Raw genomic sequence first — 115,343 nt, forward strand, 5'->3', positions numbered from 1 at the left:
CAAGGTGTGTAAGTGCAGTAATGTATTGAGCTAACTTGTACTAATTACCCGTGAGGCTTAACCATACAACACCTAAGTGGTGTTGGTGTTTACCAAGACACATAGAGTGGAATCTCTTTAAACTAGCGCTTGTGAAGTGTATTTACATAGATTTTACTTGATAACGAACAGTTTAATTAGAACATATCAAACAGCTTTTCTAATTTATTTTTTATAGAGATTTAGATTGTTGCCTTACGGCGATTAACAAAAAACCGTTAATAGCCTACCGGCCAAAACAATTTAAAGCTCGAAGAAGCCTAAGCTTTAAAAAGTTTTTGCTTGGCGATAATAGCGCTGTGGTACCACCTGATCCCATGCCGAACTCAGAAGTGAAACGCAGCTGCGCCGATGATAGTGTGAGGTCTCCTCATGTGAAAGTAGGTCATTGCCAAGCGCCTAATACGAACAATCCCTGTTGACTGACGTCAGCAGGGATTTTTTCGTTTAAAGCGTTTAATAATGACAGATGGGCTACGTTGATAGCAGGCTGGCAAGGTTGATGAGCGGTGGAGCTTGCTATACTTTACATGCACAAACAACCTCTGTTGACTAAACTCAGTTGGGTTGTTCGTTTTAACGCTTTATTTGTGATTATAATTCCTTCTCTTATAATGTATTTATCTTAGGATTAAAGTTATACATTATATTTGAGATGTTTAAATATGGGGTGTCTGTGAAAAATTTACGTCAAGCAACTAGAGAAGATATTGTACGTATTGCTGAAATTGAAAGCTTAGGATTCCCTGAAGCAGAGGCTGCTACTTTAGCTATATTTTACGAACGATTTCAGGCTTTTTCTGAATGTTTCTTTGTTTTAGAAATAAATGAAGAAATTGTTGGCCATATAAATGGATGTATCAATGATAGCCCTGAGCTACCGGACGAGCTTTATTCAAACTCTTCTTTACATTGTCCTAATGGAAAATATCAAACAGTATTTGGCTTAGTAGTTGCACCAAACTATCAAGGAAATGGATATGCAGGTTTATTAACTGAACACTTAATTGATGTTAGCAAATCAAGAGGGCTAGTTGGGATCGTTTTAACTTGTAAAGACCATTTAGTTAGCTTCTATCAAAAACATGGATTTAATCATCAAGGGAAGTCTGCTTCTACCCATGGTGGTGTAGGTTGGAATGATATGTTGTTAATTTTTTAAATGAGGGTTTAGTCGTTATTTTACAATTAAGCTACCTCAGTTTTAAATTAAACAGTTAAAGCTAAGTTTTGTATGGTCTCCCCACAGGGACTCGAACCCCGATCATCCGCTTAGGAGGCGGGTGCTCTATCCTGTTGAGCTATAGAGAGATGACAACTCATCTGTAATATGAAATGAGTTGTCGTATTATTAATACAAGATATATTATACATAATTAGTGTATTGATTTAATAGTCGCAATATCATTGATTTGAATATTACTTAAAGAGAATCATATAAAGTCGTTAACTCTAGACTATTTTCATGTATTTCTATTATTTGCATTGCTTATTTAGCAATAGTTGAAAACTTCCTTTGCATACTAAATCGATCTTTAAAGTTACTTGAATAATAGAGTTCAACTAGCATATCTTTTGTAAATTTTTTTCACCAAGATTGATTCTTATATTATTACTTTATGCCATTACGATACGGCTCGTGAAACAATACACTGTATATGTTGAGAAATATTTATATTGGCTAGGCTAAAGCTTTTAATATAGATTTTCCACCGCTGTATTCTCAAAAGTGTTTGCTATTTAAATCTACCTATTCTTCTTTTCCATATTCCCAAGTTGTTTTTTAATGGTGTTTTTTACTACTTTATGATTAATATCCTAAAGCTTTGGTTATTATTGCCGATAATATTTATAGAATAAAATTTATTACCAAGGCAGGCTTTAATGAAAAAATTATTTATTATTTCTACATTGATTATGGTGTTACAAGGTTGTGCATCATATCACTCTCCATGGCATCAAGAGTCTGCTGCTATTTCAGCCATCGAGAGAGCAACCTCAAACGATAATTACCTTTATTATTATGTCGCTCATTCATTTAGTGGAGGGGATCTCAATAATGAAGATCGCAGCCAAGCAGATGTTAAGACAGACTCGAGTCGTTATGGTCACCTTTATACTTTTAGTGGTAAAAAATCACTTATATTGTCAGAGGTCGTCAGTAAAATGGCAGAGCAGTTACTTTATAATTATGAATCCCCTTTTGATCGAGAATCTATTGCACTTACGTCGCTTGTTGATTTAAATGATCACAATAATACTAGTTGGTTAGGGCAAACTATTTCAGAACAGTTTTTTCATGAGTTACATATTAGAAAGTTACAAGTGATCGATTATAAGTTAATGGGAAATATTCAAGTGACCGAAAACGGTGAATTCGGTATGACAAGAAATTGGAAAAAACTTCAAAAAGATGTCGATGTGAGCAAAATATTAACGGGCACTTTATCTAGAAATGAGGAAGGTGTTATCGTCAATGTACGTATTGTGAATGCTACTAGCCATGTTGTCGAATCGACAAGTAGTGCTTTTCTTCCACATAGAATATTTGTTGGCGGACGCTATGACTATACGCCTAAACGCTATATAACACGTAATAGCGAACGTGATAGCCAGCGAGCACTTGTTCGACTAGTTGAGTAACGGAATAATAGGTAATAAAAATCGTATTTATAAAGCAGACTTCGGTCTGTTTTTTTATTTTTTAACGTTTATTACTTTATTACTTTATGGCTTTTATAAACTATTAAATGAAACTTTAATCGTTATATTAACTCGATTAAATTATATTGTTTATTAATTTAAGTTTGGGTGCGTTTATTGCATTATTTAAAAAGCATTCATCATTTGGCAATTTTGGCCATTTAATCATTATTAAGGAGCAAACTATGCTTAAATCAAATCAATATGGCCATAGAGCATTTACTTTGAGCATATTGTCCGGTTTGTTGTTGATCTTATCAGGGTGTGTCGTTCATAAAGAGCCCGTTAAAGATATTGATGAATATGAGTTCGTTTCGGTAGGTTATGCGACTATGTCTGCTCAAATGGGAGCGACTGATGATATTAAAATGTTAAATGCAATTAAGGCTTCTAAATTGGAAGCTTATAAAGAGTTAGCAGAACAAGTCTATGGAGTGATGCTAAGTTCTGAAAATAGTGTTCAGGATTATCAATTACAAAGTGGTAGGCTTAAAACAAAAGTGAAAGGGCTTGTTAGGGGAGCTAAGGTGATACGAACTTATCATGAGAGTGATTTGTATATTACTGAATTAGGTTTAAATATGACTATCTTGCCGTTTGTAAAAAAGGCTGAGTTTGCAAACCCTGATGATGTCATTAAAGTGCAAAGCCAAGTCTATTATTAAAGTATTTTAATACTCAATATGTAAAAGTAATACATAAAAAATGCGAGCTAAGCTGCTCGCATTTTTTATGCATTTAATATCTTAACTGATATTTAATATACTGTAATAAAAACCGTTAAGCTTCAATATTGTTGCCTAATAAACTTCCGCTATTTAGCAGTCCTTTTTGGTCATAGGTAATGCTATTCTTACCTTTAGCCTGAGTAAGTAGCTGCATTAAATGCTTATTACTTTTCATACTCAGTTCAATTAAGCGGCCGTTAATTTCGTTGTTTTTTTGACATGCTATTAATTGATTCACAACATCTTGTTTTAAAATGGATAAGGCAGGATCTTGCTCTATAACGGCTAAGTTATTTTTTGTGCTGATAGCTTGATTACTACTATTAATTTTTTGCAGTAATTTTTGTTTATTAAAAAGAAGTGTATTTAGATTTTCGAAGGACTTTTCTTTTAAGCACAATTTTTCTTCTTCAAGTAGATTTTGTAATACTTGAATGGATTCTAATAGTTGTGAAAGTTGTTCTGTCAGCATTTTATATTCTTTTAAGTTATGGCATTAACTTGAATATGCATTATTAAAGTCTGTTTCAAATTTACCAATATTATTAGCTAATTTTTCTGAATTAATTTTATAATCACCATTTAATATTGCCGCCTTGAGCGTTTCAACACGTTTCATATCTACTTGTGACTCACTAGACGTTTGTTTTTGCATATTATTTAAACTCACAGCTTGTGATGTTAATTGCACAGAGTCTTTATTCGAATTTACTTTACTCGTATTGTCTGTCGCACTTGCATTACCTTGTTTTTGTGCTTTATTTTGGTCTATATTAAGGTTGCTTTGAGGTGCTTGACGGTTGATATTTATACTCATAATCGTATTCCAATTAGTCTACATAATTAATGTATCGGCAGAAATGTTGATAACTTTAGTTAAAAATTGCTTTTAAAAAGTGACTTGCACTTCTTTTAGAGCGTAAACGGTACCAACAACAATACGTTGCGTTCGTGAGTTTTCAACTCTTACTGTACTGCCTATATTACCATCGCTTAATGCAATACCCGAGGCTTTTATTATTAACCCTGATTTGTTAGCTGTAATCGTTACTTTGTCTCCTTCGCAAACATAACAAATATCTCTATGTCGAATACTTTTCTTAGAAGATATGTTTCTTTTTAAACGAACGCCTCTCAATGTTTGAGCATTAGTAAAGGTACTGCCTCTAACTCGAGTTTTATCTTTATAAATAAGTTCTATGTTTTTATTGCTCAGTACTTCACCTTTACTAATCGGGCGGCTACTAATAATTAAGGGGATTAATGTTTGCGCTTTTACTCGGATGTATAAATCCCACGGTGTAGCGTCGTCGCAAGAAACTTTAACTGCCGTTTTACTTTTTATTTTATCGCCTACGATATGGCCTTGTAATGGTACTAAACATTGAGAGAAAGTGACGCGATCCGTGATAGGTATTGCCTTTATATATAACTTTTGCTCACCAGTTATTTCGAAAGTTTCCTGATATTTGTCAAAAACGAGTGCTTCAGCAAAATTTTCTATCTCTTTAGAGTAGTTATTATCTGCTAGACTGTAAGAAGAGACTAGACTTAGTATCATTAAAGTAAATCGAAACAATGTAGTTACCTTATTTAAGTTAACTTGTTTTATGTGTATTTTACGTCGTAAAAGATTATAAAACTATTTTTGAAAAAATAACCATAACAAAAAGGGATAGAATATGGCAGGAGTTTTAGACTCAGTAAATCAACGTACTCAGTTGGTAGGGCAAAACAGGCTTGAGCTATTGCTTTTCAAGTTAGGTGGGATTCAACGCTATGGTATTAACGTATTTAAAGTAAGAGAAGTCTTACAGTGTCCTCCTCTTACTGTATTACCTAAATTGAATGGATCGATTCGTGGTGTTGCCTATGTTCGTGGACAAGCTATTTCAATTATTGACTTGAATTTAGCAACAGGAGGACGAGCAATAGATGATATTGAAAACCGTTTTATTATTGTCACTGAATATAATCGATCTGTTCAAGGCTTTTTAGTCGGTTCGGTTGAACGTATTATTAATATTAACTGGGAAGATATTTTACCCCCACCAACAGGTAGTAGTCGATACAGTTACTTAACGGCCGTGACTGAAGTTGATAATCGTTTAGTTGAAGTGTTAGATGTTGAAAAAGTACTTGATGAAATTGCACCTGTTAATACAGAAGTAACAACAGAAGTCACTATCAATAATATGAAAAATAAACGTATTTTGGTTGCGGATGATTCTTCTGTTGCTCGTAAACAAATTCAACGTACACTCACCGCTCTTGGACTTGAGTGTGATTTGGCTAAAAATGGTAAAGAGGCGCTTGAAATGTTAAAAGAAGTGTCTAAGACTCAACCTGTATTTGAAAAGTATGCATTAATGATTTCAGATGTAGAAATGCCTGAAATGGATGGGTATACGTTAACATCAGAAATAAAATCACACCCTGATATGAAAGATTTGTATATTATTTTACATACCTCTTTGAGTGGTATTTTTAATCAAGCGATGGTTGAAAAAGTAGGGGCAAATGACTTTATTGCAAAATTTAATCCTGATGAACTAGCAATTTCAGTTCAGAAAGTGATTAATTTCGATGTTGAATAAAGGTTAATATATAATCAAATGTAGTTGGTGACATTGTTACCAGTTTTCCATTTTATCTTGTCTTATTGATAAAATGAAGTCTGTCTATTTAAAGGTAACAATGCAATATGGGTAATATTTAGTGAGAATTTTTTCTGATGATCTTTACAAGAAATTTGCTTCTTTTTTAGAGAAGCAATGTGGCATCGTATTAGGTGAAAATAAACAATATCTTGTAAAAAGTCGTTTAACTCCATTAGTTTCTCAATTTGATTTTCCGAGTTTACCGGATTTAATTGAAAAGGTGATTACTGGCCACAATAATCAGTTACGTAATTCAGTTGTTGATGCGATGACCACCAATGAAACGTTATGGTTTCGTGATGTTTATCCTTTTGAATTGTTGACCACTAAGTTATTCCCAGAGTTTCTTAAAACAAAAAGAAACCTAAAGGTATGGTCTGCGGCTAGCTCTTCAGGTCAAGAAGCTTATTCAATTGCAATGTGTGCAATTGAATATGACAAAATAAAACCGATGAATAATTTAAATATAAAAATCACTGGAACAGATATTTCTGATTCAATGCTTAATCAATGTAATCTTGGGCAATATGATTCATTGGCTTTATCTCGAGGTCTATCGGAAGGTCGAAAGCGTCAGTTTTTTATCCCGGTTGATGGCCTTATGAATAAAATGCAGGTTAAGCCAGAGGTCAAAAAATTGACTTCTTTTAAGCGTTTGAATCTATTAGATAGTTATGCCGGCCTTGGGAAATTTGATTTGATTTTTTGTCGTAATGTACTTATTTACTTCTCAAATGATGTTAAATCTCAAATATTGAATCAGTTTGCTAATGCTTTAAACCCTGACGGCTATCTTATACTTGGTGCTTCAGAGTCATTAAATGGATTAACTGATAAATTTGAGATGGTGCGTTGTAATCCTGGTATTATTTATAAGTTAAAAGCTAAATAAAACACTTAACCTCAATGCTGGTTAATGAAAGCGGCATTATATTTAACATCATAAGATTATATTTTTGACTGTACAGCGTCGTTATTTTTACGTAGTTCAAGGCAAATTATTGAGAGATAATTTAACGCTGAAATTCCTAGAAATAGGGGGCTGTAGTGCTCTGCTTATCTAGAGCTGAGGTTACTGATACTTACATGAATATTCTTAATTTATGTTGAATAAAGGGGCAATTATTGCCCCTTTATTTTTTCTGCCTCACATTAAAGAAATTAAGCCCTACTTCTATTCTCCTTTTAACTGATACCTCTATTCTCTTAGCCTCTATCATTGTTATTTTTATCTACATTAAATGCTAATAATGAAAAAAATCATTTTTAAAAGCTTACATCGTTATTTTTTTATCTTTTTAACGTGCTTCGTTCTTCTTTTTATTTTTTTGGCACATGCTTTGCATTTGTATAATCAAAGGAGAAACTTATGGCAATTAACTTCGATAAAGCATTAGGCATTCATCAGTATACGTTAGGCGTTCGATCACGCCGTACTGAAATTTTAGCCTCTAATATCTCAAATGCAGATACACCCAATTACAAAGCAAAAGATATTAACTTTAAAGATGCCTTAAATGCGGCAAAATCTGGCACTGGGATTTCATTAAACCGTACAGATAATTACCATAATGCAGGTTTCTCAAGTTCAATGGCACAAAATGGCTTGTTATTCAGAGCCTCTAATCAACCTGATACTGGTGATGGTAACTCCGTTGATTTAGAAGTTGAGCGTAACTTATTTATGAAGAATAGCTTGGAATATCAAGCTAGTTTAGATTTTTTAAACAGTAAAATATCAGGGCTTCGCACTGCGATAAAAGGCCAATAATAGCGTGTTAGGAGAACTATTATGAGTTTATTAAAAGTATTAGATGTAGCTGGAAGTGGTATGAGTGCACAATCTGTGCGTTTAAATACGACTGCCAGTAACTTAGCTAACGCAAACAGTGTTAGTAGCAATATTGATGAAACCTATAAAGCTCGACACCCTGTATTTGCCGCAGAATTAAACCGTGCAATGGGTGGTTTAGATAGCAGTGTTGGAGTCAAGGTGCAAGGTATTGTAGAAAGCACTGCTGAGTTAAACCAGGAGTATGCTCCAAATCATCCTAAAGCCGATGAAAATGGTTTTATATATCACTCCAATGTAAATGTAATGGAGGAGATGGCTAATATGATTAGTGCTTCTCGCTCATATCAAACAAATGTGCAAATTGCTGATGCAGCAAAACAAATGCTAAGCCGCACCTTACAACTTGGTAAAGGATAATTAGATGACGACGATAACTTCATCAGGACTCAGCTTAACGAAGCCATTAACTGACGATCAAGTTAAAGCTAATTCGGAAATCGATTCTGAACAACAACTGGATCAAGAAGACTTTTTCTCTTTGCTATCTCAACAGCTTGCTTATCAAGACCCATTTTCACCGGTAGAGAATGCAGAAATGATATCTCAAATGTCGTCATTTACGACGGCGGAAGGTATTGCCACCTTAGGCACTGAATTTGCGGGCATTAAAGAAGTATTAAATTCTAGTCAAGCTTTAGAAGCATCATCGTTAGTGGGTAAGAAAGTATTAATTCCCAGTAATGAAACGTATTTACCCGAAGGTGGAACAGCCTCTGGTTCATTAACCACAACAACCGGTGCTTACAGTACTTTAGTCTCAGTTAAAGATAGCACTGGTAATGTCATTCGAACGATTGATGTCGGTGATACCGGAGCAGGTAATCAGCGCTTTGATTGGGATGGTTTAGATTCACAAGGCCAACCTGCTCCAGAAGGTAATTATACTTTTAATGCTTATGGAACAGTAAACGGTAACGGCGAAGAACTGACAACAGCAAGCTATGCTCATGTTGAAAGTGTCAGTCTCGGTGGTGGTTCAGCTAGTGTCTATTTAAACCTTAAAGGTCTAGGCGGAATTGAACTTTCTGATGCAATTGAAGTTGCAGAAAATATATAATTAGAGGGAATAACTATGTCATTTAATATTGCATTAAGCGGAATTTCAGCGGCACAGACAGATCTAGATACAACGTCAAATAACATTGCAAACGTAGCGACAGTAGGTTTTAAAGAATCTCGTGCTGAGTTTGATAGTGTGTACGCCAACTCTTTGTTTTCTAATAGTAAAACAAAAGTAGGTGATGGTGCATCGGTTTCAGCTGTTGCTCAACAATTTCACCAAGGTAGCTTAAAGTTTACCGATAACCCATTAGATTTAGCGATTACTGGTAGTGGTTTTTTTGCCACATCACCAGGCATTGATGATAGTAACTTAAGTTACACTCGTTCTGGCACTTTCAAGCTAAATGCAGATAATTATATCGTTGATAATAGCGGTAACTTTTTACAAGCATTCCCTGTGAATATAGATGGCAGTTCATCATCATTAAGTTTAGCGACGACAGAACCGATTAAACTACCAGAGACAGCGGGAACACCGGTTAAAACTGGAGCTATTGATATTAGCCTTAATTTGCCTGCTGGCGATGAAGCGAAAGTCCTTGCTGATTTTGATCCTGATAATCCTGATACTTATAATAATGCAACATCAGTAACAATTTATGATTCATTAGGTGAAGCTCATATTTTAAATACGTATTATGTCAAACCTGAAAGTGCTTCAGCTGAAGGTACAAACCAATGGGTTTCTTTTGTCACCGTGGACGGCAAACCAGTTGAAAGTACGACGCCTGTAAATTATTTAGTTGATACCAATGTAGATGGCGCTTTTGATGATACAACAGGTATTTCTGCAAGTTATAACGCAGATGGAGAAGAGCATTATGGTGTTGTGCTTAACTTTGATGAAAATGGTGTTTATGAAGGTAGTAACCCAACTGAATTGGCCTTTGAAACATTAGGTGTTGACGGTGCGGATATTCTTTCTGCAGGGGCTGATGGCACACAAGCCATTACGATTAATTATCAAAATCCTACTCAATTTTCGGCTGCATTTGAAGTCACGGCATTAGAACAAGATGGGTTAACCGTCGGGCGTTTAACGGGGATTGAAATTGGTAGTGACGGATTGATCGAAGCGACTTATAGTAACGGTACCTCTGATCCTCTTGCTCGAGTGGCAATGGTACGTTTTAGAAATGAACAAGGTTTGGCACAAAATGGGTCAAATTGGAATGAATCTCAAAATTCAGGTGAGCCACTTGCTGGTGAAGCTGCATCGGGGTCATTCGGTAGTATTAGCTCTGGTGCTTTAGAGCAATCTAATGTTGATTTAACCACAGAGTTAGTTGACTTAATTACTGCACAACGTAACTTTCAAGCGAACTCGCGTTCATTAGAAATTAGTTCTTCATTACAAGAAACGATTTTACAAATTCGTTAACTTTTATATTTTATTTTTAAATGCACCTTCTTCGGTGCATTTTTTTTAATCTTATTTTATAACCTCCTGTATTTTCTTCATTATTTAACCTTACCTTTATTATAAATTCCTTGTCCCTGTTTGTTGGCACAAGCATTGCATTTATCTGTTTATAAAATAAATGCTCAAACAATATTTGCCACTGTTATTCATCAACAGTTAATAGTTAAGGAAGTAAAATGGATAATTTTCTTTATGTATCAATGTCTGGCGCTAAAGAGACCATGAATGCGTTAGCTATTCACAGTAATAACTTGGCAAATGCGAGCAAAACAGGCTTTAAAGCTAGTTTTGAACAAGCGCGAAGCATGCAAGTACATGGTGAAGGGTTACCAACTCGTGTTTTTGCATTAGCTGAGTCGCCTGGACAAAATTTTGACAGTGGTATCGTACATGGCACTGGGCGTGAACTTGATGTCGCTATCGAAGGTGAAGGGTGGTTTGTTGTTAAATCTGATACTGGCGATGAAGGGTTAACCCGTAGCGGTGACTTTAATATAACAGCGGATGGTTTCTTAATTGATTCTAGCGGCAAAGAAGTCTTAGATAACACTGGCAGTAATATATACATACCGATGCCAATTGAAAAATTTAATATTCGTAAAGATGGTGTGATCGAAGTTCGTCCTGAAGGTGCTCCACCAGAAGGAATGGAAAATATTGCACAATTAAAATTAGTAAACCCTGATATCAAAGATTTGATGCGGAGTTCCGATGGCTTATTTCGTCGTATCGATGGACAACAAACAGAGTTCTCAGCTGGCGTTGTCGTTACTAACGGCGCATTGGAAGCATCAAATGTGAATTTAAGTAGTGAATTAACCAGTCTAATAAACTTACAACGAGGCTTTGAAATGCAAATAAAAATGATGAAAAAAGCAGAAGAAATAGATGAAAGTTCAGAGTCTCTATTAAAAGTAGTTTAATTCGATTTAGTTAATATTTAAGGAGAACATTATGCATTCCGCTTTATGGATAAGTAAAACAGGATTAGATGCGCAACAAACTAACGTTGCAACCATTTCAAATAACTTAGCGAATGCTAGTACTGTCGGTTTTAAAAAGAGCAGAGCAATTTTTGAAGATTTATTATATCAAAATGTAAATCAGCCCGGTGCAAATGCAACACAAAATACGAAGCTACCGTCTGGTTTAATGGTTGGTTCAGGCGCTAAAGTCGTTGCTGTCCAGAAGAACTTTGACCAAGGTAACGCATTAACCACTAATAACTCATTAGATTTAATGATCGATGGGCGCGGTTTCTTTGAAATTGAGATGCCAGATGGTAGCTCTGCATTTACGCGAAACGGTGAGTTTATGCTGAATGAAGAAGGGACGTTAGTTACACCTGGTTCAGGCTACCCGTTAGTACCACAAATACAAATTCCAGATAACGCACAATCCATTAGTATCGGATCTGAAGGTGAAGTATCCGTTAAGGTTGCTGGTCAAGCTGAGAATCAAGTAGTCGGGCAATTGAATGTTAGTGCCTTCATTAACTCGTCAGGTTTACAGCCATTAGGTGAAAATTTATATTCTGAAACAGGGGCATCAGGCGCTCCAATTGAAGGTGTTCCAGGTGGAGATGGTTTAGGTTTTATACGACAAGGTATGCTTGAAACCTCTAATGTGAATGTGACTGAAGAGTTAGTTAATTTGATTGAAAGCCAGCGAGTTTATGAAATGAACTCAAAAGTAATTTCGGCTGTGGATGAAATGTTATCTTACATTAGTCAGCAATTATAAGCGCATGATTAATATGGAAGGTTTCTTTTTTTATCAATATTGAATGTAGTTGGTTTTACTTAGTGACTTAGTTAGCAAGTGAAACACGTCCTGAATATACGCCGATAGAGCTTGTAGAAGCTGATTTAAATGTCGTTCTTAAAGGATCTTTATTTCAATCTAGTGGTACAGGTGATGTCGAAAATACCCAATGACAAGGGTGGTTAACGTCATTCTTTATTGGTCCTTATTGGCCATTCTAAATATTTTATCGTATCAGTTACTCGCGTATAAGCAGGAGAGCAATATGCAATTATCAATAAGTAAAATAGTACAATCCTTTTCAGTTACATGTCTTACTGTCGCATTTGTTCTATTTGTTAACGTTGCTGAGGCCGCTCGAATTAAAGACCTTGCAAGTGTTCAAGGTGTTCGTAGTAACCAATTAGTGGGTTATGGTTTAGTGGTTGGTTTACCTGGTACAGGTGAAAAAAGCAGTAAATTTACTGAACAAGCATTTTCTACCATGTTAAGAAATTTTGGTATTAATATTCCACAAGGGCAAAGCTTAAAAATTAAAAATGTCGCGCCTGTGGCTATCACTGCAGAATTAAAAGCATTTACAAAACAAGGCCAGAAAATTGACATTACAGTGTCAGCAATTGGTGAAGCTAAAAGTTTACGAGGTGGTGAGTTATTGCAAACCTTCTTAAAAGGGGTCGATGGTAAAGTTTACGCATTAGCCCAAGGTAGTCTCGTTGTTGGTGGTTTAGGTGCTGAAGGAGCCGATGGTTCTAAGGTAGTTATTAATACGCCTACGGTAGGACGTATATCTAACGGTGCAATTGTTGAACGTGAGATCCTTTCGCCATTCTCACAAGGCGATACAATTACCTTTAACTTACATGAAGCAGACTTTACGACTGCAAAAATAATGGCCGATACCATTAATAACTTGGTTGGACCAAATACCGCGAGTTTATTAGATGCTACGTCTGTTAGAGTATTAGCACCACGCAATATATCGCAACGCGTATCATATTTATCAACGTTAGAAAATTTAGAGTTTAAACCTGCAAGGTCAAGTGCCAAAATTATCGTTAACTCTCGCACAGGAACGATAGTGATAGGTCAAGATGTTCGATTATTACCAACGGCGATTACACATGGTGGCATCAGTGTCACTATTGGTGAAAAGAAAACCGTAGCTCAACCTAATGCATTTGCAGATGGTAATACAGAAGTGGTTGATAACAGCACCATTAATATTACTCAAGAAGATAGCCGTATGTTTCAGTTTGATCCTGGTATTAACTTAAATGATTTAGTTAGAGCCGTTAATGAAGTTGGTTTAGCGCCTGGGGATTTGATGGCCATCTTAGAAGCATTAAAACAAGCTGGTGCATTACAAGGTGAGTTAATTATTATTTAATATAAATTATTGCTTAATTTATATTAACTTCAAAGCCGCTGACATAACTTTTTAAGCATAACTGTTTAAACATAATGAAAATTATCTAATCAATAAATGTAAAAAGGGAAAGCCAATGGCTTTCCCTTTTTTCTTTCTAATATGCTACTTTGAAATATATCTACATATTCAGTGCGTTATATTGAACCTATTTTTATCTTTTGAGTTAATTAAACATAAACATAAATATAGCTTATAACGACATCGCTGCTATCCAGCCAAATGCAATTAGTGGCAAATTGTAATGTAAGAAAGTAGGGATCACCGTATCTCTAATATGGTCGTGCTGGCCATCAGCATTAAGTCCAGATGTAGGGCCTAGTGTTGAATCTGATGCTGGAGAACCGGCATCACCTAATGCAGCCGCTGTTCCGACTAAGGCAATAATTGCCATAGGCGAGAAACCAAAAGCGATAGCAAGCGGTACATAAATAGTCGCAATGATTGGGATAGTTGAGAAAGATGAGCCAATGCCCATTGTTACCAATAAACCAATGATTAGCATTAATAGAGCAGCTAACGATTTATTATCCCCGATACCTGAAGACAAGGCTTGTACTAATGTATCAACACTGCCCGTTGCTTTCATTACCGCTGCAAACCCTGCTGCTGCAATCATAATAAAACCAATCATAGCCATCATGTGAACACCTTTAGTGAATACATCATGTGTCTCTTTCCAGGCAATAACGCCACCGAGTGTAAAAACAGTAAAACCGGCTAGTGCACCAACAATCATTGAGCCGGTCATTAATTGAACCGTTAACGTTGCCACAATAGAAACCAACGCGACGATGATATGACGCATGTTTAAGGCTTTAAACTCAGCCGCGTTTGTATTCTCAACTTTCTCTTGATAAATACGCGGTTTACGGTAGCTAATAAGTACCGCTATTAACAAACCAACAACCATACCCATTGCCGGTAAAATCATTGCACTTGCCACTTGGTTTCCTGTTACGTCTAAACCGTTGTCGTGTAAATTCTTTAATAAAATATTGTTTAAGAAAATACCACCGAACCCAACGGGTAAAACCATATAAGGAGTGACTAAACCAAAGGTTAAAATACAAGCCGTTAAACGTCTATCGACACGTAGTTTATTGAATACACCTAATAGAGGCGGAATTAAGATAGGAATAAATGCAATATGAACCGGGATAATGTTTTGTGATGAAATAGTCATTAATAAAATAACAGTGAAAACAGTATATTTTATGGCGGTAGAGGTTTGTTGCGTTTGTTGACCATTCAAACGTTTAATAATGGCTTGTGATAATAAATCTGTGATACCTGATTTAGAAATTGCGACGGCAAAAGCCCCTAACATTGCATAACTTAAAGCAATGGTTGCGCCGCCGCCTAAACCACTTTCAAAAGCTGATATCGTTTCGGCTAATGATAAATTTGCTGTCAAACCACCTACTAGAGCACTTAATGTCAGTGCAATTACTACATTTATTCGCATCATTGACAGTATTAGCATCAGACATACCGCCAGTAAAACAGGGTTAAGCATATTAATTCCTTATAATTTTATAAATAGGTGAAAGGTACCGAGGAAAAATCGCAGGCATTCTACTTGATACGCCACTCTTTTACTGCAAAAAACGCCACTACTTTATTATTAATCAGAAAATGCTTACTTATTGCTTCCTAACTGAATTTTGGCACTTATTTTGCTTTATCTATGTAATGGTAATAATAGGGGTTGTTAATGAGCAATCAAACAGTAACGCAGGCAAGTAACTACTTTGATCTACAAGGGTTGGAGCAGTTGCGTCAAAAAACCAAGACAAATGACAAAGAAACGATTCGAGAAGTAGCGAATCAGTTTGAGTCAATGTTTGCGAGCATGTTGATTAAATCGATGCGACAAGCGAATGAAGCCTTTGAAACTGAAAGCCCTTTTAATAACCAACAAACAAAGTTTTATACTGATATGCAAGATAAGCAACTAGCTGTCGATATTAGTCGCCACGGTACATTAGGGCTGGCGGATGCATTAGTTAGGCAATTAGATCCTACTTCAATGGTTCGCCCACAGTCGGTAGCTCAAGACCAGTTAACGATGCCGAATCAAGCAGAGCAGAAGCAAATGATGAGCTTACAGCCAGAGGTTGTTAATAGTAACTTTAAAGCACCTGACCAAATGCAACAGTCACAACAAATTCAATTAAATAAAAGCGCTGTCAAAGGTTTAGTTGAAAATTCTGATGTAACGGCTGCAAGTGGCCCGCATAAAATCGACTTCACTTCACCTTCTTCGTTTATCGAAACTTTATTACCTTATGCTAAAAAAGCCGCTAAAGCATTAGGAGTATCGCCAGAGGTGCTCGTCGCTCAGTCCGCTTTAGAAACTGGCTGGGGGAAAAAAATTCTACAAACACCCGGACAAGAAAGCAGTTTCAATCTTTTTAATATCAAATCACATGGTGGTTGGAAAGGTGAAAGTGTTAATAAAAACAGTCTAGAAGTTGAAGATGGGGTTGGTGTTCAACGCCGTTCAAACTTTCGAGTTTACCAAGGGCTGCAAGAAAGCTTTAAAGATTACACCGATTTCATTAGTAATAATAAACGTTATGAGCAGGCTTTACAGCAAGGCGACAACGCGGAACGTTATATTGAGGAATTGCAGCAGGCAGGTTATGCAACGGATCCTAAATATGCGGAAAAAATTAAACAAATTATGAATAGTAACAGCTTCCAATCAGTTGTTGCGGGAGATAATAATGGCTGATCTATTACAAATTGGACTTTCGGGTATTTATAGCTCACAAGCTAGTCTCGCAACAACCAGTCACAACATTAGTAATGTCAGTACTGAAGGTTATTCTCGTCAAACAGTTGATACCTCTGCTGCAGGTGCGCAACGATCAAGTACAAACTTTATTGGTAGTGGTTCTGTAATAAGTAGTATTGACCGTGCTTACGATCAGTTTGCTTTTACTGAAAATGTAATTAATACATCAAGCCATGCTTATTATGAGCAAACCTATACACAAGCCAATCAAATGGATTTATTACTATCAAGTGATAGTACATCAGCAACCACTTCAATTTTAAATATGTTCTCTTCTTTAAGTAGTGTTGCTGATAATCCGAGTTTATTAGAATCACGAAATGTGTTCTTGAATGATGCTTCTAGCATGGTTAATCAATACAACACTCTTTATAGTCATTTAAAAACTCAATACGAAAGCATTAATGCTGATATTGAAAATTCATCTGATGTGATCACAGAATTAGCACAAAGTATTGCTAGTTTAAACTCTCAAATATCTATTGTTACAGGATCGGCAAGTGGTGGCGATGCCAATGATTTATTAGATAAGCGTAACCTTGCTATCACTGAATTAAGTGAGTACGTCAATACCTCCGTTGTCGAAGCGGATAATAATATGGTCAACATATTTATTGGTAGTGGACAAGGGTTAGTCATGGGGAATGTTTCTCAATCTGTTATTGCCGTTAATGGTGACCCTGATCCTACGCGTAAAGAATTAGCATTAAACTTTAATGGTCAAGCGACGGCTATTAATGGTAATAAATTAGGATCTGGTGTTGCCGCTTTATTTAATAGCCGAGATAATGACCTTGAAGTGGCAATGAATCAATTAGGCCAAAGTGTCATTGGTTTGACTCATGCAATTAATGAACAACAAAAAGAGGGCCAAACATTAAATGGAGAAATTGGCGCGGATATTTTTAATGACATCAATAGCACTCAATCAATGCAAAAACGCGTATTAAGTCACGATGATGGATTAGGTAAAGCGATATTAAGTGTTCGTATTGATGATTTAAGTGAATTATCTGCCGATGAGTTTACATTAAAAGTAAGTGAATATACGGCAGGTAGCACGCTTTCATTTACCGTTACCAATAAGACGACGGGCGCATCTCAAGATGTTTCTATTGCTGATTTATCAACGGAAGCGCGTGTATCGATTCCTGGCGCAGGCATAAGTATTGGTATTGATTCAATCATAACGCCTCTCGAAGAAGGAAAGGAGTTTACCCTACGTCCTACACGTAATGGTGCAATGGAAGCCTCTGTACAAGAGAATGAACCTGAAAAAGTAGCTGCCGCAGATGCTGAAATTAAAGCCTTTACAAATACAGGTAATACGGGCTCTGCTGAGTTTCGTGTCAGTGCCATTAATAATAAGTCAGATCGCTATTATATGGATGAAGATCATCCTCTCACCATCAAAATATCATCTAATACCAGCAGCAGTGAAATAGCATATAACTTATTTGATAAAGATGGATCGCAAGTGAATAACACTGAACTAACAACTTCTGTTGATCCATTGACGGGTAAAGCGGTCTTTGTTGCTGGTGGTGTTGAAGTTGAAATGAAAGCCGGGTTTCCAGTTGCTAATGATGAAGTTACTTTAACGTTCAACGAAACGGGAGAGGGGGATAACCGAAATATGTTAGCCATTACTGATTTACAGAACGCTAAAGTAATGAACGGTAATCAAGCAAGTTTCCAAGATGTTTATAATAATATGTTATCTGAAGTGGGTGCTAAAACCGCTAATGCTGATATTGCGATGCAATCCGCATCCATTCTAAAAGATCAATCTTTCGAACGAATTCAAAATATAAGCGGTGTTAATATGGATGAAGAAGCCGCTAACCTCATGTTGTATCAGCAATACTATAGTGCCTCTGCTCGTGTCATAACGGTAGCAAACGAAGTTTTTGAGAGCTTATTGCAAGCTTCACGTTAAATAATACTTCTTTTTTGGTGCGATTCTTGCTTTTTAAAGTGTAGGTGAGCGTAAGCTCAAAAGGAATAAGAGAGACAATATGCGAATTTCATCACAAACGTTTTTTACGCGCAATACTACTTCAATGATGGAGCAACAAGCTTCGTTAAGTGAAAAAAACTTGCACTTATCAAGCACTAAACGCGTGATGAATGGCAGTGATGACCCTGTTGCTATTGCGACTATTCAACGTTTAAAGCAAGACTTGTCAATTGGCGAGCAATATATAAGTAATGGTGAAACCGCTCAATCTTCGAATGAGTTATCTGATACTGCGTTAAGCCAAAGTACCTACATTTTACAACGTGTTAGAGAGTTAATGGTCAGTGGTAGTAATGGCTCTTTAAATGAATCTGACCGTAATGCGGTGGCGATTGAGTTAGAAAGTTTACGTGATGAATTGATGGGCGTTGCAAATACCAAAGACGGTAATAATCAATTTATTTATGCGGGTTATGAAGTCGATACTCAGCCATTCCAAAAAAATGAATTTGGTGAGGTAGAGTATCACGGTGATAGCGGCGAGAAAGCGTATAGAATCGGCTCTGGTGTTTTAGTCCAGGCTAATGATGCTGGCTCTAAAATATTCATGGAAGTCGCTGAAGGTAATGGTACCTTTATTTCAGAGCTTGGTGCTAATAACACCGGAGGAGGGGTTATTAGTGCGGGTAATATCATCGATGAAAATGCTGCCCGTGATTTTCTTGATCAGGATTATACCATTGCAATTAATGATACTGATGATGGACCAGAATATTCAGTTTATGGTTTAAAAGAAACGGCCGTCTCAGGTAATGCGAATATTAATATTAGTGGTGTTGATTTAAATGGTGCAGGTATAGATAGTGTTAACCCCGCAATCAATGGCCCTGTAGCTATTAATTTTATAGAAACTGGAACAGATACCAATCAATTTTATATCCAAGTAAATGGTCAGACATCGTCTAGCGTTTATGATGGAGACAATTCAGATACTCAAACATTGACTATTAATGGTATTGCCATTGATGTTAATGGCCAGCCAAAAGACGGTGATAGTTTTGAATTCGCACAGTTTGTAGCACCGACACCTTATGAAGAAGATCAAGCGATTTCATTTAATGGTATTAAAACGCAACTGAAAGGTGAAGTTGAAGATGGAGATGCTTTCACGCTACGTCAGAGTGAAGAGAAAGATATCTTTGCAACCATTCAAAGTGCCATCGATGCATTACGTATTCCTGGGAATGATGATAAGACGCTTGCACAGATGAATACGGCATTCAACATGTCTTTATTACAAATTGATGGTGCCTTAGATAATGTGACAAGTACACAGAGTGCGGTTGGTGCACGTTTAAGAACAATTGATAATCAGTACGAATCAACCTTGGATTTTAATTTAATTGTTCAAAGGACATTATCTAATTTAGAAGATTTAGATATGGCTGCTGCAATCAGTGAATATCAACAGCAATATAGTATGTTGGAAGTGTCGCAACAAACTTTTGTACAGTTACAGAATTTAAGTTTATTTAAGCTTATTTAATTTACCGCTATCCCTTACCAATCCACTAGAACGATTATTAAAAAGAGGCAATTTATTGCCTCTTTTTTTATGCTTAATTAAATTAACTTTAAAAAATATAATGAAAGACATTTATATGACTGCTTTATTTTAAATTAAGTGTTTGATTTATAATGTTTAAATTGTTTCTAAAAGTTGGCACATTAATCGCATTGTTAATGTTGAGAGTAAAAATTGACGGCAATAAATACTGTTTAATTGATTGCCGTATTTTTCAATAGGATTACCAAGAAATAAAAGGAAAACATCATGGCTCAAGTTATTAATACAAATATAATGTCGTTGAATGCGCAGCGTCAGCTTAATAAAACGCAAGCAACACAAAATGAAGCAATGGAACGTTTATCATCGGGTCTTCGTATTAACAGTGCGAAAGATGATGCCGCAGGCCTTGCTATTTCAACGGCAATGCAATCACAAATTACCGGTTTAACTCAAGCAGTACGTAATTCGAATGATGGTATTTCAATGGCGCAAACCGCTGAAGGTGCGATGGGTGAAATGACCAATATTCTACAACGTATGCGTGAATTATCTGTGCAATCAGCGAATGATACAAACTCTGCTGAAAATAGAACTGCAATTCAGGAAGAGGTTGATCAATTACATAACGAACTTGATCGTATCGCTGAAACAACAGAATTTAATGGTAAAAAATTATTAGATGGCTCAACTGGCTCAACGACATTGCAGATTGGCGCCAACTCAGGCCAAACACTCACGTTCGATATTGCTTCTGTAACGGCAAATGACCTTGGTTTAAACGGCGGTTTAAATAAAACTGATTTAAATGGCGGACGTATTGATACGGCTACTTCGCTTACAGGTGATTCTCTTGTAGGAGCGGCAATAAATGGTGTTGCAATTCCGAACCCTGCGAGTGATACCGCTCCTGAAATAGCTAAAGCAATTAATTTAACGTCAGCCGAAACTGGTGTAACAGCCAGTGCCTATAATGTCATACAAGGTGATCATGAAAGCACTGCCGTGACGGGTATAACAACAGGTGCCATGACAATTAAAGTAGGTAATAATGGACCAGTAACCTTATCTGCTACGTCATCTATGGATAATCTTGTTGATACTGTTAATCGTGATGTTGCAGGTGTAACAGCCTCTAAAGGTGATGATGGTGAATTAATCATGACCAATGATACTGGTCAGACAATTACTATTGGTGGAGTGACTGGTGAGTCAGGTGTAACAGCAGGTATTTATGGCGGATATCTTGCTTTAGATAGTGAAGATGATAGTCCTATTGCGGTTACAGGAAGCGAAATTGCAAGTATGGGGTTTGTAGCCGCTAATGGTTCAGATTCTATTGTTGGAACATCAACTCCTGCTGTTTTTGCTGAAGCTGCTGCTATATCGATCAATGGTGTTGAGATCCCAACTCCTCCTGCTGGTGCTGTTTTTGAGGATTATATTAATTCTTATACCGATCAAACCGGCGTAACCCTAACAAGTAACACTTACTCTGCAGAAGCTGGTAGAGGTGTTGAAATCTCTTCTAATGCAGGAACTCAAATTGAACGTAATGCTGCTATGTTGGCAATGGGGTTTGCTGGTGGATTAGAGATGGGTGGTAAAGTGATTGATTCTTTAGGTACCAATGTATCGACCATGGAAAGTGCATCAAACACTATTACTAAAGTCGATGCGGCCTTAGGTACTATCTCTGCATCACGTGCTAATTTAGGTGCGATTCAAAACCGTTTAGACTCAACAATTTCTAATTTAGAGAATGTATCTCAAAACTTATCTGCTTCAAACTCTCGTATTCAAGATGCTGATTTTGCAGCTGAAACATCAAATATGAGTAAAGCACAGATATTACAACAGGCTGGCACATCAATGTTGTCTCAAGCAAATGCAAGTACTCAAAACGTGCTGTCGCTGTTACAACAATAATTTAGTATTAACGATTTATTAGGTTTTTATTGAATGAGTTAGATGGCTGAGTATTCTTGGTTTTTACTCTCATGATCTCCTTGTTCGGCCATTTAAAGGTAGCTTCGGCTACCTTTTTGTTTTTAGTCGTTATTGATGACTTGAGTTCAGGTTATTAGTTAGAAATTAACTAAGTGTTTGCTAAGTATTTTACTTTACTAAAATGCCAAATCTGAGCAAATAAAAAATAAGCGACCCCAGCAATAGCACCGTATAAATGCGCATTAATTAATACTGTTGCACCAATTAATAATTCAGTACTCGCAGCTGGGCCATTTAATTGTTCAAAAGCTATTTTGACGATAAAACCAATGCCTAGAATAATGCCCCATTTATCTTTCTTTCTTAGTTCATCACACACGCCGAATGCAAACAAACCATGTAATACACCCGATAGGCCAACGTAGCCTTGTATTGTTGGTTCAAGATAAAATAAGCATAAGCTAATAAATATTGCGCTGAATAATAAGAGAGGTAGTAAAAGTTGCTTTTTAAAGGTGTCAAAAAATAACGATACAACTACGATTAATCCTATACCGTTAAGTAGCAGGTGGTAGCCATTAGTATGGCAAAAGTGAGCAGTGACCAATCGCCACAATTGGCCCTTTTCAATTGCGCTGTGATAATATGCAAACCATTGATGGCTGTCTGCTTGGAAAATAAACAGTAGTGTACTGAGCGTCAAAATAATAACAGTATGGGTTAATACAGCACGCATTTAGAAAACCTTAAAAGAAGTAGAAACAAGTCATGAGTAAAAGAGCATTTTGTAATCAGTGTAACAAAGCGTTATCTGCGTGTATTTGTGGATCGATTTGCCCACTTGATAATCAACACTTTTTGCATATTTTGCAAGACCCGAGTGAACAAAACAAAGCGATTGGTACTGCCCGTATTCTTGATTTGTCCTTATCTAAGGTGACGTTGACTGTTGGGCATTTTTTTGACGCTGCTGGGTTTGATTTAAATAATACATTCTTAGTCTTTCCTGATGAGCAAGCGAGCTCAATTAGCGAGTTAAAACAAACTCAACAAATTAATAAAGATTCACAGTTCATTTTACTCGATGGTAGCTGGAAAAAAGCCTACAAATTATTAATGACCAACCCTTTTTTACAACGTTTGCCTAAAGTCATGATTAATATTGAAAATAAAAGTAATTATCGACTACGTAAATCACCAAGAGAAGATGGTTTGTCGACCGTTGAAGCAGGGTATTATTTATTATCTGAGCTCTCAAATGACACAGATAAATATATTCCATTATTAGCCGTGTTCAATAAAATGATTGATTTTCAAATTTCAAATATGCCAGCAGAGATCTATCAAAAACATTATCTAGATCCAATCAAGGAGAACAAGTCTTAATGCCATTACAAATATCTGCAGGGGTCATTATTGCCGATTGGCAGTTACAATTAACCGCTATTCGCGCTCAAGGTGCTGGTGGACAGAACGTTAATAAAGTTAACTCGGCGATACATTTACGTTTTGACGTTAAAAGCTCTACGTTACCTGAGTTTTATAAACAACGTTTGTTAGCTTTATCCGATCATCGCATTACTGAAGATGGTGTTATTGTTCTGAAAGCGCAGGTACACCGTACTCAAGAAAAAAATCGTGATGAAGCATTAAGTCGATTAAAAGAGCTCATTTTAAGCGCGGTTAAAATACAAAAATCACGAAAAGCGACACAACCTTCTCGTAATGCTAAGAAGCGCCGTGTTGATGATAAAAAGCGTAATGGTAATAACAAAGCGTTAAGAGGTAAGGTGGTTGATTAAACAATCACGTTAATCAATGTTATATATTTTTTGACACAATGAATGACCTGACATATTTTAGTAAGATATAAGTGGAATGTTAATATTTACTGTTACTTTTAATGTAAGTAGAGCGGTGAGTAATGTAAGTAGCGCGATGAGAAATTGTTGGGTGATGTCATTAAAATTGTTATTAAAGTTGTCATCAAACATTGAACGATTATTTTGAATAGGTTTAATAAGGAAAAGTAAGTTATGGCTTTAATGGGTTTTTATGCAATTCGTAATGAAGATACTGAAGAAGAATTTACATTAGATGCAGACGATTTTATTTGGGAAGATGCAAATCAATCGGGTGAACAGTATCGTTTCATTCATGTTGAAACTGATGAATTACCTGAAGTGGTAGCAACATTCGATGTTGATGCTGATGAATTTATTATGCAGATGCCTGCTGGTTTTGAAGAGCTAGAAGATGGTTTATATATTAATGCTGATAAAGACGAGTATGACTCAGATAGTGAATATGGTTACGATGACGGTTATGACGATTAATTTATTTAAACCTGTTCAAATATATTAAGAGACTGTAATAAAAGCGGGGTTCATTTGATGGATCTTTAATGTGTAAAGAGCAGTACTTCTTCTCTTTACACATTTCATATTTATGTATCAGTTAGATTAGTTTAACTAATTTGGAAGAAACGACCTGTTTTTTCTTCTAATGCACATAGCTCAGAACTAGAAAGATCATAGCGCCAGCCGTGAAGTTTTAATTCCCCTGCATCAACTCGCTCTTTTATCCAAGGGAAGGTCATTAGATTTTCTAATGATTGCTCAATACCTTTTTTCTCACAACAGTCATAACGGTGTGTTTTTTCAGTTATTTCTGTATCTGCTAAAATTTCGTCACGCACATCTTCAAGCTGCATCATCCATTTTGAGATAAAGCTTTTATCCACTTTTTTACCTGCACCATCCATCAATGCTTTTATGCCACCACATTGTGTATGACCTAATACAATAATACTCTCTACTTTAAGTCCTGTTACAGCAAATTCAAGTGCGGCACTGGTACCGTGATAATTATCGTCATCTTCACAAGGAGGCACTAAATTTGCAACGTTACGTATAACAAATAGGTCACCAGGCTCACAATCCAATATCAACGTCGGTTCTACACGAGAATCCGAACAGCTAACAATCGCTATTTTAGGGAATTGGCCTTCTTCGGATAGCTTGGATAACTGCTCTTGATGGTCCTTGTAATATCCTTCACGAAAACGTTGGTACCCTGCAATTAATTTATCAGTAGCTAACATTGAATTTTCCTTATTATTGACATGTTGCAGATAATAAAGGATAAACTGCATTAATAAAAATTAATATATTTTATTTTTACCATAAATAAAGGTTAATGATCAGTTTATGCGAGCTACCCTTCATCAGTTAAAAGTTTTCCGTCAAGTTGCTATTTCCATGAATTATACCAAAGCAGCAGATAAATTAGGCCTGTCTCAGCCAGCTGTCAGCATTCAATTAAAACAATTGGAAAATAATTTAGATATTTTCTTATTTGAAAAAATTGGGAAAACGTTATATCTCACGCCTGCAGGCAAAGAGTTAAAATTATTTTGTGACGAGTTGTTTATCAGCTTTGATAACATTGATATGACATTAAGTGGTTTAAAAGGCGATCTCGTCGGAGACTTTCGTTTGTCAGCGGTGACCAGTGCTAAATATTTTACACCACATTTATTAGGGGCTTTTCATAAACGTCACCCTAAGGTTAATTTTCACTTAGATATTGTTAACCGAGAGCAAATTATTCAACGTTTGCAAGAGAACAAAGACGATTTAGTGATTATGGGGCTCGTACCTGAAACCATGGCATTAGCTAAACATTCATTTGTTGATAATCCGATTATCGCCATTGCTAATCCTCACCACCCCCTTGCAGCAAAAAAGAATATCCCATTAACTGAATTGGCGAACCATGCTTTTATCCATCGAGAGCAAGGCTCTGGCACACGCAAAGCTTTTGAACAATTATTAAAAGCCAATAATATACAGTTAAAAGTAAATATGACTTTGGGTAATAGTGAAACGATTAAACAGGCGGTAATGGCGGACCTTGGTATTTCTGTTGTTTCACAGCACAGCGTAACGCTTGAGTTGGCAGCCGGGGTGTTAGTAGAGCTAAATATTGAAAACTTTCCGCTGCAAGGTAGTTGGTCTTTGGTGCATCATGAAAGTAAGCATTTATCGCCTATTGCAAAGGCCTTCGTCGATTTTGTATTATCACCTGAAGAAAATGTGCCGGCATTATGTAATCGATTTTTAGAGCATCATTTCTTTAAAAAAGATTAACCCTATTTTTTAAATTTTCCGTTTTTAGCCACTTTTTGATGGCGTATCTAAGGTGGCTTTTTTCCTCTCATTGAGTCACTATATTGTCTTCATTTTTATATTTTTATTATCTTTAAATACAGGGCAATAATATGCGCTTACTAATTGATGATTAAGAAGATAATTATTATAGTTTGTTTTAAATAGGTTGGATTTTTATTGAGTATTATTTTAGGAATTGATCCCGGATCTCGGATCACTGGGTATGGTGTTATTGAACAGAAAGGCAGTAAATGTACTTATATTGCCAGTGGCTGTATTCGAACTAAGGGCGACACTCTCGCGCCTAAGCTTAATATGATTTTTAATGGCATAGCAGAAATTATCCAGCAATATAATCCATCTGAGTTTGCTATTGAACAAGTGTTTATGGCTAAAAACCCAGATTCAGCATTAAAGCTTGGACAAGCGAGGGGAGCGGCGATTGTTGCTGCGACACAATCTGATCTATACGTATGCGAATATTCAGCGCGACAAATTAAACAGGCCGTTGTTGGAACTGGCGCAGCGACCAAAGAGCAAGTGCAATCAATGGTTATGCAAATATTAAATTTATCTGGCCGCCCACAGGCCGATGCAGCTGATGGTTTAGCGATCGCAATATGTCATGCTCATACCGCACAATCATTGGTTGCAATGTCAGGGCAAGTTAAGAAAACAGTCCGAGGGCGCTTTCGTTGATACTTAATCAGAAGAAATAAAGATTAACTTCAAGCCCTTACCTCATAATCGATGAGCTTTCACCTTTTATTAACGAGAAAAAATGAACAAATTATCTGATTCACAATTAGGCATTTTTTACGCATTAGGTGCTTATCTAATGTGGGGTATTGCACCGCTTTATTTTAAGCATTTAGGCTTTATACCTGTTTATGAAATTCTGGCTCATCGCGTTATTTGGTCAGTTGTTGTGACGGCTTTGCTGGTCTCTTATTTAAAAGACTGGCCAAATGTCATCTCTGTGTGTCGTTCTTATAAAAGCTTGCTCATGTTAATCGTGACCTCATTATTAATAAGTTGTAATTGGCTTGTTTTTATTTGGGCAATTAATAATGGAAAAATGCTAGAGGCAAGTTTAGGTTATTTTATTAACCCTATTGTGAATGTGATGTTAGGGCTGATTTTTCTTAGCGAACGTTTATCTCGTTTAAAATGGTTTGCAGTGTTTTTGGCCTTTATTGGTGTGGCAGCACAAGCCTGGCAGTTAGGTGAATTACCTTGGGTGTCTTTAGTCTTGCCATTTAGTTTTGCATTTTATGGGCTATTACGAAAAAAAGTAAAAGTGAAAGCAATAACAGGGCTGTTTTTAGAAACAATGGTCGTGTTACCTATTGCCGCTTTCTATTTAATGGTGATGACAGATAGTGCCACGTCAAACTTATTTAATAATGATTGGTCACTTAATATGTGGTTAATGATGGCAGGTATTGTCACTGCGATGCCTTTGATTTTCTTTGGGCAAGCTGCATTGCGTTTACCTTTATCTACATTAGGATTTTTCCAGTATTTAGCACCTTCGTTATTATTTTTATTTGCTGTGCTACTTTATGATGAACCGATTTCATTCATTAAAATGTTCACCTTCGCCTGCATTTGGTCTGGCATATTGCTTTTTGTTTTTGAGAATAAGCTAATTAAGTGGTTTAAATAAAAAGGATATAACCTCAATTCTTATCCGGAACTGAGGTTATATAAGCTAAATTAGCTAATTCATCACAAAACACTGGATATTTAGTCAGTTGTTTTTTATGCTTATCGACATTCGTCTTTAGCTTATATAGATTTTGCTCATTAATGACAAAGCAGGGAATAGTATGATTGGATTATTACGTGGTATTTTATTAGAAAAGCAGCCTCCAGAGATTTTACTCGATGTGTCTGGCGTTGGTTATGAGATTCAATTACCAATGAGTTCTTTTTACCCATTACCTGCAGTGGGTGAAGAAGCGACAGTTTATACTCATTTTGTTGTCCGTGAAGACGCACAACTGCTTTATGGCTTTGCTGATAAACATGAACGTGCGATGTTTCGAGAGTTAATTAAAGTAAATGGTGTTGGACCTAAACTCGCGTTAGCTATTTTATCTGGCATGTCAGCGAATCAATTTGTGCAGTGTATTAATAACGATGCAGTTACAACCTTAGTTAAGTTACCTGGTGTCGGTAAAAAAACTGCCGAGCGTTTAGTGGTTGAAATGAAAGATCGCCTGAAAAACTGGGGTGGAAGTGACTTATTAACACCAGAATCAGATAAATTGTCATTAACGAATGATTTTGAAAATACCTTTGTAAGCGGTAATGCAAAAGACGAAGCCATTAGTGCTTTGATTGCCTTAGGATATAAGCCTGCTGTAGCAGAAAAAACCATACAGCAAATTTATAAAGAAGGGATGGATTGTGAAGCCCTTATCCGTAGTTCATTAAAGAATATGATGTAGACTGTCTTACAATATAACATCACTATCAATTTCTATTTTAAATGTGATTTTATGGTCGCCACTTTTTGTTTTAGTAACGGCTTATTTTAAACTAATAGAGTAATACATGATTGAAGAAGACCGCCTTATTTCAGGTACTCAAAAGATCGATGATAATTTAATAGACAGGGCTATTCGTCCTAAGCTATTAGCTGATTACGAGGGGCAGCCACAAGTAAATGCACAAATGGAAATATTCATTGAAGCGGCACGCCAGCGAAATGAAGCATTAGATCATTTGCTTATTTTTGGACCACCTGGTTTAGGTAAAACGACGTTATCGCATATTGTAGCGAATGAATTAGAAGTTAATATTAAAACGACATCTGGCCCGATTTTAGAAAAAGCAGGGGACTTAGCAGCACTGTTAACTAATCTTGAAGAAAATGATGTACTTTTTATTGATGAAATACATCGGTTAAGTCCAATTGTGGAAGAAATCTTATATCCGGCTATGGAAGATTATCAGTTAGATATCATGATTGGTGAAGGCCCAGCAGCTCGTTCTATTAAATTAGATTTACCTCCTTTTACATTAATCGGGGCAACGACAAGGGCGGGCTCATTAACATCACCATTACGTGACCGTTTTGGTATTGTGCAACGGTTAGAATATTACGATTTAAAATCATTAACTAAAATTGTAATGCGCAGCGCTTCGCATTTAGAACTGATAATGGATCAGACTGGCGCGGTTGAAGTTGCTCGTCGTTCTCGCGGCACACCACGTATTGCGAATCGTCTATTACGACGAGTGCGTGATTATGCACAAGTTAAGAAAGCCGCTGTCATTAACGCTGATATCGCTCAACAAGCATTAGATATGTTAGAAGTTGATAAAGAAGGCTTTGATTACATGGATCGTAAATTATTAATGTCTATTTTAGATACTTTCCAAGGTGGACCCGTTGGCTTAGATAATTTAGCCGCTGCTATTGGCGAAGAAAAAGAAACGATAGAAGATGTATTAGAGCCTTATTTGATTCAACAAGGCTTTTTACAACGTACTCCGCGTGGTCGAATTGCAACTAATCGTACTTATTTACATTTTGGATTCGATAAGCCTGCCGTATCGTAGTCATCTCGTTGTTATTTTATCCTTACGATAAGTCAGGATAATAAGTAACTACGCTAAGTAACTGCATAAATAATCGTTATTTACTTGCTTAATGATGCGCTAAAAAAACAGTTTTATTCTCGGTATACCTACAGTATTTATACGACTATTTTGTAATCATCTTTTATAAAGCATTCGCTTAAAATAATTACCTATTTTAAGCTTTAATATCTCTCTTGTTCACTTTTAACATTAGGTTATCAAATAGTGTCTTCTGATGTCTTTTCTTAGTGTTTTTATCTTGGTTTTAAATCTTTATTTCATTTTTTAAGTTTGTATTTTAGGTTGATCAAGATCAACATTAGCAGTATAAATAACTAACATTTGGTCATTTATTGGAAATGTTAAAGCTGAGTTACACGCCTGTGTTAAAGGCGTTAATGGGTGAAAGGATTTACCTTCTATTGCAACATAAAGTTAACAAAACAACCTTAAAAAACTGTTTTGTTAATGGTAGATATTATAGGTAGTAAAAAATGTTAAAAAAACTTTTGCCTCAAAACATCATTTTTTCTCTTTCTTTGGTTCGAGAATTAACCTCTGTGTTAATCACCAAAGTGATAGCAATTTTTACTCTTATACATGTCTATTTTTCTACCCCCATCCTCTTTGAATCTCGCTACCTTTTTGATGACATTCAAAGTAACACCCTGATAGCCTATTAAATCAAATCGAAAAACACCTTAGATTCTAATAACAATAAGCAATGTGCAATTACTGATCAAAATGAGTAATAAAGTAGCGTTTTATTAGCCGTTTTACCTATTATCAATTTATAAGTTTAGGAGAATACAATGGACGATCTAGTTGATCTATCCCGGTTTCAATTTGCAATGACCGCGATGTATCACTTTTTATTTGTGCCTTTAACCCTTGGTTTATCATGGATCTTATTGATCATGGAATCGCTTTATGTGATGACCAAGAAAGAAATTTATAAGGACATGACAAAATTCTGGGGTAAGTTATTTGCGATTAACTTTGCGTTGGGAGTAGCAACAGGCTTAACCATGGAGTTCCAATTTGGTACTAACTGGGCATACTATTCTCATTACGTGGGAGATGTATTTGGAGCACCACTCGCAATTGAAGGTTTAATGGCGTTCTTTTTAGAATCAACCTTTGTTGGTTTGTTCTTCTTCGGTTGGGATAGACTGTCTAAATTACAACATCTTACAGCTACCTTCTTTGTTGCTTTTGGGTCGAGTATGTCTGCACTGTGGATCTTAGTGGCTAACGCCTGGATGCAAAATCCGGTTGGTGCTGAGTTCAACTATGAAACGATGCGAATGGAAATGACTAGCTTTGCTGAGGTGGTATTCAATCCTGTTGCACAAGTTAAATTTGTACATACGGTTGCTTCTGGTTATGTTGCCGGGGCGATGTTTGTGTTAGCAATCAGTTCATATTATTTATTAAAAGGTCGTGATTTGCCTTTTGCTAAACGTTCTTTTGCGATTGCTGCTGCATTTGGTACTGCTGGTATTTTATGTACGATTATCTTAGGTGATGAAAGTGGTTATGAAGTCGGTGATGTACAGAAAGTTAAATTAGCTGCGATCGAATCTGAGTGGGGCACTCACCCTGCACCTGCTGCATTTACACTGATTGGTCTACCAAACCAAGAAGAGCAACGTACTGATTATGCGGTTAAAATTCCTTATGCTTTAGGCATTATTGCAACACGTTCTCTTGATGGAGAAGTGAAAGGCTTAATAGAATTAATGGCTGAGCATGATGTGCGAATTCGTAATGGGATGGTCGCTTATGGGTTACTTGAAAAATTACGCGCAGGTGATAACACACCAGAAAATATTAAGGCTTTTGAACAAACCAAGGTCGATTTAGGTTACGGTTTATTGGTTAAGCGTTATGCCCCAAATGTAGTTGATGCGACTGAAGCACAAATAAAAATGGCAGTTGATGACAGTATTCCAGGTGTTACTCCTATGTTCTTTGCATTCCGAATCATGGTGGGTGCTGGTATTGCGATGTTAGGTATCTTCTTGTTTGCATTGTATCAGTCGGCTAGAAATCGTATTGGTCAGAATAAGCTGTTTAATCGAATTTGCTTATACGGCCTTCCATTACCTTGGATTGCGATTGAAGCGGGTTGGTTTGTGGCTGAGTTTGGTCGACAACCATGGGCAATAGCAGAAGTATTACCAACACATATGGCGACTTCGTCTTTATCATTAGAGCAGGTTTGGTTTAGTATTATTTCCATTATAGGTTTCTATACCGTGTTACTGATTGTTGAAGTCTTTTTAATGGTGCGCTTTGCCCGTCTTGGTCCAAGCAGTTTAAAAACAGGAAAATATCATTTTGAACAGCTTGAAAATCAACAGGAGTTAAAATAATGTTTGATTACGAAACGTTAAGATTAATTTGGTGGGTGTTGATTAGCGTATTGCTAATTGGTTTTGTGGTTACTGATGGTTTTGATATGGGGGTTGGTACGCTTTTGCTTGTTATTGGTAAAAGTGATGATGAGCGTCGAATGATGATCAATAGTATTGCACCGCACTGGGAAGGTAATCAGGTTTGGTTAGTATTAGCAGCGGGTGCTATTTTCGCCGCTTGGCCTGCGGTTTATGCGACTGCCTTTTCTGGTTTTTATGTCGCGATGATGCTGACTTTATTTGCATTGTTTTTCAGACCAGTTGGTTTTGATTATCGAGGTAAAATCGCCGATCCTCGTTGGAAAGAGAGTTGGGATTGGGGGATATTCGTTGGTAGTACTGTTCCTCCTATCATTTTTGGTGTGGCTTTTGGTAATCTGTTGCAAGGTGTTCCGTTCGCCTTAGATGAATTTTTGCGTGCTAATTATCAAGGTGGTTTCTTCGCACTATTGAATCCATTTGCATTGTTAGTTGGCGTGTTCACCTTGTGTCTATTTGTTCTCCAAGGATCGACTTGGTTACAAATGAAAACAGAAGGTGCGTTGTATGAACGTGCTCGTAAAGTAACATTAATTGTTGCGCCAATAGCGACGGTATTATTTGCTATTGCTGGTGTTTGGGTAGCGAAAGGTCTTGATGGCTTTGTTATTACTTCAGCGATTAATTTTGATGGTGTTTCTAACCCGTTAGTCAAAGTGGTAGAAATGCAGCCTGGTGGATGGTTACAAAATTACAGTGATTACCCACTCACAATGATTGCGCCTATTGTTGGTTTGTCATTTCCGTTAATTGCTTTTGTGATGAGTCTGTTTAAACGAAGTGGTTTAGCATTCTTTGCGACGAGTATTACGCAATTTGGTGTGTTGTTAACATGTGCCGTAAGCATGTTCCCATTTATTATGCCTTCGAGCTTAAATCCAAGTCATAGCCTTACCGTCTGGGATGCAACATCAAGCGAAATCACGTTAAATATAATGACTATTGCAGCCGCTATATTTTTACCTATTATTTTACTTTATACGAGCTTTGGGTATATCAAAATGTTTGGCCGTGTAGGTAAAGAATTTTTAGCTAAATATAAACATTCAGCGTATTAATTAAGGAGCATTATATGTGGTATTTTGCATGGATTTTAGGTGTGTTATTAGCTTGCTCATTGGGTATTATTAATGGGCTATGGTTTGAACAAACTGAAGCTAATGAAAAAGAAGAACAAGAAAAAGAGTAATATGAACTTTGGCTCGACTTATGTCGAGTGAATGTGATTTAAGAAAGTGCGGTTGTTTTTAATGAGGCAATCGCACTTTTTATTTAAGCATTCGTCATGAAAATACAATCTTAAATATCAAAAAAAGTCGTTAGACTACTTCCCTTGCTAATAAACCTTTCGCTATTTTATAGACTTCTTCAAAGAAATAACCCTTCTAACTTAGTGCTTTATTTTACTTGTTAAAATGCTTTATTTAATGATGGTCACTTTCGTAAAGGAGCCATTGTTAAAGAATGAACCTCTTTGCGCTAATTCCTTAACATACGATGAATTAAGTTAATGTATGAAACTCGTTAACAGAGGGCCGAAGCCCGTTAAAGTAAGTCATTTATTCTGCTTAATGATAAGCTAGCTCATACATATTATGACCAACTTAATGGACTAACTGGTTATGTAAGCTTGCATAATAGTCATCTGTTTGTATGAGTTCTTTATGCGAGCCATTATTACGTATCGTGCCACCTTCCATTAAGTAAATTTTATCCATTTTATTCATTGCTGTTAAACGATGACTGATCATGATAAGTGTTTTATCTTGAGCGAATTCAAATAGTAGTTTTAATATGTCGCGTTCAGTGCGTTTATCTAACCCTTCAGTGGGTTCATCGAGTAATAATATAGGGGCATCGTGTAACAGTGCTCTTGCAACACCAATACGTCTTTGCTCTCCGCCAGATAACTGTCGACCACCTTCACCTAACCAAGCGTCAAAAGGTTGATCTCCTTCTGTTAAATTACTGAGGCCAACGGTGTTAAGTATCGAATGTAGTTTTTTATCATTAATGTCTCGTGCTATTTTTTGCTCGGCAGCATTTTTAAACGTTTGCGGTTGTGTTTCTGGTTGAGCAAGTATTAAGTTTTCTCGCAAGGTGCCTGAAAATATATAAACACGTTGGCTTACGACAGAAATACCAGAGGTTAATGCTATTTGAGAATATTGTTCGATACCTCGATGATCAATTTCTATTGTGCCACTGTTAGGTAACCATTCTCTTGTAATGAGTGATAATAAAGTGGATTTACCGCAACCTGTTCGTCCTAATAAAGCGACTTTTTCTCCTGCTTTAATAGATAGGTTTATATTGTTTAATACTTTTGATGTTGTGCTGTTATTAGCTTCATCATCATAATTAAAGTTAATATTGCTAAGGTTAATATTACCTTGCTTAATGTGATGTGTACTGTGTTCATTAAATACAATATCAGGCGTTTGTTCTAATAAATCATTTACGCGTGTTGCCGCATTAATGCAAGAAGACAAGTGTTGAAAAGCCCCTGCAATAGGCAATAATATTTCAATACTTGCTAATGCCATAAAGCCGATCATAGCCAGCATTGCTCCTGGTGGCTGATATTCACCAAAACCAGAGGATGCTATGTATAAAATAATAAGTACGATAAAACCATGACATAAAACTAATAGTGCTTGGCTAAATGCCATGACGTTAGCAACCATTTGTTGGTTTGCTAATAATGCTTGCTCGGACTGTGCTAATTGTTCACGAAAGCGATCTGTTGCTGCAAATAAAGATATTTCTGAAAAGCCCTGTATAAATGCTAACAAATGTACTCGGTATTGACGCTTACTTTCTAATTGAAGTATGCCCGGTTGGCGACCTAAAAAGTAGAAAAGCACCGGCAATACTAGCCAGAGTCCTAATAAACTAAGACATAATATCAATGCTATTTGAATGTCGAACCAAGCAACAAACAGAAACATGGCTATCAATACAAAAAAAGCACTAAATAACGGGGTGAGTAAACGTAAATACAAATGATCTAATGCATCTATGTCAGAGACTAGGCGATTTAGTATTTCACCTTGTCTTTTACCTTGCATATTTGATGCACTAAGCGGTAATAACTTACTCCATGCCCATACTCGTAGTTGAGTCAGGAGTTTAAAGGTTGCTTGGTGTGTTGATAAACGTTCACCGTAACGACTCACTGTTCGTAGTATCGACAGAAAGCGTACACCGCCTGCAGGGGTGAAGTAATTGAAACTTTGCGTAGCAAGTAATGTGAATCCAGCAATGGCTGAAGCAGATAAAAACCACCCAGATAAAGATAATAAACCAATACCCGCGAGTAGGGCTATGATGCTTAATAATAAGCCAATGGACATCATGAACCATTGTTTTTTGAAAAGTAGAATAAAGGGAAGTAATACTTTCATTATATTTCCTCCTGAGAGGCTATTGGTGTAGAGGGAGCAATGGAAGCGTCAATATTATGCATATCTTGTTGCATATTTTTAAATAAACCGTCCACTTCATTAAGCGTGTCGAAGTTTCCTTGTTGCACTATCTTGCCTTTATCCAGTACCATTATTTTATGTGTGTTTTGTAGCTGATCTAAACGATGGCTTATCATGATACTGCTCATCTTTTGGGTCGCTTTAGCAATGGTCTTAAAGATCACTTGTTCACTATGTTGATCTAAACTGGCTGTCGGTTCATCTAATAAAAATAGCTGAGCATTTTTATTTAAAGCGCGTGCTAATGCGATACGCTGAGCTTGGCCAACAGAAAGGCCGGCCATTTGTTCCCCGATGAGATGATCTAGGCCTAATTCTTTTTCATTAATAAACTCCCAAATCCCTACTTTTTCTAACGACTTCTGTATTTTTTCATCTGATAAAGTGTTGTCACCCATTGAGATGTTTTCTCGAATACTGCCATAAAAAAGTTGTGGGTCTTGACCTAACCAAGCTAAATTTTTTCGCCATTGTGCTTTATCAATGGTATTCAGCTCAACCCCATTAATGAGTAAAGACCCCTGATAAGGAAGAAAGCCTAATAGGGCGTTCATTAAACTCGTTTTACCAGAACCACTGGGGCCAACAAATGCAACATTTTCACCTTGTTGTAAGGAAAAACTTATAGGACCAACAAGTTGAGTGCCGTCATAACTATAAACACAGAGCTGATTTGCTTGTAATGTAAGCGGATCATTAACATTAATTTGGTTTTGTACTTTACTGGTATTTTGTTGCGCTACTGGTATCTCGTATTCAATTAATTCTTTGAGGGCTTCAGCGGCACCAATTGCTTGCGCTTTTGCATGGTAATGAGACCCCATGTCACGTAAAGGTTGATAAAACTCCGGTGCTAGCATCAATATAAAAATACCTGTGAAAAGTGTGATGCTTTCTCCGTAATGTCCGAAATTGAGTTCACCTAAAAAACTGAACCCAAAATAGACGGCCAGTACTGCAATAGATATGGCGGCAAAAAATTCTAATACTGCTGAGCTTAAAAAGGCTAAACGTAAGACTGACATTGTGCCTGCTCTAAATGACTCTGATGCAGATTCAATATTCTTTAATTCGACTGTGCCTTGATTAAATAATTTAAGCGTTTTTAAACCTTTTAAACGATCCATAAAATGTCCGCTTAATTGTGTTAGTACTTTGAAATTTTTACGATTTGCATCAGCGGCTCCTTTACCAACTAAGATCATAAAAATAGGAATAAGTGGTGCGGTTGCTAATAAAATTAACCCAGCAGCCCAATTGAGAGGAAAAACAGCAATTAATATCGTTAAGGGGATGAAACCAACTAACAGCATTTGTGGTAAATAACGGGCGTAAAAGTCTTGTAGGTCTTCTATTTGCTCTAATACAATGGTTGCCCAACTCCCTGCTGGTTTCCCTTTAATGTATGCAGGCCCCAATTCACATAGTTTGTCTAATACCAGTTTACGCACTTGTAAACGAAGGCGTTTTCCCGCTTCGAAACTCGTGCGTTCACGTGCGAACACTAAAATAGCTCTGATGGGAATTAAACATAATAACAGTATAAATTCATGGCTTAATGCTGTCTTAGGCTGTTCTAATATAACAATGCCGTGAATAATAGTGGCAATGAGATAAGCTTGTAATATAAGAGAAAAGCCAGTTAATACGCCTAAAAAAACAGTTAAATTGAGAAAAAAACCGCAAGATTTTTTTTGTTCTTTTAACCATTTTGTAAGTTGTTTTTCTAAGGTGATATCCATTTATATAGCTCGTTATAGTGTTATAATTATTTTGACATATAATGTTATGTTTTAGACCCGTTATTTATCCAGATACAATACTCAGTGCACCTATTAAATTCAACTTGAATTAGTTTACAGTGAAGCCGCTCTTTTAGGTGAAATTTCGACTTTTATAAGCATTATAATTAATCACTTTTAAGTTATTCTATCGACCTCATTACAGAGTGGCTAGATAAGCGAGCATGCGGATAAAAAGTACTGGTTATATCAGAGTTTGATATGATTTTTAATTTAAGAAAAAATAATCTATTATTTGCTTCAATTCATACTAACAAATGGAAAAAATGTGTTAACTTCAAAATTACCAGTTCGAATTTATTATGAAGATACAGATGCCGGTGGTGTTGTTTACTATGCAAATTACTTAAAGTTTTTTGAGCGGGGCCGAACCGAGTTCTTGCGTGAATTCGATATTCAACAAGATACACTTTTAGAACAAAATATTGCATTTATGGTTAAGAAAGTTGATATGGACTGTATTAAGTCTGCACGCTTTAACCAGCTTTTAAGCGTTGAAACAGAGGTACTCTCTCATCGCAAGGCGAGTTTAATGTTTCAGCAAAAAGTTTTTGATGAAAACAGGGAACTTCTTTGTCAAGCAGATACTCTAATCGCTTGCGTAAATTTGCAAAAAATGAAACCAACCGCTATTCCAACAGAAATAATTGAGGTAATTACCCGTGCACGCTGATATGTCATTTTTAGGTTTATTCTTACAAGCAAGTTTGCTTGTAAAGTCGGTAATGTTATTGCTATTAGGCATGTCTATTTATTCGTGGACGTTGATTTTTTCTCGTTCAAGAATGCTTAAAGCTGCCCAAAATACCCTCAAACATTTCGAAGAACGTTTTTGGTCTGGCCATGATTTAAGCCGTTTATATAAAGAAACAGCTGCTCGAAGCGAACGAGTTAATGGTGGTGAAAAAATATTTTACATGGGGTTCAAAGAGTTCTCTCGCTTACATCGTATGCCTGGTCGTAATGTTGATGGCGTTATTGAAGGCGCTCATCGTTCAATGCGCGTGACATTATCTCGTGAAATGGATGAATTAGAAGCGGGTTTACCTGCCCTTGCAACCATCGGCTCAATTAGTCCTTATATCGGTTTATTTGGTACCGTATGGGGTATTATGAATTCATTTATTGCATTAGGTGAAGTTCAACAGGCGACTCTATCAATGGTCGCGCCAGGTATTGCTGAAGCATTGATTGCAACCGCAATGGGTTTGTTTGCCGCTATTCCAGCTGTTATGGCGTACAACAAATTTTCAACACAAGTCGGACAGTTGGAAGCTTCTTACGTTAATTTGATGGAAGAATTTACGTCTATTTTACAACGTCAAGCAATGACTGAAGGTGAGTAAGCATTATGCGACATTCTTATCGCTCACCTAGGCGTAAACGGGTTATAGCAGAAATAAACGTAGTGCCATATATCGATGTTATGTTGGTATTACTGATTATCTTTATGGTTACAGCACCTTTAGTGACTCAAGGTGTCAAAGTGGATCTTCCACAAGCTGTTTCTGAAGCGTTACCAGAAGAAACGACTCCACCGATAATTGCTTCTATAGACAAACAAGGTCGATATTATTTGAGCACAGGTGAAAATACAGACTCACCGTTAGATGATATTGACATGACTCGATTAGTTGAAGAGCAGTTATTACTTGATCCGAGAACTCAATTTATTGTTAAAGGTGACGGTGATGTTGATTATAAAACCGTTGTTAACTTGATGGTATTGTTGCAGCAAGCTGGTGTGCCATCATTGGGTTTAATGACAGAGCCTGACGAATAGATGAAAAATAGTACAAATATTATCGCATTCATTACCGCATTTTCTTTGCACCTTATTATTGGTGGCATATTGCTAATGAGTGTTGAATTTTCTTTGCCAAAAGATAAACCTAAAGATGCTGTTTCGATTATTGATGCGACTATCATTAATCAACAGATGCTTGATGATCTAGCAAAAAATGCAGATCAACAAAAACGTGCGAAACAGCAAAAAACTGATGATCAACGTAAGTTGAAAGAGAAAGAATTAGCCGAAGAAAAACGTCAAGAAGCATTAATTCAACAAAAGAAAGATGACCAAATAAAAGCAGAAAAAGAAGCGGTACAGCGTAAACAACAAGAAGTATTACGCAAGGAGCAAGAAACTAAACGCATTGAAACAGAAAAAGCGGCGGCAGCTGAGGCATTGCAAGAGAAAAAGCAAGCCGAAGAAGCGGCAAAAGTCTTAGCAGAAAAAAGGAAAGTGGAAGACGCAGCAAAGCAAAAACAAGAAGTCGAGAAAAAAGCATTAGCGACTAAAAAGGAAGCTGAGCGAGTTGAAGCTGAAAAATTAAAAGCAGAGAAACTTGCACAGGAAAAAGCTGTCAAAGAAAAAGCAGCGAAGGAAAAGGCTGCAAAAGAAAAGGCAGAAAAAGAGAAATTAGCTAAAGAGAAAGCGGCCAAGGAAAAAGCTGCTAAAGAAAAAGCAGCAAAAGAGGCGAAAATTAAAGCAGCGAAAGAAGCTAAGCGTAAAGCTGCAGCGGCTGCTGCTAAAAAAGAGCGCCTAAGACAAGAAGAATTAGATAGACAAATGGAAGCGGAGTTTTCAGATGACTTTTCAAGTGCAAGAAGCGCTCAGCAAACATCTGAAATAGCCAAGTATCGTGCATTAATTAAGTCTAAAATAAGCCGAAACTGGAAAGTCGATTCTAGTATGAGAGGACAGACTTGTACCTTAAGAATTAAACTTGCTCCAGATGGTTTAGTGTTAAGTGCAACAATGAGTAGTGGTGATAAAGTGCTATGTGATTCCGCTCGTCGAGCAACATTACAAGCAAATACATTACCTATTCCTAAGGATGCTGAAATTGTTGGTCAGTTTAGGGACTTCGATATTAAATTAGAACCAGATCTATAAGGAATAAACATGTTTGCTCGTTTAATTAGTATATTGGTATTAGTCACTGTTTCTAGCAGTGCTTATGCGCGGTTAGAAATTTTAATTACAGAAGGTGTTAACAGCGCTCGTCCGATCGCTGTTGTCCCTTTTAAATGGTTAGGGAAAGGCAAAAAACCTCAAAACTTCTCAGAAATTGTTGCTGCAGATTTACAACGTAGTGGTAAATTTAACCCTTTATCCATTGAGAAAATGCCTAAAACCCCATCAAGTAGCAAAGATGTTGATTATGCCGCTTGGACACAACTTGGTATAGAAGCGATTGTGATGGGTGAAGTTAAACCTGATGAAACGACTCCTGGTAAATATGTTGTTACCTTTGAGCTATTAGATGTATTGACTGGCAACGTCAATATGCCTAATTTTGATCCTATTATGGATAAACGTCGTAATACAGTAACAACAGCGCAACTTCGTCAATATGCACATCGTATTAGTGATATCGTTTACGAAAAACTAACGGGTGAAAGAGGGGCCTTTCTAACACGTATCGCTTATGTTGCGATTGATAGAAGTAGCTCTCATCCTTATCAGTTACGTATCTCTGATTACGATGGAGAAGGTGAAAAATTAGTTTTACGTTCAAAACAACCTATTATGTCACCATCTTGGTCACCAGATGGTCGTAAGTTAGCTTATGTTAGTTTTGAAAAGCGCCGTTCTCAAATTTTTGTACAAGATCTATATACACAAAAACGTGAGTTAATGACTTCTTTCCCTAAAATTAATGGTTCACCATCTTGGTCTCCTGATGGAACTAAATTAGCTTTAGTGTTGTCGAAAGATGGGCAGCCAGAAATTTATACATTTGATATAAAAACAAAAGCATTGAAACGATTAACAAATAATCGTGTCATAGATACGGAGCCTAATTGGACACCAGATGGGAATTCTATTATATTTTCTTCTGAACGTGGTGGAAGAGCACAGATTTATCAAGTGTCGCTCACAACAGGTGAAACAAAACGTATTACTTGGCAGGGAGATATTAATTTAGGTGGCACAATTACCCCTGATGGTGATAATCTTGTAATGGTTAGTCGTCATAATGGAAATTATATGATTGCCGTGCAAGACCTTGAATCTGGTGAGTTAAGAACTTTAACTAAAACGCAGTTAGATGAGTCTCCAAGTATTGCCCCAAATGGCAGTATGATTATTTATAGCACTGTTTATCAAGGTAAACAGGGCTTAGCATTAGTTTCGATGGATGGTCGATTTAAAGCGAACATCCCAGCGAATAATGGTGAGGTTAAATCACCAGCATGGTCGCCATTTTTACAATAATTTAATATAAACGTACTAAGGAAATAAAATGAATCGTTCTATGATCACAAAAGGCTTATTGATTGCTTTACCAATGTTAGCTATCAGTGCTTGTTCTTCAACTTCAGATGCTGATGCAGAAGCTCAACGAATTGCTGATCAAGCAGCAGCAGATGCAGCAGCAGCACAACAAGCAGCTCAAGATGCAGTACAAACTGATACTATTCAAGCAATTCAATTAACTGCTGAAGAAAAATTAGTTGAGATGTACTCAAGTGCAATCTTAGAAACTACAATCAACTTTGAGTTCGATCAATCTGTGATCTCTCCTAAGTACGCGTTAATCTTAGATGCACATGCAAAATACTTAGTAAACAACACTGACAAATCAATTACGGTTGAAGGTCATGCTGATGAATTAGGTACACCTGAATACAACATCGCACTAGGCGAACGTCGTGGTTTAGCTGTTTCAACTTACCTAGAAAACATGGGCGTTGCAGCAAGTCAAATTACAGTTGTAAGCTACGGTGAAGAGAAACCAGTTAATCTTGGACATAATGAGATGGCTCGTTCTGAAAACCGTCGTGCAGAATTAGTTTACTAATTTTATATGAAAAAACGTAATACTACTGCGGCCATCCTTTTGGCCGCTTTTTTCTCTACGTCCATCTATGCCGCGGCACCGATTTCTGATGCAACTGTTAGCACAGCAAGCAATGCTGAGTTACTTAAACGCATGGATGAATTGACCCGTGTGATGACAATTCGCAATAAAATGCAAATTCGTTTTCAAACTCAACTTGATCAGCTTGGACAAGAAGTTAATCAAATCAAAGGTTCAATTGAAGTATTTAATAATCAATTAGAGCAAATAGAAGACCGCCAACGTAACCTCTATCAAATGTTAGATGAACGTCAGCAAAGTTCTTCAACCAATCAATCTACTTCTGCACCTGAAGCTAACCAATCATCTGGTGATGGAACTGATAAAAGCGCATACCAATCAGCTGTAAATTTAGTACTTAATGACAAACAATACCAACAAGCTATTACTGCTTTTGAAGCCTTTGTTATTGACCATCCTAAATCAAGCTATGTACCTAACGCACAATATTGGTTAGGGCAGCTTTTATATAAAGAGAAAAAACGCAAAGAAGCTAAAACCGCTTTTTTAGTCGTGACAGAGCAATACCCTGAATCGAATAAACGCGCTGATGCTTTGCTTAAAATTGGTATTATTGATGAATACTCAGGGGAAATTGACTCTGCAAAATCATTTTATCAAAAAACAATTGCTGAATACCCAAGTTCTTCTGCTGCAAGCTTAGCGGATAAGCGTCTCAAAGCGCTTTAATTTTATTCATATAATTCCAATTAATAGTGTGAGAATTATATATTGTTTAATTTCTCGGCAGATGAATTAAAAGTCGAAATTTTTTGTTGCGCTATTAAAAAATTTCTATATCATACGCCGCAGTTGAGAGGGACATGTGACTTAGCTCATGTTGTAACTTTTAATAAAAAGCTCAGTTGGTAGAGCTACTTATCTATTTAATTCTAAAATAGATCTTAAATAAAAACCAAGCCATATAGTTTATATATGGGCCGTTAGCTCAGTTGGTAGAGCAGTGGACTTTTAATCCATTTGTCGAAGGTTCAAATCCTTCACGGCCCACCACTTTTTTAAAGTGTTATATAAATTAGCTCAGTTGGTAGAGTTTAAAACCAAACCATATGATTTATATATGGGCCGTTAGCTCAGTTGGTAGAGCAGTGGACTTTTAATCCATTTGTCGAAGGTTCAAATCCTTCACGGCCCACCACTTTTTTAAAGTGTTATATAAATTAGCTCAGTTGGTAGAGCTATTGATGCACTTTTAATTTAAAAGTGAATTAGAAATTAAAACCAAGCCATATAGTTTATATATGGGCCGTTAGCTCAGTTGGTAGAGCAGTGGACTTTTAATCCATTTGTCGAAGGTTCAAATCCTTCACGGCCCACCACTTTTTTAAAGTGTTATATAAATGAGCTCAGTTGATAGAGCTATTGATGCACTTTTAATTTAAAAGCGTTTTCATAAAACAAAATCATCATCATATCTTAATGATATGGGCCGTTAGCTCAGTTGGTAGAGCTATTGATACACTTTTAATTTAAAAGTGAATTAGAAATTAAAACCAAGCCATATAATTTATATATGGGCCGTTAGCTCAGTTGGTAGAGCAGTGGACTTTTAATCCATTTGTCGAAGGTTCAAATCCTTCACGGCCCACCACTTCTTGTATATCTCCTTTGTTGTAAATCCTTTAAAATATTTCATTACAATTTGTTATTCAAATTGCTATAATTTGTACCCATTTTTCTATATCTAAGAGTTAAGAATGAGCCAGTTATCTCCGCTTGTTGGATCCGCTTACCCTTTCCCAGGTAAACCCGTCCAATTATCCGTTCAGGAACAAATCGATTATAAAGCTAAAATAAAAAATCTGCTTATCGAAAAAGATGCGGTACTTGTTGCTCATTATTATACGGATCCTGAAATTCAAGCTTTAGCCGAAGAGACAGGCGGTTATGTTGCTGACTCATTAGAGATGGCTCGCTTTGGTCGAGACCATGAAGCTAAAACACTGATTATTGCAGGTGTTCGTTTTATGGGTGAAACTGCAAAAATTTTAACGCCACATAAAACCGTCTTAATGCCTGAACTTGAAGCGACTTGTTCACTTGATGTTGGTTGCCCTGTTGATGAATTCTCAGCCTTTTGTGACCAACATCCTGATAGAGTCGTGGTTGTCTATGCAAATACCTCTGCAGCGGTTAAAGCGCGTGCTGATTGGGTGGTAACTTCAAGTATTGCATTAGAAATAGTAGAGCATCTTGATAGTGAAGGTAAGAAAATAATTTGGGGACCTGATCGTCATTTAGGCAGTTATATTGAACGTAAAACTAAAGCTGACATGATCATGTGGCAGGGCGACTGTATTGTTCACGATGAATTTAAAGCCAGTGCGTTACGTGATATGAAAGCAGTGCATCCTGATGCAGCTGTTTTAGTTCATCCTGAATCGCCAGAAAGTGTTGTACAGTTAGCTGATGCTGTTGGCTCCACGAGTCAATTAATCAAAGCTGCGCAAACACTGCCCAATAAAAAGCTCATTGTCGCTACAGACACGGGTATTTTTTATAAAATGCAACAAGCGTGTCCAGACAAAGAGATGATGGCTGCTCCAACAGCAGGAAACGGCGCGACTTGTCGAAGCTGTGCTCATTGTCCTTGGATGGCCATGAATGGCTTAAAATCAATTTACAACGCATTGGTCGATGCTTCAGGGCATGAGATTGATGTGGATCCTAATGTTGCTAAAGGCGCATTAGTTTCTTTAGATAGAATGTTAGACTTTGCTGCAGAGCAACAGTTAAAAGTACAAGGTAACGCGTAAGCGTTTTACATTAAGCGCAGTATTGTTCAGCGCTTATTTCACTCAAACAATTGAGAATATATGATTACTAATGATGTTTTACGCCGTGTACGTTATGCACTGCAATTAAACGATACGAAAATGCTCGCTATTTTTGCTTCTGTTGATAATGAAATGAATGAAGAGTTTTTACATAGCATTATGGCAAAAGAAGATACTGAAGGATTTATCTTCTGTCGTGATAGTGTGCTTTCACTGTTTCTTGACGGTTTAATTTATGAAAAGCGTGGCCGTAAAGAAGGTGCAATGCCAGTTGTATTAGCAGGTAAAACGATTATATCTAACAATGATATTCTTCGTAAATTGCGTATAGCGTTAAACTTTAAAGATGAAGATATGCTTAATGCATTAAAACTAGCTAATTTCCCTGTGTCTAAAGGTGAATTATCTGCTTTATTTAGAAAAGCGGATCACCGTAACTTCAAACCTTGTGGTGACCAGTTATTACGTCGCTTTATTGACGGTATTACTGTGCAGTTCCGTGGTACAACACCAAGTACTGATGCGGTTGAAGCTGAATAAAACTTACTGTTTTTGAGGTGAATCTAAAAACCGAGCAAGCTTGCTCGGTTTTTTTATGTCTATTATTTATTGGTTGTAAATTTCGTATAGGGAAAAGTCATTAAATCATTAATACTTTTGGTTAATTCTCCGAAAGGCGGTTAACAAAGTTAACCGTGGGAATGCCTCAAGTGAGTTCTTAAATTAAGCCATTTTTTCAACGCAAAATTTAGAATACTTATTTAATATAGCGGCTATAAAAATTTAAATAATCACTTTTAAAAAATACCGCTAAATGAGCTAGCCAAATTGTTTAACCATTAAAGTACTATCAAGTTTTTAATAATGTCCTAACAGCGAATAATAAAATTAACTCTAGCCTTGAATAGAATTGATTTATGTCTCTTTTGGTTCTCCTATTTGCCCTGAAACAATATGTAGATCTCGCTGTGGGAAAGGTATCGATATATTGTGTTGTGCAAGGATTCGATTAAAACCAGTGTTAATAGCATGGGTAATTGGTAGGCGATGCTCGGTTCTTTCAACAAATACACGCGCTTCAAAATTAAGTGAACTTTCACCGTGTTCTAAAAAGAAAACTTGCGGTGCGGGTATCGCTAATATGTCTTCTTCATCCGTAAGCACTTGCATTAACAGGTCTTGCACTTGATCAACATCAGAACCATAAGCAACGCCAATTTTAATCACTACGCGCGTAATAGCATCATTTAAGGTCCAGTTAGTCACGTTCTCAGTGATGATAGATTTATTGGGAAGAAGTACTTCACGGTTGTCAAAATCAGTAAGCGTTGTAGCTCTAATCGCAATATTGGTAACAGTGCCAGATTGATCGCCAATGGTCACTAAATCACCGACTCGAATCGGTCTCTCAAATAAGATGATGATACCCGATACAAAGTTCGCTACAATTTCTTGCAAGCCAAAACCTAAGCCGACCCCCAAAGCTGCAACAATCCACTGTAATTTTGACCAATTTATCCCTAAAAAAGAGAGCCCAAAAACAACACCTGTTCCTATCAATACATAACCTAAGATAGTCACTATTGCATAACGCGAACCGTTATCCATCTCAAATCGATCAAAAAATCCTATTTCAATGACACCACGAATATTTCTGGCCGCGAGCACTCCACTAACCATAAATGCGATGCCAAGAATAACCTGCCACAATGTCACACCGCTAGATAACTCTACACCATCGACAACGGTAAGTTGTTGCCAAAGCACAATATCTTCAACAATGCCTAATGCGGGTAAAATAGGTTTCCAGACAAACCATAAGCAAACTATAAACAACAATCTGGTGACCCAGAGGATAACTGCTCTGCTTTGACGAACGACCTCGTCATTATCAATGTCGTTGTTTGTCGTATGTTGAGGAATTAAATCATCAGTTGTAGATTCTTCTTGTTGAAGTTGTGCTTCTAATGCTTCTAAGCGTTTCTTTTTGACTATATAACGACGAAAAGTGACTAAAAATATACGAAGCATAATGCCATACACAATGGACGCCAGCACCAGTAAAGTGCCTGATAAAAATAATCTTGATTGCAACTCGACTGCCGTATCAAAAAAACCAAATAACGGAAGTAGCCCAATCGCAAATGGAGAAATAACAACAATAGGGAAAGATAGAAGCATTAAAGTACTAGCCGTGGTACTCGCTTCAACACTCGTTGCTACACCGCGTTTAGGTTGAAAGTATTGATAACTAAATATGGCAATAAAAACAGACCCAATGATGAATGCCAGAATAGCAATACCATATCGCAAGTCTGGCTCATCACTAGCCATGGCACTTGCGAAGATAAACGTCACTACAGATTGTACCCACACAAACCAGGTTAACATTTTTTTCAGTTTCCTTCGTGCAAGAACACTCCAATCAAAATGTTTATCAAATACACCATCTTCACGACACATAGATCGAAAAAACAGTAAAATTAAACTGACAAATGAAACTGACACTAAACCTGTTGCAATAGCGATTGAAAAATTGCCAGATTCAGCATTATTGAAGATAATGCCTGCGATAGTGAATAAAAAAATGGGCAACGGTAAGGCTAAAATAAACGTTAATAGTAAAGAAAAGGGAGTAGTAAGATAAGTATCTTTTCCGACTTTACCAACTTGCTGAACCAATGATTGCAACATACTTTTAATTCGAGGCTTTAACGCTAAAATGGTAATAGGGAGGGTAAGTAACAGCAAAACTAAAGTCGGTGCCGTTAATACCCCTTCATACAAAATATTTATTAATTTCCACCAAGCACTTGGCGATACATACCAGTCAATATTGTTGACGAAATTAATGAGCAGTTCACTCGGTTTTTCTGTGTTTGAAGGTAACCAGATAAGCCTTCGATCTAATAGCTCTCTTAGCTCGGTGCTTGATGACAACAGTTCATTAAGTAGTGATTTCTCTTCTGTGAAGCTATCAATTTGTTCATTTGATACGTCAATTAATAGTGTTAATAATTGACGACGCGCTTGTACTAGCTTTTTCGCGGCTTCAATCTCAGAGGTTGTGAACTCGATATCGATGCCACTCTGCTCTTTCACTAAATCATCTTGATTTTCTTTTTGTGCCTTTGCCAGAAACCGTTTGGCAGCATCTTCAATTTCTTCTGTATTACGTAAAGTCTCTTGCCACAATATGACATCAAGCTGATTACGGACTGCACCTTCCTCAATGTTATATTTACGCTTCTCAATAAGTCCTTCGTTGGGCAGAGACATTCGTAATCTACGTAATAACTCACCTAATTCATCGGTTACTCTTCCGGTTGCCAATACGCGATCGATTGTTTCAGATGATTGTTTAACATCCAGTTTTTGGCTACGTAAAGCACTTATTTTTTCATTATTGCTAGATGACTCCGCTTGCTTGTTGACGAGTAACTCCGCAAGCGACACGTTTTCTTTTGCAATAACAGAAAGTGCCGGTGTTAATTCAAATTGACTCAGCATCTCTTGGCTTTGTTTTAAAGTGTCTTCAACTTCTACATTACGGATTTTCGATAAATAATTTTGTAACGCTACAATCTTCTTTTCATAAAATTCACTTTCTATCTGCATTTGGGTAAGTTCTGCCTCTACCAATGCTTCTCTTACTGGTATGGTGGCGACTTCTCGTTCAAGTGTTTTTATGGTTTCCGCCAGCTTCTCAATAGTTGCTGTTTTTTTATAAAAATCAGCTCGCTCATCCAAACTGGCATCTGGGGCTAATTGCTTGGTACCCGTATCGCTAATCGATTTTTTATCTGCTATAGCAGTACTCAGTTCATCTGCAATATCACTCGCGCGAACATTAAAACTACTTTGTTCTTCTTGCTTTTCATTAAGTGCCGTTAAGCGCTTTTCTTGTTCCGCGAGGTCTATTAAGAGCTGGTTTTCTAATTTATCAATCGATTGATCAGGGGCAATTGTTATTGTTTTATTTTTTAAACTGTTACTTTCATTTTCAATGGTTAATATTTTTTGAGGTGCAGTAGTGGCTTTTTCACTGAAGGTCTTAGCCAAGGTGGTTTGTTCGTCTGCTTCGGCCAGTATGTCTTGTGCATCTTGAAGTGTCGTGAGGATTTGTTTTTTTTGTTCATCAAGTAATTCGGTGTTTTTGTCTAAAAGCTCTATTTCGTCTGCTATTTTTTTATCGAGACTATTTTGTTGTGCAAATGCAAACGGAGCAAATAAGGTAAGGCTAACCAATAGGAGTATGAAAAACTTCATGTTGTTTAATCCCTTGTGTAAATTTTTTATGTTGTACAAAAACACTCCGAAAACGTTAGTTATAATTTATGGGACTTATTGCTGAATTAAAGAAATAGAAGAAATTGATTTGTAATGCTCATCATTAATTTACCTTAACTCTTCATCGTTAATCTACCCTAAACGCCAAAATTTATGTCATACAATCATCACAAGTAAGCTTTTCGATTAACTAATATTAAATAACTTGGATTTAGAGCATAAGTGCATAACTTGGGTTAAATAAAATGAATTAGCACTGCCGTGACTCTGAGTGTAAGCATAAGGTATCGTTGAGCATTAATTATAGCAGGGAATTAGTAGACCATAGATAACGAGTCTTCCCATATCCATTCGTTTACAGTAGTTTTTTATGTCTGTTGTTTAGGAACCATTTACTGATTGTCATTATGATTTTAGCTAAGCCGTTATGGGGCACTTTGCGACTTAGGAAACATATAAATGTGTATCCAATATTACTATGTCACAACAGGTTAGGTAATAACTACAGCTTTAAATTTTAATATTTTTTATCATAGTTGGCTATTAGCTATGTGGTATAAAGAGATGCTTATCTACGAAGGCCAACAATTGTGGCCTGATATTTTTGATAGTTGTGAATATTTAATTCTATCTAAGAAATTAATTATGTTCTTTAAATTTTTTAAGTGGCGCTTTATATCGTCGTACGTTAAAGGAGGGGGCGTTTGATGAGAAATTGCTTCTCTTATATCAAGAAACGATTTTAATTGACTGGTTATATCTACTTTTGATCTTCGATGTAACTCTTGAAAAATATCTGAGATGCCAATTCTATTATATACAATCTTTAAATTCTTAATTGATGGATATTTATTGGTACCTAAAATTGTTCCCGCTCGAATGTTTTGAGTGATAACTGTATTATCTTGCATAACATTGTATGTAGACTTCGAATCATTGAGCTTTTTTAGTGTTTTGCTCTCATCACCATTAAATATATAATACTTAAATAAATCTTTCTGCTCGCTCAGTAAGGACATTGAACGTAGATTAAATGGTATTCGATTAAGCGAAACTTTAATACTCTGACATTCATAAATATAATCTTCAAAAAATGTCTTGGAATATTCTTCTATTCCTGCGCATATTGAGAAAATAGTTGCTTGATAAATTAAATTCTGGTGTTCGTAACTAAACCCAGATTTTTTAAATGAAGCTTCTCTACTTAAGCGCAGCAGTGTACCTAAAAGATCTTCAAAATTACAACGCGAGCGACTCTTACTATATGGCATCTATTTTTTAAACTTAATTATGAAATCGCGGAACATTCTTATTCGACTAATTACAGCAGTTTTGTCGGTAGTAGCCTGTCCAATGTATTTTGAAAATTCATCATTACGGAATAAGACTGATAATTCTAATATTATTTTTGTATTATTTTTTTCTAAGGTTTTAAGTTCTTTTTCAGTAAAATTTAATTCTCTAATACTTACCATTTGTGCGTCAAATAATGCAGCATTAAATTTAGGTTTTATCCCACCCTCTAAAAAGGTTTTAAATGCTAAAGAACCAAAAATTCGATGACAATCATTAACTGTTTTTTCAAATTCATCGGACAAATCTTGTAACATTTTTGTAGTTAAAGACTTATTTCTCTCAGAGTATTCATTGATAAACCCTGTCATTGGTTTTTGATAGTTTCTCCAGTTATCTGCTAAAGATAAAAATCTTAAAATTAGCTCATCACTTTTCATTCTTTTATCTGCTTTGAGTCCCGCCATAGTTTTCCATGTCTTATTTTTTGACAATTGTTCCACATAAGACATTAGTGGACCGTGATAGATACCATGCCTTAATTCCTGAGCGTTAAGCTTAACCGAGCCAGTATTCAGTCTTTCAAATACATCAAATTTTATTTGGGGGTGTGTATCTTTAAGTATGACTATACATCTAATAGTTCTGTTTAAAATATGTCGCTGAAAACGAGGATCTAGCTCTGAAAATTTGTAACCTTCAAGTTCTGGATAAGCGGTTAATCCCTGTAGTGAAAAGTCTTCTTTTAAAAAAAGATTGATACTATTTAAGCGTTGGTTCCCATCAATTACAGATAATGTTTCATCTGAATTTTGAGCCAAAAATATCACAGGGATAGGACATTGAATTATCAATGACTCTATTAATCTAGATGCTTGAGAACGATTCCATACATATCCTCTTTGGAATTGAGGGATTAGCATGTGTTCATTATCGATATAATCATTAATAGTCGAAACTGCAAAATCATATGTTTCTGTGATGAGTTTTCTTTTTTCAGGCGGTATGTTAAGTATTTCATTTTCAGAAAGGGGTAACTCTGGAAATAATTTGTCTGCTAAATTTGATGATTTATTAGCCATAAAGCCCTCAGATGAAAAGTAATATTAATATTAATACGTTGTAAATAGTTTATCAGAGATGAAAGTAATCTAAGAGTCATTATTTAAAATCTGTCGAGTAAGTTGCTCTGTAATACAGTCTATCAATATTGTCCCCACTCTTTGAAACTTATCAACACTGAATTAAATTCCAAATGATCAATTGTATCTTTCTGAATCTTCACATTTAAGCCATTACCATATCTCGCATTTCTGGTACTTGTTTCTGCTTAAATTGATCAACTACAGTATGCCTAAGCAAATGAAATATTGTTGTGGCTAAGTTAAATTGGCTACAAATCTTTTAGTTTCTAAGTCGCAAAGGGGGCGAAAGTGAGTTAGCTAACCACTGTATTTTCTTTTAAATCTTATTATCTCTATCAAAAAATTATTTATAACGTTGTTCTTTGAAAAAGTATTTATAACGCTTATACAGATAACCATTGGTAAGAAAGCCTTGAGCAGTAGTCGCACAGCTCAACAAAATGTTGAATTATCAACGTTCAAAATATTAACTACTCTACTATTTCTACTGTGATTTCTACCGTACTTTGACTTCAACCACTTTCAAACTTAATAATTTATCGAACTTATTTTGTTTAGTTCTTTTTCATTTTTTTAGTGATGACAATGAATACAGCAACGAACGATAGCAATAAATAATACTTCGCTCGTTACGCTCATTTTGGGTAAACGAGTATGAGTAGTGGGAGGGAACCATTAATAATTGAGGCGGCTAATAATTAGTTTTGTCTTTAAATTCACAAAGGTCTTCTATTAAGCACGAGCCACAACGAGGTTTTCTGGCAATACAGGTGTAACGGCCATGCAAGATCAACCAATGATGTACATCTACCTTAAACTCTGCGGGGACGACTTTTAATAGTTTCTTTTCCACATCATCAACATTCTTACCCATGGCTAACTTAGTACGGTTAGATACGCGGAAAATATGTGTATCAACGGCAATCGTTGGCCAACCAAAAGCGGTGTTTAGTACAACATTGGCTGTTTTTCTACCTACACCTGGTAACGCCACTAAGGCATCTCTGTCTTGTGGTACTTCACTGTTATGAAGGTCGATCAACATTTTGCAGGCTTTGTTGACGTTCTCAGCTTTACTGTTGTATAAACCGATGGTGCGAATATATGCTTTTAACCCATCGACTCCCAATGCATAAATAGCTTCAGGTGTATTGGCAACGGGGAATAATTTATCGGTCGCTTTATTGACACTGACATCTGTTGCTTGCGCTGAGAGTGTGACTGCCACTAATAATTCAAAAGGAGAACTGAAATTTAGCTCTGTCTCTGGGTGAGGATTGTTATCTCTCAGGCGGGTTAAAATTTCTCTACGTTTTAGTGTATTCATTTGTTTGTTATCTTATTATCGATAGTGTTTTTTAAGGCAATTATGAGCCCCATGATGATAAAAGCACCGGGTGGTAATGCCGCCAATAAAAAACTAGTCTCAGTGTTATAAAGTGTCACGGTCATAAAACCAGCCCAATCACCTAATAAGGTTTCTATCCCATCAAATAAAGTGCCTTGTGCTAGTATTTCACGGCTTGCCCCTAATAATACCAATACAGCGGTAAAACCTAATCCCATCATTAACCCATCAAAAGCAGAATGTTTTACGTTGTTTTTAGAGGCAAACGCCTCTGCTCGGCCAATAATCATACAGTTGGTGACAATCAACGGAATAAAAATACCGAGCGATAAATAAAGCTGATACGTATAAGCATTCATTAACAATTGAATACAACTAACTAATGACGCAATAATCATCACGAAAACAGGAATACGAATGGCTTTAGGCACATGATGTCGAATTAAAGAGATAAGAATATTCGAAGAAATAACAACGAATAGTGTTGCTAAACCTAGTCCTAATGCATTAGTCAGAGTATTGGTTACGGCTAATAAAGGGCATAAGCCCAACAGTTGAACGATACCTGGGTTATTTTTCCATAAACCTTGTAGGCTTAATTCTTTATATACAGCGGCATCATTAACGGACTCTGTTACAACTTCTTCAGCTGCAATTTCATCGTTCATGTCCATGTCTTTTGCTGTGTTATGTCCGGTTTCTTGGGGCATTATTTATCTCCACAATTGGCTGGTGTGTTAAATAATTGTGTTTTGTGTTGTTCGAAATAGATAAGGGTATCTCTCACTGCATGAACCACTGAACGAGGGGTGATCGTTGCGCCTGTAAACGCATCGAAGCTGCCGCCATCTTTTTTAACTTCCCACTTATCTTCAGTCGATTCTTGGTATCTTTTTCCATCAAAAGACAATATCCAATCAGACTTATTGGTTTGTATTTTATCGCCTAAGCCAGGTGTTTCTGTATGGCTATTAACACGAACGCCAGCAACCGTGCCATCGGTATAAATACCAACAAGCAGTTTTATCTCACCTGAGTAACCTTTAAAAGTGCTCGATTGAATTAATGCCGCGACAGGTTTGTTATATTTGGTCGCAATAAAGACTTGTTTTGGTATTTCATCACCTAATAACTCACTATCCACTACTGTAAAGCAGGTATTGATTATATTGTTATCGTAACTTTCTGGTTTAATGAGTTCATTGATGTTTTTTTGTAATGCAATTTGTTCTTGTTCTAAAATAATAGGTTTTGTTAATACGCTAATTAATGCAATTGCACCTGTACAAACAATAGCAAAGATAGCTAATAACAACGCATTTCGACTGATCGCAGGTAACATCATCATTTACGTCCTCTCCCATAAACCTTAGGTTTACTGTAATAATCAATCAATGGAACGCACATGTTAGCCAGTAAGACAGCAAAAGCGACGGCGTCAGGATAACCACCAACGTTACGTATTATCACGACTAATAACGCACACAATAAACCATAAACAATACGACCTTTTACGGTGGTACTGGCGGTGACAGGGTCAGTTAATATGAAAAATGCACCGAGCATCGTTGCGCCTGAGAATAGGTGATATAGCGGAGATGAATAAAGATCAGGATCGCTAGCAAAGGGAATAAACGAAAACACAATGATACCCACTAAAAAGCTAATTGGGATATACCACAGGATGATTTGTTTCTTTAACAAGACAAGACCGCCAGCTAAAAACGCTAAATTAACCCATTGGCTACCTTGTAAAGAATCTGAACTAAAGAGGGTTGTTTTAAGTGTTTCTGAAATCGTCTCACCCGAATGAAGAGCATTACGAATAGTTTCTAAAGGCGTCGCTAAGGTAAAGCCATCAATTGATGTTTTTACTTGCGTGACGCTATAACCGTCAATGCTAAAGCCAGTAAAAATTAAGCTTAAAATATCATTAAACGTAACTGGAAATGCCTGCATAGATTGTATTGGCAACCAAGCTGTCATTTGTACAGGAAAAGAAATTAATAATAAAACATATCCTGCCATTGCTGGGTTGAAAATGTTTTGGCCTAATCCGCCGTATAAATGTTTAACGATAATAATAGAAAATAAAGTACCAATGACGATCACCCACCATGGGGCAAGAGAGGGGATTGAAATCGCCAACAAAACAGCAGTAACAACTGCGGTATAGTCTTTAATACTTTTTAATATAGAGCGTTTACGTAGCGCTAAAAAAGCAGCTTCCGCTAATAAAGCCGTCACTACAGCGAGCGCTATTTGTACATAAATCGCTAAACCAAATAAATAGCTATGAACAAGGATGCCAGGCAATAAGGCAAACACAACCATCTTCATTATGTCTGGCGTGCGGCGTTTTATTTGTTGGTGTGGCGATGTTGAACTAAAAAATGCCATGGTTTATTGATCCTTCTGCGCCAGTTTTTTGGCCTTTGCTTTGGCAATGACTGCCGCTATTTTTGCTTTTTTGTCTTCAACAGGGGCTTCTTCATGCTGTTGTTTACCTGTTTGTTCTTCGGTTTCTGTGGTCGTATTTTCAGCCGCTGCTTTTGCTATTTTTTTAGCTTTAGCGCGCGCTACTGCGGCAGCAATCGCTGCTTTTTTAGGATCGACTTCAGGCATTGTTGTAGAGTCATTACTTTCAACGGATGAATCTGTAACAAGTGAAGGTTCATCAACCGTACTTTCAGCCGCTGCTTTTGCTATTTTTTTAGCTTTAGCTCGCGCTACTGCTGCGGCAATAGCTTCCTTCTTAGGGTCGACTTCCGGCGTTGCTTCAACTTCATTGCTTTCAACAGAAGAGCTGTCAATGGGAACGCTTTCAGCAGATTCAATTTCAATAGACGTACTTTCAGCAGATGCTTTGGCTAGTTTTTTAGCTTTAGCTCTTGCAATCGCGGCTGCAACGGCTACTTTTTTAGGATCGACTGCCGCTTCATTATTTTCAACCGATGTATTTTCAGTTGACACATTGGCTAGCTTTTTAGCTTTGGCTCTTGCAATCGCCGCTGCGACAGCTGCTTTTTTAGGATCGACTTTCGGCGTTGCTTCAGCTTCATTGTTTTCAACAGAAGAACTTTCTTCAGCAGATGCTTTAGCTAGCTTTTTAGCTTTGGCTCTTGCAATCGCGGCTGCAACGGCTGCTTTTTTAGGATCGATTGCCGCTTCATTATTTTCAACGGACGCATTGGCTAGTTTTTTAGCTTTGGCTCTTGCAATCGCTGCTGCGACAGCGGCTTTTTTAGGATCAACGTTTAATGTTGTATCTGTTTCAGTTTGATTGCCTTCAATGGGTTTATTGTCAGCAGAGGCATTCGCTAACTTTTTGGCTTTCGCTCTTGCTATTGCGGCAGCTACTTGGCTATTTTGACCTGTTGGTTTAGCTTCGGTTTCTGTGCCTGCCTGCTTTTTAGCTTTCGCTCGCGCAAGGGCAGCAGCAACAGGATCTTCACCGCCATTATCACTTTTCATTTGCTGTTTACGTTTTTCAGCGGCCAGTTTGTGTTTTAACAGGCGTTGTTGTTTCTCAGTCTCTAAACGTAACTCTCTGTCTTCATGGCGTTTACGTGCGATAGCTGCTTTATCTGCTTCTTCTTTGGCTGTTTTAATTTGTGCTTTAGAGACGCGGTAATATTCAACTAAAGGAATATGACTTGGGCAAACATACGCACAAGCACCACATTCAATACAAGCGGCTAAGTCGTACTCTTCTAGCTTTTTATGGTCTTCACTTTGAGAGTACCAAAGCAACTGTTGTGGCAATAACTCAACCGGACAGGCTTCAGCGCATTCACTGCAACGAATACAATTCATCTCTTCTTCTGGCGGAGCAAGTTCTTTATCCGTTGGCGCTAAAATGCAGTTACATATCTTACTCACTGGCATCGATGTATCGGTTACGCTAAATCCCATCATGGGACCGCCGATAACTAATTTTTGATGATGAAGGGCGTTTAGCCAATATTTATCTAACAAATATTGTATCGGGGTGCCGATGCGTACACTGGCATTGCCTTTACGTGCGAAAGCATCGCCAGTGATAGTGACAATACGCGAAACAAGTGATTTACCGTTAATAACTGCTTCTTTTACTGCGAATACCGTGCCCACATTAAGCATGACAATACCAAGTTCCGATGAGTGCTTACCGATGGGTGTTTGCTCACCTGTTAATACTTCGATAAGTTGTTTGGCACTCCCTGATGGGTAGCGAGTCGGGACAATACTTAAAACGATATTTTTTCTTTCCACTTCTGGTAATGATTGCAAGGATTTTTTAAATGCTTCAATCGCTTCTGGCTTATTATCTTCAATAGCAAAAGACATCAGCTTAGGCTTTAAAATATGTTGCATTATCATCATGCCTTCGATGATTTCATCGGCATGTTCTTGCACTAAGCGATCATCAGAGGTGATGTAAGGTTCGCATTCAATAGCATTGACGATCAGTAAGCGGTTGTCGCTGTGTGCTAACTTTAAGTGAGTGGCAAAGCCTGCTCCACCTAACCCAACAACACCGGCTTGCTGTACTGCTTCTATTAACGTTGCTGGTATTTCTTTGCGGTAATCCTCAAAGCCTTGAGAAGGAAAAGGTCTGTCTAAACCGTCGGTTTCAATAACAACGGATAACACAGGTAAACCAGAAGGGTGGCAATCTGTTCGTGGTTCAATCGCTTTAACCGTACCTGAACTACTCGCGTGTTGTACGACTAAGGCGCCATATACTTTAGTTAAAGGTTGACCTTTTAAAACGCTATCACCGACTTCAACTAATAGCTGAGGAATGTGACCTTTTTGTTCAACAGCAATAATTAATTCGTCTGGAATACCTGCATCTGTAATTGCTGTCTGATTACTTTGCTGTTTATTTTGTACAGGGTGAACACCGCCATGAAAATCCCACATTTTCCCAGCTGCAATTTGTTCTAATTTTTCGTCACTTAATAAATTACTAGGCTGTGTCATGTTACGGCTCGTCATTGCGTTCAGTTGAGATAGTTTTAGTTGGAATCGTGTGTAAGTTCCACTGCCAGTTTTGAGTGGTAATTTGAATCGGTAACATATCAATACAGTCTGTCGGGCAAGGTGCTACACATAATTCACAGCCAGTACATTCATCTGTGATCACTGTGTGCATTTGTCTGGTGGCACCTAAAATAGCGTCAACAGGACAAGCTTGAATACACTTAGTACAGCCAATACATTCGTCTTCACGGATAAAAGCAATCAGTTTAGGTTTTTCTTCACCGTCTAATTTTTTAGGTTCAATGCCCATTCGTTCAGCAAGCTGTATCATAACGGCTTCGCCACCGGGAGGGCATTTATTGATGTCATCACCGTCAGCAATTGCTTTTGCATAAGGTTTACAGCCAGGATAACCACATTGACCACATTGCGTTTGTGGCAACATCGCATCTAACTCTTCAACAATCGGGTCTTCTTTTACTTTAAATTTAATCGATGAATAACCTAATAAAGAGCCAAAAATAAGCCCTAAAATACCCAGTGTTAGTATCGCTACGATAATACTAATGATCATTTAATTAACCCAGTGAAACCCATGAATGCTAATGACATTAACCCTGCTGTGATCATCGCGATAGATGCGCCTTTAAAAGGAAGTGGCACGTCAGCCGCACTTAGACGTTCACGAATTGAAGAGAAGAGAACCAGTACCAGAGAGAAGCCAACACCTGCACCAAAGCCATAGATAACTGATTGAGTGAAATTATGCTGCTCTGTCAGGTTCAATAATGCTAAACCAAGAATGGCACAGTTAGTGGTGATTAAAGGTAAGAAAATACCTAATAAACGATACAAAGTAGGGCTGGTTTTGTGCATCACCATTTCAGTAAATTGCACCACCACAGCGATCACTAAAATGAAGCTCAAGGTTTGTAAATACTGTAAACCTAATGGCACCAATAAGTATGTATTAACGATATAAGAAAGCGCCGCCGTTAACGTTAATACAAACGTGGTTGCCAGTGACATCCCAACAGCCGTTTCAATTTTATTTGAAACGCCCATAAATGGACATAACCCTAAGAACTTCACTAACACAAAGTTATTAACTAACACTGTGCCAAAAAAGAGTAAAAAATAATCGCTCATAAATAATAATTCCACTACTAATGTAGGTGATTTAAGCAGGAAAAGGATCGGTATTGTAACAACAAAAATGCACAAGTTCAGTGGAAAAGTATCATCAATTCTAGAGATTTATCTATTTATTGTACCTTTTGGTAAAGGTATTAAATAAATCCTAATAGATATGCGCCTCTATAATTTGACCATTATTTTTTTAGCTTACAGTGAGAAGGTAAAGTAGCGGGAATTAAATACACTGTGGATGGTCATTGTATGGCGCTGATCTTGAACATTTAGTCATGGTTTGCTGACGTATTTTGTATTGTTTATATACATCTAAAAGAAGTATTGCATGTACTGAAAGCAAGGTCAGTGGATCTCCACAGCTTATATACTGGTTATACTTCAAGGTACTAGGCACCACATTTAGCCTTCGAATGATTAAAAACATCACTATTTGATAATTATTCTACATAGATATTTTGTATTAATTCAGGTTGGTGCTATTTGCCTTGTTCTGTGGAATACGATTTAAAGTGCCAGAACAGTGTTGCAATCATCAAAAAGGGAATGCCATTACCTTATCTTTTACATTGAGTTGATAGCTGAACTCCTGACTGACAAAGAACCTAAAGCAACATGGGTATTTAAGGCACAGTATCAGGCACATTAAAAAATAGGAACATTGCACCAAAATTAAGCATTTTTTTATATCGTGCATTTTTATGGTGTTTTTACTTATGTGCAAGTGCGTATGTTAATTCGGTTAGTTGAATAGACGATAAATATTACGTCATTTTACTTAATATTCGCTTTTAGACTGAAAAACTAAAATGTAGATTTTCACCGAGTATTATTCTTTTTTTTAAAGGAAATTAGTTTATTGTCCTGTTGGGGGATGCTGATTGACCCTTTTGTGAACTGTTTATTATCAATGATTTAGGTGTTAAAGCTCTTTGGGTTTGACTTTTTTGTTATTGGCTTGTTATTTGCAGATGTCTGTGAAATTAATTTTTCAATTTACATAACGGAGTCATAAAGTATGGAATTTATTACTGAATTTATTGGTCAGGTAAATGCGATTGTATGGGGGGTACCCATGTTGGTGCTTATATTAGGAGTGGGGATATTTTTAACCATTGGTTTGAAGTTTATGCCAATATTAAATATCGTTTCGGCTTTTAAACTAATGTGGAATGGACGTGAATCAAGCGGTAAAGGAGAGATCACTCCCTTTCAGGCTTTAATGACAGCCATGTCTGCGACTGTGGGAACAGGGAATATTGCTGGTGTTGCCACTGCGGTATTTATTGGTGGTCCAGGTGCTCTTTTTTGGATGTGGTTAACCGCTTTAGTGGGGATGGCAACTAAATTTGCCGAGGCAGTCTTAGCAGTTCATTACCGAGAAAAAGATGAGAAGGGGAGCTATGTTGGCGGACCTATGTATTATATTAAAAATGGTATGGGCCAAAAATGGGCTTGGTTAGGCACTTTGTTTGCCGTGTTTGGTGCCATTGCCTGCTTTGGTATTGGTAATGCAGTTCAATCAAATTCTATTGCACAAGTCTTAGAATCTAATTTTTCCTATTCGCCTCTTGTTGTTGGCTTAGTTATTATGGTTTTGGCTGGTGGCGTTATTCTTGGTGGTTTAAAGCGCGTGGGTAAATTTGCTGGGACATTGGTTCCAGTGATGGCGATTGCTTACATCATTGCTGGTATCATTATTTTGTTAATGCATGCCAGTGAAGTTATTCCGGCAATATCAACGATTATCGAGTATGCCTTTACGCCGGCTTCTGCACAGGGTGGTTTTGCCGGTGCAACGGTATGGATGGCGATCCGCTTTGGTGTTGCCCGTGGTGTGTTTTCAAATGAAGCGGGTTTAGGTTCAGCGCCGATCGCTCACGCCAGTGCGCAAACTAATGAGCCAGTTCGCCAAGGACTAGTGGCTATGCTAGGTACTTTCCTTGATACACTTATTATTTGTACTATTACTGGTTTAGTGATTATTATTTCAGGTGCTTGGACAGGAGGGTTGTCGGGTGCTGCGTTAACATCTGCTGCATTTAATCTGGCGCTACCTGGTTGGGGTGGGTACTTAGTCGCTATAAGTTTAGCTGTATTTGCTTTTACTACCATCGTTGGATGGTCTGTTTATGGTGAACGTTGTGCAGAATACCTCTTTGGTCCTAAAGCGGTGCTTCCTTTCCGTTTGATTTTTATTCTTGCTTTGCCTGTTGGCGCGGTCATGGATCTGAATTTTGTATGGCTACTGGGCGATACTCTAAATGCTCTGATGGCAATACCTAACTTAATTGCTTTAGCGGTATTAAGTCCTGTTGTCTTCACACTAACCAAAAAATACTTCAACAATTAACTCCTTCTGTTAACCGCAAGTACATTTAAGTGCAGTGCAATAGCACTCAAGTTTACTTTCGGCTAAGACGCTTTCAGATTAAGTTAAAAAAGCCCGTACTTAACGATTAAGTGCGGGCTTTTTATAAGACAGATTTAATTTTGAAGTACAGAGTCTGCTTTTATTACTCTTTTTCGCTTGGTATTTCCAACGTTGATTTACATCAAAATTCTATATCTAGTGTTATGTATAGTGCTTTTATTCTATATGTAGTGTTTTTTGTTGTTTTGGAGTGATGTATGAAGCCTGTTGTTATAAAGCGAGATGGTAGCCAAATTCCTTTTAATGCGTTGCGCATTAGTGAGGCCATCTTAAAAGCCTCAGGTGTCGCCCGTTGCAAAGGTGTTGATGCTTTTGGCATTGCAGCGGAAATAGAAGAAAGCTTAAAAGATCAAGAACAAGTCGATATTCATCATATTCAAGATGCAGTTGAAGCGTGTTTAATGAAGCATGGTCATATTGAATTGGCGCGTATTTACATTGAGTATCGTCACGACAGAGATATTGCACGAGAACGAAAGAGCCATTTGAACAATGAAATTGAAGGCTTAATTCAGCAAAATAACACTTTACTGTTAAATGAAAATGCCAATAAAGATGGCAAAGTGATCCCAACACAACGTGATTTATTAGCGGGTATTGTCGCTAAACATTATGCTAAATCTTATATATTACCGCGTGATGTGGTGAGAGCGCATGAACGAGGTGAAATCCATTACCATGACTTAGATTATGCTCCATTCTTCCCTATGTTTAATTGCATGTTAATTGATATTAAAGGCATGTTTACTCAAGGCTTTAAAATGGGTAATGCTGAAATTGAAGAGCCGAAATCAATTTCAACAGCGACCGCCGTCACCGCTCAGATTATTGCCCAAGTCGCTAGCCATATTTATGGTGGCACGACGATTAACGGAATAGATACCATACTGGCTCCCTATGTGACTAAAAGTTTTGAAAAACATTTAAAAATAGCACAACAATGGAACATTCCAGATGCGCATGCTTATGCAACTCAGCAAACTGAAATCGAATGTTATAACGCGTTTCAATCGTTAGAATATGAAGTTAACACTCTACATACGGCTAATGGACAAACGCCTTTTGTCACTTTTGGGTTTGGTTTAGGGGCGGATTGGGAGTCGCGTTTAATTCAACAATCTATTCTAAAAAATCGTATTGCAGGGTTAGGTAAAAATCGTAAAACGGCTATTTTCCCTAAATTGGTGTTTGCGATTAAAGATGGCTTAAACCATAAAGAAGATGACCAAAATTACGACATAAAACAACTTGCCTTAGAATGTGCATCGAAACGAATGTATCCAGATATTTTAAATTATGACAAAGTAGTGGAAGTGACTGGCTCGTTCAAAACGCCAATGGGTTGCCGTAGTTTTTTAGATCGCTATGAAGAAAAAACCAATAACAAAACAGACAACGAAGAAAACAGCAGCAACAGCAATAACAATAGCAATAATAAAGAGGGCGAACTCATTCATGATGGGCGTAACAACCTTGGCGTTGTCAGCATTAACCTACCGCGTATTGCTTTAGAGGCAGAGGGAAGTGAATTACGCTTCTATAACTTATTAGAAGCTCGTTTAATATTAGCTAAAAAAGCATTAGACACGCGTATTGAAAGACTGAGTGAAGTTAAAGCCAGTGTTGCACCCATTTTATATATGGAAGGAGCCTGTGGCGTTCGTTTAAAAGCGGATGATTGCGTTGCAGAGATCTTTAAAAACGGCCGCGCTTCAATTTCATTAGGGTATATCGGATTACATGAAACTATCAATGCATTATATGGCGCGGATCTTCATATTTTTGACAGTGAAACAAAGCAGCAAAAAGCCTTAAAAATCATTACGCGTCTAAAGCAAGCCACTGAACAATGGTCACAACAAACGGGTTATGCCTTTAGTTTATATTCGACCCCATCAGAAAACTTATGCGATCGTTTTTGTCGTTTAGATGCGAAACAATTTGGTGTATTAGAAGGGGTGACTGACAAAGGTTATTACACCAATTCTTTCCATTTAGATGTAGAAAAAGCAGTTAATCCTTACGATAAGCTAGATTTTGAAATGGCTTATCCGCCGATCGCCAGTGGCGGTTTTATTTGTTACGGCGAATATCCCAACATGCAGCATAACCTTAAAGCCTTAGAAAATGTTTGGGATTACAGTTACACACGCGTTCCTTATTACGGCACTAATACGCCAATAGATGAATGTTATGAATGCCATTTTACTGGCGAATTTGATTGTACCAGTAAAGGATTTGTATGCCCAAGCTGCGGTAATTCTGATCCTGAGAAAGTGGCAGTAACTCGCAGAGTGTGTGGGTATTTGGGCAGTCCTGATGCTCGGCCTTTCAATGAAGGGAAACAAGAGGAAGTGAAGAGAAGGGTTAAGCATTTGTAGCTTTTTTTTATGTTAGGTTGATTTTAATTGTATTTATTTTGTAAAAATATTATTTGTAAAGTATCTTAATTTAGAATGATTCGTCTGCGCTCATTGAGGCAGTTTGGTGTTTATTAACTTGGTGTTTCGCCCTGACGGCGACTTCATTTTCTTTGCACGAGCAAAGAAAACAGAAGCAAAAGAAAATCGCCCCAATTCGTTTTTTAATCTGAATTAATGACTACCTTCTTAACGCACCGTTCAGACGCCACATCCCTGTGGCGAGCTGAACTAGCAACGGCATCCATGCCTTATCTTGCTTGAAGGCATTCATTAATTCAGAAAACTCAACGGGGAGTTGTCGTAGCCGTGTTGATTTCTCTTTTAGGTTTTACTTTATTGTTTTTGTAGGCTGGAGTAGTAAATGATTTTATATAAATACGTTTCTTTTAATTCGGCAGTAAACATTATTAAAGGTAAATCACTGGGGTTTACATGCTTAGAGGATTTAAATGACCCATTCGAAGGAACTAACTTTGGTTTCTCTTCTTTAGGTGATGTCACTCCGCGTGCAGCAACAAGGGGATTTAAAAATCACTTTTCTCATAATTATGCGGTTTTATCCCTAACCCGAAATCCTTTGAATTCTTTAATGTGGGCACATTATGGTGATTCGCATAAAGGAATTGTAATAGGTATCGATATAGAATTAGCTAATTTAACCTCTTCTGATGAATTTATCATTCCCGCCCAATTAGGAGAAATTACTTATGTTTCTACTAAAAACAAAGATCTAAATAGAATACCATCAATTGATAAACTTAATGAAATTAAAGAAAGCGATTTAAAATTTAAATCCGATATTAAGAGCTATTTAAAACAAGCTTTTTTATATAAATCTTTAGAATGGGGATATGAAGAAGAAGTAAGAGTTATTAAATCTCTTATTGATTTTAATTTTTCATACCATAACCCACTTCCGCTCAGTGAAGTGCTAAGTGATGTTAAAGGAAGTCGTTGGGATAAGCTTAGAAATAACGTATTAGGTCAACCGCTGTTTTGCTTTAATATTCCGGAAAATGCAATCAAAGAAGTTTATTTGGGCGCCTGCTTTTACAGGAATATGTGTCGTTCTAATGAAGAAAAAGATAAGGAACTACATGACGAACAGTTAGATTATTTCAAAGTTCAAAATTTTGATTTGTTTGTTTGTGAGCCCGATTATTCTGGTTGGAATTTGAGTGCAAGTTTGGTAAATAAAAATAACTAATACTTAGAAGGGTATAAATATGGCTGTCAAACATATACCAACAGACGTTGTTCATAGTGGAACTAAAGGAGCTAAAACAGGTTGTGGCATTGAAACTAAAAAGCATTCTAGTCATTGGGTGGATTCACACCAAAAAATAACTTGCGATAAGAATGGCTGTAAAAACTAGATTTTAGACTTCTAACCTTTTATTTTACTGTAATTATTCAAAAAAAATAAAACTCAATGTGGCTACGCTATGCCCCGTTGAGTTTTTCTGAATGAATCACTGCCTTTAGCAAGCTAAGGCAGGGAAGCCGTTGCTAGCGAACTTCGCGGCATGGACGCCGCGTATGAGCGGTGCGTTAAGAAGGCTGTTATTGATTCAGGTTAAAAAACGGTTCGGGTGGCCTTTCTTTTGGTTCTGTTTTCTTTGGCCATTTAAAGAAAATGAACACGCCGACAGGGCGGAATCCAAAGTTAGAATTTAGCTTAATGCTTCATCGAGCGAAGACGAGTTGTAATAAAAAACAAGTAGGGGATAGTCTTTTTGCATGTTGTGGGCAAGAAGTGTTCTTCTGATAATAAAAAGCAGAGTCACTGATAGAGTGAAAACACTGTTAATGAATACCAAGCTGTCTCAACGAATGAAGACGAACCGTAATTAAAATTTTGTTATATAAAAAGAATAAGGAAAAATATGGATTGGGCTCTCTTTAGTATATTTATCACTGTCGCTATTGCACATTTTTTGGCGCTCTTAAGTCCTGGGCCTGATTTTGTTCTGGTGGTTAAAAGTGCCATTAATAACGGACCTAAAAAATCGATTGGTGTTGCAGCGGGCATTGCTAGTGCGAATGCATTATATATTGCCCTTTGCTTGATCGGGGTTGGCTCTTTATTAGCTAGTTCTGTGATGATAATGATTGCGCTAAAAGTGGCGGGCGGATTGTTTCTTATTTATCTTGCAGTAATGGCTTTAATAGCGAAGAAGTCAGATTATCAAGATCTCGCTTTTTCTGGTGCTCAGGTAAAAGTAGAAACGACCTTTGTAAAAGAATTTATCACTGGATTTATGTCTGGTATTTTAAATCCTAAAAACCTTTTATTTTACTTAAGCTTATTCACTGTTGTATTAACTAAAGATGTAGATTTAAGTTTTAAAATTGGACTGGGAATATGGATGACGTCGGTTGTGTTTCTATGGGATCTGTCTGTGATTTACGTGTTGTCTAGAGACAAAGTGCGTAAAAAATTCTCTAAGTTAGCTTATTACATCGATAAGTGCACTGGTGTCATTTTAGGTCTTATTGGCCTAACTATCGTTAAATCTGCGCTTAGTAAGTAAATAGATGAATTATTCAAAATATTATCCAGTTGATGTTTTAAATGGTGAAGGTACTCGCTGTACTCTTTTTGTGTCCGGTTGTATTCATAACTGTAAAGGGTGTTATAACCAATCTACTTGGTCTCCTGATGCTGGGGAATTGTTTACTGAACAACTGGCAGATCAAATTATTTTAGATCTCAATGATCAACGTATTAAAAAACAAGGGTTAACCTTGTCTGGTGGAGACCCTTTACATCCTGCGAATGTAGATCAGGTTTTAACGCTGCTTAAACGAGTTAAACGTGAGTGTGAAGGTAAGGATATTTGGATGTGGACTGGATATTTGTTGGCGGAACTTAATGTTAAACAACAACAAGTTATTAAGCTGGTGGATGTGTTGATCGATGGCAAGTTTGAGCAAAACCTTGCAGACCCTTCATTGGCTTGGCGAGGAAGCTCAAACCAAGTGATACATTATTTATAATCATTATGTGAATGTTTTCGGCGTTGTTTTAATCAAACCCAATCCTAGGTTCGCATAACTAGGCTCGACTAATTGGATTAGAATAAGAGGTGCAATATAAACATTAATTAAATCATCAATTAATGTTTATATTGCACTGTTTTTTATTGCACTGTTTTTTATTGCACTGTTTTTTATTGCAGCTTTTTATTACCGTTTTTAGCTAGGGCTTATCATTCAGTTCCTGTTAGAAGACGATTATCAGACACTTTTTTCGAGCTGCCTAATTTACTACTTAAGTTTAAACTGTTTCACTACATCGGCTAACTGAGCATTTGCGTTAGCAAGGCTAATGGCTTCATGGTTAACGTCTTCACCACTGGTGGCAATCAATTCAACCATTTCACTGATTTTAGCCATGTTTCTATTTATTTCTTCTGCCACGGCGCTTTGCTCTTCTGCAGCTGTCGCAATTTGTACATTGATGCCGTTAATCTCTTCTACGGATAAACTAATGTTATCTAAGTCGGTTACCACTAAGTTGATTTGTGAAGAAGCTTCTTCACAACTTGCTTTGGTACCTTCCATTGTATTGGCAACGTTAGCGCCACTGGTTGTTAGTCTATTAATGGTATTTTGAATTTCAGTCGTACTTTCCTGTGTTCTAAAAGCCAGTGCTCTTACTTCATCTGCAACAACTGCAAAACCTCTGCCATGTTCACCGGCTCTTGCTGCTTCAATAGCTGCATTCAAGGCGAGTAGGTTAGTTTGATCGGCTATTGAACCAATAACGCTCAGTACTTTAGCTATCTCAGATATTTGTAATCCCATTTCACTGATATTTTGTGACACATTATCGACACTGGTGACTAATTGGCTAACGGTTTCAGTTGCGCCTCTAACGACTTCTTTTGATTGCTCTGCTTGTGTCGTGGTTCTACCTGTAAATTCAACGGCCTCGGTAGTATTTCTAGCGACATCATGAGAGGTTGCACTCATTTCTTCTAAGGCAGTGACCGCTTGTTCTGTTTCAGATTTATGATGATTTAAGGTTGTTTTGTTCTCTTCTGTTAAACCTTGTAACCCAGTAATACTTGAGCCAATACGGTTAGAGGCTGTTGTAATATCTAACATCATATTTTGTAAGTGTGCGATAAACGTATTAATGTTTTCTGATATTTGTCCTAAATCATCACGACTAGTGACAGGAAGACGATGTGTTAAGTCGCCATTACCATTCGCTAATTCTTGTACGGTTTTCTTAAGTTCAAGCACAGGTCTATAGGTGTAGCTCAGTAATAAGAAGATAATGAATGAACAAATAGAAATCAAAATCACTGTGGTGACTAAAACAGTCATTAATGATTTTTGAACTTTACTGTAAATGACGGATTCATCTAATGAAACGAGTAAGTGCCAGCTAGTTGAGTCGTTTAGCTTAATGGTTTCAAAATAAGCGACTTTATTAGCTCCTGCTAGCGTGTAAGAAACACTGCCTTTGTCGTTACTGTAAATATCATTTTTAAGTTTAGATAATTCAGGCGTATCCGATAAACGTGTTTTACCTGCAATATCGTTATTATTGGTTGATGCTAATGTTAGTCCTGAACCTTCATATAAACTGGCGGTTCCACCGTCAAATACGGTGTCATTGACCATTGCTTGAAGGCCGTCTAGCTCCACGTCTGCTAGTAATACGCCTGCCAGTTGATTATCACGGTAAAAAGGGGCTGAAATACTGATCATTAATTTGCCAGTACTACTGCCTGTATAGATGTCCGTAATGATAGTTGAGCGCTTATTTTTAGCTTGTTTATACCAGCCGCGTGAACGAGGATCATAGCTTGATGCATATTTACCTCTGTTACTGTTATAGGCTGAACCGTCTTCGTACCCAACAATGACGGCTGATGCTTCAGAGGTACGTTTAATTAACTTAAGTTCGGTAATAATGCTTAATTCATCTTTGCTAAGGGAGAATAAATCAGCTGTTGAGCTAATGCCTCTTGTTATTTTATCTACAAATTCATGGATCTTATCGCTGTTATTAGAGACTTTAAGCATTGAGTATCTATCAACATTATTGATTGTAAGAGAAGATTGTTGTTGATATGAAATGTAAGCAAGTGTTGCCATTGATATGGTTAATAACACAATAGCTGCAGATACAATGCGCCCTTTGAAGTTAAGATACATTGTTATTCTCCATGTAAGAGATTGAATTTAAGTAATAAGCCATGTGCATTTTTATGTTCTCTCTGTGTGATACGCTAACATTTTATAGGGAAAACATTTTTTGTTTTTTTACCCCTATAGAGTTAGTTGGATGATAGTGTTTATCCTAGGGGATGTATATAATTCGCGACTATTTTTTGGCAAAATAAAATGTCTTGCGAAGGCCTGATTTTTGATATTAAGGAAGTAAATATTGATGGACACTGATGGTGAGGAAGCGATGAATTGCAATGAAGTATTCGGATTGGGTGATAGTCGATTTTCATTCGCTGTGTATATCGCTAATCAACCTGCTATGCCTGAGTATCAGTCATTGACACAGTTAAAAGCACTTCAGAACGGTGAACTTCATACCATCGGGCAAGCTTGTGGAAATGGTTGGCGTAAGGTGTTTAATGTTTATGCTAAGTTGTTGTATGCCTTGGATAAAAATAATTTTACATTTGCTACTCTAGCACCGACTTGGCAGCAATATCGAGATCAGTATTTATTACAAGCGAATAGCGGTACTGCATTAATTTTTAGCTCTCCTATTTTGAAAACATTAAAAGCAGTGAAAACATTCGAAACTTCAATGTCGGAGCTTTTAAAAGCTGATTGTTCAAATATGAGTGCGATTAAAACCATACATATTATTTGTGGTAGAACTTATGCCAAACAATTAATTAACGAAGGGAAGTTGGCCACTGAATTATTGTGGTTAGATGAGGAGTTTGCTGTGGATATACAACAAGGTGTGGTTGTTTGTCCTTATTTTGATTACAGGCAATTATCTAACATTAAAATACAGCGTCTGTCAGAGATGCTATCAGCCATCATAAAAGGGCAGAGCATCGATCTTAATTTATAGTTCTTATTTATTAAACTGAGAGACATTCATTAAACTGAGAAAATAGTATCTACCTATACAATCTAAGCACATCCATCGTGTTTATTTGTTGATCAATAAGTTAAATATAATCGTACGTTTAATAAACAAGCTATTAACCAATTTAATGATTGCTTCACATGGTGATGGCTTTTTTGTTACAGGCGATTGCACATTGGAAAGTTAAGCTTTACTCTAAGATTGAGTATTGCAGTTATCTAGATTTATTAAATAGCTCGTTTTATTCTTTTAAAATATAGCTAAGACTATGCTTTTACAATGCTAATCACATAATAAGAACATTATGCGAACAATTTCAGTAACTTTAAAAATGAAGACTAAACTAAAAAATGAGTGATCAAAATTCTCCAAAAACGGGAAACGAATCGGAAACCATCGAATCCCATGAAACGAAATTAGTGCCGCCATCTATGTATAACGTGTTATTACATAATGATGATTATTCACCAATGGATTTTGTTATTGATGTGTTGCAGCGTTTTTTTCGACTCGATCATGAAGCTGCAACCGAAGTCATGTTAAATGTGCACTATAAAGGTGTCGGTGTTTGCGGTACATTTAGTGCAGAAATAGCTGAAACTAAAGTAATGCAAGTCATTCAATATGCAAAAGAAAATCAACATCCATTAAAATGTACGATGGAAAAAGAGAGTTAACCATAACCACGTGATTTTATTTTTACTCTCATAAGGAGTCTCCATGCTAGATAAACCTTTAGAACATAGCCTTGATTTAGCCTTCCGCATTGCCTACGAAAAAAGCAATGAATTTATGACATTAGAACATTTGTTATTAGCATTGTTAGAAAACGATGAAATAAAGAAAATTCTTTTGGCTTGCTCTGTGGATATCGTGTCTTTACATATTGAATTAAGTGAATTCTTGGACACCAACCCAAGCCTTAGTGATATTCAAAATGAGAAGTTAGAAGTACAGCCTACCATTGCCTTTGAGCGTGTTTTACAGCGTGCTATTTTTCATGTCCAATCATCAGGTAAAACAGAAGTTAGCGCATCAAATGTGCTGGTGGCTATTTTTAGTGAACAAGAATCACAAGCCGCTTACTTTTTGAAAAAATCTAGTTTGTCACGTTTGGATGTCGTTAATTATATTTCTCATGGTATGGAAAAACATCCTGACTCGATTACTTTTCATGAACAAGAACCTGTTGAAGCTGCTGCGGAAGAAAGTGATGAAATGCCATTCACTGTTAACCTTAACGAACAGGTTATCGCAGGTAAAATCGATCCATTAATTGGACGAGAAAAAGAGCTTGAACGTTGTGTACAAATCCTATGTCGTCGTCGTAAAAATAACCCTCTACTAGTCGGGGAGTCTGGTGTTGGTAAAACCGCTATTGCTGAAGGGTTAGCTTACCAAATTGTTAATAACAATGTACCCGATGTGATTGAAGATAATATTATCTACTCTCTTGATATGGGCGCGTTATTAGCAGGCACAAAATACCGCGGTGAGTTCGAACAACGTTTTAAAACCGTATTGAACAAATTAAAAGAACAGAAAAATGCGATTTTATTTATTGATGAAATCCATACTATTATCGGTGCTGGTGCTGCAACGGGCGGCCAGTTAGACGCCGCTAATTTATTGAAACCATTATTAACAGGTGGTGAATTAAGATGTATTGGTTCGACTACTTATAAAGAATTCGGCCAAATCTTTGAGAAAGAACATGCCTTAGCGCGACGTTTCCAAAAAATTGATGTACTGGAACCTTCAGTAAAAGAAACAAGCCAGATTCTTTTAGGTTTACGTTCTCGTTATGAAGAACATCATAATATTCGTTATACCAATAAAGCCTTGGTTGCTGCGGCTGAGTTAAGTGCTAAATATATTAATGATCGTCATTTGCCAGATAAAGCGATTGATGTGATTGATGAAGCCGGTTCACAAATGCGTTTATTACCTGCTAGTAAACGTAAGAAAACCATTGGTGTGTCTGAGATCGAGAGCATTATTGCTAAAATTGCACGTATTCCTGAGAAGTCAGTGTCTAATACGGACAAAGATGCATTAGCTAAATTACATCAGCGTTTGAAAATGACGGTATTTGGTCAAGATTCTGCTATTGATGCGTTAACGGATGCAATACATCTAAATCGCTCAGGACTATCTGATGAACTAAAACCTGTTGGATCATTCTTGTTTGCTGGTCCGACTGGTGTCGGTAAAACGGAAGTGACTCAGCAGTTAGCAAAAGCATTAGGTGTGGAGTTATTACGTTTTGATATGTCGGAATACATGGAAAAACATACGGTTTCTCGTTTAATTGGTGCACCACCTGGTTATGTCGGTTACGAACAGGCTGGCTTGTTAACGGATGCTGTTGTTAAGCATCCATATTCTGTTGTTCTGTTAGATGAAATCGAAAAAGCACATTCTGATGTTTATAATATTTTATTACAGGTAATGGATCACGCAACATTAACTGATAGCAATGGTCGTAAAGTTGACTTCAGAAATGTTATTTTAGTGATGACAACTAATGCAGGTGTGCAAGAAACGGTAAAACAAAGTATCGGCTTTAAAGAGCAAAAAGAAGGGGCTAAAGCGATGGATGAGATTAATAAAATATTCTCTCCTGAATTTAGAAACCGTCTAGATAATATTATTTGGTTTAATCATTTAGATTTAAAAGTGATTAGCCAAGTGGTCGATAAATTTATTGTGCAGTTACAAGTGCAGCTAGATAAAAAACAAGTGTCATTAGAAGTCGATAGTAAAGCACGAGATTGGTTAGCTGAACATGGTTATGATAAAGCAATGGGCGCTCGACCAATGGGACGATTGATTCAAGAGAAACTAAAAAAACCATTAGCAAATGAAATATTATTTGGCGGTTTACAAAATGGTGGAAGCGTTAGTGTGCTATTGAACTCAACTGGCGATGGTATTGAGTTTAAATATGAGAAAAAATTAGAAATGAGTCGTTAGTATGTAGCTCTATTAAAAGGGCCATGTTCTAGGTTTGAAACTCTTGATTTAAAGCTTCAAGTTCTATAGTTAAACATAGTGCTAAAGCTTTATATAAAATGGTTTGATATCAAACGACGTTACTTTTAATAAAATACCCTAAAAAATGGGCATAAAAAAACCAGCTTAGTTGCTGGTTTTTTTATGGCTAATAAAAGCCGAATTTTTTGTTACCGGCTAATTAACGAGCACGGAAAACAATACGACCTTTTGATAAATCGTAAGGTGTAAGCTGAACTGTCACTTTATCGCCAGTTAGAATACGGATATAGTTTTTACGCATTTTTCCTGAGATATGTGCAGTAACAACGTGACCGTTTTCTAATTCCACACGGAACATTGTATTAGGCAACGTATCTAAGATAGTGCCTTGCATTTCAATACTGTCTTCTTTTGCCATTGGCGATGGATCCTTTGTATAGGTAAGTAGTGCTAGTTTCAATCGGCGCATAATGCCAGAATAATTGGAAGTGGTAAAGGATTGTTGCTCATTAATCAAACTAAAAAGCTAATCAAATGCCGCCCATTGCTGGTTTATAAAGCGTTGATGTGGGTTAAATTGGTTTTTGTAATTCATTTTTTGACAATTATGAATGTAATAACCTAAATATAAAAATTCTATTTTTTCTTGTTTAGCTAAATGAAGCTGCTGTAAAACGGCATATTTCCCTAATGAATGAGCATTGTAATCGGGGTCATAAAAGCAATAAAAAGCACTCCAAGCTGATGATGTCTCGGTTTTTAACTGATCAGTGACACTAACAGATATTAATTTCTCATTATCATACACTTCGATAAAAATAATGTCGCCCCAGCTACAAGCAATAAACGACTCGAATTGTTCTAAGCGAGCAGGGTACATGACGCCATCTTTATGTATTTGGTTAATGTAACGTTCATAAAGCGAGTAATAGTTAGTTTTAGCTATTGTACTTTTTACTGTCGTAAAATGTTTATTTTTATTTAATAGACGCTTTTGACTTTTAGATAAATTAAAATGTTCGCTATTAATACGTAATGACTCACAACTATTACAATCAGGACAATGCGGGCGATACACTTGATCGCCACTGCGTCTGAATCCAATCGACATTAATGCAGGATAATGTTTTTGTGCATTATTCTCAGGATCGACTAACATGATTAATTGTTCTTCTTTATCTGCTAAATAAGAACAAGGGAAAGCCGCCGTGAGGCCAACACTCAACTCAGATGAATTAGACACGAATAACCTTTTTATGAATAAAATTTATATTATTTATTTTTTTTGATGTTTATTGTTGAATGGAAACAATCTTTAAAAGAGTGTATCGTAAAAAGCATTGCTTTGTTATTGTAAACAAAAATTAATAACCACTGTATTAAGTCTTCTCTTTCAGTGTCAGGTTATCGGTTATTAGCTGACAGCTTTTAATGTCGTATAACCACTTTTTTGATTATTTATCCCTATCTTAATTTGAGGCAATATGATTGTTCAACAAACTATCCAAGATAAACTAAAGCAACGTTTTAAAACTGACTTTTTAACGGTCGAAAATGAAAGTCATAACCATTCTGTCCCTGCAAATTCTGAAACACATTTTAAAGTGACAGTTGTTTGTGATGAGTTCGAAGGCTTACGTTTAATTATGCGCCATCGTTTAATTAATGATTTACTTGCTGAAGAGCTCGCTGGTCCTGTACATGCATTAGCTATGCATACTTATACACCAACTCAATGGGCTGAGAAAAATCAGATTTCCCCTGATTCAGCGAAATGTTTAGGTGGTGGTAAAGGTTAGTTTTTTTAGAGGGAAAGATGCAGAGTATTTAAAATGTTAATTACATTTGTGAACTTTGTTTTATTTTTTATTAAATTTGAACTTACTTCGGTTAGCTTTTCATTTGATATAGCAATTAACCCCTCTCTAATGTTAATATTTGTCAGAATTTTTTAGTGTACATGTTAATTAATTGTTAATAGCAATTTATTACATGCAATGTTTTATTGCCGTAAGGCATTTAACTTTCCTCCCGTAACTATAGTGCAAGAGAATATGATTACTATAAAAAAAGGACTGGATCTCCCCATCTCAGGAGCGCCAGAGCAAGTCATTCAAAATGGTCCCGCCATTTCTGAAGTTGCTATACTGGGTGAAGAATACGTTGGAATGCGTCCATCAATGGCTGTTAAAGTCGGCGATAGCGTAAAAAAAGGCCAAGTTCTATTTTCTGATAAGAAAAATGAAGGTGTGCATTTTACCGCTCCAGCGACTGGTGTAGTTAAAGAAATAAACCGTGGTGCTAAACGTGTGCTGCAATCAGTTGTTATCTCAGTGCAAGGCAATGAAAGTGTGCAATTTGCTAAGTATGAGAGTAAACAATTAGCAAGCCTTGAGCGAAGCAAAGTTGTTGAAAACTTGCTTGAATCAGGTGCCTGGACTGCATTACGTACGCGTCCATTTAGTAAAGTACCTGCAATTGATGCAAACCCCGCTTCTATTTTTGTAACAGCGATGGATACAAACCCATTAGCGGCAGATGCGAAGGTTATCATCAATGAAAATAAGCAAGCTTTTACTGATGGATTAGCCGTGCTATCACAGCTAACTGAAGGTAAAGTTTATGTCTGTAAAGGACAAGCTGCATTACCTACTTCAGATTTAGCAAGTGTTGAAGAAAAAATCTTCGTAGGTATCCATCCTGCTGGTTTGGCGGGTACACATATTCACTTTACTGATCCTGTTTCTGCAACGAAACAAGTTTGGTCGATTAATTACCAAGATGTGATTGCATTCGGTCAATTATTTACGACGGGTGAAGTGTATAACGATAAAGTGATTTCTATCGCAGGACCTGCTGTTTCAAAACCGCGTTTAGTGCGTACTAAAATCGGTGCTTCAATCACACAGTTAACCGCTGGTGAGTTAATCGCAGGACAAGTTCGTGTGATTTCTGGATCAGTATTATGTGGTGTAACGGCTTCAGGCCCACACGCATTTTTAGGGCGATACCATAATCAAGTATCTGCGCTAATTGAAGGTTACGAGAAAGAGTTATTTGGTTGGGGTGCACCTGGCTTAAACAAACACTCTGTTTCTCGCGCATTCTTATCTGCGCTAAACAGTGCTAAAAAGTTTGCATTCACTACGACTACTGGTGGTAGTAAGCGTGCGATGGTGCCAATCGGTCAATATGAACGCGTTATGCCATTAGATATTTTGCCAACTATATTATTACGTGATTTGATCGTAGGTGATACAGATGGTGCACAAACGTTAGGTTGCCTAGAATTAGACGAAGAAGATTTAGCACTATGTACTTATGCTTGCCCTGGCAAATATGAATACGGTTCAATCTTGCGCGAATGTCTAAGTAAAATTGAGAAGGAAGGCTAATAATGAGTCTTAAGAACTTAATTGAAAAAATGGAACCGCACTTCGAATCAGGGGGCCGTTATGAAAAATGGTATGCTCTGTATGAAGCTGCTGCGACATTTTTCTATACTCCTGGTTATGTGACCAAAGGAATTACTCACGTTCGCGATAGTATTGACCTTAAACGCATGATGATTTTTGTTTGGTTAGCAACGTTCCCAGCTATGTTTTACGGTATGTATAACACGGGTGTACAAGCTAATGATGCAATCGTTGCAGGTTATTCTGCATTAGAAGATTGGCGTGTTGCGTTACTAGACATGTTAGGTGTAACGCTAGGCTCAGGTGCAGGTATCTTTGATAACTTGTTATTTGGTGCTGCTTACTTCTTACCTATCTATGCAGTGACTTTTGTTGTTGGTGGTTTCTGGGAAGTATTGTTTGCGAGTGTACGTAAACATGAAGTAAACGAAGGTTTCTTTGTTTCTTCTGTACTGTTCGCATTAATCGTACCGGCTACTATTCCTCTATGGCAAGTTGCTTTAGGTATTACGTTTGGTGTTGTTGTCGCTAAAGAAATCTTTGGTGGTACTGGTCGTAACTTCTTAAACCCTGCATTAGCTGGCCGTGCTTTCTTATTCTTTGCTTACCCGACTGATATTTCTGGTGATGCTGTTTGGACTGCCGTTGATGGTTTTTCTGGCGCAACATCGTTAAGTGTTATGTCTCAAGGTGGCCTAGAAGCTGTACAAGCTAACTTATCTTGGTTCGATGCTTTCATTGGTAACATGCAAGGTAGTGTTGGTGAAGTTTCTACATTGGCTATTTTGATTGGTGGTGCCTTTATTGTTATTACGGGAATCGCTTCATGGCGAATTATTGCCGGTGTAATGATTGGTATGGTTGCAACATCGTTACTATTTAATGTGATTGGTAGTGATACTAACCATATGTTCCAACTACCTTGGTATTGGCATTTAGTGATGGGTGGTTTTGCCTTTGGTATGATCTTCATGGCAACTGACCCCGTATCTGCTGCATTTACTAACAAAGGTAAATGGTATTACGGTGGTTTGATCGGTTTGATGGTGGTATTAATTCGTGTTGTGAATCCTGCTTTCCCTGAAGGTATGATGTTAGCTATTTTATTCGCTAACTTATTTGCACCGTTATTCGATTACTTTGTGGTACAAGGGAATATTAAACGGAGGTTAGCGCGTAATGTCTAATCAACAGGAAACATTCGGCAAAACAATGATTGTGGTACTGGCGGTTTGTCTAGTCTGTTCAATCATTGTTGCAGGCGCAGCCGTTGGCTTGCGTCCAATGCAAATTGCTAATAAAGAAATTGATAAGCAAAGTAACATTCTTGCTGTTGCAGGCTTAACGACTGATAAAACAACGGCAGAGGTGTTTGCATCTAACATTCAAACTAAATTAGTTGATTTAGATACGGGTGAATTTGTAACTAACCTTAGCGAAAGCGAAGTTGCTAAATACGATCAACGTAAAGCGTCTAAAGATCCAGAAACAAGTGTTAAATTAACAGCTGAGCAAAACGTCGCTAAAATTGGACGTCGTGCTAACTTAGCAACGGTTTACTTAGTCTCTGATGATAACGGCGAATTACAACGTATCATCTTGCCTATTCATGGTGCAGGTTTATGGTCAACAATGTATGCATTTGTTGCTGTACAACCAGATGGTAATACGATTGATGCGATTACTTACTATGAGCAAGGTGAAACACCTGGACTAGGTGGTGAAGTTGAAAATCCTCGCTGGCGTGGACTGTTTGTTGGTAAAGAGTTATTTGATGCTGACGGCAACCCTGCTATTAAAATTGTTAAAGGACAAGCTACTGCTGGTTCTAAACATGAAATTGATGGTCTATCTGGCGCAACACTAACAAGTGTTGGTGTAGAGCATACCTTCACTTTCTGGTTAGGTGAGCAAGGGTTTGGTCCATTTCTTAGCAAAGTTCGTGAAGGAGCGCTAAACAATGGCTAAATCAAGTGAATTAAAAGAAGTATTAACTTCTCCGGTAGTTAGCAATAACCCAATTGCGCTGCAAATTTTAGGAGTTTGTTCTGCATTAGCAGTAACAGCAACACTACAAAATGCAGTGGTAATGACGTTAGCGGTGTTGTTTGTTACAGCTTTCTCTAACTTATTTATTTCGTCAATACGTAACTATATTCCTAACAGCGTACGTATCATCGTACAGATGGCTATTATTGCTTCGTTAGTAATCGTAGTAGACCAAGCACTAAAAGCCTTTGCTTTTGGTATCTCTAAACAGTTATCTGTTTATGTTGGTCTGATCATTACAAACTGTATTGTAATGGGACGTGCTGAAGCATTTGCAATGAAAAACAAACCTTTCCCAAGTTTTATGGATGGTATAGGTAATGGTTTAGGTTACGGTCTAATACTTGTTTTAGTGGGTGCTGTTCGTGAGTTGTTTGGTTCAGGTGCTTTATTCGGCATTGAAATCTTACCGTTGATCTCAAATGGCGGTTGGTACCAAAGTAATGGTTTATTGTTACTTCCTCCTAGTGCCTTCTTTATTATTGGTGGCGTTATCTGGGCAATTCGAACAATTAGACCAGAACAAGTCGAGCCTAAGGAGTAATTTGAATGGAACATTATCTTAGTTTATTTGTGCGTTCTATTTTCATTGAAAATATGGCACTGGCTTTCTTCTTAGGCATGTGTACTTTCCTTGCTGTTTCTAAGAAAGTTAAAACATCAATGGGTCTAGGTGTGGCGGTGATCGTGGTATTAGGTATTTCAGTACCTGCTAACCAAATTATCTACTTCAACCTATTAGCACCTGGTGCGCTTGATTGGGCAGGTTTTCCTGACGCTGATTTAAGCTTTTTAGGCTTTATCACTTTTATCGGTGTTATTGCTGCGTTGGTACAAATTTTGGAAATGATATTAGATAAATACTTTCCTGCTTTGTATCAAGCACTTGGTATATTCCTACCGCTTATTACCGTTAACTGTGCCATCTTTGGTGGTGTATCATTTATGGTTCAACGTGAGTACAACTTACTTGAGTCAGCGGTTTACGGTGTAGGTAGTGGTATTGGCTGGACGCTAGCGATTGTTGCATTAGCGGGTATCCGTGAAAAAATGAAATACTCTGACGTGCCAGATGGTTTGCGTGGTTTAGGTATTACGTTTGTTACAGCGGGTCTAATGGCATTAGGTTTTATGTCGTTTTCTGGTATCCAACTGTAATCGTTGCTGTTTTAGCGTAGATGAATTCGGGGGAATTTATTCCCTCTCAAAACAAGGAAAAAGTCGATGGAAATCTTTCTCGGCGTTGCCATGTTTACAATTATCGTTTTAGCATTAGTCGTTATTATTTTATCGGCAAAAGCAAAACTTGTAAGCACGGGTGATATTACAATTTCTATTAATGATGATGCAGACAAAAGCATCAATACCCAAGCAGGCGGGAAGTTATTAGGTGCATTAGCGAATGCTGGTGTATTTGTTTCTTCTGCATGTGGCGGTGGTGGTACTTGTGGCCAGTGTCGTGTGAAAATTAAATCAGGTGGTGGTGATATTTTACCAACTGAATTAGATCACATTACTAAACGTGAAGCTAAAGAAGGCGAGCGTTTATCATGTCAGGTTAATGTTAAAGAAGACATGGTGATTGAACTACCTGAAGAGATCTTCGGTGTTAAAAAATGGGAATGTGAAGTTATCTCTAATGGTAACGAAGCTACTTTCATTAAAGAATTGAAACTACAAATCCCTGACGGCGAATCAGTGCCGTTTAAAGCGGGTGGTTACATTCAAATTGAAGCACCAGCACATCATATCAAATATAAAGATTTTGATATTGAAGAGCAGTATCGTGGTGATTGGAATCACTTTAAATTCTTTGATTTAGAGTCAAAAGTGGACGAAGAAACTATTCGTGCATACTCAATGGCGAACTACCCTGGTGAAGAAGGCATTATCATGTTGAACGTGCGTATTGCTACGCCGCCTCCACGTGATTTGTCTCTACCATGTGGTAAAATGTCATCGTTTATCTTTAGCCTAAAACCAGGCGATAAAGTGACTATTTCTGGTCCATTTGGTGAGTTCTTTGCTAAAGAAACTGAAAATGAAATGGTCTTCGTTGGTGGTGGTGCTGGTATGGCGCCAATGCGTTCACATATCTTCGATCAATTCCGTCGTTTGAAGACTAGCCGTAAAGCTAGTTTCTGGTACGGTGCGCGATCTAAACGTGAAATGTTCTATGTTGAAGATTTTGATGCGATTGCAGCTGAAAATGAAAACTTCGAATGGCATGTTGCACTAAGTGATCCGCAACCTGAAGATGATTGGGATGGTTACACTGGGTTTATTCATAACGTACTGTTTGAAAATTATCTTAAAGATCATGAAGCTCCAGAAGATTGTGAGTTCTACATGTGTGGTCCTCCAGTAATGAATGCAGCGGTGATTGCTATGCTTAAAGACTTAGGCGTAGAAGACGAAAATATCTTACTTGATGATTTCGGCGGTTAACCCTGATGATTAAGTCATCAATTAAATGGCTAGCCTTAATAGGGCTAGCCTTTTTTATTTCATCGTGCACCAAACCTGAAGCAGAGTTATTACAAATTCAGGGACAAACCATGGGGACTTATTATCAGGTTACTTATGTGCTGTCAGGTGAACAGTCTAAAAACAAAGATCTATCGGTCGAATCATTACAAGTTCTCATTGATCAAGAATTAGAATTAGTTAACGACCAAATGTCTACTTACCGTCCAAATTCTGAATTATCTTTGTTTAATAAAAGTAAAGATTCTTTAGTGGTCTCTGATGCCACTATTAAGGTGGTTACAAAAGCACTTGAAGTCTATCAGCAAAGCGGTGGTGCTTTCGATATAACGGTTGGCCCATTGGTTAATCTATGGGGATTTGGTCCAGATAAAAAACCAAATAAAATACCTGATGCTGCATTAATTGAAAGTACTAAGCAACGTATTGGCAGTCAATATTTGTCGGTCGAAGGTAATCGTTTAATTAAAACCAAACCTGAGTTATATGTCGATTTATCTTCTATTGCAAAAGGCTATGGTGTTGATGTTATTGCTGACTTCTTAAAACAGAAAGGCATCGCAAACTACTTAGTCGATATTGGTGGTGAGCTGAGTGCCAATGGTGCTAAGCTGAATAATACGCCTTGGACATTAGCAATAGAAAGACCTGAGTTTGGTCAAAATGTACAACGTTTATTGCATATTGGTAATAATGCCATTGCTACGTCAGGTGATTATCGTAATTATTTTGAGTCTGATGGTATACGTTATTCTCATACGATTGATCCACAGACAGGGCGTCCAATCAACCATAAGCTAGTTTCAGTTACGGTCATTGATGAAAGTAGTATGGTTGCAGATGCATTAGCGACTGCAATTACTGTATTAGGACCTGAAAATGGGTTAAAATTAGCCACTAAGCTTAAACAACCGGTTTTTTTATTGACCAAGAAAGATGATGGGTTCGTTGAATCTTTCACTCCTGAGTTTGAAGAATTTTTTGCAGAGGAAAAGTGATGATCTATTTTATAGCTACTTTTGTTGTTTTCTTATTAGTTGTTGTTGCAATGGCTATCGGTTACATCGTTAACCAAAAAACCATCGGCGGTAGTTGTGGTGGACTTGCCTCAGTAGGAATAGACAAAGAATGTGATTGCCCAGATCCTTGTGATACTCGCAAGAAAAAAGAAGCTGAAGAAGCGCGTTTACAGAAGCTACAAGCTGAAACACGAATTATATAACTTCATGCCAGCTAGTAACCAAAGGTAGGCTTAAAGCCTACCTTTTTGCTTTCTGTAGCCACTTATCTAAAGAGTTTGCAAAGTTTTGCTTATCTTTATCGGAAAACTTATTCGGTCCACCACTGATTTGTCCTACACTTCGTAATTCTTCTGCTAAATTTCGCATTGCTAAACGTTGTCTTACATTGTCTGCTGTATATAACTCTCCGCGAGGATTAAGTGCAATGACTCCTTTCTCAACAAGTTCAGCAGCAAGTGGAATGTCTTGTGTAATAACAAGGTCTGTTAATTCAACATGTTGGCTAATATAGTTATCAGCCACATCAAATCCTTGAGATACCTGAACTGTTTTAACAAGTGCTGTTCTTTTGACCGGAAGAGGGGAGTTAGCCACAAAAACAAGTTCTGTTTTTGTTCTCATACTTGCTCTTAAAACCATCTCTCTTACTGCTACAGGACAAGCATCCGCATCTATCCAAATCTTCATATTAACCTCATCATTTTAAAGTCTAAATATAACAAAAAACAACTTATTTATTAATCATTAAATTAAAATTATATTTTAAGTTGCTGATTAATAGTAAGTTATTTTAAACTTACTAATATATTTAACATTTTTTTTATATTTAAGTTAAATAGGTATTGACACCTTTTTAAACCTATATATAATATTTTTTAGCTTGAAAGTTCGTTTTATATTTATGTACTTTGTTCCGTATTAATGTACCGAATCCTATACATCATAAGTAATAGCAACACTTCTAGCCAACTGCCTTAATTTTTAAGGTTAATTACTCAAATTTATTAGGATATAAACATGTCTACTACTACTGGTACAGTTAAATGGTTCAACGAATCTAAAGGTTTTGGTTTCATCGAGCAAGAAAACGGTCCTGACGTTTTCGCACATTTCTCTGCTATCGCAAGCACTGGTTTTAAAACTCTTGCTGAAGGCCAAAAAGTACAGTTTACTGTTACTCAAGGTCAAAAAGGTCCTCAAGCAGAAAACATCGTAGCTCTTTAATATTGCTTCGATGAGCATTTATTGCTCATTCTGATTGAAAAAAAGGTAGGTTACTGACTTGCCTTTTTTTATACCTGAAAGAAAATTTAAATGTATTTATTGCAAGTTACCTCCACAGTTAAAGCTTCAATGTTAAACCTACACATTAATACAAAACTTTTATTACCTCTATGACAGTTCTATACACATCACACTAACTAGCTGATCTATTCTGCTTGTTAAAATCATTTATTGTTTCGTTGTCAATATCGTAAAGAGAACAATCATTAAAGAATTAATATCTATTGTTTCATTCTCAGCAAGACGATTAATGAAGTTGATCTTCAAAAGGCTTCAATTTACGCCTTAAACTAAGTCATTTTTCCTGCGCAAAATTTAGAACACTTATTTAATATAATCGGTATTAGTAAATTGTATGCGGCTAATTAAGCCTCTGTATATAGTCAATTTGCTATGGATGTTAAATATACACAAAGGCCCAAGATTATTAAGTGTAGATGAGAAAAGCTTAAATACGCGCTACTGTACGCCTCTCAAAGGGGAGTATTACTGTAAATATACTGCCATGACCAATCTCACTAGAGACTTTAATTTCACCTTTGTGCTGATGAATAATAGAATAGCTAATAGATAAACCTAACCCTGTCCCTTTACCCAACGGTTTAGTGGTATAAAAAGGTGTAAAAATGTCATTAACTTTGTTTGGATCTATACCTGTCCCAGAGTCTGAGACCTGAATATATAAATTATGATCTTGTACGTGCGCTTTAAAGAAGACGACTTTATTCTCAGAGGTTTCTACTGAATCTCGCGCGTTAATTAAGAGGTTAATGAGTACTTGTTCTATTTGTGTTTTATTACAAAATAAAGATGGAAGAGAAGGAGGAATCACTTGTCTTAATTCAACTTGATCTTGTTTATATTGGTTCATTACGATTGAAATGACATTTTTGAAAATATCATTTGGCTCTTCTTGTTGGTAATTATCAAGTTCACTATCTCGTCCAAAACTGCCCACTTGTTTAACAATTCTTTCGATGCGTTCACTTTGAGTTATGATGGCTTTAAAGCTATTTTCTACTAAATGGTAGTTTCCGTTATTAATATTATCCATGCACATATCGGTATGAATACAAATAACTTGTAGTGGTTGGTTTATCTCATGTGCAATACCCGCTGCAATTTCCCCCAATGAAGCTAACTTATTAGATTGAATGAGCTTAGCTTGACTACTTTTACATTCATCATCGACGCGTTTTAGTTGGTCATTATTGTCGATATCTTTTTTATACAAAACGATATTTAAAGTTAATAGTTTGACAGAGATAGCGGCAAGAAAAGAAATTAAAATAGTTAAAATGATAAATAAATTTTTTTCATGAGGCGAAGTTTCTGACCAAATCATTAACTCCCAATCTTGGCCATAGATAGCTAAAGTAAATTGCTCTGTTATTTTATTAATATGCAATTTTTCAGGTAAAAAACTAAACAGAGGAATACCATTTTCAGATAACGAAAAATGACTGGTTATTTGATAGGTATCGAGCTTGTTACGTAATAATTTATCGATATTTAAAGGGGCTTCAACATAAGCCACCAATATGTTGTCTATGATAATTGGGAATTGTAAATTTAATTCCATTTCCAATTCATTATCTGGTGAGTAAGACGCACGGCTAGCATAAACAAAGCTAGAAATAACCTCATCTCTATCCATTGGTAAATGATGACGGGCACGTAACTGTCTTTTTCTTTCGATATCACTGTGCGATTTTATTAAGGCATTATTAGGTAAATCAAACTGTATTTCTTCTATCAAAGGAAATAACTTTATTGTTTTTATAAATTGATTGATACGCATTAATGCATTGGTATCGCTTTGCCAGTTTTTATTAATATCATCAATAGACTGCCAACGATTAACTAATAACTGGATTTGTTCTGCGTTACTTTCGATGCTATGCCTAATATTAAAACTGATCGTTTTACCTTCGGTCTTAATCTGTTCTTGCTGCAGTGCTTTTTCTTCTTGTGTTAATTGAACTGAAATTAAATATGACACTGTTAATCCAATTGCAAAAACTAAAACACTATAAATATTTGATTTCAATTTATTTCCTTAATACACCTAATGCTAAATCCTTCTAGATTAGGCATAATACGTTAAATTGACGACATTTTAGATCAAAGCGATCATTATTGAGAATAAAAGCAGGGAATTTAAATGACAGCGTTAGGTTTTACCACAAAAATAGTGCATTCAGATCATAAACTCGGTTTAGAAGCGGGTGCTGTCCATGCACCAATTCATAATTCAGTACCATTTGGCTTCGAAGATGTACAAGGTCTGATTGATGTCTTTCAAGGTCAGCCAGGGCATGCTTACGCACGTTCTTCAACACCTACTTTAGATGCATTATGTAAAAAAATTCAAAAAATAGATAACGGGATCGCAACAGCTGTTTTTTCTTGCGGTATGTCGGCTATCGTGGCCACTTTTTTAACGCTTTTAAAGTCTGGTGACCATCTTATTTGTAGCCGATTCTTGTTCGGTAATACAACCTCACTTTTAGGAACGTTACAAGGCTATGGTATTGACGTAACACTCGTTGATGCGACTGACATTGATGACGTTACCGCTGCGCTTAATAGCAAAACCAAAATGGTCTTTGTAGAAACTATCGCAAACCCAGTAACACAAGTGAGTGCGTTAGCTGAAATTGGTGATTTCTGTGAAGCAGAAAACCTTGTGTATGTTATTGATAACACAATTACATCAAGCTATTTATTTGATGCTAATAAAGTTAAAGCAAGCTTAATTGTGACTTCATTATCTAAATATGTTGCTGGTCATGGTAACGCGATGGGAGGTTCTGTTACTGATACAGGTTTCTTTGATTGGGAGACCTATCCAAATATCTTCCCGGCTTATCGTAAAGGCGATAGTAATTTATGGGGTATTAGCCAAATTAAGAAAAAAGGCTTACGCGACATGGGGGCTTGTTTAAGCTCACAAGGCGCACACCTTATTTCAGTTGGTAGCGAAACAATGGAACTGCGTATGGATCGCCAAGCGATAAATACAATGGCTTTAGCGGAGCTGTTACAAGCACACCCTAAGGTGGCTAAAGTTTATTATCCTGGTTTAGTAGACCACCCACAACATGAGCGTGCTAAAGAACTATTTAATGGCTTTGGAGCTCTGTTGAGTTTTGATCTAATTGAAGGGATTGATTGTTGTGAATTTTTAAATAAATTAAATCTAGTGATCAGCGCGACACACTTAGGTGATAACCGTACGTTAGCATTGCCTGTTGCACCTACGATTTATTATGAAATGGGCTTAGAATTACGCCAAGAAATGGGGATTAGCGAAAATATGATCCGTTGTTCAATTGGTATCGAAAACACTGCTGATTTGATTGCAGATTTCGAGCAAGCCTTAGCTTAATGTTAAGGATTAGAGAAAGGGGCTAAAGCCTCTTTTTCTTTATCATAATGTATAAATATCTCACTCTCTTTATTCTTTTTTGTTTGTGTACTTCAACGTACGCAGAGGCTGTTGTTGATGTTAAAAATGACATCGAACTAAAAACGAAGGGCAATGCATTAGCGAATTATGATGTTTGCAAGTCACTAGCAACTCAATCAGGTGATAAAGTGATGGCGTATTATTATGATGAAATGCATCGACTAACGATAACTGAGACAACGTTAGAGAGCCAAGTTGATAAGCAGCTGCAAGTTGAAATTATTGAAGATGAATACGATAAAGCATTATCCATCCTTAAGAAAATAAACAGTGCTGGTTTATACCAACTCTGTTTAAATAGATTCGATTCAGTTTCTCGCCAGTATTATACGACTAAACTAGCGGCTAAATTAGAGCAGGCTCAGTTAGAAAAAACCAAGCCAGAAAAGTCTGAGTTAGAATAGCTCTATTTAAAAACTAGTTCTAAACTCAACTTATTAATCTTCTACCTTACCCCAAACGACTGCAGGATCAGCCATTTCAGATGTTTCTTCAGTTTTTACTGGCGCTTTCTTAGCTGCTTTTTTCTCTTTAATAACCGGTTTAGCTTCTGCTACCGCTTCTGTTGTTTCTTCAGCACCTTTTTTAGTTTCTGCTTTTTTAACACGTATTAAATTACCTGCTAATTTGTAACCATTTAGTTGCTTAATGGCTGCTTTTGCTTCGCCTACTTTTGGCATTTCTACAAAGGCAAAACCTTTTGATGCACCTGTGTCTTTGTCTAAAACAAGGTTACAAGATTGAATGTTGCCGTGCTCTTTAAATAAAGTCAGTAACTTTTCTTCTGTGGTTGCTTTTGCAAGGTTGCGTACTAATAATTTCATTGGAACTCACTTAATTAAATAATTTTAGTTATTTTAACAGGAACTGAAATTGATTGCTGTTTAAAGCGTAACGAATTAATCATAAGTTCAAATAACTAAAATTAAAAATAGATTCATGAATAAAAAGAATCGTTTCTCCCATTATTCATGAAAATATGGAATATATTGATTTCCTTTCTTTTGCTCATGACAAAACGATAGCAATGCTATATTCACGCCATTCATTATTATTAAGGAAAAAGAATGGAAATCTCATTTGAGATCATGGCGTTATTAGTTGCTGTTGCAACATTAGCAGGTTTTATTGATGCCATGGCTGGCGGAGGTGGATTATTAACGGTACCTGCCTTATTAGCTGCAGGAATTCCACCAGCGCAGGCCTTAGCAACCAATAAATTACAAAGCTCGTTTGGGAGTTTTTCAGCTAGTTGGTATTTTATTCGAACAGGAACAGTGCAGTTAAAAACAATGTGGTTATCGATTGCTTGTACTTTTGTTGGCGCTGCAATAGGCGCTGAAGTGGTACAGCATGTTAAAGCTGATGTATTAATGAGTATTATTCCCATTATTTTGATTGCTATCTCAAGCTATTTTCTATTTTCTTCATCAATTACACCGCATCCAGATGACAAACCTAAACTGTCAGAAGCGGCATTTGCTTTTATCATTGGAGGAAGTGTTGGTTTTTACGATGGTTTTTTAGGGCCTGGTACGGGGTCTATTTTCACCGTATGTTTTGTTGCATTAGGCCGTTATGGTTTGGTCGCTGCAACAGCTCGGACTAAAGTGTTAAATTTCACTTCTAATATTGCCGCGCTGACTTTCTTTATTTTCGCTGGATTACCTATTTGGGAGCTAGGGTTAACGATGGCTGTCGGTGGATTTATTGGCGCACGTATGGGGGCAAAGGTCGTCTTAGGTAATGGTCAGAAAATTATTCGCCCGTTAGTGATTGTTATGTCGATGACAATGGCGACTAAACTTCTTTGGGAACAGCATTCTCAATGGCTACTAGCAATTTTTTAACGCGTACATTGTGGAATGTATTAGGGCGTAAACATAAATGGACAGGACGAAATAAGGGTTTTAACTGCTCAAAGCTAAAGCAATATTGCTGTTCTATTTTTAATGCTTTAACGATTGAAAGCGGTACTAATGCCGCTGCTACTCCGCCTAATGCGAGTTGTGCAGAGGCAGTGTAAGAGTCAAGTTCCATTAAAGGTTCAATACCCAGTTGAGATAAAATATCTAATTGATATCGGTTGGCTGGGTTTGATAAATCATTAGTAATCACTTGTGTTGGCAATGTTTGTAATCGTGATTGACTAACCAATACAAAAGGTTCTTTCCAGAGAAAAATCGCCTTGAGACCATGGTGGGGCGGTAAATGCCCAGCACAAAAACCAATAGTCGCTTTACCTGATTGTACTTTTTCAATAATTCTGGGTGTATGATCTGTACTGATTCTAATCGCGTTATCATGTTTAAAGTATTCTCCCATCATAGTGGCAAGATACCCTGCGACTAAGGTTTCAGAGCAATTAAGTGTGATAATTGTATTATCTAATAAGGCATGCTGTTCATAAATTTGACCTTGTAACTCCTGAAAAGTAGGCCCAATATTTACGATCAGTTCATTTGCCGCTGGCGTTAAACGAACATGACGTCCATCAGGCATAATCAACTTTTTACCTAGTTTCTTCTCGAGCAATGCTATTCGTTTACTCACTGCAGACTGGCTAATATAAAGCTGGCTACCGACTTTACTCATGGTTTTTTCATGGCTAAGTGCTAATAAAGTTTCAATGCCTTCAAGTAACATAGTATGTTGTTAGCCTTGTATTTAGTAAATTGTAGCCGCTTTAATTTTTATAATGTCATTGGGACAGATATTGTTAAAAAGACGGCTTTTTGATGAAGTTATTTTTACAATATAACATTGATGCTAAATAGGAATAGATAAAGTTTTCGTATTAACATGGACGTTCGATTTGTTAATGAAGACTAACAAACATAAATTAAGCAAATAAATGTCTACAAAGTGTGGTGGTTATTAACTTTAACACTTAGGTTGAAAACATTTTTTGTATTATTAAGGAATGATTATGGTTTCAGGTTATAGCATCAGTTCAAAACGCCAAGAGATGGATTTATCAGTGATAGATAACTACCTTTTTAGTTCTTATTGGGCTAAAGGAATACCATTGACAGTAATGGAAAAGGCGATAGATAATTCACTTTGTTTTGGTATCTTTAATCATGCTGGTGAGCAAATTGCTTTTGCTCGTATGATTACTGATTATGCAACATCAGCCTATTTAGCTGATGTGTTTGTTTTGCCTGAGCATAGAGGTAAGGGGTTAAGTAAGTGGCTTATAAAAACGATTATTGAACACCCTCATTTGCAAGGTTTAAGGCGCATGTTGTTAGCGACGAGTGATGCGCATGGTCTGTATCAGCAATTTGGTTTTACACCCTTAAATGCGCCTGAACTTTTCATGGAACGACATCAACCAGATATATATTTAAAAACTAAGTAGAGGCATTGTGCTGTAGAGGTAATGCTGTAGAGATAATGTTATGGCCTTTGATAAAGGGTTAGAAGAAAGACTATATGAATACTTTGCTGAGCGACATGATTTAACAGTAAAGAAGATGTTTGGTGGTTTATGTTTTTTATTGTCGAGACATATGTGTTGCGTAATCATTGATGATAAATTACTCGCGCGTGTCGGTGCTGATAATTATGCACTTTGTTTAGCTAAACCTTATGTGACTGAAATGGACTTTACGGGTAAGCCGATTAGTACCATGGTTTATGTGCTTCCTAATGGGTTTGAAAGCGATCAAGACTTAGCGAATTGGTTGAATATCTGTGTTAATTTTGTCAATACTCTAGGGCCTAAAGAACCAAAAACTAAAAAGCCCAAATCGACAAAGCCCAAATCTACAAAAAAGTTTGAAAAGTAAAAAAACTAACGGGCTCTTAGATTTGAAAATAAGTATAATTTACGATACTTATTTAATAAATGTTTTCTAAATAGCTCTATTCTAAATGTGCCATGACTTGAAATAGACAGTCACTTTAAATTTTGAATATACGATTATCTTAAATAAACAGTCATCTTAAATAAACAATGTAGAGGAATTATGGAAGCTTTTGGTGTTGTTAATTACGTTACTTATTTCATAGGCGCGTTATTCGTTATTTTATTGCCAGGTCCTAATTCATTATACGTCTTAGCTCTTTCTGCTCAACAAGGTCGTCGTGTCGGCTGGGCTGCGGTTGCTGCGGTGTTAATTGGTGATTCATTATTAATTTTAGCAACTGCTTTAGGGGCAGTAACTATCCTGACCACTTATCCAGCTATTTTTATGTTTATTAAGTATGCGGGAGCTGGGTATTTGATTTACATCGGTTATCACTTAATTACAGGTGCAATTAAGTCATGGCGTCAGTTAGATGATAAAAACTTACAAGCTGCCGTAGAAATAAAAAAGACAACGGGCGTACAAGCTTTTAGAAAGGCCTTGCTGGTGAGTTTATTAAATCCAAAAGCGATTTTATTTTTCCTCTCTTTTTTTGCTCAATTTGTTGACCCTAGTTATCCGCAACCTGCGATTCCATTTTTGATTTTAGCATTAACCATTCAAGCATTTAGTTTAATTTATCTGGCTGTATTAATTTATGCAGGATCAACGTTGGCTGAAAGCTTTAGAAAGCGTAAAAAAGTGAGTGCAATTTCAGGTGGTAGCGTTGGTATTGGGTTTGTTGGCTTTGCCGTTAAACTTGCTTTAGCGAGCGCGACTTAATAAAAGCTTAGCTTTTAAATCAATAGCTCATTTAAACTTTATTGAGGCAGAAGTTTGTAATAGGAAATGAATTAATTAACTCAATTTGTTATAGTTCTGCCAAATTTATAAATCACTCATTTCGTAGAAAAACTATTGTGTGCATATTTGTGTACATATAAAGAGAAAACTAAATATGGCAGACGCTAAATTCCTAGAAGCAGTCAACTCTAGACGTACATTCGCAATCATCTCTCACCCTGATGCGGGTAAAACAACGATTACAGAAAAAGTACTTTTGTTCGGAAATGCATTACAAAAAGCCGGTACTGTAAAAGGTAAAAAATCGGGTCAACATGCAAAATCTGACTGGATGGAAATGGAAAAAGATCGTGGTATCTCTATTACTACCTCTGTAATGCAGTTTCCTTATAAACATGGACTGGTTAATCTACTCGATACACCTGGACATGAAGACTTCTCGGAAGATACTTACCGTACGTTAACGGCTGTTGACTCATGCTTAATGGTGATTGATGCTGCAAAAGGTGTAGAGCAACGTACGATTAAATTAATGGAAGTAACGCGTTTACGTGATACGCCTATTATCACTTTCATGAATAAATGTGACCGTGATACACGTGATCCTGTTGATTTAATGGATGAAGTAGAAGACGTATTGAATATCGCATGTGCACCGATTACTTGGCCAATTGGTATGGGTAAAGAATTTAAAGGTGTTTATCATCTCTTGCGTGATGAAGTGATTTTATATGAATCAGGTCAAGGTCATACGATTCAAGACGTGCGCATCATTAAAGGATTAGATAATCCTGAATTAGATACACTTTTACCAAACCATGCCGATGACCTGCGTGAAGAAATGGAGCTCGTGTTAGGGGCTTCTAATGAGTTTGATCAAGAGTTATTTTTAGCGGGTGAATTAACGCCGGTTTATTTTGGTACTGCGTTGGGTAACTTCGGTGTTGACCATATACTAGATGGTTTAGTGGAATGGGCGCCAAAACCACTTCCAAGAGCAACTGTACAACGTATTGTTGAGCCAACAGAAGAAACATTCTCTGGTTTCATCTTCAAAATTCAAGCTAATATGGATCCAAAACATCGTGACCGTATTGCCTTTATGCGAGTGTGTTCTGGTAAGTATGAAAAGGGCATGAAAATGCATCATGTTCGTACGGGTAAACAGGTAAGCATATCTGATGCCGTTACCTTTATGGCTGGTGATCGTAAAGCTTCTGAAGAGTCATTCTCGGGTGATATCATTGGTTTGCATAACCACGGTACTATTCAAATAGGTGATACGTTTACGACGGGTGAAAATCTTAAATTCACAGGTATTCCAAACTTTGCACCTGAAATGTTTCGTCGTATTCGTTTACAAGATCCTTTGAAACAAAAACAATTGTTAAAAGGATTAATGCAGCTATCTGAAGAGGGCGCTGTACAAGTGTTCCGCCCGTTACGTAGTAATGACTTGATCGTTGGTGCGGTTGGTGTGTTGCAGTTTGAAGTAGTTGTGCAACGTTTGAAATCTGAATACAAAGTAGATGCTATCTATGAAGGTATCAGTGTCGCAACCGCGCTTTGGGTTGATTGTGAAGACCCAATTAAAATGGCTGAATTTGAGAAAAAAGCGTACGATAATTTAGCATTAGACGGTAGTAATAACTTGACGTATGTTGCTCCTACTATGGTTAACTTAAACTTAGCGATTGAACGTTATCCTGATGTGAGTTTCCGTAAAACTCGTGAACATTAATCGCGACTGTTTGTTAAGTCATACCCGTTTTGTCTAATTAAAATGCATATTTAAACGGGTAATAAAGCGTCTACGGACGCTTTTTTTATTATTTAGTCTAAATATTATGTGTCTTTTTTTGAGTTATTTACTACTAGTTAATCACTAATAGTAAATAAGGTTTAATAAGTAAGCTCTAGTCAATAATTCTTCGTTAATCATGTTTAGATTCAGAGTTACTCTGATAATTGTTTTAGAATCAATCTATAAATTCAATTTCATTCGTTTTAATAGAGGTTATGTATGTTTATTGATAGTCACTGCCATTTTAATTTTGATTGCTTCAAAACAGAACAAGATCATTTACTTTCTGCGCTGAGTGATGCAAATATTAATAAACTGGTCATACCTGGCACCGATGCTAAGCGTTGGCCACAAATAATCGACCTCGTAGAGCAGAACATTGTATTAAAAGAACATAAAAATAAACTTTATTTTGCATTAGGTGTTCATCCCCATTTCTTAACTGACTTTGAAAACGATCATTTAAGCCAATTAAAAGCGTTGCTAGTTAAATCGCTTAAACAGTCCGATAATCGATGTGTTGCATTGGGAGAGATTGGGCTAGATAAATTAATTGAGACAGATTTAGCGACTCAGGAAAGTGTTTTTTTAGCACAATTAGCAATCGCTGAAAGCTTACAATTACCTGTTATTTTGCATGTGGTTAAAACCCAATCTCGGGTTTTACAATTACTAAAAGAAACTAAGTTTAGTTACGGTGGGGTTTATCATGCCTTTTCAGGAAGTGAAGAAATTGCCAATGAATTTATTAAATTAGGTTTTAAATTGGGTATAGGTGGTGTGATTACTTATCCGAATGCTAACAAAACACGTAACGCTGTCAGCCAATTACCTTTAACTAGCATTGTGTTAGAAACAGATGCGCCTGATATGCCTGTTTATCAACAATTAACGCCTCATAATTCCCCTCTACATTTAAAAACTATCTTTGATTCTTTGTGTCAAATAAGAAAAGAATCACCGAAAGTGGTGGCACAACAAATTTATGAAAATACAAAAGGCATTTTTTCTATAATCAATGACTAATCTCAGTAACTAGCGTAAAATAGCCGCTTTTGTAAATACAGTTAGTGAAACATTGTTTCCAGAATAAGGTGATGGTTAATGACTCAATATCCAATGACAGCAAAAGGCGCTGATATTTTACGTGCTGAATTAGAGCAATTAAAAACAGTAAAACGCCCTGAGATTGTACATGCTATTGCAGAAGCTCGTGAACATGGTGATTTAAAAGAAAATGCTGAATACCATGCAGCCCGTGAACAGCAAGGATTTTGTGAAGGTCGAATTCAAGATATCGAAGCAAAATTATCAAATGCACAAATTATCGATGTCAGCAAAATTGCAAATAACGGTAAAGTGATCTTTGGTTCAACAGTAACAATTGTTAATGCTGAAACAGATGAAGAAGTGAGCTACCAAATTGTAGGCGATGATGAATCTGATATTAAAAAGAATCTTATTTCAATTAATTCACCAATCGCGCGTGGTTTAATTGGGAAAAAATTAGACGATGAAATTTCAATCACAACACCTGGTGGCGTTATTGATTACGATATCATTAAAGTAGAATACACCTGTTAATTTGATTAAATCTTTATGTTACTTCAATAATTTTCATTTGTTGCGGTAAAATAAAGATAATAAAAAGCCCAGATAAACTGGGCTTTTTATTAGTAAAAACAAGATTAAAACGCAAAGTTACTTACGTGGTAATTCTATTTTTTTAGCTTCACTTGGACGATACAGAACAACAATGTGGCCAATTTTTGCAATCGCTAACGCTTCAGTTTCACGTACAATTGCATCAATGATAAGTTGTTTAGTGTCACGATCATCGGTCGCAATTTTTACTTTAATTAATTCATGGTAGCTAATAGCATTTTCTATCTCTGCTAATACGCCTTCGGTTAAGCCATTTTGTCCCAGTAATACAACTGGTTTTAAAGGATGAGCTAAACCTTTTAAAAATTGTTTCTGTTTGTTTGATAATTTCATGCAAATATCTTTCATTAAGGGTTGAAAACGGTTCATTCTACCCTTAAATATTAACCTTTACTATTTAGATTATTATTTATCCTAATATTCGCTCACTAAGGAAGTCATTGTGGCAAAACCAGACAGTACAAATCGTCTTAAAAAAAGTGCATCAGGCAGTTCTAAACGATGGATGCATGAGCATGTAAATGATTTCTATGTGAAAGAAGCAAACAAACAAGGGTTACGCTCTCGTGCTGTTTTTAAATTAGATGAAATAAACGGTAAAGATAAACTAATACGCTCAGGTATGACGGTAGTCGATTTAGGCGCCGCACCTGGAAGTTGGTCACAATGGGCTGTTGACAAAGTAGGATTGAAAGGCAAAGTGATTGCTTGTGATATTTTACCAATGGATTCCATTGCGGGTGTTGACTTCTTACAAGGCGATTTCCGAGAAGAAGTGGTCTTGAATGCATTACTTCAACGTATTGGTGATAATAAGGTTGATGTTGTTTTATCAGATATGGCGCCCAATATGAGCGGAAATACGGGTATTGATCAACCTAAGTCGATGTATTTGGTTGAGTTAGCATTAGATATGTGTCGTGATGTGCTTGTTAAAGACGGTAGCTTTATTGTTAAAGTCTTTATGGGTGCTGAATATGAGTCATTTATCAATGAGGTACGAAAATTATTCAAATCAGTTAAAACTAGAAAACCTGATTCTTCAAGAGCGAGATCTCGAGAGGTTTATTTAGTGGCGACTGGTTTTAAACTGTAGTAATCTGCTTTATCATTATATTCTTTTAATTTTTAACATGAGGTTTACATCTTGAACGATATGGCAAAAAACCTGATATTGTGGTTAGTCATCGCAGTAGTCTTAATGTCTTTATTCCAAGGCTTTGGATCAGACGATACCAATAAATCACAAATCGACTACACCAGTTTTAATAAAGAAGTAAGCCAAGGACTGATTCAACAAGTACAAATTAATGGCCAAGAAATTAAAGGTTTAAAAAGTAATCAAACACCGTTTGTTACTTATATTCCTGCGCCTGATTTAGATTTGGTTAATTACCTTATTAAAAACGATGTGAAAGTAGAAGGTACACCACCTGAAGAAACAAGCTTCTTAGCGTCTATTTTTGTGTCATGGTTCCCAATGCTGTTACTAATCGGTGTTTGGATCTTCTTCATGCGTAACATGCAAGGCGGTGGCAAAGGCGGCGCAATGTCATTTGGCAAGAGTAAAGCCAAATTAATGAGTGAAGATCAAATCAAAACAACGTTTGCTGATGTTGCTGGTTGTGACGAAGCAAAAGAAGATGTTGTTGAATTAGTTGAATACTTAAAAGATTCAAGTAAATTCCAAAAATTAGGTGGTCGAATTCCAACAGGTATCCTGTTGGTCGGGCCTCCTGGTACAGGTAAAACATTATTAGCTAAAGCCATTGCTGGCGAAGCTAAAGTCCCATTCTTCTCAATTTCAGGTTCTGATTTTGTTGAAATGTTTGTAGGTGTTGGTGCTTCTCGTGTTCGTGATATGTTTGAACAAGCTAAAAAATCAGCGCCTTGTATCATCTTTATCGATGAAATCGATGCAGTAGGTCGTGCTCGTGGCGCAGGTATGGGCGGCGGTAATGATGAACGTGAACAAACGTTAAACCAAATGCTCGTTGAAATGGATGGTTTTGAAGGTAATGAAGGTATTATCGTTATTGCCGCAACTAACCGTCCAGATGTATTAGATGCTGCATTATTACGTCCTGGTCGTTTTGACCGTCAAGTTGTTGTTGGTCTGCCAGATGTACGTGGCCGTGAACAGATATTAAAAGTTCATATGCGTAAAATTCCATTGGAAGACGATGTAAAAGCAACTGTATTAGCTCGTGGTACACCTGGTTTCTCTGGTGCTGACTTAGCTAACTTAGTGAATGAAGCTGCCTTATTTGCTGCACGTGGTAACAAACGTACTGTTTCAAAAGAAGATTTTGAACAAGCACGTGATAAAATATTAATGGGTTCTGAACGTCGTAGCTTAGTGATGACGGTGAAAGATAAAGAATCAACTGCTTATCATGAAGCGGGTCATGCCATTGTCGCTAAATTAGTGCCACAACATCATCCAATTCATAAAGTAACTATTATTCCACGTGGACGTGCATTAGGTGTGACTCAGTTCTTACCTGAAGGCGACCAAATTTCACAAAATAAAGATGAATTGGAAAGTAGTATTTCAGTAGCTTACGGTGGTCGTATTGCTGAAGAGCTTATCTATGGCGCACAAAAAGTATCAACTGGTGCTTCGCAAGATATTAAGCAAGCGTCTGCTATTGCTCGTGCAATGGTGACTGAATGGGGTTTCTCTGAAAAGTTGGGACCTATCCTATTAACAGGTGAGCAAGGTAGTTTACGTTCTAACGTTGTTTCTCACGAAACAGGTAAGATTATTGATGATGAAGTAAAAGTATTCATTGATACTAACTATAAACGCGCTTATAAGTTATTAACGGATAACATTGATATTCTACATGCAATGAAAGAAGCATTGATGAAATATGAAACTATCGATTCAGACCAAGTTGATGACTTGATGGCGCGTATTACTGTTCGTCCTCCTAGTGATTGGATAGATGACAAAGAGTCTGAAATTGTTAAAACAACGATTTCGTCAATGGAAAATACTGAAGAAAAAACAGATAAAGTTGATACTGAAGAGCCTTCTGAGAAGACGGTAGTAGAAGGTAAAGAAGACGTTGTTACTGATGTTGAAGTTGATGAGACAGAACCGAAAGCATCGACCACAACTGAAGAAAATAAAAGCGACAAGTAATTAAAACGATAACTAACGTTAATTAACTGAGTTGTTTCAACTGAACCTCATAAAAACCTAAGCTTGCTTAGGTTTTTTTATCACTTTATTTTATTCAAACTGATGCAACTAAAAGTGTAAAGCAATGATATTAACTAGTCGTAATAAAAAACTTAATCTTAATCGTCCCCAAGTTATGGGAATATTAAATGTAACGCCTGATTCTTTTTCTGACGGTGGTGAATACGCACAGTTAGATCGTGCTTTTATGCATGCTCAGGAAATGGTTAAACAAGGCGCTACTATTATTGATATCGGCGGAGAGTCTACAAGACCTGGTGCTGATGATGTGTTATTAAATGAAGAGCTGAATAGAGTTGTCCCTATTATTGAGCTTATTAAAAATGAATTAGATTGTTGGGTCTCGATTGATACCAGCAAAGCAGTCGTTATGACTGAAGCAGTTAAAGCCGGTGCGGATATTATTAATGATGTACGCGCTTTACGTGAAGAGGGGGCGCTTAATGCTGCTGTCGAAGCGAATGTGCCAGTATGTTTAATGCACATGCAAGGGCAACCAAGAAGTATGCAAACAGCGCCTAATTATAATGATGTTGTGGCAGAGGTTAGACGCTTTTTGATTGAACGTAGTGAGCAATGTATTAAAGCGGGTATTAAAACAGAAAATATCATTATCGATTTAGGTTTCGGGTTTGGTAAATCATTACAACATAATTTTGACTTGTTAAATGCAACGCAGCAATTCTTATCTCTAGGTTTTCCGGTGTTAACCGGAGTTTCTCGCAAATCAATGTTTGGTCAATTACTAAATCGTGATATAAATGACCGTTTAGCAGGAAGCCTAGCTGGTGCAATGATTGCAATGCAGCAAGGATCAAAAATAATTCGTGTTCATGATGTCGCAGAAACAGTTGATGTCATGAAAGTATTACAGCAAATAAATACCTTTAAATAATAAAAGGTATCTCTGACGATGGTAAGATTTTTATTATGAACAAAAAGTATTTTGGTACCGATGGTATTCGCGGCAAAGTAGGTGAATCTTTAATTACTCCTGAGTTTGCATTAAAATTGGGGTGGGCTGCGGGTCGTGTATTAGCAAAGTCAGGTAATAAAAAAGTATTAATAGGTAAAGATCCCCGCATTTCTGGCTATATGTTAGAGGCCGCTCTTCAAGCTGGCTTAACATCTGCAGGTATTATTCCTGTATTAATGGGGCCAATGCCAACACCTGCGATCGCTTATCTCACTCATACTTTCCGTGCGACCGCGGGTATTGTTATCAGTGCATCACATAACCCATATTATGATAATGGTATCAAATTCTTTTCAGATGAAGGTATCAAGCTATCTGAGAAAGTAGAGCTAGAAATAGAAGCTGAAATAGATAAAGAATTAAAATGTGTCGATAGTAGTGAAATGGGCAAAGCTTACCGTGTTAACGATGCTGCAGGTCGTTACATTGAATTCTGTAAAAGTACTTTTCCATCACAATATGATTTAACCGGGCTTAAAATAGTGGTTGATTGTGCGAACGGAGCGACTTATCACATTGCACCTTCGGTTATTAGTGAACTTGGTGCAGAAGTCATTGCAATGGGCGTTGAGCCTAACGGAATTAATATCAATTTAAACTGTGGTGCAACTAGTATGGATGCTATTGCAGCGCGCGTTTTAGAAGAAAAAGCTGATTTTGGTATTGCTTTCGATGGTGATGGTGACCGCGTAATGATGGTTGATCATACTGGTTATGTACTTGATGGTGATGAGCTTTTATATATCATTGCTCGTGACAAGTTACGTAAAGGCACATTAAATGGTGGTGCTGTTGGTACGAAAATGTCTAACCTTGGGTTAGAACAAGCATTAAAAACATTAGGTATTCCTTTTGATCGTTCAGATGTTGGTGACCGTCATGTAATGGAACTCATGAAGAAAAATGGATGGAGTATTGGTGCTGAGAATTCTGGACATGTTATTTGTGCTGATTATTTAGCTACGGGTGACGGTATTGTTTCTGGTCTACAAGTGATGGGAGCAATGCAAGGAAGTCGTATGAATTTGCATGATTTACGTCAAGGCATGCGTAAATACCCTCAAATATTAGAAAGTATTCGTTATAATAATGAAATAGATCCTTTGCAAGATGAAGATGTATTAGCAGAATTAGCGCGTATTGAAGCATTACTAGGGGACCGTGGACGTGTCTTATTAAGAAAATCAGGGACAGAACCAGTTTTCCGAGTGATGGTTGAAGCTGATGAAAGCGAAGAAAAAGTCATTGCTTACGCTAAGTCTTTAGCGAGCAAAGTAAAAGTATAATTGTTTGTTTAAAGCAAAATATAAAATCAATGATATAAAGTGAAACAATGAATATTAGGGCAATATAACGCAGTAGATTGATGGTTTTTTATACTGTTTTGTAAAGAAGCTGCCGATGCGGCTAAATTGTCTTAATATTCACTTGTGATCCGCACTGGCATTGGGTAGTATTCGTCCGCTTCTTTGTGGGAGCAAAGGAAGTTTTAACAAGTTAAATTAGGTATATAAATATGTATGAGATGCTGTTAGTTGTTTATTTAATTGTTTCAATTATTTTAGTTGGCTTTGTTTTAATCCAACAAGGTAAAGGAGCAGGTATGGGTGCATCATTTGGCTCTGGCGCTTCTAACACAGTATTTGGTGCAGGCGGTTCTGGTAACTTCATGACACGTACTACTGGTATTTTAGCATTAGCATTTTTTGTGCTGAGTTTAGTACTAGGTAACCTTTCTACACATAAAGTGTCAGTAAATGAAGATTTCTCAAACTTAGCGATTGAACAAACTACTGAAGTTCCAGTAGAAGTTGATACCTCTACTCAAATCCCAGAGTAGTATTTTTAAAAAGCGGATATGGTGGAATTGGTAGACACGCAGCCTTGAGGGGGCTGTGGCTTAGGCCGTGAGAGTTCAAGTCTCTCTATCCGCACCAATTATTAGGTTTTTGATTGCGATAAGATAGTGCTTTCGTTATAATGCGAACACTTTTAAAGCATTGAAAATTAAAAAATGTAAATTCAAAACCTCATTTGTCAATTTTTACATTTTAAAAGATCTATTTAAGTATTTTATTCATATTTAAATAAACAGTTCGGACGCGAGATGGAGCAGTCTGGTAAAGTAAATCGTCGGGCTCCTTCTTGTAGATAAAAGGCGAAGGTCGTAGGTTCAAATCCTGCTCTCGCAACAAGTGCGTCGCACTTAGTTTAATATTTTAGTTTGAGTGTTGATTATTTAGTAAAATTTAACATTTAAACACAACAGTACAGTCGCGAGATGGAGCAGTCTGGTAGCTCGTCGGGCTCATAACCCGAAGGTCGTAGGTTCAAATCCTGCTCTCGCAACCACATTCAAGTGTATGTTTTAAGAAAAGCTCGTCGGGCTCAGTTCTTAATAAAACACTGGCGAAGGTCGTAGGTTCAAATCCTGCTCTCGCAACCACATTCAAGTGTATGTTTTAAGAAAAGCTCGTCGGGCTCAATTCTTAATAAAACACTGGCGAAGGTCGTAGGTTCAAATCCTGCTCTCGCAACCACATTCAAGTGTATGTTTTAAGAAAAGCTCGTCGGGCTCAATTCTTAATAAAACACTGGCGAAGGTCGTAGGTGTTTTTTATATCCTGCTCTCGCAACCACATTCAAGTGTATGTTTTAAGAAAAGCTCATCGGGCTCAGTTCTTAATAAAACACTGGCGAAGGTTGTAGTTGTTAATTTCAACTCCCTGAACCGCATTCGATATTGTAGTTTCCTATCGCAATATCTGTTTGAGTTATTCAAACAAAACGAATGAAGCTCCAATTTATTGGGGCTTTTTTGTTATTTGCGTATTTGATTTTGTTTTAAATACGTTTTACTGACAACTTATGTTTATCAAAAATAAACATAAGTTGTTATTTAAATAGGGCTATATGCCCTTTTTTTGTTTCTGAAAGGGGATAGATTTGGCAAGTTTAGAAGAGCGTCTAACTGAAATGTTAGCGCCAAGTGTGGAAGACCTTGGCTATGAATTAGTTGGAGTTGAATACGTGCGTGCAGGTAAACACTCAACATTACGTGTTTATATTGACCAAGAAGAAGGTATTTTGGTTGATGATTGTGCAGCAGTGAGTCGTCAAGTCAGTGCTATTATGGATGTTGAAGATCCAATCACTAACGAGTACACACTTGAAGTATCGTCTCCAGGTATGGAAAGACCACTATTTAATGCAGCACAATATGCCGCATTTTTAGGTGAAGAAGTTAAAATACAACTGCGTATGCCGATTCAAAATCGCCGCAGATGGAAAGGTATTATTAGTAGTGTAGACGGTGAAATTATTTCCGTTTCTGTTGAGGGTAAAGAAGAGCGCTTTGCGCTGAGTAATATCCAGAAAGCGAACATAGTTCCAAAATTTGATTAATTAAGGCGTTAAAAATGAATAATAAAGAAATTTTATTGGTTGTTGAAGCTGTTTCAAATGAAAAAGGCTTACCAAGAGAAGCGATTTTTGAAGCATTAGAAAGTGCACTGGCTATTGCAACTAAAAAGAAATATGAATTAGAAATTGAAGTGCGTGTTGATATCGACCGTGAAACAGGTCATTTCGATACTTTCCGTCGTTGGTTAGTGTTAGAAAGTGAAGCAGAAATGGAAAATCCTGCTAAAGAGATGACATTTGAAGCGGCACAGTATGACACGCCTGAAATTCAAGTTGGCGAATACATTGAAGATGAAATTGATTCAGTGACGTTTGACAGAATCACTACGCAAACTGCAAAACAAGTTATCGTACAAAAAGTACGTGAAGCTGAGCGTGCACAAGTTGTTGCTCAATATGCAGAAAAAGAAGGTGAGTTAATCACAGGTGTTGTTAAACGTATGACACGTGATAGCATTTTATTAGACCTTGGTAACAATGCAGAAGCGGTTATTTTCCGTGATGAAATGTTACCACGTGAAAACTTCCGTCCAGGTGATCGTCTACGTGGTTTATTGTTTAAGGTAAGCCCTGAAGCACGTGGTGCACAATTGTTCATGACGCGTACACAACCTGAAGTATTGGTTGAGCTGTTCCGTTTGGAAGTGCCTGAAATCGCTGAAGAGATGATAGACTTAATGGGCGCTGCTCGTGACCCAGGTTCTCGTGCTAAAATCGCAGTTAAATCAAACGACCAACGTATTGACCCTATCGGTGCTTGTGTTGGTATGCGTGGAGCACGTGTTCAAGCTGTTTCAAATGAACTAGGCGGTGAGCGTGTTGATATTATCCTTTGGGATGAGAATCCAGCGCAATTTGCAATTAATGCAATGGCACCTGCTGAAGTTGCTTCAATTGTTGTTGATGAAGATTCACACAGCATGGATATTGCTGTAGAAGATGAAAACTTAGCACAAGCAATTGGTCGTAACGGTCAAAATATTCGTTTAGCATCTCAACTAACTGGTTGGGTATTAAATGTAATGACGGTAGCTGAATTAAAAACTAAACATCAAGCTGAGGCTGATGGTGTGATTTCATTATTTACGTCTGCGTTAGAAGTTGATGAAGATTTCGCTAGTGTATTAGTGGAAGAAGGTTTTAGTTCTTTAGAGGAAATTGCCTACGTTCCAGCTGAAGAGTTATTAGCGATTGACGGTTTTGACGAAGATATGGTTGAAGAGCTACGTACTCGTGCTAAAGACGTACTAGCTACAAAAGCCCTTGCTGAAGAAGAAAGTCTTGAAGGTGCAAAACCTGCTGATGATCTATTAGCACTTGAAGGCTTAGAGGCACACCTTGCATTTGTATTAGCAAGTAAAGGTGTGATTACATTAGAAGACTTAGCAGAACAAGCTGTTGATGATCTACTAGAGATTGATGAAAAACTAGATGCAGAAAAAGCAGCGGAATTAATTATGGCTGCTCGTAACATCTGCTGGTTTAGTGAAGATGCGTAATAGCGTCAGTATGGAGAAATAAATAATGTCAGAAATTCTATTAAAAGACCTCGCTAAAGACTTAAATAAATCTGAAGATGCGTTAGTTCAGCAGTTTGCTGCTGCAGGTATTACTAAAAAAGCTAGCGACAAAGTAAGCGTTGAAGAAAAAGAAAAGCTAACTACTTATTTGCAAAAGCAACATGGTGGCGAGCAAAAACAAAAAATGACTTTACAACGTAAAACAAAAACGACGTTAAACGTTAAAGGCCAATCAAACGCGGTTAATGTTGAAGTTCGTAAAAAACGTACTTTTGTTAAACGTTCAGATGAAGAAATTCAAGCAGAAAAAGCAGCTGAGCAAGCAATAAAAGAAGCTGATGAAGCTAAAATTCAAGCTGAATTAGATGCTAAAAAAGCACAAGCTGAAAAAGTATTAGCTGAAAAATTAGCGGCTAAGAAAGAAGCTGAAGAAAAAGCTAAGTTAGCTGCAGTTGCTAATAAGCAAAAACAAGCTGCTACTAAATCTGTTAAAACAGAAGAGCAACTTAAATTAGAAAAAGAGCAAGCTGATTTGTTGAAAAAAGCAGAAACTGAAGCACTAGCGAAAGCAGAAAAAGATGCTGTTGAGCAAGCTGAACTGGCTAAGAAATTAGCAGAAGAAAATGCAGCTCGTTGGGCAAAAGAAGAAGCAGACCGTAAAGCCGCTGAAAAGACTGGTGACTACCATGTTACTTCATCTAAAGAAGCACAAGCAGCGGAAGATGCTGTTGATACAAAAGCGGAAGGTCCAACACACCGTAAGAAAAAGAAAAAAGTACCAGCGGCTAAGCCTCTTGAAACTGTTTATAACCGTCGCGGTAACAACCGTCGTGGTAAAAAAGGTTCAACTGCAACGCCTCATGCACTTCAACAAGCATTTGAAAAACCAGCTGCTAAAGTTGAACGTGACGTTAAAATTGGTGAAACAATTACCGTTGCAGAACTAGCAAGTAAAATGGCTGTTAAAGCAACTGAAGTGATTAAAGCGATGATGAAGATGGGTGCTATGGCAACTATCAACCAAGTTATCGATCAAGAAACAGCCTCTATTGTTGCTGAAGAAATGGGCCATAAAGTAATTCTAACGAAAGAAAATGAGTTAGAAGAGTCTGTAATGGCAGAAGCACAACAAGGCGGCGCTAAAACATCTCGTGCACCTGTTGTTACTATCATGGGTCACGTTGACCACGGTAAAACGTCATTACTAGATTACATTCGTCGTGCAAAAGTTGCTGACGGTGAAGCCGGTGGTATTACTCAACATATCGGTGCTTACCATGTAGACACTGACAAAGGTATGATTTCGTTCCTAGATACTCCAGGACATGCGGCGTTTACGTCAATGCGTTCTCGTGGTGCTAAAGCGACAGATATCGTTGTACTAGTGGTTGCTGCAGATGATGGTGTTATGCCACAAACAATCGAAGCGATTCAACATGCTAAAGCTGCTGGCGTTCCGCTAATGGTTGCTGTAAATAAAATCGATAAAGAAGGTGCAGATTTTGACCGTGTTAAAACTGAACTTTCACAACACGATGTTATTTCAGAAGAATGGGGTGGTGAAAACATCTTCTCATTCGTATCTGCAAAAGTAGGTACTGGTGTTGATGCATTATTAGATAGCATCTTATTACAAGCTGAAATGTTAGATTTAGAAGCCGTTTCAACAGGTCCTGCGTCAGGTGTTGTTATTGAATCTCGTCTTGATAAAGGTCGTGGTCCAGTTGCTTCTATCCTAGTACAACAAGGCGAACTGAAACAAGGTGATATCGTACTTTGTGGTCTTGAGTACGGACGTGTTCGTGCAATGCGTGACGAAAACGGTAAGCCAATTGAATCTGCTGGTCCTTCTATCCCTGTTGAAGTATTAGGTTTATCTGGTGTTCCACAAGCCGGTGATGAAGCTACCGTTGTTAAAGATGAGAAAAAAGCACGTGAAGTTGCATTATACCGTCAAGGTAAATTCCGTGATATCAAACTAGCTCGTCAACAGAAAGCGAAACTTGAAAACATGTTCTCTAACATGGAAGCTGGCGAAGTATCTGAACTTAATGTTGTACTTAAGTCTGATGTACAAGGTTCACTTGAAGCAATTTGTGATTCACTAAACAAACTATCTACAGATGAAGTTAAAGTTAATATCATCGGTCGTGGTGTTGGTGGTATTACTGAGACTGACGCATCATTAGCTTCTGCTTCTGGCGCATTGGTTATCGGCTTTAATGTTCGTGCTGATGCATCTGCTCGTAAGTTAATCGATAACGAAGCCGTTGAACTACGTTACTACAGCATCATCTACGATCTAATCGATGAAGTTCGTGCTGCGATGAGTGGTCTATTATCACCTGAATTCAAACAAGAAATTACAGGTATTGCTGATGTACGTGAAGTATTCAAATCTCCTAAGATCGGCGCAATTGCTGGTTGTATGGTGACTGAAGGTACTATCAAGCGTAACAACCCAATTCGTGTTCTACGTGAAAACGTGGTTATTTACGAAGGTGTGCTTGAGTCTCTACGTCGCTTTAAAGATGACGCAACTGAAGTTCGTAACGGTGTTGAGTGTGGTATCGGTGTTAAGAACTACAACGATGTACGCGTAGGCGACCAAATAGAAGTATTTGAAATTATTGAAGTAAAACGTACTCTTTAATTTTAAATCTTAATAACTATTAAGAATGGGGGCTTATGCCTCCATTCTCATTTAAAACAGCGCTTAATTGGCGTTGATTAGGAGTTACAAATGGCAAAAGAATATAGCCGTGCTTCTCGAGTTTCTCAGCAAGTACAAAAAGAACTTGCTCGAATCTTACAACAAGAAGTTAAAGATCCACGTATCGGAATGGTCACCATTTCTGGCGTTGATATTACCCGTGACCTTGCATACGCAACGGTATACGTAACCTTTTTCACTGTTGGTGACCAAACCAATGATGAATCATTAAAAGGCTTAAATGCTGCTGCTGGTTACGTTCGTCGTTTACTAGGTAAAGCAATGAAGTTACGTATTGTGCCTGAAGTTCGTTTCACATTTGATGAAACGTTAACAGAAGGTTTACGTATTTCTGAGCTAGTAAGTGGCGCAGTAAAAAATGATAAAGTGAAGTTAAAAGAAGCTGGTCGTGAAGAAGACGAACTAGATGCAACAGAAGAAGAGGAAGCGAAGTAATGGTAAAACGTGGAAAGGGTCGCCCGATTAATGGCATCGTATTATTAGATAAACCTACGGACATCAGTTCCAATCATGCTTTACAACGCGTAAAAAGAATCTTCTTTGCTCAAAAAGCAGGACATACCGGCGCCTTAGATCCATTGGCGACAGGTATGTTACCTGTTTGTTTAGGTGAGGCGACTAAGTTTTCTCAATTTCTATTAGACTCAGATAAACGTTACACAGTGACTGCTACATTAGGTGTAAGAACTGACACTAGTGATTCTCAAGGTGATGTGGTTTGCGAAAAACCTGTTTCAGTCACTCAAGAACAACTTGATGTTGCTCTTGATACTTTCCGTGGTGAAATCGAACAAGTGCCTTCTATGTATTCAGCCTTGAAATTCGAAGGTAAGCCGTTATATAAGTACGCTCGTGAAGGCATTACTATCGATCGTCCTGCTCGCCCGATTACCGTGTACGAAATTAATCAATTACGCTTTGAAGATAACGAAATTGATTTAGATATCCATGTGAGTAAAGGCACGTATATCAGAACGATTGTTGACGATCTCGGTGAGTTATTAGGTTGTGGTGCACATGTATCAATGTTGCGTCGTACACAAGTTGCTGATTACCCTTATGAACGCATGATTACTATCGATGAGCTAGAAGCGTTAATAGAAAAAGCGAAAGAAGAAGACGTTAGTCCTTATGACTTGTTGGATCCGTTATTATTAGAAATGGATACTGCAGTTAAAAATTATCCTGAAGTCAATATTTCTGATGAAATGGGAGCTTATGTATTGCACGGTCAACCGGTACAAGTATTCGGTGCACCAGACAATACTATTGTTAGAATCACCGTTGGCGAACAACGAACGTTTATCGGCGTTGGACAAATGAATGATGATGGCTTGATTGCACCAAAACGCTTAGCTAATCTAGATCTTTAAAGAACAGGTTTATAAATAATAGACCTATAAAGAACAGACTTTAAAAGTGAACGTATTCATTAAATGAACGTTAAGTTAAATTGAAACTAAAACAGATTGGCATAGCTAAGATGACTAAAATAGATTTTTCTCAAATAAATAAAACCGCTGCTGAGTCGTTTAATCAGCAGCGTAATGTGATTAAACGTATTGCAAAAGGGCAAACAGTACTTTGTGAAGCCTGTGAAAAACCACTCACTTTAACTGTGTTAAGTGAAGGTGAAAGTGGTGTGCAGTGCAGCAAAGGTTGTACCCAAATTAATTTAGAACTCGACGCTTAAACGTCGACAAGGTAGGTTTTATGAGCTCAGAATTATTTTTTATTTACGACTCTCATTGCCCATGGAGTTATGCGGCAACACCATTAGTGGTTGCTTTAGATGAAGCTTTTCCTGAAATGGAAGTACATGCTTGGCACTGTGCTAACTATGATGGCGGTAGTAGTGTTGGTTTTAACGCGATTAAATCTGTTGAAAAAGAAAGTGATGTTCCTTTTTCACAAGAGTATATACGTTTCGCAGACAGTCCTAAAAATAGTGTTATCAGTGCAAACTTACTGGCCTGGATCTCGACTAAACAGTCAGATAAATTATTAACGGTTTTACAAGCTTTGCAACATGCTCACTTTGTAGAAGGTAATTCTTTAGGCAAAAAAATAGACTTCACAGAACTTGCTGAAGACTTAAAACTATCAATACCAAATAAAGTCTTTAAAGAAGAACTAAGCAAAGATGCTTTGTATGTTCTATCTGATATTAATGATTTACAAGATTTCATGGGAACCGCTTCTTTCCCTGCTTTATTGTTAGTACATAATGATAATGCGGTACTGTTAAATCATGCTCAATATATTGGTGATCCTGATAGTATTGTTGCAGATGTTGAAAAGCAGCTACAAGGTTAATATTACTGGCTCAATAACATTATATTGATCACGAGTAATATTTAAAAAGTGAAATGATCAAACCGGTCATTTCATTTAAAATTCAAACATTTTTCTATAATTCTTCATTACTCTTCATTACTAACAGTTACTTATTGCACTCCTCCTCACCTATACGCATACTGTATTTTTATAAATTTCCTCAGTGAGAATGGATTATGGCCGATAGTTTTCTACTTTTTGACATTGCACAAAAAGATCAATTAACAGATAACGTCTTAGCGTTTTTTGAAGAAACTATTTTACCAAGAGCCTGGGAAAATGAGCCTGTTCAATTTAATAAAGACAGCCGTGTTTATGCCTATGTAAATGATCAACAAGCGCCTGATGTTATCCAAGCTGCTATCGATGGTGGTTGGCAACTTGCTATTTTACCTCATCCCGAATCGATCTATGCTAAACGTGGGTTTTGTGCTCAAAGTAATTTAAAAAAAGCGATTCAAGAAGCAGAGAAAAGCCAACCAGCACAAGTAGATATCGTCCGTTGTAACGGTCAAATTTTACTTTCAGAGTTAGTTTTTGGTGAAAGCTTTAACTTATTACCCAGTGCTAAAAGCTTAGGCTTTGTTGAAAGACTTAAACTTGGATGGAAAAACCTTGGGAAAATTCGTCATGCTTCTCCTAAACAAGTGACTTTCAATACTGAGAATGAAAGTAGTTTCACAACCGCTGCATTAGGGGTTGTTATTACAGCTCATGTTCACGATTCTTGGTTATCTAAACACATCCTTCCTAATAGTCATATCAATGACGGTATGTGCCACGTTATGTTGATTGCTCCGCGTAGTATCATGGAATTACTGCGATTTATTACGATCTCTACATTAGGCCGGTATTATTCATTGCCTAGCTTTCTTGGCCTAGTGAAAACGAAAAGTTTAACATTCACTAACGGCGATGTTTTAGATTACCAAATTGATGGTCAAGAAGGGCAAGCCGAATCGTTATCTGTTCAAACAGAAAATCACGTACTGACATTGTTGGTGGGAGAATCTTTACCGATCATCGACACCTCTAGTGCACAAAAAGAACAACTCAAAATTAAAGGGCTCCCATCTGGTGAAGCGGTGAATGAATTAGCCAGTAAACCGTTAGCTTTTATTGCACATGCTGCCACAGACGAATTTAAAGACCTATATCAACTATTGAGAGACAATGCGACCACATCTTCCGCATTTCTTACCTTAATGGCACTATCGACTTTACTCGCGAGCGTAGGGCTTTTTGCAAGCTCTGCACCTGTTATTATTGGTGCGATGATCTTAGCGCCACTAATGGGGCCTATCATTTCACTTTCGATGGCGTTAGCGCGTCAAGATCCTTCATTGCTCACCGCAAGTGCAACGACCTTAGGCATTGGGATATTAGTCTCTTTAGGCTTTTCGTCTGTTGCGAGTTTTATTATCCCGATGGAAATCATCACCCCTGAAATTGCAGCGCGATTAAGCCCAAGTCTATTAGATTTAGGCGTTGCCGTTATTTCTGGTATTGCCGGCGCTTATGCTCATGCACGAGTTGATGCTGCTAAAAGTTTAGCGGGTGTGGCGATTGCCGTCGCACTTGTGCCACCGTTAGCGGTAACAGGTATTGGCATTGGCTGGCTAGATTCGCATGTTGCTTGGGGCGCTTTATTATTATTCTTAACCAACTTGGCAGGTATTGTCTTTGCGGCAGCCCTCACTTTCCTTGCTTTAGGGTTTGCACCTTTTACTCGCGCTAAAAAGGGCCTAATGATTGCTTTTATCGGCGTGACATTGGTTTCTATTCCGTTAGTGTTTAGCTTCTTACGTTTATCTGAAGAGGCGAAAATAATGCAACAGCTTGAAGGTAAAAGAATAGGGCAGGTCGTACTCAGAGAAGTCTATGCAAGAGCATTGGATCCCATTGAAATTTCTGTAAAGTTAGTGACCCCTGAAACCTTGACCAGTGCAAAACTCGATGCGATTAAAGACAGCATTAAATTGGAGTTACAACAAGATGTCATCATGGAAGCGCAAGTCATTATTCGCAGAGAATAATTGATTTGTTGGAATTCAATTGTTTTTTTATTGGGTTTTATTCATCTTTTTCACTCTGTTAGTATCAGTAAAGAGCGATTAAAACTGACCTAAAAATGTTAAGTTGTTTTTTATTTTTATTTTTATTAAAAGTTAATAGTTAATCGTTAGCAATCAATTATCAGTCATTAAAAGCGTGCTTTTTTATGTTTACACTTCGTCCTTATCAACAAGATGCCGTTAATGCGACTTTGCATTACTTTCGCCGTTTTAGTACACCCGCCGTATTAGCGTTATCAACAGGTGCAGGGAAGAGTTTAATTATTGCAGAGTTGGCTAGAATAGCGAAAGGGCGTGTGTTGGTACTTGCTCACGTTAAAGAGCTAGTAGAGCAAAATCATGCTAAATATGAAAGTTATGGTGTTGAAGCCTCTATATTTTCCGCAGGATTAGGCCGAAAAGAAACGTCGCAACAGGTCGTGTTCGCTTCAGTACAGTCGATTGTAAATAACCTCGAACTTTTTGATGATGCTTTCTCATTATTAGTGATTGATGAATGCCATCGCGTGCCGATGCAAGGTGACTCAAGTTACCAAAAAGTGATTAAACACTTACAGTCTATCAACCCAAATTTAAAGGTTTTAGGGTTAACTGCAACACCTTATCGACTCGGATTAGGCTGGATATATCAATACCATACCCGTGGACAAGTACGCAGTGAAGAACCTCGTTTTTTTCGGGATTGTATTTTTGATTTACCGATTCGTTTTCTGCTGGATGAGAGGTTTCTGACTGAACCAAAAGTCATGGATATGGCGGTATTGAGTTACGACTTTTCGCAAATCAGCCCTGCAAATACTGGAAGTTATCGTGAGGCTGACTTAAACAAAGTGATTGAAAAATCAGGACGAGCAACCCCTGAAATCATAAAGTCTGTTATTCACCATGCAGAAGAAAGACAAGGGGTAATGATCTTTGCTTCGACAGTAAAACATGCTCAAGAAATATTAGGTTATCTGCAAGACGAAAGTGCTGCATTAATTATTGGCGATACGGCAGGCAAAGATCGTGATCAAATTATCCAAAACTTTAAAAATAAAAAAATAAAGTATTTGGTCAACGTTTCTGTATTAACCACAGGATTTGATGCGCCACATGTTGATTTAATCGCTATTTTACGTCCGACTGAATCAATCAGCTTATATCAACAAATAGTAGGGCGAGGGTTACGTTTAGCTGACGGTAAAAAAGATTGCTTAGTGATGGAGTTCGCAGGTAATTGTTACGATTTATACGAGCCAGAAGTAGGGCAAGAAAAACCAGAAAGCGGCAGTGAATTAGTGAGTATTCCTTGTCCTGCTTGTCAGTTTACTAATAATTTTTGGGGAAAGCTGGATCCTGCTGGTTTTGTGATTGAGCATTATGGTCGTAAATGCCAAGGATATTCGTTAAAAATTACCGAGGATGATGACGGTAATAAATTCGAAGAGCGAGTGCATTGTAATTATCGTTTTAGAGCTAAGTTCTGTGACCAATGTGGAATGGACAATGATATTGCTGCACGTGTTTGTGGTCACTGTGAAGCCGTATTAGTAGACCCAGATAAAAAACTACGTGAAGCAATGAAGTTAAAAGATGCCATGATCATTCGTTGTGATGATATGCAACTTGAAGCAACTAAAAATAAGCACGGTAAAAACCAATTAAAAGTGACTTATAGTGGCGGCCAGGGACAAATTAGTGAATTTTGGCAGTTAACGACAGCAAAACAAAAAGCACAGTTTTTACAACGTTTTATTCAGCCTCATTTGATTGATCGCTTTCGCCCTTTTACTGACAGCTCAGTGACTAAGGTTATTAATAATGAACACCGTTTGCAGCATCCAGAAATAGTGATTGCTAACAAAGTAGGGCGTTTCTGGCAGATTCGCGATAAATTGTTTAATATTGAACAGTTTCCAAAAGCGCTTGAAGTGTTGCAACAAATTGAATCTTCTACCCAAGAAGCTTGATCTGTAAAGTAATGAATAGGTCATCAAGTTATATTAGATTGGCTAGTTAGTGATCTTTTTAGAAGCTAGCAACATACTAACAACTAATCGTTATTTTTTGAAAAATGCTATTTAAATGGACTAAAACAATGCAAAAATTTTTTTATATCTTAGGCGCTATTATTATTTTAATCATTATCGCTTTTTTTATACTGGGTATTGTCTCTAAAAAAGGACAAGCGCTAGGGCTTAAAAATGGTCGGCTACCTGCTTGTGTAAGCACAGAAAACTGTGTGATCAGCGAAACTATCAATGGCAAAGCTAATACCATTGAACCTCTCATTTTTAGTGGCGATAAATCAGTATTCTTAAACAAAGCGAAAGCTGCTTTAGAGTCGCTTGACGGAAAAATAGTTACTGTCGAACCAGACTATATTGCTGCTACTTTCACTTCGGGTATTTTTGGTTTTGTTGATGATGTTGAATTAAGGGTTAGTGATAATAACTTACTACATTTTCGTTCTGCTTCTCGTGTGGGCCGTAAAGATTTTGGTGCTAATAAAAAGCGTATCGATACATTGAAAACATTACTGGCTAAATAAACGACTTCTTTTATTTCTATTGTTAATAACTGGAACTGATGGTTTGAAAAACGACTTCCTAACGTTTGTATAGAATTATAAAAATTGACTGATCAACATTACCATTTTCACGTTAGGAATTATCAATGAATAAAAATATCGAACAGCTGTTAACGTTAGTTGCAAGTGCCAATGATCAATTAATAGAAAAGCATCAGCAACTTTCTACTACGGTTGGGTTGTTAGAACAAAGCTTACAAGCGTCGAATGCGGTCACCATCGATAACATTAAACTTAAACAAAGGTTAATGTTTATTATCTTGGATGCTAATCCTGAGATAGTAGGAGTCGGAACGGGGAAAGCAGGGACGGAATATTTTGTATTTATTGAACAATATAAACTTGAAGAGTTATCTGTTCAAATGATAGTTGAGTTGATGGAGCAACACATCCTAAGCTGATAGTTTTAGCAGGTGTTTTTTTCAACATTCATTTAATTAAATCTTTAAGGCTAAGCTAACTCAGACTATGATTAACAATAGTAACAGTCCCTACCAACTATCTAGGTAAATAAACATACATCGATTAACTTTAAAATTAATACATCACTAAATTTAATAAATCAGTCTTTGAAATACAAATAATCTGTTGAATCCGTAGTAAATGTAAATTACTGTGGTCTTTGGTTGTGAGTATTTTATCCTCAATCTACGTCACTTTTTAATCTTTTTCGCCTCTCTCATTGAAGGATAGATTAATGTTAACTCTTGAAAATAACTGCATTGTGATTTTTGGCGCCTCTGGTGACCTCACGCAACGCATGCTAATTCCCGCACTTTATAAATTATATTCACATCAAAAATTATCTTCTTCATTTGCTATTTTAGGTGCTAGTCGCAGTACTTATGACGACCAAAGTTTCCGTGAAAAATTAATAAAAGATCTCGCTTCAGATGATAACGCTGACCATGAATTATTAGATAAATTTTGTAAACATTTATTTTATCAAGTCATGGATCCTGAAAATAAAGAGGAGTACACGGCACTTAAGCAGCGTATTCAATCTATCGAAACAGAATTGAAAATAGACAGTAATACGTTATTTTATCTTGCTACTCCACCGAGCTTATATTCTGTTATTCCTCAAAATCTTGCCGCTCAAGGATTGAATGACGAAGATGATGGCTGGAAGCGATTGGTTATTGAAAAACCTTTTGGTTATGACCTTGAGTCGGCTATTGCCCTTGATAAAAGCTTATATCAGGACTTTACAGAAGATCAAATTTATCGAATTGATCATTATCTCGGTAAAGAAACCGTGCAAAACATGTTAGTGCTGCGCTTTGCCAATAGTATTTTTGAGCCATTGTGGAACTCAAAATATATTGATTATATTGAAGTGACGGGCGCTGAAGACTTAGGCATCGGTTCTCGCGGTGGTT

General features: G+C 37.0%; 107 protein-coding genes, 8 tRNA genes and 1 rRNA gene (1 of these 116 running past the window's edge). 89 read left to right on the plus strand and 27 right to left on the minus strand.

The annotated features are described in order from the left end of the window. The first annotated feature begins 320 nt into the window (after positions 1–320). Both rrf and Q0794_RS06085 read left to right on the plus strand, forming a co-directional pair. Positions 321–436, plus strand: a 5S ribosomal RNA gene (gene rrf / locus Q0794_RS06080). Positions 437–715: 279 nt separating this feature from the next. Beyond that, the gene (locus tag Q0794_RS06085) at positions 716–1,201 is read left to right on the plus strand and encodes a GNAT family N-acetyltransferase (RefSeq protein WP_298940862.1); all 486 of its coding nucleotides are present in this window, start codon (positions 716–718) and stop codon (positions 1,199–1,201) included. Positions 1,202–1,274: 73 nt separating this feature from the next. Here the strand turns inward: Q0794_RS06085 and Q0794_RS06090 are convergent. Beyond that, positions 1,275–1,350, minus strand: a tRNA-Arg gene (locus Q0794_RS06090). Between the two features lie 573 nt (positions 1,351–1,923). Between Q0794_RS06090 and Q0794_RS06095 the strand changes: the two genes are divergently transcribed. Both Q0794_RS06095 and Q0794_RS06100 read left to right on the plus strand, forming a co-directional pair. After that, a complete protein-coding gene (locus tag Q0794_RS06095) occupies positions 1,924–2,682 on the plus strand; it encodes a FlgO family outer membrane protein (RefSeq protein ID WP_298940863.1) in 759 nt (252 codons plus the stop codon). A 245-nt stretch (positions 2,683–2,927) separates the two neighbouring features. After that, on the plus strand, positions 2,928–3,407 hold the full coding sequence (locus tag Q0794_RS06100) for a hypothetical protein (protein WP_298940864.1): 480 nt from the start codon (positions 2,928–2,930) through the stop codon (positions 3,405–3,407). Between the two features lie 115 nt (positions 3,408–3,522). On the opposite strand, the gene Q0794_RS06105 is transcribed toward Q0794_RS06100, so the two are convergent. The 3 genes from Q0794_RS06105 to flgA form a co-directional block, all read right to left on the minus strand. Then, complete coding sequence (locus Q0794_RS06105) at positions 3,523–3,942, minus strand: flagella synthesis protein FlgN (protein ID WP_298940865.1); 420 nt, start codon at positions 3,940–3,942, stop codon at positions 3,523–3,525. Positions 3,943–3,966: 24 nt separating this feature from the next. After that, positions 3,967–4,287 carry a flagellar biosynthesis anti-sigma factor FlgM gene (flgM, locus tag Q0794_RS06110; protein WP_298940866.1) on the minus strand — a complete coding sequence of 107 codons (321 nt, stop codon included), beginning with the start codon at positions 4,285–4,287 and terminating at the stop codon, positions 3,967–3,969. 72 nt (positions 4,288–4,359) lie between these two features. Continuing rightward, entirely contained in the window at positions 4,360–5,049 is a 690-nt protein-coding gene (flgA, locus tag Q0794_RS06115) for a flagellar basal body P-ring formation chaperone FlgA (RefSeq protein ID WP_298940867.1), read from the minus strand. A 103-nt stretch (positions 5,050–5,152) separates the two neighbouring features. Between flgA and Q0794_RS06120 the strand changes: the two genes are divergently transcribed. The 9 genes from Q0794_RS06120 to Q0794_RS06160 all read left to right on the plus strand — a co-directional run bounded on the left by Q0794_RS06120 (position 5,153) and on the right by Q0794_RS06160 (position 13,624). Continuing rightward, on the plus strand, positions 5,153–6,067 hold the full coding sequence (locus Q0794_RS06120) for a chemotaxis protein CheV (RefSeq protein ID WP_298940868.1): 915 nt from the start codon (positions 5,153–5,155) through the stop codon (positions 6,065–6,067). A 121-nt stretch (positions 6,068–6,188) separates the two neighbouring features. Beyond that, positions 6,189–7,022, plus strand: a complete 834-nt coding sequence (locus tag Q0794_RS06125; protein ID WP_298940869.1) for a protein-glutamate O-methyltransferase — start codon at positions 6,189–6,191, stop codon at positions 7,020–7,022. A 477-nt stretch (positions 7,023–7,499) separates the two neighbouring features. Continuing rightward, positions 7,500–7,901, plus strand: coding sequence for a flagellar basal body rod protein FlgB (flgB, locus tag Q0794_RS06130; protein ID WP_298940870.1), 402 nt, complete (start codon positions 7,500–7,502; stop codon positions 7,899–7,901). A 21-nt stretch (positions 7,902–7,922) separates the two neighbouring features. Continuing rightward, positions 7,923–8,342 carry a flagellar basal body rod protein FlgC gene (flgC, locus tag Q0794_RS06135; protein WP_298940871.1) on the plus strand — a complete coding sequence of 140 codons (420 nt, stop codon included), beginning with the start codon at positions 7,923–7,925 and terminating at the stop codon, positions 8,340–8,342. Between the two features lie 4 nt (positions 8,343–8,346). Then, positions 8,347–9,042: a flagellar hook assembly protein FlgD gene (locus Q0794_RS06140; RefSeq protein WP_298940872.1), complete on the plus strand. Its 696-nt coding sequence runs from the start codon at positions 8,347–8,349 to the stop codon at positions 9,040–9,042. A 15-nt stretch (positions 9,043–9,057) separates the two neighbouring features. After that, the gene (gene flgE, locus Q0794_RS06145) at positions 9,058–10,428 is read left to right on the plus strand and encodes a flagellar hook protein FlgE (RefSeq protein ID WP_298940873.1); all 1,371 of its coding nucleotides are present in this window, start codon (positions 9,058–9,060) and stop codon (positions 10,426–10,428) included. Between the two features lie 218 nt (positions 10,429–10,646). Then, positions 10,647–11,393 (plus strand): flagellar basal body rod protein FlgF, encoded by a 747-nt coding sequence (locus Q0794_RS06150; protein WP_298940874.1) that lies wholly within the window; start codon positions 10,647–10,649, stop codon positions 11,391–11,393. A gap of 31 nt (positions 11,394–11,424) precedes the next feature. Continuing rightward, complete coding sequence (gene flgG / locus Q0794_RS06155) at positions 11,425–12,213, plus strand: flagellar basal-body rod protein FlgG (protein ID WP_298940875.1); 789 nt, start codon at positions 11,425–11,427, stop codon at positions 12,211–12,213. A gap of 286 nt (positions 12,214–12,499) precedes the next feature. Further along, the gene (locus Q0794_RS06160; RefSeq protein WP_298940876.1) at positions 12,500–13,624 is read left to right on the plus strand and encodes a flagellar basal body P-ring protein FlgI; all 1,125 of its coding nucleotides are present in this window, start codon (positions 12,500–12,502) and stop codon (positions 13,622–13,624) included. 232 nt (positions 13,625–13,856) lie between these two features. Here Q0794_RS06160 and Q0794_RS06165 read toward each other — a convergent pair whose 3' ends face one another. Next, on the minus strand, positions 13,857–15,182 hold the full coding sequence (locus Q0794_RS06165; protein WP_298940877.1) for a Na+/H+ antiporter family protein: 1,326 nt from the start codon (positions 15,180–15,182) through the stop codon (positions 13,857–13,859). A gap of 198 nt (positions 15,183–15,380) precedes the next feature. Here Q0794_RS06165 and flgJ point away from each other — a divergent pair, with 198 nt between their 5' ends. The 4 genes from flgJ (at position 15,381) to Q0794_RS06185 (ending at position 21,922) form a co-directional block, all read left to right on the plus strand. Continuing rightward, the gene (gene flgJ, locus Q0794_RS06170) at positions 15,381–16,403 is read left to right on the plus strand and encodes a flagellar assembly peptidoglycan hydrolase FlgJ (protein WP_298940878.1); all 1,023 of its coding nucleotides are present in this window, start codon (positions 15,381–15,383) and stop codon (positions 16,401–16,403) included. Then, positions 16,396–18,405: a flagellar hook-associated protein FlgK gene (gene flgK / locus Q0794_RS06175; protein WP_298940879.1), complete on the plus strand. Its 2,010-nt coding sequence runs from the start codon at positions 16,396–16,398 to the stop codon at positions 18,403–18,405. Before flgJ ends, flgK begins: the two co-directional genes overlap by 8 nt. A gap of 79 nt (positions 18,406–18,484) precedes the next feature. Continuing rightward, on the plus strand, positions 18,485–19,972 hold the full coding sequence (flgL, locus tag Q0794_RS06180; RefSeq protein WP_298940880.1) for a flagellar hook-associated protein FlgL: 1,488 nt from the start codon (positions 18,485–18,487) through the stop codon (positions 19,970–19,972). A gap of 288 nt (positions 19,973–20,260) precedes the next feature. Continuing rightward, entirely contained in the window at positions 20,261–21,922 is a 1,662-nt protein-coding gene (locus tag Q0794_RS06185) for a flagellin (RefSeq protein ID WP_298940881.1), read from the plus strand. Between the two features lie 169 nt (positions 21,923–22,091). On the opposite strand, the gene rrtA is transcribed toward Q0794_RS06185, so the two are convergent. After that, positions 22,092–22,679: a rhombosortase gene (rrtA, locus tag Q0794_RS06190; RefSeq protein ID WP_298940882.1), complete on the minus strand. Its 588-nt coding sequence runs from the start codon at positions 22,677–22,679 to the stop codon at positions 22,092–22,094. A gap of 32 nt (positions 22,680–22,711) precedes the next feature. Between rrtA and Q0794_RS06195 the strand changes: the two genes are divergently transcribed. The 3 genes from Q0794_RS06195 to Q0794_RS06205 all read left to right on the plus strand — a co-directional run bounded on the left by Q0794_RS06195 (position 22,712) and on the right by Q0794_RS06205 (position 24,279). Further along, positions 22,712–23,329 carry a tRNA-uridine aminocarboxypropyltransferase gene (locus Q0794_RS06195; RefSeq protein ID WP_298940883.1) on the plus strand — a complete coding sequence of 206 codons (618 nt, stop codon included), beginning with the start codon at positions 22,712–22,714 and terminating at the stop codon, positions 23,327–23,329. Beyond that, the gene (gene arfB / locus Q0794_RS06200) at positions 23,329–23,745 is read left to right on the plus strand and encodes an alternative ribosome rescue aminoacyl-tRNA hydrolase ArfB (RefSeq protein ID WP_025562521.1); all 417 of its coding nucleotides are present in this window, start codon (positions 23,329–23,331) and stop codon (positions 23,743–23,745) included. The genes Q0794_RS06195 and arfB overlap by 1 nt, the downstream gene beginning before the upstream one ends. A 234-nt stretch (positions 23,746–23,979) precedes the next feature. After that, complete coding sequence (locus tag Q0794_RS06205; protein WP_298940884.1) at positions 23,980–24,279, plus strand: hypothetical protein; 300 nt, start codon at positions 23,980–23,982, stop codon at positions 24,277–24,279. 131 nt (positions 24,280–24,410) lie between these two features. Here Q0794_RS06205 and Q0794_RS06210 read toward each other — a convergent pair whose 3' ends face one another. Further along, positions 24,411–25,046: a carbonic anhydrase gene (locus Q0794_RS06210; RefSeq protein WP_298940885.1), complete on the minus strand. Its 636-nt coding sequence runs from the start codon at positions 25,044–25,046 to the stop codon at positions 24,411–24,413. A 106-nt stretch (positions 25,047–25,152) separates the two neighbouring features. Between Q0794_RS06210 and Q0794_RS06215 the strand changes: the two genes are divergently transcribed. From Q0794_RS06215 to cydX, 8 genes are all read left to right on the plus strand, one after another. Beyond that, the gene (locus Q0794_RS06215) at positions 25,153–26,094 is read left to right on the plus strand and encodes a LysR family transcriptional regulator (RefSeq protein WP_298940886.1); all 942 of its coding nucleotides are present in this window, start codon (positions 25,153–25,155) and stop codon (positions 26,092–26,094) included. Between the two features lie 198 nt (positions 26,095–26,292). Next, a complete protein-coding gene (gene ruvC, locus Q0794_RS06220) occupies positions 26,293–26,814 on the plus strand; it encodes a crossover junction endodeoxyribonuclease RuvC (RefSeq protein WP_298940887.1) in 522 nt (173 codons plus the stop codon). A gap of 82 nt (positions 26,815–26,896) precedes the next feature. Next, entirely contained in the window at positions 26,897–27,784 is an 888-nt protein-coding gene (gene rarD / locus Q0794_RS06225) for an EamA family transporter RarD (RefSeq protein ID WP_298940888.1), read from the plus strand. Between the two features lie 163 nt (positions 27,785–27,947). Beyond that, positions 27,948–28,571, plus strand: coding sequence for a Holliday junction branch migration protein RuvA (gene ruvA / locus Q0794_RS06230; protein ID WP_298940889.1), 624 nt, complete (start codon positions 27,948–27,950; stop codon positions 28,569–28,571). 106 nt (positions 28,572–28,677) lie between these two features. After that, a complete protein-coding gene (gene ruvB, locus Q0794_RS06235; protein ID WP_298940890.1) occupies positions 28,678–29,688 on the plus strand; it encodes a Holliday junction branch migration DNA helicase RuvB in 1,011 nt (336 codons plus the stop codon). 833 nt (positions 29,689–30,521) lie between these two features. Further along, positions 30,522–32,087, plus strand: a complete 1,566-nt coding sequence (locus Q0794_RS06240; protein ID WP_298940891.1) for a cytochrome ubiquinol oxidase subunit I — start codon at positions 30,522–30,524, stop codon at positions 32,085–32,087. Next, positions 32,087–33,226 carry a cytochrome d ubiquinol oxidase subunit II gene (cydB, locus tag Q0794_RS06245; protein WP_298940892.1) on the plus strand — a complete coding sequence of 380 codons (1,140 nt, stop codon included), beginning with the start codon at positions 32,087–32,089 and terminating at the stop codon, positions 33,224–33,226. The genes Q0794_RS06240 and cydB overlap by 1 nt, the downstream gene beginning before the upstream one ends. Before the next feature lie 14 nt (positions 33,227–33,240). Next, positions 33,241–33,357: a cytochrome bd-I oxidase subunit CydX gene (cydX, locus tag Q0794_RS06250; RefSeq protein ID WP_298940893.1), complete on the plus strand. Its 117-nt coding sequence runs from the start codon at positions 33,241–33,243 to the stop codon at positions 33,355–33,357. 415 nt (positions 33,358–33,772) lie between these two features. On the opposite strand, the gene cydC is transcribed toward cydX, so the two are convergent. Both cydC and cydD read right to left on the minus strand, forming a co-directional pair. Then, the gene (cydC, locus tag Q0794_RS06255) at positions 33,773–35,575 is read right to left on the minus strand and encodes a cysteine/glutathione ABC transporter ATP-binding protein/permease CydC (protein WP_298940894.1); all 1,803 of its coding nucleotides are present in this window, start codon (positions 35,573–35,575) and stop codon (positions 33,773–33,775) included. Continuing rightward, complete coding sequence (gene cydD, locus Q0794_RS06260) at positions 35,575–37,398, minus strand: cysteine/glutathione ABC transporter permease/ATP-binding protein CydD (protein WP_298940895.1); 1,824 nt, start codon at positions 37,396–37,398, stop codon at positions 35,575–35,577. The genes cydC and cydD overlap by 1 nt, the downstream gene beginning before the upstream one ends. Before the next feature lie 328 nt (positions 37,399–37,726). Between cydD and ybgC the strand changes: the two genes are divergently transcribed. From ybgC to Q0794_RS06325, 13 genes are all read left to right on the plus strand, one after another. Beyond that, positions 37,727–38,131, plus strand: coding sequence for a tol-pal system-associated acyl-CoA thioesterase (gene ybgC / locus Q0794_RS06265; protein WP_298940896.1), 405 nt, complete (start codon positions 37,727–37,729; stop codon positions 38,129–38,131). Then, complete coding sequence (gene tolQ / locus Q0794_RS06270) at positions 38,121–38,804, plus strand: protein TolQ (RefSeq protein ID WP_137297567.1); 684 nt, start codon at positions 38,121–38,123, stop codon at positions 38,802–38,804. Before ybgC ends, tolQ begins: the two co-directional genes overlap by 11 nt. A 5-nt stretch (positions 38,805–38,809) precedes the next feature. Next, positions 38,810–39,241: a protein TolR gene (gene tolR / locus Q0794_RS06275; protein ID WP_298940897.1), complete on the plus strand. Its 432-nt coding sequence runs from the start codon at positions 38,810–38,812 to the stop codon at positions 39,239–39,241. Further along, on the plus strand, positions 39,242–40,357 hold the full coding sequence (gene tolA / locus Q0794_RS06280; RefSeq protein WP_298940898.1) for a cell envelope integrity protein TolA: 1,116 nt from the start codon (positions 39,242–39,244) through the stop codon (positions 40,355–40,357). A 9-nt stretch (positions 40,358–40,366) separates the two neighbouring features. Next, positions 40,367–41,683: a Tol-Pal system beta propeller repeat protein TolB gene (tolB, locus tag Q0794_RS06285; RefSeq protein ID WP_298940899.1), complete on the plus strand. Its 1,317-nt coding sequence runs from the start codon at positions 40,367–40,369 to the stop codon at positions 41,681–41,683. Positions 41,684–41,711: 28 nt separating this feature from the next. Next, positions 41,712–42,269 (plus strand): peptidoglycan-associated lipoprotein Pal, encoded by a 558-nt coding sequence (gene pal / locus Q0794_RS06290; protein WP_298940900.1) that lies wholly within the window; start codon positions 41,712–41,714, stop codon positions 42,267–42,269. 6 nt (positions 42,270–42,275) lie between these two features. After that, a complete protein-coding gene (ybgF, locus tag Q0794_RS06295; RefSeq protein ID WP_298940901.1) occupies positions 42,276–43,019 on the plus strand; it encodes a tol-pal system protein YbgF in 744 nt (247 codons plus the stop codon). Positions 43,020–43,267: 248 nt separating this feature from the next. After that, a tRNA-Lys gene (locus Q0794_RS06300) sits at positions 43,268–43,343 on the plus strand. A 69-nt stretch (positions 43,344–43,412) separates the two neighbouring features. Next, positions 43,413–43,488, plus strand: a tRNA-Lys gene (locus Q0794_RS06305). A gap of 105 nt (positions 43,489–43,593) precedes the next feature. Then, positions 43,594–43,669 (plus strand) — tRNA-Lys (locus Q0794_RS06310). Positions 43,670–43,865: 196 nt separating this feature from the next. Further along, positions 43,866–43,941, plus strand: a tRNA-Lys gene (locus tag Q0794_RS06315). A gap of 106 nt (positions 43,942–44,047) precedes the next feature. Beyond that, positions 44,048–45,106, plus strand: coding sequence for a quinolinate synthase NadA (gene nadA / locus Q0794_RS06320; RefSeq protein WP_025565790.1), 1,059 nt, complete (start codon positions 44,048–44,050; stop codon positions 45,104–45,106). Between the two features lie 60 nt (positions 45,107–45,166). Then, positions 45,167–45,667, plus strand: a complete 501-nt coding sequence (locus Q0794_RS06325) for a DUF1456 family protein (RefSeq protein WP_298940902.1) — start codon at positions 45,167–45,169, stop codon at positions 45,665–45,667. A gap of 375 nt (positions 45,668–46,042) precedes the next feature. Here Q0794_RS06325 and Q0794_RS06330 read toward each other — a convergent pair whose 3' ends face one another. The 10 genes from Q0794_RS06330 to rsxA all read right to left on the minus strand — a co-directional run bounded on the left by Q0794_RS06330 (position 46,043) and on the right by rsxA (position 59,320). After that, positions 46,043–49,396, minus strand: a complete 3,354-nt coding sequence (locus Q0794_RS06330) for a mechanosensitive ion channel domain-containing protein (RefSeq protein ID WP_298940903.1) — start codon at positions 49,394–49,396, stop codon at positions 46,043–46,045. A gap of 593 nt (positions 49,397–49,989) precedes the next feature. Beyond that, positions 49,990–50,688, minus strand: coding sequence for a HEPN domain-containing protein (locus Q0794_RS06335; protein ID WP_298940904.1), 699 nt, complete (start codon positions 50,686–50,688; stop codon positions 49,990–49,992). Beyond that, positions 50,689–51,792 (minus strand): DUF262 domain-containing protein, encoded by a 1,104-nt coding sequence (locus Q0794_RS06340; RefSeq protein ID WP_298940905.1) that lies wholly within the window; start codon positions 51,790–51,792, stop codon positions 50,689–50,691. 754 nt (positions 51,793–52,546) lie between these two features. Continuing rightward, a complete protein-coding gene (nth, locus tag Q0794_RS06345) occupies positions 52,547–53,182 on the minus strand; it encodes an endonuclease III (protein WP_298940906.1) in 636 nt (211 codons plus the stop codon). Next, complete coding sequence (locus Q0794_RS06350) at positions 53,179–53,871, minus strand: electron transport complex subunit E (RefSeq protein WP_298940981.1); 693 nt, start codon at positions 53,869–53,871, stop codon at positions 53,179–53,181. Before Q0794_RS06350 ends, nth begins: the two co-directional genes overlap by 4 nt. A gap of 41 nt (positions 53,872–53,912) precedes the next feature. Next, the gene (rsxG, locus tag Q0794_RS06355; protein WP_298940907.1) at positions 53,913–54,551 is read right to left on the minus strand and encodes an electron transport complex subunit RsxG; all 639 of its coding nucleotides are present in this window, start codon (positions 54,549–54,551) and stop codon (positions 53,913–53,915) included. Then, entirely contained in the window at positions 54,548–55,603 is a 1,056-nt protein-coding gene (rsxD, locus tag Q0794_RS06360; protein WP_298940908.1) for an electron transport complex subunit RsxD, read from the minus strand. Before rsxD ends, rsxG begins: the two co-directional genes overlap by 4 nt. Positions 55,604–55,606: 3 nt before the next feature. Beyond that, on the minus strand, positions 55,607–58,171 hold the full coding sequence (gene rsxC / locus Q0794_RS06365) for an electron transport complex subunit RsxC (RefSeq protein ID WP_298940909.1): 2,565 nt from the start codon (positions 58,169–58,171) through the stop codon (positions 55,607–55,609). Between the two features lies 1 nt (position 58,172). Further along, positions 58,173–58,745 carry an electron transport complex subunit RsxB gene (gene rsxB / locus Q0794_RS06370; protein WP_298940910.1) on the minus strand — a complete coding sequence of 191 codons (573 nt, stop codon included), beginning with the start codon at positions 58,743–58,745 and terminating at the stop codon, positions 58,173–58,175. Beyond that, a complete protein-coding gene (gene rsxA, locus Q0794_RS06375) occupies positions 58,742–59,320 on the minus strand; it encodes an electron transport complex subunit RsxA (protein ID WP_298940911.1) in 579 nt (192 codons plus the stop codon). Before rsxA ends, rsxB begins: the two co-directional genes overlap by 4 nt. 1,018 nt (positions 59,321–60,338) lie before the next feature. On the opposite strand from rsxA, the gene Q0794_RS06380 reads away from it, so the two are divergent. From Q0794_RS06380 to nrdG, 6 genes are all read left to right on the plus strand, one after another. Continuing rightward, positions 60,339–61,673, plus strand: a complete 1,335-nt coding sequence (locus tag Q0794_RS06380) for a sodium:alanine symporter family protein (protein WP_298940912.1) — start codon at positions 60,339–60,341, stop codon at positions 61,671–61,673. 278 nt (positions 61,674–61,951) lie between these two features. Next, positions 61,952–64,135, plus strand: a complete 2,184-nt coding sequence (gene nrdD, locus Q0794_RS06385; protein ID WP_298940913.1) for an anaerobic ribonucleoside-triphosphate reductase — start codon at positions 61,952–61,954, stop codon at positions 64,133–64,135. A gap of 403 nt (positions 64,136–64,538) precedes the next feature. Next, a complete protein-coding gene (locus Q0794_RS06390) occupies positions 64,539–65,384 on the plus strand; it encodes a DUF2971 domain-containing protein (RefSeq protein WP_298940914.1) in 846 nt (281 codons plus the stop codon). A gap of 19 nt (positions 65,385–65,403) precedes the next feature. After that, positions 65,404–65,553: a hypothetical protein gene (locus Q0794_RS06395; RefSeq protein WP_298940915.1), complete on the plus strand. Its 150-nt coding sequence runs from the start codon at positions 65,404–65,406 to the stop codon at positions 65,551–65,553. Between the two features lie 510 nt (positions 65,554–66,063). Beyond that, positions 66,064–66,711, plus strand: coding sequence for a LysE family transporter (locus Q0794_RS06400; protein ID WP_298940916.1), 648 nt, complete (start codon positions 66,064–66,066; stop codon positions 66,709–66,711). Between the two features lie 4 nt (positions 66,712–66,715). Then, positions 66,716–67,177, plus strand: coding sequence for an anaerobic ribonucleoside-triphosphate reductase-activating protein (gene nrdG, locus Q0794_RS06405; protein ID WP_298940917.1), 462 nt, complete (start codon positions 66,716–66,718; stop codon positions 67,175–67,177). 270 nt (positions 67,178–67,447) lie between these two features. Here the strand turns inward: nrdG and Q0794_RS06410 are convergent, their stop codons facing one another. Further along, positions 67,448–69,352, minus strand: a complete 1,905-nt coding sequence (locus tag Q0794_RS06410) for a methyl-accepting chemotaxis protein (protein WP_298940918.1) — start codon at positions 69,350–69,352, stop codon at positions 67,448–67,450. A 235-nt stretch (positions 69,353–69,587) separates the two neighbouring features. Here Q0794_RS06410 and Q0794_RS06415 point away from each other — a divergent pair, with 235 nt between their 5' ends. The 3 genes from Q0794_RS06415 to clpA all read left to right on the plus strand — a co-directional run bounded on the left by Q0794_RS06415 (position 69,588) and on the right by clpA (position 73,235). Beyond that, complete coding sequence (locus Q0794_RS06415) at positions 69,588–70,241, plus strand: hypothetical protein (protein ID WP_298940919.1); 654 nt, start codon at positions 69,588–69,590, stop codon at positions 70,239–70,241. 368 nt (positions 70,242–70,609) lie between these two features. Further along, positions 70,610–70,936: an ATP-dependent Clp protease adapter ClpS gene (gene clpS / locus Q0794_RS06420; protein WP_298940920.1), complete on the plus strand. Its 327-nt coding sequence runs from the start codon at positions 70,610–70,612 to the stop codon at positions 70,934–70,936. A gap of 43 nt (positions 70,937–70,979) precedes the next feature. Further along, positions 70,980–73,235, plus strand: a complete 2,256-nt coding sequence (gene clpA, locus Q0794_RS06425) for an ATP-dependent Clp protease ATP-binding subunit ClpA (protein ID WP_298940921.1) — start codon at positions 70,980–70,982, stop codon at positions 73,233–73,235. 220 nt (positions 73,236–73,455) lie between these two features. Here the strand turns inward: clpA and infA are convergent, their stop codons facing one another. Together infA and Q0794_RS06435 are read right to left on the minus strand one after the other, a co-directional pair. Continuing rightward, positions 73,456–73,674, minus strand: coding sequence for a translation initiation factor IF-1 (infA, locus tag Q0794_RS06430; protein WP_007419779.1), 219 nt, complete (start codon positions 73,672–73,674; stop codon positions 73,456–73,458). A 108-nt stretch (positions 73,675–73,782) separates the two neighbouring features. Continuing rightward, the gene (locus tag Q0794_RS06435) at positions 73,783–74,499 is read right to left on the minus strand and encodes an arginyltransferase (RefSeq protein ID WP_298940922.1); all 717 of its coding nucleotides are present in this window, start codon (positions 74,497–74,499) and stop codon (positions 73,783–73,785) included. Positions 74,500–74,740: 241 nt separating this feature from the next. Here Q0794_RS06435 and Q0794_RS06440 point away from each other — a divergent pair, with 241 nt between their 5' ends. The 9 genes from Q0794_RS06440 (at position 74,741) to nqrM (ending at position 82,430) form a co-directional block, all read left to right on the plus strand. After that, positions 74,741–75,055, plus strand: a complete 315-nt coding sequence (locus tag Q0794_RS06440) for a BolA/IbaG family iron-sulfur metabolism protein (RefSeq protein ID WP_170968534.1) — start codon at positions 74,741–74,743, stop codon at positions 75,053–75,055. Positions 75,056–75,310: 255 nt separating this feature from the next. Continuing rightward, positions 75,311–76,651, plus strand: coding sequence for a Na(+)-translocating NADH-quinone reductase subunit A (locus Q0794_RS06445; RefSeq protein WP_298940923.1), 1,341 nt, complete (start codon positions 75,311–75,313; stop codon positions 76,649–76,651). Between the two features lie 2 nt (positions 76,652–76,653). Beyond that, a complete protein-coding gene (locus tag Q0794_RS06450; RefSeq protein ID WP_298940924.1) occupies positions 76,654–77,859 on the plus strand; it encodes an NADH:ubiquinone reductase (Na(+)-transporting) subunit B in 1,206 nt (401 codons plus the stop codon). Beyond that, positions 77,852–78,640, plus strand: coding sequence for a Na(+)-translocating NADH-quinone reductase subunit C (locus Q0794_RS06455; RefSeq protein WP_298940925.1), 789 nt, complete (start codon positions 77,852–77,854; stop codon positions 78,638–78,640). The genes Q0794_RS06450 and Q0794_RS06455 overlap by 8 nt, the downstream gene beginning before the upstream one ends. After that, on the plus strand, positions 78,633–79,265 hold the full coding sequence (locus tag Q0794_RS06460; RefSeq protein ID WP_025562754.1) for an NADH:ubiquinone reductase (Na(+)-transporting) subunit D: 633 nt from the start codon (positions 78,633–78,635) through the stop codon (positions 79,263–79,265). Before Q0794_RS06455 ends, Q0794_RS06460 begins: the two co-directional genes overlap by 8 nt. A gap of 5 nt (positions 79,266–79,270) precedes the next feature. Continuing rightward, positions 79,271–79,879, plus strand: coding sequence for an NADH:ubiquinone reductase (Na(+)-transporting) subunit E (gene nqrE, locus Q0794_RS06465; protein ID WP_298940926.1), 609 nt, complete (start codon positions 79,271–79,273; stop codon positions 79,877–79,879). Positions 79,880–79,945: 66 nt separating this feature from the next. Next, on the plus strand, positions 79,946–81,169 hold the full coding sequence (gene nqrF, locus Q0794_RS06470; protein WP_298940927.1) for an NADH:ubiquinone reductase (Na(+)-transporting) subunit F: 1,224 nt from the start codon (positions 79,946–79,948) through the stop codon (positions 81,167–81,169). A gap of 5 nt (positions 81,170–81,174) precedes the next feature. After that, on the plus strand, positions 81,175–82,206 hold the full coding sequence (locus Q0794_RS06475) for an FAD:protein FMN transferase (protein ID WP_298940928.1): 1,032 nt from the start codon (positions 81,175–81,177) through the stop codon (positions 82,204–82,206). Next, the gene (nqrM, locus tag Q0794_RS06480) at positions 82,206–82,430 is read left to right on the plus strand and encodes a (Na+)-NQR maturation NqrM (protein ID WP_298940929.1); all 225 of its coding nucleotides are present in this window, start codon (positions 82,206–82,208) and stop codon (positions 82,428–82,430) included. The genes Q0794_RS06475 and nqrM overlap by 1 nt, the downstream gene beginning before the upstream one ends. 37 nt (positions 82,431–82,467) lie before the next feature. Here nqrM and Q0794_RS06485 read toward each other — a convergent pair whose 3' ends face one another. Continuing rightward, complete coding sequence (locus Q0794_RS06485; protein ID WP_298940930.1) at positions 82,468–82,917, minus strand: YaiI/YqxD family protein; 450 nt, start codon at positions 82,915–82,917, stop codon at positions 82,468–82,470. A 330-nt stretch (positions 82,918–83,247) separates the two neighbouring features. Here Q0794_RS06485 and Q0794_RS06490 point away from each other — a divergent pair, with 330 nt between their 5' ends. Next, the gene (locus Q0794_RS06490; RefSeq protein WP_019613006.1) at positions 83,248–83,454 is read left to right on the plus strand and encodes a cold-shock protein; all 207 of its coding nucleotides are present in this window, start codon (positions 83,248–83,250) and stop codon (positions 83,452–83,454) included. Positions 83,455–83,962: 508 nt separating this feature from the next. On the opposite strand, the gene Q0794_RS06495 is transcribed toward Q0794_RS06490, so the two are convergent. Further along, the gene (locus tag Q0794_RS06495; RefSeq protein ID WP_298940931.1) at positions 83,963–85,564 is read right to left on the minus strand and encodes an ATP-binding protein; all 1,602 of its coding nucleotides are present in this window, start codon (positions 85,562–85,564) and stop codon (positions 83,963–83,965) included. 114 nt (positions 85,565–85,678) lie between these two features. Between Q0794_RS06495 and Q0794_RS06500 the strand changes: the two genes are divergently transcribed. Together Q0794_RS06500 and Q0794_RS06505 are read left to right on the plus strand one after the other, a co-directional pair. Beyond that, positions 85,679–86,905: a cystathionine gamma-synthase family protein gene (locus Q0794_RS06500; RefSeq protein WP_298940932.1), complete on the plus strand. Its 1,227-nt coding sequence runs from the start codon at positions 85,679–85,681 to the stop codon at positions 86,903–86,905. An 83-nt stretch (positions 86,906–86,988) separates the two neighbouring features. Continuing rightward, on the plus strand, positions 86,989–87,390 hold the full coding sequence (locus tag Q0794_RS06505) for a hypothetical protein (RefSeq protein ID WP_298940933.1): 402 nt from the start codon (positions 86,989–86,991) through the stop codon (positions 87,388–87,390). Positions 87,391–87,423: 33 nt separating this feature from the next. Here the strand turns inward: Q0794_RS06505 and Q0794_RS06510 are convergent, their stop codons facing one another. Then, the gene (locus tag Q0794_RS06510; RefSeq protein WP_298940934.1) at positions 87,424–87,810 is read right to left on the minus strand and encodes an RNA-binding protein; all 387 of its coding nucleotides are present in this window, start codon (positions 87,808–87,810) and stop codon (positions 87,424–87,426) included. Positions 87,811–88,053: 243 nt separating this feature from the next. Here Q0794_RS06510 and Q0794_RS06515 point away from each other — a divergent pair, with 243 nt between their 5' ends. Continuing rightward, positions 88,054–88,836: a TSUP family transporter gene (locus Q0794_RS06515; protein WP_298940935.1), complete on the plus strand. Its 783-nt coding sequence runs from the start codon at positions 88,054–88,056 to the stop codon at positions 88,834–88,836. Here Q0794_RS06515 and Q0794_RS06520 read toward each other — a convergent pair. Then, a complete protein-coding gene (locus Q0794_RS06520) occupies positions 88,787–89,632 on the minus strand; it encodes a LysR family transcriptional regulator (RefSeq protein ID WP_298940936.1) in 846 nt (281 codons plus the stop codon). The genes Q0794_RS06515 and Q0794_RS06520 overlap by 50 nt on opposite strands. Before the next feature lie 283 nt (positions 89,633–89,915). Between Q0794_RS06520 and Q0794_RS06525 the strand changes: the two genes are divergently transcribed. From Q0794_RS06525 to greA, 6 genes are all read left to right on the plus strand, one after another. Then, complete coding sequence (locus Q0794_RS06525) at positions 89,916–90,350, plus strand: GNAT family N-acetyltransferase (protein WP_298940937.1); 435 nt, start codon at positions 89,916–89,918, stop codon at positions 90,348–90,350. 40 nt (positions 90,351–90,390) lie between these two features. Then, positions 90,391–90,780 carry a TfoX/Sxy family protein gene (locus tag Q0794_RS06530; protein WP_298940938.1) on the plus strand — a complete coding sequence of 130 codons (390 nt, stop codon included), beginning with the start codon at positions 90,391–90,393 and terminating at the stop codon, positions 90,778–90,780. Positions 90,781–90,960: 180 nt separating this feature from the next. After that, on the plus strand, positions 90,961–91,623 hold the full coding sequence (gene leuE / locus Q0794_RS06535; protein ID WP_298940939.1) for a leucine efflux protein LeuE: 663 nt from the start codon (positions 90,961–90,963) through the stop codon (positions 91,621–91,623). A 175-nt stretch (positions 91,624–91,798) separates the two neighbouring features. Next, on the plus strand, positions 91,799–93,385 hold the full coding sequence (gene prfC / locus Q0794_RS06540; RefSeq protein ID WP_298940940.1) for a peptide chain release factor 3: 1,587 nt from the start codon (positions 91,799–91,801) through the stop codon (positions 93,383–93,385). 282 nt (positions 93,386–93,667) lie between these two features. Beyond that, entirely contained in the window at positions 93,668–94,474 is an 807-nt protein-coding gene (locus tag Q0794_RS06545; RefSeq protein WP_298940941.1) for a TatD family hydrolase, read from the plus strand. A 78-nt stretch (positions 94,475–94,552) separates the two neighbouring features. Beyond that, positions 94,553–95,032, plus strand: coding sequence for a transcription elongation factor GreA (gene greA, locus Q0794_RS06550; protein ID WP_298940942.1), 480 nt, complete (start codon positions 94,553–94,555; stop codon positions 95,030–95,032). A 117-nt stretch (positions 95,033–95,149) separates the two neighbouring features. Here the strand turns inward: greA and yhbY are convergent, their stop codons facing one another. Next, on the minus strand, positions 95,150–95,446 hold the full coding sequence (gene yhbY, locus Q0794_RS06555; RefSeq protein WP_298940943.1) for a ribosome assembly RNA-binding protein YhbY: 297 nt from the start codon (positions 95,444–95,446) through the stop codon (positions 95,150–95,152). 109 nt (positions 95,447–95,555) lie between these two features. Between yhbY and rlmE the strand changes: the two genes are divergently transcribed. The 20 genes from rlmE to zwf all read left to right on the plus strand — a co-directional run. Next, on the plus strand, positions 95,556–96,209 hold the full coding sequence (gene rlmE / locus Q0794_RS06560) for a 23S rRNA (uridine(2552)-2'-O)-methyltransferase RlmE (RefSeq protein WP_025562774.1): 654 nt from the start codon (positions 95,556–95,558) through the stop codon (positions 96,207–96,209). A 51-nt stretch (positions 96,210–96,260) separates the two neighbouring features. Further along, a complete protein-coding gene (gene ftsH / locus Q0794_RS06565) occupies positions 96,261–98,264 on the plus strand; it encodes an ATP-dependent zinc metalloprotease FtsH (RefSeq protein ID WP_298940944.1) in 2,004 nt (667 codons plus the stop codon). Positions 98,265–98,388: 124 nt separating this feature from the next. After that, positions 98,389–99,219 (plus strand): dihydropteroate synthase, encoded by an 831-nt coding sequence (folP, locus tag Q0794_RS06570; RefSeq protein ID WP_298940945.1) that lies wholly within the window; start codon positions 98,389–98,391, stop codon positions 99,217–99,219. A 35-nt stretch (positions 99,220–99,254) separates the two neighbouring features. Then, positions 99,255–100,586 carry a phosphoglucosamine mutase gene (gene glmM / locus Q0794_RS06575; RefSeq protein WP_298940946.1) on the plus strand — a complete coding sequence of 444 codons (1,332 nt, stop codon included), beginning with the start codon at positions 99,255–99,257 and terminating at the stop codon, positions 100,584–100,586. Positions 100,587–100,816: 230 nt separating this feature from the next. After that, positions 100,817–101,140, plus strand: a complete 324-nt coding sequence (gene secG, locus Q0794_RS06580; RefSeq protein WP_137297575.1) for a preprotein translocase subunit SecG — start codon at positions 100,817–100,819, stop codon at positions 101,138–101,140. Positions 101,141–101,152: 12 nt separating this feature from the next. Continuing rightward, positions 101,153–101,237: transfer RNA gene (locus tag Q0794_RS06585), tRNA-Leu, on the plus strand. A 164-nt stretch (positions 101,238–101,401) separates the two neighbouring features. Then, positions 101,402–101,492: transfer RNA gene (locus Q0794_RS06590), tRNA-OTHER, on the plus strand. Between the two features lie 83 nt (positions 101,493–101,575). Then, a tRNA-Met gene (locus Q0794_RS06595) sits at positions 101,576–101,652 on the plus strand. Between the two features lie 594 nt (positions 101,653–102,246). Continuing rightward, the gene (gene rimP, locus Q0794_RS06600) at positions 102,247–102,705 is read left to right on the plus strand and encodes a ribosome maturation factor RimP (protein ID WP_298940947.1); all 459 of its coding nucleotides are present in this window, start codon (positions 102,247–102,249) and stop codon (positions 102,703–102,705) included. A gap of 14 nt (positions 102,706–102,719) precedes the next feature. Beyond that, entirely contained in the window at positions 102,720–104,222 is a 1,503-nt protein-coding gene (gene nusA / locus Q0794_RS06605; RefSeq protein ID WP_298940948.1) for a transcription termination factor NusA, read from the plus strand. A 25-nt stretch (positions 104,223–104,247) separates the two neighbouring features. Further along, the gene (gene infB, locus Q0794_RS06610) at positions 104,248–106,896 is read left to right on the plus strand and encodes a translation initiation factor IF-2 (RefSeq protein ID WP_298940949.1); all 2,649 of its coding nucleotides are present in this window, start codon (positions 104,248–104,250) and stop codon (positions 106,894–106,896) included. A 90-nt stretch (positions 106,897–106,986) separates the two neighbouring features. After that, positions 106,987–107,412 carry a 30S ribosome-binding factor RbfA gene (rbfA, locus tag Q0794_RS06615; RefSeq protein WP_298940950.1) on the plus strand — a complete coding sequence of 142 codons (426 nt, stop codon included), beginning with the start codon at positions 106,987–106,989 and terminating at the stop codon, positions 107,410–107,412. Next, a complete protein-coding gene (gene truB, locus Q0794_RS06620) occupies positions 107,412–108,350 on the plus strand; it encodes a tRNA pseudouridine(55) synthase TruB (RefSeq protein WP_298940951.1) in 939 nt (312 codons plus the stop codon). Before rbfA ends, truB begins: the two co-directional genes overlap by 1 nt. A gap of 110 nt (positions 108,351–108,460) precedes the next feature. Beyond that, a complete protein-coding gene (locus Q0794_RS06625) occupies positions 108,461–108,670 on the plus strand; it encodes a hypothetical protein (RefSeq protein ID WP_298940952.1) in 210 nt (69 codons plus the stop codon). A 20-nt stretch (positions 108,671–108,690) separates the two neighbouring features. Further along, entirely contained in the window at positions 108,691–109,293 is a 603-nt protein-coding gene (locus tag Q0794_RS06630; protein WP_298940953.1) for a protein-disulfide isomerase, read from the plus strand. 197 nt (positions 109,294–109,490) lie between these two features. Then, entirely contained in the window at positions 109,491–111,350 is a 1,860-nt protein-coding gene (locus tag Q0794_RS06635; RefSeq protein ID WP_298940954.1) for a TIGR00341 family protein, read from the plus strand. Positions 111,351–111,535: 185 nt separating this feature from the next. Continuing rightward, a complete protein-coding gene (locus Q0794_RS06640; RefSeq protein WP_298940955.1) occupies positions 111,536–113,341 on the plus strand; it encodes a DEAD/DEAH box helicase in 1,806 nt (601 codons plus the stop codon). Between the two features lie 128 nt (positions 113,342–113,469). Next, entirely contained in the window at positions 113,470–113,922 is a 453-nt protein-coding gene (locus tag Q0794_RS06645; RefSeq protein ID WP_298940956.1) for a DUF1499 domain-containing protein, read from the plus strand. 125 nt (positions 113,923–114,047) lie between these two features. Further along, complete coding sequence (locus tag Q0794_RS06650; protein ID WP_298940957.1) at positions 114,048–114,362, plus strand: hypothetical protein; 315 nt, start codon at positions 114,048–114,050, stop codon at positions 114,360–114,362. A gap of 296 nt (positions 114,363–114,658) precedes the next feature. Continuing rightward, a protein-coding gene (zwf, locus tag Q0794_RS06655; protein ID WP_298940958.1) for a glucose-6-phosphate dehydrogenase crosses the window boundary here: on the plus strand, positions 114,659–115,343 show its beginning. Its footprint extends 812 nt past the window's final position; 685 of the gene's 1,497 nt are visible here — the first part of the coding sequence; its start codon is at positions 114,659–114,661; the stop codon falls past the right edge of the window.

Source organism: uncultured Psychromonas sp. (assembly GCF_947489755.1).
GTDB lineage: Bacteria > Pseudomonadota > Gammaproteobacteria > Enterobacterales > Psychromonadaceae > Psychromonas.

Excerpts from the sequence above, each read along its gene's own strand:
- Q0794_RS06390 (WP_298940914.1), top strand. The coding sequence starts at position 64,539 with ATGATTTTATATAAATACGTTTCTTTTAATTCGGCAGTAAACATTATT.
- Q0794_RS06545 (WP_298940941.1), top strand. The coding sequence starts at position 93,668 with ATGTTTATTGATAGTCACTGCCATTTTAATTTTGATTGCTTCAAAACA.
- Q0794_RS06140 (WP_298940872.1), top strand. The coding sequence starts at position 8,347 with ATGACGACGATAACTTCATCAGGACTCAGCTTAACGAAGCCATTAACT.
- Q0794_RS06490 (WP_019613006.1), top strand. The coding sequence starts at position 83,248 with ATGTCTACTACTACTGGTACAGTTAAATGGTTCAACGAATCTAAAGGT.
- Q0794_RS06485 (WP_298940930.1), bottom strand. The coding sequence starts at position 82,917 with ATGAAGATTTGGATAGATGCGGATGCTTGTCCTGTAGCAGTAAGAGAG.
- Q0794_RS06160 (WP_298940876.1), top strand. The coding sequence starts at position 12,500 with ATGCAATTATCAATAAGTAAAATAGTACAATCCTTTTCAGTTACATGT.
- Q0794_RS06415 (WP_298940919.1), top strand. The coding sequence starts at position 69,588 with ATGGACACTGATGGTGAGGAAGCGATGAATTGCAATGAAGTATTCGGA.
- Q0794_RS06380 (WP_298940912.1), top strand. The coding sequence starts at position 60,339 with ATGGAATTTATTACTGAATTTATTGGTCAGGTAAATGCGATTGTATGG.
- Q0794_RS06195 (WP_298940883.1), top strand. The coding sequence starts at position 22,712 with ATGAGTAAAAGAGCATTTTGTAATCAGTGTAACAAAGCGTTATCTGCG.
- Q0794_RS06185 (WP_298940881.1), top strand. The coding sequence starts at position 20,261 with ATGGCTCAAGTTATTAATACAAATATAATGTCGTTGAATGCGCAGCGT.
- nusA (WP_298940948.1), top strand. The coding sequence starts at position 102,720 with ATGAATAATAAAGAAATTTTATTGGTTGTTGAAGCTGTTTCAAATGAA.
- Q0794_RS06215 (WP_298940886.1), top strand. The coding sequence starts at position 25,153 with ATGCGAGCTACCCTTCATCAGTTAAAAGTTTTCCGTCAAGTTGCTATT.
- flgK (WP_298940879.1), top strand. The coding sequence starts at position 16,396 with ATGGCTGATCTATTACAAATTGGACTTTCGGGTATTTATAGCTCACAA.
- Q0794_RS06475 (WP_298940928.1), top strand. The coding sequence starts at position 81,175 with ATGATTAAGTCATCAATTAAATGGCTAGCCTTAATAGGGCTAGCCTTT.
- cydX (WP_298940893.1), top strand. The coding sequence starts at position 33,241 with ATGTGGTATTTTGCATGGATTTTAGGTGTGTTATTAGCTTGCTCATTG.
- ruvB (WP_298940890.1), top strand. The coding sequence starts at position 28,678 with ATGATTGAAGAAGACCGCCTTATTTCAGGTACTCAAAAGATCGATGAT.
- yhbY (WP_298940943.1), bottom strand. The coding sequence starts at position 95,446 with ATGAAATTATCAAACAAACAGAAACAATTTTTAAAAGGTTTAGCTCAT.
- Q0794_RS06240 (WP_298940891.1), top strand. The coding sequence starts at position 30,522 with ATGGACGATCTAGTTGATCTATCCCGGTTTCAATTTGCAATGACCGCG.
- Q0794_RS06460 (WP_025562754.1), top strand. The coding sequence starts at position 78,633 with ATGGCTAAATCAAGTGAATTAAAAGAAGTATTAACTTCTCCGGTAGTT.
- clpS (WP_298940920.1), top strand. The coding sequence starts at position 70,610 with ATGAGTGATCAAAATTCTCCAAAAACGGGAAACGAATCGGAAACCATC.
- rsxG (WP_298940907.1), bottom strand. The coding sequence starts at position 54,551 with ATGATGATGTTACCTGCGATCAGTCGAAATGCGTTGTTATTAGCTATC.
- Q0794_RS06455 (WP_298940925.1), top strand. The coding sequence starts at position 77,852 with ATGTCTAATCAACAGGAAACATTCGGCAAAACAATGATTGTGGTACTG.
- Q0794_RS06410 (WP_298940918.1), bottom strand. The coding sequence starts at position 69,352 with ATGTATCTTAACTTCAAAGGGCGCATTGTATCTGCAGCTATTGTGTTA.
- Q0794_RS06650 (WP_298940957.1), top strand. The coding sequence starts at position 114,048 with ATGAATAAAAATATCGAACAGCTGTTAACGTTAGTTGCAAGTGCCAAT.
- Q0794_RS06165 (WP_298940877.1), bottom strand. The coding sequence starts at position 15,182 with ATGCTTAACCCTGTTTTACTGGCGGTATGTCTGATGCTAATACTGTCA.
- flgM (WP_298940866.1), bottom strand. The coding sequence starts at position 4,287 with ATGAGTATAAATATCAACCGTCAAGCACCTCAAAGCAACCTTAATATA.
- rrtA (WP_298940882.1), bottom strand. The coding sequence starts at position 22,679 with ATGCGTGCTGTATTAACCCATACTGTTATTATTTTGACGCTCAGTACA.
- arfB (WP_025562521.1), top strand. The coding sequence starts at position 23,329 with ATGCCATTACAAATATCTGCAGGGGTCATTATTGCCGATTGGCAGTTA.
- tolB (WP_298940899.1), top strand. The coding sequence starts at position 40,367 with ATGTTTGCTCGTTTAATTAGTATATTGGTATTAGTCACTGTTTCTAGC.
- Q0794_RS06530 (WP_298940938.1), top strand. The coding sequence starts at position 90,391 with ATGGCCTTTGATAAAGGGTTAGAAGAAAGACTATATGAATACTTTGCT.
- Q0794_RS06205 (WP_298940884.1), top strand. The coding sequence starts at position 23,980 with ATGGCTTTAATGGGTTTTTATGCAATTCGTAATGAAGATACTGAAGAA.
- Q0794_RS06335 (WP_298940904.1), bottom strand. The coding sequence starts at position 50,688 with ATGCCATATAGTAAGAGTCGCTCGCGTTGTAATTTTGAAGATCTTTTA.
- nrdG (WP_298940917.1), top strand. The coding sequence starts at position 66,716 with ATGAATTATTCAAAATATTATCCAGTTGATGTTTTAAATGGTGAAGGT.
- nadA (WP_025565790.1), top strand. The coding sequence starts at position 44,048 with ATGAGCCAGTTATCTCCGCTTGTTGGATCCGCTTACCCTTTCCCAGGT.
- Q0794_RS06520 (WP_298940936.1), bottom strand. The coding sequence starts at position 89,632 with ATGTTACTTGAAGGCATTGAAACTTTATTAGCACTTAGCCATGAAAAA.
- Q0794_RS06325 (WP_298940902.1), top strand. The coding sequence starts at position 45,167 with ATGATTACTAATGATGTTTTACGCCGTGTACGTTATGCACTGCAATTA.
- tolR (WP_298940897.1), top strand. The coding sequence starts at position 38,810 with ATGCGACATTCTTATCGCTCACCTAGGCGTAAACGGGTTATAGCAGAA.
- Q0794_RS06340 (WP_298940905.1), bottom strand. The coding sequence starts at position 51,792 with ATGGCTAATAAATCATCAAATTTAGCAGACAAATTATTTCCAGAGTTA.
- rbfA (WP_298940950.1), top strand. The coding sequence starts at position 106,987 with ATGGCAAAAGAATATAGCCGTGCTTCTCGAGTTTCTCAGCAAGTACAA.
- Q0794_RS06510 (WP_298940934.1), bottom strand. The coding sequence starts at position 87,810 with ATGAAATTATTAGTACGCAACCTTGCAAAAGCAACCACAGAAGAAAAG.
- nqrF (WP_298940927.1), top strand. The coding sequence starts at position 79,946 with ATGGAAATCTTTCTCGGCGTTGCCATGTTTACAATTATCGTTTTAGCA.
- rsxA (WP_298940911.1), bottom strand. The coding sequence starts at position 59,320 with ATGAGCGATTATTTTTTACTCTTTTTTGGCACAGTGTTAGTTAATAAC.
- Q0794_RS06330 (WP_298940903.1), bottom strand. The coding sequence starts at position 49,396 with ATGAAGTTTTTCATACTCCTATTGGTTAGCCTTACCTTATTTGCTCCG.
- Q0794_RS06625 (WP_298940952.1), top strand. The coding sequence starts at position 108,461 with ATGACTAAAATAGATTTTTCTCAAATAAATAAAACCGCTGCTGAGTCG.
- Q0794_RS06120 (WP_298940868.1), top strand. The coding sequence starts at position 5,153 with ATGGCAGGAGTTTTAGACTCAGTAAATCAACGTACTCAGTTGGTAGGG.
- Q0794_RS06210 (WP_298940885.1), bottom strand. The coding sequence starts at position 25,046 with ATGTTAGCTACTGATAAATTAATTGCAGGGTACCAACGTTTTCGTGAA.
- Q0794_RS06395 (WP_298940915.1), top strand. The coding sequence starts at position 65,404 with ATGGCTGTCAAACATATACCAACAGACGTTGTTCATAGTGGAACTAAA.
- Q0794_RS06095 (WP_298940863.1), top strand. The coding sequence starts at position 1,924 with ATGAAAAAATTATTTATTATTTCTACATTGATTATGGTGTTACAAGGT.
- rsxB (WP_298940910.1), bottom strand. The coding sequence starts at position 58,745 with ATGATCATTAGTATTATCGTAGCGATACTAACACTGGGTATTTTAGGG.
- cydC (WP_298940894.1), bottom strand. The coding sequence starts at position 35,575 with ATGAAAGTATTACTTCCCTTTATTCTACTTTTCAAAAAACAATGGTTC.
- nth (WP_298940906.1), bottom strand. The coding sequence starts at position 53,182 with ATGAATACACTAAAACGTAGAGAAATTTTAACCCGCCTGAGAGATAAC.
- Q0794_RS06525 (WP_298940937.1), top strand. The coding sequence starts at position 89,916 with ATGGTTTCAGGTTATAGCATCAGTTCAAAACGCCAAGAGATGGATTTA.
- Q0794_RS06400 (WP_298940916.1), top strand. The coding sequence starts at position 66,064 with ATGGATTGGGCTCTCTTTAGTATATTTATCACTGTCGCTATTGCACAT.
- rarD (WP_298940888.1), top strand. The coding sequence starts at position 26,897 with ATGAACAAATTATCTGATTCACAATTAGGCATTTTTTACGCATTAGGT.
- flgC (WP_298940871.1), top strand. The coding sequence starts at position 7,923 with ATGAGTTTATTAAAAGTATTAGATGTAGCTGGAAGTGGTATGAGTGCA.
- rsxC (WP_298940909.1), bottom strand. The coding sequence starts at position 58,171 with ATGACACAGCCTAGTAATTTATTAAGTGACGAAAAATTAGAACAAATT.
- Q0794_RS06100 (WP_298940864.1), top strand. The coding sequence starts at position 2,928 with ATGCTTAAATCAAATCAATATGGCCATAGAGCATTTACTTTGAGCATA.
- Q0794_RS06500 (WP_298940932.1), top strand. The coding sequence starts at position 85,679 with ATGACAGCGTTAGGTTTTACCACAAAAATAGTGCATTCAGATCATAAA.
- prfC (WP_298940940.1), top strand. The coding sequence starts at position 91,799 with ATGGCAGACGCTAAATTCCTAGAAGCAGTCAACTCTAGACGTACATTC.
- cydD (WP_298940895.1), bottom strand. The coding sequence starts at position 37,398 with ATGGATATCACCTTAGAAAAACAACTTACAAAATGGTTAAAAGAACAA.
- Q0794_RS06450 (WP_298940924.1), top strand. The coding sequence starts at position 76,654 with ATGAGTCTTAAGAACTTAATTGAAAAAATGGAACCGCACTTCGAATCA.
- infA (WP_007419779.1), bottom strand. The coding sequence starts at position 73,674 with ATGGCAAAAGAAGACAGTATTGAAATGCAAGGCACTATCTTAGATACG.
- Q0794_RS06515 (WP_298940935.1), top strand. The coding sequence starts at position 88,054 with ATGGAAATCTCATTTGAGATCATGGCGTTATTAGTTGCTGTTGCAACA.
- folP (WP_298940945.1), top strand. The coding sequence starts at position 98,389 with ATGATATTAACTAGTCGTAATAAAAAACTTAATCTTAATCGTCCCCAA.
- tolA (WP_298940898.1), top strand. The coding sequence starts at position 39,242 with ATGAAAAATAGTACAAATATTATCGCATTCATTACCGCATTTTCTTTG.
- flgL (WP_298940880.1), top strand. The coding sequence starts at position 18,485 with ATGCGAATTTCATCACAAACGTTTTTTACGCGCAATACTACTTCAATG.
- Q0794_RS06105 (WP_298940865.1), bottom strand. The coding sequence starts at position 3,942 with ATGCTGACAGAACAACTTTCACAACTATTAGAATCCATTCAAGTATTA.
- glmM (WP_298940946.1), top strand. The coding sequence starts at position 99,255 with ATGAACAAAAAGTATTTTGGTACCGATGGTATTCGCGGCAAAGTAGGT.
- Q0794_RS06630 (WP_298940953.1), top strand. The coding sequence starts at position 108,691 with ATGAGCTCAGAATTATTTTTTATTTACGACTCTCATTGCCCATGGAGT.
- clpA (WP_298940921.1), top strand. The coding sequence starts at position 70,980 with ATGCTAGATAAACCTTTAGAACATAGCCTTGATTTAGCCTTCCGCATT.
- Q0794_RS06440 (WP_170968534.1), top strand. The coding sequence starts at position 74,741 with ATGATTGTTCAACAAACTATCCAAGATAAACTAAAGCAACGTTTTAAA.
- Q0794_RS06350 (WP_298940981.1), bottom strand. The coding sequence starts at position 53,871 with ATGAACGATGAAATTGCAGCTGAAGAAGTTGTAACAGAGTCCGTTAAT.
- flgB (WP_298940870.1), top strand. The coding sequence starts at position 7,500 with ATGGCAATTAACTTCGATAAAGCATTAGGCATTCATCAGTATACGTTA.
- truB (WP_298940951.1), top strand. The coding sequence starts at position 107,412 with ATGGTAAAACGTGGAAAGGGTCGCCCGATTAATGGCATCGTATTATTA.
- Q0794_RS06445 (WP_298940923.1), top strand. The coding sequence starts at position 75,311 with ATGATTACTATAAAAAAAGGACTGGATCTCCCCATCTCAGGAGCGCCA.
- nrdD (WP_298940913.1), top strand. The coding sequence starts at position 61,952 with ATGAAGCCTGTTGTTATAAAGCGAGATGGTAGCCAAATTCCTTTTAAT.
- flgJ (WP_298940878.1), top strand. The coding sequence starts at position 15,381 with ATGAGCAATCAAACAGTAACGCAGGCAAGTAACTACTTTGATCTACAA.
- greA (WP_298940942.1), top strand. The coding sequence starts at position 94,553 with ATGACTCAATATCCAATGACAGCAAAAGGCGCTGATATTTTACGTGCT.
- Q0794_RS06635 (WP_298940954.1), top strand. The coding sequence starts at position 109,491 with ATGGCCGATAGTTTTCTACTTTTTGACATTGCACAAAAAGATCAATTA.
- rsxD (WP_298940908.1), bottom strand. The coding sequence starts at position 55,603 with ATGGCATTTTTTAGTTCAACATCGCCACACCAACAAATAAAACGCCGC.
- cydB (WP_298940892.1), top strand. The coding sequence starts at position 32,087 with ATGTTTGATTACGAAACGTTAAGATTAATTTGGTGGGTGTTGATTAGC.
- infB (WP_298940949.1), top strand. The coding sequence starts at position 104,248 with ATGTCAGAAATTCTATTAAAAGACCTCGCTAAAGACTTAAATAAATCT.
- pal (WP_298940900.1), top strand. The coding sequence starts at position 41,712 with ATGAATCGTTCTATGATCACAAAAGGCTTATTGATTGCTTTACCAATG.
- secG (WP_137297575.1), top strand. The coding sequence starts at position 100,817 with ATGTATGAGATGCTGTTAGTTGTTTATTTAATTGTTTCAATTATTTTA.
- Q0794_RS06645 (WP_298940956.1), top strand. The coding sequence starts at position 113,470 with ATGCAAAAATTTTTTTATATCTTAGGCGCTATTATTATTTTAATCATT.
- ybgF (WP_298940901.1), top strand. The coding sequence starts at position 42,276 with ATGAAAAAACGTAATACTACTGCGGCCATCCTTTTGGCCGCTTTTTTC.
- flgG (WP_298940875.1), top strand. The coding sequence starts at position 11,425 with ATGCATTCCGCTTTATGGATAAGTAAAACAGGATTAGATGCGCAACAA.
- flgE (WP_298940873.1), top strand. The coding sequence starts at position 9,058 with ATGTCATTTAATATTGCATTAAGCGGAATTTCAGCGGCACAGACAGAT.
- nqrE (WP_298940926.1), top strand. The coding sequence starts at position 79,271 with ATGGAACATTATCTTAGTTTATTTGTGCGTTCTATTTTCATTGAAAAT.
- leuE (WP_298940939.1), top strand. The coding sequence starts at position 90,961 with ATGGAAGCTTTTGGTGTTGTTAATTACGTTACTTATTTCATAGGCGCG.
- Q0794_RS06640 (WP_298940955.1), top strand. The coding sequence starts at position 111,536 with ATGTTTACACTTCGTCCTTATCAACAAGATGCCGTTAATGCGACTTTG.
- ruvA (WP_298940889.1), top strand. The coding sequence starts at position 27,948 with ATGATTGGATTATTACGTGGTATTTTATTAGAAAAGCAGCCTCCAGAG.
- nqrM (WP_298940929.1), top strand. The coding sequence starts at position 82,206 with ATGATCTATTTTATAGCTACTTTTGTTGTTTTCTTATTAGTTGTTGTT.
- Q0794_RS06150 (WP_298940874.1), top strand. The coding sequence starts at position 10,647 with ATGGATAATTTTCTTTATGTATCAATGTCTGGCGCTAAAGAGACCATG.